We start from the raw sequence: 114,489 nt of genomic DNA, 5'->3' as shown, positions 1-114,489 counted from the left end.
CGCCATTGCGGCCTCCGGCTTCTCGCTCCAGGCCCAGGCGCAGCAGGCCCAGCCGCCGCAGGCGGCCGCAGCCGTCGAGCGTGATGGCGCAGGCCAGTCGCTGGACGACCTGTACCAGGCTGCCCTCAAGGAAGGCGGCCAACTGACCGTGTACGCCGGTGGCGATGAGGTAACCCAGGGCTTTGGCATCAAGTCCAACTTCGAGCGCCGCTTTCCGGGCATGAAGATCAACATCGTGGTCGACCTGAGCAAGTACCACGATGCGCGCATCGAAGAGCAACTGCTGCGCAAGAACCTGGAAGTGGACGTGGCGCACCTGCAGACGCTGCACGATTTCGACAACTGGGCCGCCCGCGGGCTGCTGCTGCCCTACAAGCCCATCGGCTGGGACCAGATCCCCGCGGCCTACAAGGACCCGGCGGGCCGCTTCACCGGCCTGTTCATGCTGACCTTCGCCAACAGCTACAACAAGAACTACGTGTCGGCAGAGAACGCACCGCGCGATTATTCGGACTTCCTCAAGCCCGAGTTCAAGGACCGCATCATCATCGCGTACCCCAACGATGACGACGCCGTGCTGTACATGTTCGACAAGATCATCCAGAAGTACGGCATTGACTTCATCGACAAGCTCAAGGCCAATGGCGTGCAATGGGTGCGCGGCACGCAGACCCCGCGCGACGCCGTGGAAGCCGGCAAGTACGCTGTTTCGACCGGCACGTCGGGCAGCTTCGTTCCGGTGGAGTCGTCGGCGCTGCGCTTCGTGCTGCCCAAGAACGACCCCTTCCTCACCTGGGCGCAGACCGGTGCGATCTTCAAGGATGCCAAGCACCCGAACGCGGCCAAGCTGTACATGAGCTGGCAGCTGTCGCTGCCGGTGGCCTCCAACCCGCGGCAGTTCCCCATCCGCAAGGACGTGGCGCCGCTGCCAGGCTTCCAGACCATCGACCACTACAACACCAGTCCCGAGGACTTCTTGGCGTTCATGCGGGACCGTGCCCGTGTGGAGCGTCTCAAGAGCCTCTTCGAGCGCCTGGTCGGGCCCGTCCAGGGCATCTCTCCGCTGAAGGACTGATCCTCCCTGCTGTTGTGCCCGCGAGCTGCTTGAATGCGCTGCGGTGCACTGCATCCCTTCTTTCACGCCTGCGAGGCACCTTATGCGCAACCCTCTTGATTTCAGTGTTCCCAAAGAAAGCCTGGTCATTCCGGCGCTGGCCGGCATGTATGAGAAGTTTGCCCAGCCCCTCGGCTGGCTCCTGCTGCGGCTGGCCGTGGGCGGCTGGCTGCTGCACGAAGGCTGGCCGAAGATCCTGAACCCCATGGGCCAGGTGCAGTTTGTCGAGATGATCGGCTTTCACCCCGGCTGGCTGTTCTCGCCCTTGCTGGCCGTGATGCAGGTCGTCGGCGGCATTGCGCTGATCCTGGGGCTGCTGACGCGGCCCTTTGCGTTGGCCAATGCGGTCATGCTGTTCGTGACCGTTTGGTTCCACTTTCACTACCCCTACAACGCCCAGCCGCTGCTGAGCAGCGTGGGCCTGGAGGCACTCAAGGCGCACCCGGAGTTCCTCACACCCAACGGCGCGAAGCGGCTCATGGACGGGGGTGTCGTATTCACCAATCTCCTGCAGGACAAGGCGGTCCAGCTGTCCAGCCTCTGGGCCTTCGGCAGCCTGTTCTTTGCGGCCTTTGGTGGCGGCATCTGGTCGGTCGACCGGCTGCTGAAGAAGTCGTTCTGAACCCGGGCGCAGTCCAGCTAGGGCGCGCTGCGGGATTCGCTGCGATATGACGGTATGAAAAAGGGGCCTTGCATCCGCGCAGGATGCAAGGCCCCTTGGCGTTGGGCTCCGCCGCTGGCCCGTCAGGGCTGCAGCGGGCGCAGCGCCATCAGAAGTTGTGGCGTACACCCACGGCGAACGAGCTGAAGTCGCTGCCGGCGGCCGAGACGCCGTAGTTGGCGGCCTGGCTGTTGTTGATGCGGGTGTAGTACGTGTAGATCTTGGTGCGCTTGCTCAGGTTGTAGTTGTAGCCCAGGGTGTACTGGGTGGCGGCGCTGTTGCTCACGTTGGCGTAGCTGCCGGCGCGGCCCACGTTCACGTGGAATTCCGACACGCCCATGATGTAGGCGGCCGACAGGCGCAGGTTGTTGCGGCTGCCGCCGTTGGCGATGTAGACGTTCTTGTCGCGCTGCACATAGGCGCCCAGCACGAAGGGGCCGGTGGAGTACGAGGCACGCACTGCAAACTGGTTCTGGTCGCCCAGCTTGGAGTAGCCAGCGCCCAGGCCCAGTGCGCCCACTTCATAGTTGGCGGCCAGGTCGATGCTGTTCTTGCCGCCCGCGCCGCTGGGCTGTTCGTGCATGGCCCAGCCGGCTTCAAAGGTTGCGCCACCCAGGCTCGGGGTGCGGTAGGCGATCTTGTTGACGTCCCGCGCCGGGTAGGCGTACAGGGCGTCGGCCGACGAGCCGGTGTCGTGGTTGTGGTTGCTGATGAAGTCGGCCGTGGCGTAGTACGACTCCGACGTGAAGTTGCCCAGGCGCACCATGCCGAAGCCGCCGGAGAGGTTCACTTCGCTCTGGCGGGCAAAGACGCCGCGCGAATCGGTCGCGCCGGAGCTGGAGTCAAAGCCGCTTTCCAGCTGGAAGCCAGCCTTCAGGCCGCCGCCCAGGTCTTCCACGCCCTTGAAGCCGAAGCGCGAGGAGTTGTTGAACAAGCCCGTTTTGGAAACGTCGCCGTCTTTCTGGCGCTCGAACGTGGTGTTGATACGGCCATACAGCGTGACGCTGCTTTGTGCAAAGGCAGCCGACGTACCGATCAAGGCCAGCGCAGCGAGGGCGCAGCGGTTCATTGTTTTCATTCGCGAGGTTTCCTTAGATCAAATTGTGTTTGATGACAAATCATCACAGGCCGGCGCGCGTTTGGGTAACGCCCGGGGCCCATTGCTGAAGCAAATTCGGTGCCTATGGTGATGATTCGTTGCACTTTGCAACGCCCAGGCATGCTACTAGCGACTGAATGTGACCGCCACAGGGTCAAACACCTTTCGTGTCCTGGAATGTTGCTTGTGGGCAACAACCAGGACGAGCGGCCTGCAGGCAGGCAAGCAAGCCCTTTGCATGCCTGCCGCCGCTCCGCGCCCCCAGCGAAAGGGTAAACACGTTCTCAGAAACGGTAAGTCGATGTCAGCGTGTAGGTGCGCGCCTGGCCGTAGAAGCAGTCCCCGCGCGCCAGGCACTGGGTGATGTGCACCTTGTCCGCCAGATTGGCCACGTTGAACGCCACGCGCCAGTCGCCTGCGTCATAGGCCACCATGGCATCGGCCAGGGTGGCGGCCGGGGTGGTGATGGCCGAATTGCCGCTCCACTGCGAACCCGTGTAGCGCAGGCCCGCACCCACCGTCCAGCCGCCGCGCCCGGTGCTGGCAAAGCGGTGGCTCACCCAGGCGGATGCCGTGTGCCGCGGCGTGCTGGGCACGGGCGTGCCCTGGTCGCCCGCATTGCTGCGGCTGATCTTGGCGTCGGTGAAGGCGTACGCCAGGGTGAAGTCCCACTGCCGCGCCAGGCTGGCCTGCACCTCGGCCTCCAGGCCGCGCACCTTCACCTCGCCGATCTGCAGGCTGTTGAGCGGGTTGCCGGGGTCGCTGGTCTTGCGGTTCTTCTCGCGCAGCTGGTAGACGGCGGCAAAAGCGGCGATGCCGCGGCCCGGGGGCTGCCACTTCACGCCGGCCTCCCACTGCTCGCCGCGCTGGGGTTTGAAGGGCGTGCCGTAGAAGTCGGCGCCGCCGAGGGGCTGGAAGGATTCGGAGTAGCCGATATACGGCGCCCACCCGCCATCCATCTGGTACGTGACGCCGGCGCGCTTGGTCCAAGCCTTGTCGTCCGCGGCGGCGGCAGGGCGGCCTTCGGTGTCACTCTGGGCGTTGTCATGGCGCAGGCCCAGTGTGGCGGTCCAGCGCCCCCATTTGATCTGGTCCTGGGCGTAGAAGCCCAGCTGGCGCTGCTCCACGCTGGGCATGCGTGCCAGGGCCGATGCCGATGGTGGCGTGAAACTGCCGTACACGGGGTTGTAGACGTCGATGGAGGGCGCCACCGCGCGCCAGCTTTGCTGGCCCCAGTGGTTGCGCTGCGCATCGAGGCCGCCCAGCACGGTGTGCTCGGTGTCGCTCCAGCGCAGCTTGCCTTCGACCTGCGTGTCTATCAGCAGCATGCGCGCATTGCCCAGCGTCCACGAGGCATCGCGCAGCACGGTGCGGTTGTCGGCGTTGAACACGGGCCGTGCGGGGCGGCCCAGCGCTGCGTTGGCGGTGAAGCTGGTGTACAGCGTGCGGTAGTCCACGTCGCTCAAGCTGCGGCGCAGGTTTTGGCGCACGGTCCAGGCGTTGTCGATCTGGTGGCTGAAGAGGTAGCCCCAGGAGGTGCTTTCGGAGTTGTAGCGGTCCCAGCCCGGTTCGCTGATGAAGGTGCTGGTGGGGATCCGCCCGTAGTTGTTGGGCAGCTGCGTGCCTTGCCACGGGAAGAATCCGATCAACGATCCGCTTTTGTCCTTCTGGTGTGCGAGTTGCAGCGTGAGCGAGGTGGCGGCGCTGGGCTTCCAGGTCACGGTGGGGGCGATCACCACGCGGTCGTCGGGCACATGGTCCACCTGCGTGCCGCTGTCGCGGCCCACCGCCACCAGGCGGTAGAGCCAATCACCGTCCTGCGTGAGCTTGCCGGTCATGTCGGCGGCGATCTGCTTGCGTGCGTGGTTGCCCAGCTGTACCTGCACTTCGCGCATCGGCTCGGCCTGCGGGCGCTTGCTGGTGAGGTTGAGCACGCCGCCCACGCTGCCCTGGCCGTACAGCACCGACGACGGGCCGCGCAGAAACTCGACACGCTCCAGTGTGTACGGGTCGGGCCGGGTGTCGTTCCAGTAGCCGATGAAGCGGACCATGCCGTCCAGGTACTGCGTCACGTCGCCGCCGCGTGCCTTGAAGGTGTCCTGGCGGCTGTCGAAATAGTTGGACACTGCACCCGCGGTGTACGCCGTCACCTGCCGCAAGGTCTGCACGCCCTGGGCTTCCATCTGGTCGCGCGTCACCACGCTGATGGCTTGCGGGGTTTCGATGAGCGGGGTGTCGGTCTTGGTGGCCGAGAGCGCCCGCTTGGCCACGAAGCCGGTGACCGGCGCGGTGGGGTTCTCCGGCTCCGCGCCGGCGCTCACGGTGACGGGGGCCAGGGCCTTGTCGGCGGCGGGGGCGGCGGTGTTCTCCGGCGCAGCGGGCTGGGCCTGCGCGGCGCTGCACAGGGCGAGCAGGGCGGCCTGCGCGATGGCGGTGCGGCAGGCGGTGGTGCCAGGTTTCATGGTGCGGTCTCTCCGATCGTTGAAATAAAAGAAAGGGGGCTTGCGCCGCAGTGCGCGCTCAGAAGGCGTAGTCCAGCGACACCTGCAGGCTGCGCGGCTGACCGGGCGTGACGGAGCCAAAGCCTGCGGCCGTGGTGGTGCCGTCGATGTAGTAGCGGCGGTTGGCGGCGTTCTTCAGGTTGGCCTGCAGCCGCACGCCCCCGGCGAACTGGTAGCCCACGGCCAGGTCCACCACGGTGTAGCCGGGCAGGCGCCACAGGTTGTCGTTGGCGGTGAACTTGTCGCCCTGGTGCACCAGGCCGCCGCCCACCCACAAGCCCGGCAACTGCGGCAGGCGGTACTGCGTCCACAGCGATGCGGTGCGGCGCGTGGCCAGCGCGACGCGGTGGCCCACATTGGCGCCGGCCGTGGTGTCGGCCTGCACCTTCGGGTCATGGAGGCTGGCCTGGGCCGTGACCGTCCAGGCCGGCGTGATGCGGCCCTGCAGCTCCAGCTCCACGCCCCGGATGCGCTGGCGCGCCGTCAGCACCGAGTAGCCGGTGTGCGCGGGGTCGGTGGCGGGTGCGTTGGTCAGCGTGAGGTCGAAGGCCGACACGGTGGTCATCAGGCGCCGGCCCAGCCACTCCTGCTTCCAGCCCACTTCGAGCTGTTTGCCCTCGGACGGCGGCGCGGCGCGGTCGCCCCACAGCAGCGTGCCGGTGTTGGCCTGGAACGAGCGCGCATGGCTGGCGTAGAGCATGCTGCCCGGGTGCGGCTCCCAGCTCAGGGCGGCGCTGGGCTGGGTCTTGCTCACGTCGGTGACCGGTGCCGTGTAGGCGTCCTTGAAGCGGTCGTGGCGCAGGCCCAGCAGCAGGCCGAAGTCGCCCCAGGCCAGGCGGTCCTGCACGAACACGCCGGTGTTGCGCGCGTCCGACGACAGCCGCGCCACGCCCGCGGCCGGCACGGGCGCCACCAGGCCCGCCACGGGGTTGTACAGGTCGATGGGCCCCAGGTTGCCCGTGGCGCGTGCGCCGTAGACGCCCTGGATCGCCCGCCAGTCCAGCCCGGCCAGCAGCGTGTGCCGCACGGGCCCGGTCTGCGCCTGCGCGCGCAGTTCCGCCAGCGCGGTGTCGGAGGTGTAGTCCTGCCCCGGCGCCAGCCAGTAGCCGCGGGCCACGCGGCCGTTGGTGACGGGGCCCAGCGGCGAGGGCAGGTTCACGTTGCGGAAGGTCTCGTTGCGCGAGAGGTGCACCCGGCCCTCCAGGCCGTCGGCAAAGCGGTGCTGCAGCTCGGTGGAGTAAAAGCGCAGGTGGCCGTCGGTGGCAAGCCAGGGCTCGCCGTAGAACGCGCCCACGGGCAGGGCATCGGCACTGCGCGGGTTCTTGGGGTCGGGCACCGCCAGCCCGGCGGTGGAGGTGCCGTCGATGCCCTGGTACTCGGCCTGTGCGCGCCACACGGTGCCGGGCGCGAGCTGCCATTCCAGGCTGCCCGCAAGGCCCTGCTTGCGGGGCGTGTTGCCGTCCACAAAACTGCCGCCCCGGCTGGCGCCGCCGTCCAGCCGGTAGCGCAGCGTGCCCTCGGCGTTGAGCGGGCCGGTCAGGTCGAACTCGCCGCTGCGCCAGCCGTGGCTGCCTGCGCCGATCTTCACGGTGCGCAGCGCGTCGGCCTGGGGCCGCTTGCTCACATAGTTGACGAGGCCGCCCGGCGCCACCTGGCCAAACTCCAGCGCGGCCGGGCCCTTGATGACTTCCACGCGCTCGATGTTGAACAGCGGAGGGTCCAGCAGGTGCACGAACTTCGCGCCGTCGCGCAGGTAGTTGTAGGTGTTGTTGGCCCACAGCCCGCGAATGGCGAACTGCGAGTACGAGCCGTAGTACTCGCTGCGTGACGAAACGCCCGAGGCGTTGCGCAGCACGTCGCGCTCGGTGGTGGCCATCTGCTGCTCCAGCAGTGCGCCGTCGATCACGCTCACCGAGCGTGGCGTCTCCAGCACGGACAGGCCCAGGCGCGAGCTGCTTTGCGTGCGCCGCGCGGGCGTGGCAGCGGCTCCGGCCGTGGAGTCCACCACGTCCACCTGGCGCAGGGAAGGCGCAGGCGCCTCGTCTTGTGCAGGGGGTGCGCCTGCGCCGGCCTGCGCCAGCACCGTGCTGCTCAAAGCCAGCAGTGCGGCGTGCGCCACGGCCGTTCGCAAAAATTTCGTCGGAGTCATTTTGCTATTAAATTGATAGCTGATTGCGCTTGTTTAGCAAGCGCTGGAGGCCAATTTTGTTGAAACATTGGTGCCGGGCGCCGCGCCGGTCTGCGGGGGCCGAGGCGGGGCGCTCAGTGCGCCTTCGGAGGCGCCGGCAGGTCGGGCGAAGCCATGCCGTCGGCCAGCACAAAGCTCAGCGTGGTCACGTAGCTGGCTTCGCCGTATTTCTCGCCGCGCGCTTCGCCGGGCGTCTTGTCGCTGTGCTTCACCTCGGCCACGTACTGGCCCTTCCACGGCATGGCGAAGGTCACCGTGCCGTCGTCCCCCGCCTCGGCCTCGCGCGTCCAGCCCGAGGGTGCTGCCAGCTGCACCTTGGCCTTGGGCAGCGGCGCGCCCTGGTAGACCACCTTGAACTCGCCGGGCTTGCCGGTGGGGACCAGGTCCAGCGGAGCGGTGGGCGCGACGGGCTTGGCCAGGCTGGCCACCCAGCGGGCTGAGGGCTGCCAGACCATGGGGGGCAGATTGCGCTTGCTGCGGTCGATCAGCGGGTAGGTGGCGGCGGCGAACAGCGTGTCGGGCGTGCCGGCCACGGCGTAGTGAAAGCCGTCCTTGCCCCGCTGGCCTTCCACGCGCTGTGCGGCGGCGCCGGTGCGCTGCTCCAGGGCGGGCACGCCCTGGAACTGGTCCAGCCGGCCGGGCGAAGTCTCGCGCAGGTTCTCGTTGAATTCGCCGAAGTGCAGGCGGGCCTGGCCAGCCGCGTTTTCCAGCCACACCTGGTGGGCTTGGGCGGTGGCGGCGGCCGTGATGGTTGCCGCTGCGATCAGGGCGGTCTTGAGGTGCAAAGACGAAGACATGGCAGTTTCCTTTCGGGAGTTCTCAACAAAAATGGCGGACACAGCGCGGCGCACCCTGCGGGTTGCAGGGCGGCATCACGGTGCGAAAGGGGTTGGCTGCCTACGCCCGGTGGTCAGGCGACGGGTGGCTGGTTGCCGGGCGGCTGGCTGAACGCACCGCCCGGATGGCGTCAGAAATCGACGCTGGCGCTCAAAGAGATCGTGCGCGGCGCGCCCACCACCAGGTAGCCCGCGCCGGGGTAGCCGCCGGACGACGCCCAGTAGCTGCGGTTGGTGGCGTTGTCCATGCGGGCTCGCAATGTGACCAGGCGGCCCTGCACCTCGGTGAGGTAGCGCACACCCAGGTCCAGCCGGTTCCAGGCGGGCACTGCGATGGTGTTGGTGGCGTTGGCAACCACCGATCCGGTGTGCACCAGGCGGCCATCGACGGCCAGGCCGCTCACACCCGGAACGTCCCACTCGGCGCCGATGTTGGCTTGCAGCCTGGGCACGCCGATCACGCGGCGGCCGTCGGTGCTGGCGGCGCCCGTGTTCAACTGCTTGGCGTCCAGCCAGGTCAGGCCGCCCAGCACGCGCAGGCCCCGCGTGGCCTCGCCCTGCACGGCCAGCTCGATGCCCTGGTGGCGGTCCTTGCCGTTGCTGCGGAAGATGTTGTCAGCGCCCACATAGGCGCGCGGCTTGGTGGTGGAGAACAGCGCCACGCTGCCGCCGAAGCGGCCGCCATCGAACTTCACCCCCACTTCCTTTTGCTGGGCGACGTAGGGCGCCAGCATCTCGCCGCGGTTGGCGGCCGTGGAGGGCGCGGTCTGGCCCTGACTCAGGCCTTCCACATAGTTGCCGTACAGCGAGAAGCTCTTGTCCAGCTTGTAGACGGCGGCGAGCAGCGGGCTGGTGCGGCTCTGGTCGTAGCGGTCGGTCTGCACGGCGGTGCCGTAGGCGTAGTTGGCAATCTCCATCGCCTGGTGCCGCAGCCCGGCCGTGAGCAGCAGGCGCTTGTCCAGCAGTGACACCGTGTCGCCGATGGCAAAGCTGGTCAGGCGCGTGCTGCCGGTGCGGCGCGGGTCGGCCAGGTTGCCGCCGCGGATGGCGCTGGCGCTCAACGCTGGCAGCGGCGCGTACACGGGGTCGTACAGGTTGGTCGCCTGCGTGTTGCCGAAGTCCATGGCATACGCGTTCTTCTTCTCGGCGCTGAAGTGCGACGCCACCATGACCCATTCGTGGCCCACGCTGCCCGTCTGCAGCGTGCCGCGCAGGCCCAGATCGCCGGTGTCCACGCTGTCCTTGCGGGTGTTGTCGAAGCGGTAGGTGGTGCCCGCGCCGGTGGTGCTATCGGTCACCGTGAGGTTGGCCAGGGAGTTGGCCTCCGAACTGCGGCGCGCGCCCGCAGCCGCCCAGCCGGTCACATCCGGCGTGATGTCCCACTCGCCGCGCAGCGTGCCAAAGGTGTCGCGTTCGTTGGAATACGTCCAGGGCTGGGCGAAGTTGGCGCTGCCGTCCGGCGCCGCCGGCATCTGCGTGACGCCGGAGGCCAGCGTCACGTTGGTGCGCGTGCTTTGGAGCTTGTGGTCTTGCCAGCCGATGTCGCCCGACAGGCGCACGCTGCGGCCGCGCCAGTCCAGGCCCACGGCGGCCAGGCCCAGCTTCACGTCTTCATGGTTCACGGCCGTGCCGCCGTGGTGGGTGGCCGCGTTCACGCGGATGCCGGTGTCGCCGTCGGGGCCGAAGCGCCGCGCGACGTCGGCCGCCAGTTGCGTCTGGCCGCCGCTGGAGACGCCGAAGGTCACGCGGTTCAGGGGCTCGTTGGGGGCGCGCTTGGGCAGCAGGTTGATGCTGCCGCCAATGCCGCCGCCGTTGGGGCTGGCGCCATTCAAGAAGGCCGAGGCGCCGCGCAGCACTTCCACGCGCTCGAACAGCTCGGTGGCGATGTACTGGCGTGGCAGCAGGCTGTACAGGCCGTTGTAGGCGGTGTCGTCCGAATCCAGGATGAAGCCGCGGATGAAGTACGCCTCCTGGAAGTTGCCAAACCCGCGCGCCACGCGCACCGTGGGGTCGCTTTGCAGCACGTCACCCACGCTGCGTGCATGGCGGTCCTGGATGAACTCGTTGGTGTAGCTGGTGATGGAAAACGGCGTCTCCATCGCGTCCCGGGTGCCCAGCACGCCCGCGCGGCCGCCGCGCGCCACCTGGCCGCCGGCATACGCGGGCGAGAGGCCCTGGGCCGAGGCGTCGGCGCTGGCGTTCACGGTGACGGTGGAGAGGGATCTGGCCTCGCCCGCCGTGGGATTGACAGGCGCCTGCTGCGCATGCAGCACAGGGGTTGCCAGGGCCAGCGCCATCCAGGCTGCGCCCAGGGCAATGGGATGGGCTTGGAAGGCAGGGCGCAGCCGCGGGGCGGCGTGGGTCGGTGGAGCGCAACGCATGGTGAACAGAAAGTTGGAGGAAAACAAAAACTCAGCGGGGAGCGGAGGGCGCAGAGGCCGGGCCAGCGGAATCGGCTGCGTGGGTCGCAGAGGCTGCAGGCACCGGCGAGCGAGCCCAGCTGTACCAGCCCATCACCGCCACCGGCACACCCAGCGCCACCCACGACCACCAGTCGCCCCAGGTGTCGGACACCAGGGCCGTGAGCAGCCCGGTGGTGGTGAGCGCGCCCAGCACGATGGGCCAGCCCCACAGGCTCCAGAATGGGCTGGGCTTCTTCATGCGGCCCCCTCGGTCACGCGCGCGGCGCTCGGTGTGGGCACGGCGTCGCCATCCACACAGCCGTCCTGGGCCCTGGCGACGGGCTGCGCGGCGGTGCTGACGGCCTGCACGCCCTTTTTCAGCCACAGGTACAAGCCGCTGCCCAGCACCACAATGGTGGCGATGTCCAGCAGCGCCCAGAGGATCTTCATCGGCATGCCGCCGTAGTCGCCAAAGTGCAGCGGCTGCGACACCAGCAGCGCCGCCAGGTACCACGGCAGTTGGGGCGACGCGGTGACCTGCGCCGTGCGCGCATCCACCAGCACGGGTTGGAGCAGCTTGGACGTGAGCGGCTCGTTGCCGCGCAGGAAAAATGTGTTGTGGTGCGGGCTGGAGAACGCCGTGCCCGGGAACGCAATGAACGACAGCTTGGTGCCCGGCGCCTGAGCCTGTGCGGCCTCCAGCGCCTGCTGCAGCGGGCCGCGCTCGGCCACGGGCACGATGGGCAGGCCCTCATAGGGCTTGAGCAGCGCCGAGAGCTGGTCGTGCTGCCAGTACTTGATGAGCAGGTCGGCCCACGTGTTGATCATGCCCGTGCCACCCACCACAAACGCCCACACCAGCGTGACGATGCCCAGCAGGTTGTGCAGGTCCAGCCACTTCACGCGCGTGGACCGGTCGCGGCGCACCTCGCCGAACGCCAGCTTGCGCATGAAAGGCGCATACAGCACCACCCCGGTCACGATGGCCACCAGCAGCAGCAAGCCCATGAAGCCCAAAAACAGCTTGCCCGGCAGCCCCGCGAACAGGTCCACGTGCAGCTTGAACATCACGTACATGAAGCCTTCGTCGAACCGGGGCTGCGCCAGCACCTGGCCGGTACGGGCGTCCACCGCCACCGAGCGGAAGTCATCGGTGGGATCCGGTGTGGGCGTGAGCGTGACGAACCACACGTTGTCATCGTCCTCCGCATGCGATGCGAACTGCACCACGCGCTCGGGGTGCAAGGCCTGTGCGGTGGCCAGCACCTGGTCGAGGCTGGCACGCGGCGTGCCCCCGGGCAGGGTCGGCGCCTCCACCTCGGTGCCCAGCAGGTGGCCGATTTCGTGGTGGAAGATCAGCGGCAGGCCGGTGAGGCACAGCAGCAGCATGAAGACGGTGCACACCAGGCTGGACCACTTGTGGGTCCAGCTCCAGCGGCGCAGGGCGGTGGGGCTCATGGCAGGGCGTATGGGTGGCAACGGGTGCCTGCCGCTTGCAAACGTACCCACGCATGCGCAGGCTCCGTACCCCATGGGGGCACTGGGCGACCCGGGGCGGGCGCGCCGGGCAGGGACATGCGGGGGAAAGTCATCAAACCAGGCAACCGGGTTGTGGATACAACAGGGTGTGCTGGCTGCAGCCGGAACGTGGCTGTGGCTTGCAAAAACACAAGTTTACATTGCAAATGGGAATAGTTTGCATTCTTGTTGTAAAGCGAGCAGGGCATTGCAGGCTGGGCCCCGTTGCGGCGGACCTGCGGCCCCTGCCCGCGGGGAGGGCGGGCCTCGCCCGGTGGCCCCCACCCTGCCTCAATACCGCGCCTTGAGCGCCAGCGTCACGCGCCGTGGCTCGCCGTAGAAGTTCTGCCGCGAGACGCTCGACACCTTTTCGTAGTAGGTCTTGTCCAGCAGGTTGTCCACCGAGAGGTTCAGCGATACGTGGTCGTTGATCTGGTAGCCCACCTGGGCGCTCAGCAGCGCGTAGCCGGGTGCGTTGATGCGCAGCGTGCCGCTTTGTGCAAAGAACTTGCTGCGCCACGACACGCCACCCCCCACGCTCCAGCCGCGCAGCGCGGGGCTGGTGAAGGCGTGGCGGGTGAACAGGTTCAGGCTGTGGCGCGGCGTGATGGGGCTGAACACCTGGCCTTGCTGCGCTGCGGGCGCCTGGAGGTAGCGCGTGTCGTTGTAGGCATAGCCCGCCACGATGTCCCATCCGGGGCGGGGCTGGCCGCTGACTTCGGCCTCGAAGCCCTGCGCACGCACCTTGCCGCCCGGGAGGGATGCGCCCGCGACCACCGGGTCCGCGATGGCGCGGTTCTCTTCGATGATGCGGAACAGTGCTGCGTGGGCCTGCAGCCGCTTTTGCAGGAGTTCGCCCTTCACGCCCAGCTCGACCTGCTTGCCCGTGCGCGGCTCGAGCAGTTGCTTGGCCGCGTTGAGCTGGCTTTGCACCACGAAGGTCTCGGCATAGCTCGCATATGCCGTGTACTGCGAGTGAAAGTCCCACATCAGCGCGACGGAGGGCACGAACTGGCGCCCCGGGTCGGCCGTGGAGGTGGCCGCGCCGTCGCTGGTGCGGCGCGTCACGGCCTCGGCCCAGGCCATGCGGCCGCCCGCCAGCAGCTTCACGGTGTCGGCCAACCCGATCTGCGACTGGCCGTACAGCGCCTTCTCGCGCCTGGTGACGATGGAGCTGAAGCCCGGCAGCGTGATGGCGGGGTAGGGCTGGTCGTACTGGGGCTGCAGCAGGTTGAAGGGGCGGCTGGGTCCGTAGGCGAAGTTGCCATCCCAGCTCTTGCCCTCGTTGTAGCTCGCACCCACCAGCAGCTTGTGGGGGCGGCCCGCCGCCTGCACCGGCGTGGCCAGGAAGAGGTCGTAGTTGCGGGTGCGCACGCGGAAGTCTCCGTCCACGGTTTCCATGGTGAAGCTGCCGTTGGCGGCCAAGGCGCTGTTGGCGCGCGCCGACCGGTAGAACTGCGTGCGGTCGATGTCGCGTGCCGACAGGCGCACCAGGCCGCCGCCGTCCAGGCGGTGCTCCAGCTCGGCGAACACGTCGGTCGTGTCCAGGTCCTGCTGGTTGCCGCGCAGCCCGGCGAAGGCGCCGCGCGGCAGGTCGGCCAGGCGGCCGTCCGCATAGGCGGGCAGGCCCTGGTCGACGGTAGCGCGCACGCGCTGCTGTGCAGCGCCCACGGACAGCGTGGTGGCGGGGGTGAGGTCCCACTCCAGCGTGCCGTAGCCCAGGCGCTTGTGGTTGAAAAGGGTGTCGACGTAGCTGTCCTTGTCTTCCGCCACCGCGACGGCGCGCGCGCGGATGGTGCCCTCGGCATTGAGGCCGCCGCCCACGTCCACCACGCCACGGCGCAGGCCGAACGAGCCCACCGCCGCGTCGGCACTCAGCGCCAGCCTGGACGGCGCGCGTTTGCGCACCAGGTTCACGGTGCCGCCGGGTTCGCTGGCGCCCTGCAGCAGGCCGGTGGGGCCGCGCAGCACCTCGATGTGGTCGTACACGGCCGTGTCCAGCATGCCGTAGTTGCCCTGCGGGATGGGCACGCCGTCGTGCTGGATGGAGCCCAGGTCGAATCCGCGCGACTGGAAGGTGTTGAAGTTGCCCGCGCCGTCGTAGCGCGTGACGGTCATGCCGGTGCTCAACTTCACCGCTTCTTCCACCCGCGTGAGGTTGCGGTCGTCCAGCTGCTGGCGCGTGATGACGCTGAGGGACTGCGGTGTCTCGCGCGGCGCCTGGGGCATCTTGCCCACGCTGACTTCGCGGGCCGTGTACTGGCCGGAGCCCTCGGTGGCGTTGCTGTCGGCGCCGTCGGTCACCTTCACTTCGGGCAGGGCGGCCGCGGCCGCGGCCACAGGGGCGGGGGCTGTCTGTGTCTGCGCCTGGGCCTGGACTGCGGCCAGCGTGGCCAGCAGCGAGACGGCCACGGCCAATGGGTGCATTTGCATGGTGCTTCTCCTCCTTGGTGTCGAAGTTTGCTATTGTTTCGATAGCTGTTAGCGCTTTGCAGTAAAGCGCTAGAGGGCTAAAAGGCTTGAAATTTTTGGTGTGCCTGAGAGGCTGGCTGTCCGGGCAAGCGGCGTCAGAACCGCGTGCGCAGCGTTACCTGCACCGCGCGCGGCGAGCCCGGCAGGATCAGGTTGTCGTTGCTGCCGTGGGCCGACACGTAGTACTTGCGGTTGGCGAGGTTCTTCACGTTCACGTCCACGTCCCACTGGCCCAGCGTGTACTGCAGGGCTGCGTCCAGCGTGGTGTAGGCGGGCAGGGTGACCAGGTTCGTCAGCGAGGTGAAGCGCGCGCCCACGTAGTTCACGCCGCCGCCCACGCGCAGGCCGTGGCCCAGGTCCTTCATGGCCCACAGGAACGCCGAGTTGCGCGGCGTGAGTGCGGGCACCTTGCCTTGCGCGGGAACGTTGGCGGTGGGCAGCTGCAGCGAGCCGGTGGTGGCCAGGGATTGCGTCATGCGGCCGTCCAGCCAGGCATAGCCTGCGCTCACGTCCCAGCGGCCGGGCAGGCGGCCGTTGGCCGTCAGCTCCAGGCCGTTGGTGCGTTGCGTGCCCACGTTGATCTGGCGCGAGGGGTTGGCCGGGTCGGTGTTCTTGATGTTGCTGCGCTCCAGGTTGAACAGCGCGCCGGTCACGTTCAGGCGGCCATCGAGCAGGTCGAGCTTGACGCCGATTTCCTTGTTCTCGGTGATCTCGGGCTCGGCGCCGGTGTTGTTGGTGGCCAGGGCAAACGCCTCGGCCGAAGGCTGGAACGACTTGCTGTACGACACGTAGTACGACACCGACTCGCTGGGCTGCCACACCAGGCCCGCGCGGGGGCTGAGCTTCTTGTCGGTGCGCGAGAGGGCGCTGAGCTTGCGGTCGAACGTGGTCTCTTGCCCGAACACGTCGTAGCGCGCGCCCACCAGTGCCTTCCACTGCGGGGCCAGCGTGATCTGGTTTTGCCAGTACAGCGCGGCCGTGTCCTGCGTGGTGTGGCTGGGGATGGCACCGTCGGCGTTGTAGTTGGCGGCCGGGATGGCCGGGGCGGGGCGGTTGTTGGGGTTGAAGATCGGCACGCGGTCCGCACCGCCCGCAACGGACTCGGCGCGTTTCTTCTGCTGGCCCAGTTCCACGCCCATCAGCCACTCTTGCTGCAAGCCGCCCAGCTGGTTGCGCCAGGTCACGTCGGTCTGGTTGAAGAAGCCCTTTTCGTCGCGCAGGATGAACGAGCGCGTGCGGCCCACGGTGAGGTTCACCGGGTCGGTGGTGCCGCCGGGCAGGGTGTTGTAGCGGTCCAGCGTGTAGTCGTACACGCGCGTGACATTGCGCACCGACCAGTCGTCGTTGAACCGGTGGTTCAGCGTGGCCGCGAACGACTGCATGGTGCTGGTGGTGGTGTCGTCCTGCGCGGCGTTGCTGGAGCCGTAGTAGGTGCTGGCGGGCACGTTGACGGGGCGGCCATTGAGCGCGGGGATGCCGAAGTCCGTCAGGCGTTTGTCGCGTGCGTTGGTGTACTGCAGCAGCAGGTCGGTCTGCGCGGCGAGCTTGAGCGCGAGTGAGGGGGCGAAGTTGTGGCGCTTGACGAACTGCTGGTCGCGGTAGCTGCCCGAGTCCTCGACGGCGGCATTGATGCGGAACGCGGCGGTGTCGCTGATGCCCACGTTTACGTCGGCCGTGGCGCGGCGCCAGGCGTAATTGCCCAGACCCAGCGATGCCTCGCCCGAGGTCTCGCCGAACCTGGGCTTCTTGGTCACGCGGTTGATGAGGCCGCCGGACGAGCCGCGCCCGTACAGCACGGCGGCGGGGCCCTTGAGGACCTCCACGCGGTCGATGTCGGCCAGGTCGCGGAAGTACAGCGCGTCGTCGCGCACGCCGTCCACAAACTGGTCGGCAATGGCCGTGAAGCCGCGGATCACCACCTGGTCGCGCTGTCCGTCGCCGTGGCTCATGGCCACGCCGGGCACGTTGCGCAGTGCGTCTTCCATCGAGCGCGCGCCCTGGTCGCGCAACAGCTGCTCGGGCACCACGTTCACGGCCTGGGGCACGTCGCGCAGCGGCGCGCTGCCCTTGGTGGCCGAGGTGCTGGCGGCAGGCGAATAGCCGTCGTCGCCGGTGGTGGACTGCACGGTGACTTCGCCCAGCGTCTGGGGCGTACCGGCCGGGGTGGCGTTTTGCGCCAGGGCCGTGCCGCAGAACGCGGCCAGCAAGGCGGCGGCCAGCGGGCGTAGCGATGGGGGTTGGTGGGTAGAAACGGATGCGTGCATGGTTTTTTCCTTCGGTGTGTGCGCAGCGCAGATACAAAACAAAAGCAGGAGAACAAGAGCAGCCCCCGCAGGCGGTGCCTCGCGCGGGCCGGCGGCCGGCCCTGGCGGGGACGCTTGCAAGCTGGAACGGAAACGGCTGGCGCGGGGCCAGGCAGGTGGTCGGCGGGTGGTCGGTGGGTGGCCGGTGGATGGCCGGCGGGGCGGCGCTACCCGCCCCAGGCCCGCACGAGCAGGCCCGCCACCAGGGCCGCGGCCCCCAGGGCCGGTGTGCGCCGCGGCTGCCAGGTCACGGCGGCCGTCACGGCCAGGGCGGCCACGCTGAGCGCCACGGCCCAGGTCGCCACGCCCAGCGAGGCGGGCACCTCCCCGGGCGGCCGCGCCGCCAGCCACAGCGACAGCGCCAGCAGCAGCCCGCCGGCGTGGCGCAGGTGCCTGCGGTGGTGCGCTGCGCCTTGGTGACCCAGCGCGTCCTCGTGGTGGCGGTCCATGCCCAGCGCGATGGCCGACCAGGCTGCATAGCAAAGCAGGAAGGCGGACATGGATCAGGCCCCCGAGGTCGAAACATCCGGCGCTGCGGCGAGCGCCGTCGGGGCCGCCGCGGCGCGCGCGGCCTTCTTTTGGGGCGCACGGCCGGGGCGCAGCCGCCACGACAGCCATCCCAGCAGCAGGCCCGTGGCCAGGAACGACAGGTCCATGCCCGCCCACACCCATTCACCGGCGGGCAGGGTCACGCCCAGGTGGGTGTGCGTGGTCAGTGCATTGATCACGGGCAATGCCGTCCACACCAGACCGGCGGCGCCCAGCGCCACCGACCAGCCCATGCGGCTGGGCCGCACCACCGTGCAGGCCAGCGCCCACAGCAGCGCGGCGCCCCAGGCACCAAAGAACCATGCCAGCTCCGCGTCGGCACGGCCCTCCAAGCCCACGGGAATCCAGCGGTTGGCCGCCAGGTACACGCCGCAGGCCAGCGGCAGGCCGGCCAGCGTGGCGATGTTGATAGCAGCCACCAGCCGTTCGCCAAAGGGCGCCACGGCGGGCGCGGCGCCAGCGGCTGCGGCGCCCCTGCGGCCGGTGGTTGCCTGGGCCTTGGCGCTGCGCTTGACCGACCACAGCACCATGCCCGTGGCGATCATCAGGCTGCCCAGCAGGCCGAAGCCGAACAGCGCCCAGCGCAAGCCCGGGCCGGCAAAGCGCGCCATGTGCAGGCCGTACAGCACGCCATAGGTGGTGGCGGCGGGGCCGGTGGCATCGGCATGGTCCAGCCATTGGCCCGTGGTGGCATCGAACAGCAGGCGGGGCGGGCGGTACTGCAGGCGGTCGCCATCGTGGCGGGCCACTTCGACCACCGCCCGGCCCTGGGCGTCGCGGCGGGCCTGCACGCTGCCGATGCGCCCGCCGTGCCAGCGTGCGCTGGCTTGCGCCAGGATGGGCGCGAGCACCATGGGCGGCAGCGGCGCAAGCTTGTCGGTCGCGCCCCGGCGCACGCGGCTGTCGGCTTTTTCGCCCTGCAGGTCGGCAAAGTAGGCGTTGGAATCCACGCCTTTGCCGGTCTTGTACGCCGTGGCGATGCCGGCCGGCAGGTACAGCGTGTGGAAGATCATCAGCCCGCTGAAGGTGATCATCAGATAGAACGGCAACACCAGCACGCCCGTGACGTTGTGCGCGTCCATCCAGGCGCGCTGCCCGCCCTTGGCGGGGCGGAAGGTGAAGAAGTCCTTGAAGATGCGGCGGTGCGTGACCACGCCGGTGATCAGCGCCACGAACATCAGCATCGTGGCCACGCCCACCACCCAGCGCCCCTGCAGGGCCCAGCGGCCTTTCTGGGCCGTGCGCAGTTCAAAGTGAAAGCGGTAGAAGAACTCGCCGCCCAGGGTCTTGCGGGCGTCCACGGGTTCGCCGGTCTGCGGGTTCATGCGCAGCGTTTCAAAGCGGCCGTTCGCCTGGTCGCGCCACAAGAGGTTCACCGCCGGGTCGCGCTCGTCGGGCAGGTGCATGATCCATTGCGTCACGTTGGGCGCCTGGCGCACCAGCGCGTCCAGCGACTTCTGGGCCACGTCGGCGCCCGGGGCGGGCAGGCCGTGCATTTCGGGCTGCATCCACAGGTTGAATTCGTTCTTGAAGAACGACAGCGTGCCGGTAAGGAAGATCGCAAACAGCAGCCAGCCCAGGACCAGCCCCGCCCATGTGTGCAGCCATGACATGGCCTGCCGCAGGCCTTCGCGCTGGAGGTGTGCGGCGGTCATGGCGCGCTCCCGGCCAGCCACTGCGGTGCCATGGCGCCGGCGCCCAGCACCAGCGCGGGCAGCAGCGTGCCGCACCACGCGCCCCAGGCGGTCCGCGCATAGAAGGCCCAGCCTGCCGCCAGGGCATAGGCCACCCAGGCCAGCATGGTGGCCGTGAGCACCGCCTCCACGCGGGGCATGGCCGGCTGGAGCGCCAGCGAGCCCGCGGCCGCGAACGCTGCGGCCAGGGCATAGCCGCCGGCCGCGGCCGCCGCCGTGCGCGACGCCACCGCGAGGCGGTAGCGCCAGTCCACGCGGGCGGTCTTCATGAACGCGGCTCCGGCAAGGCCGCGCAGGCGGGCAACCCGTTGCGGCGGCTGTGTGCCGGGCGCGAGGGGCGGGGCGCGGATTCCGCGCGGCAGGGGCTGGCAGTGCGCAGCATCAGTCAAGGCTCCAGGCTGGGGTACGGTGGACGTACTGCGCTGGCTGCAGCGGCCTGGGCGGCCCGGCTGACTGGCTGGCTACGGTGAAAGGGGGCAACGGCGGGGCTTGAACAGATTCTTAGCCCAGCGGTTTGCGGGAATTGTACTTTTGTTGAGAAGCATTCGCATTTGAAAACAGCAAGGCGCGACCCCAAGTGATGTGCAGGTGCAACAAACGTGTGGGCTTGCTTCCGCGGCGGGGCGAAAAAAAGCGGGCCGAAGCCCGCCGTGGTGCTGGTGGCAGTGCGGCGGGCGCCGCGCCGCCGGTCAGTCGGCTTCGCCCATTTGCGACTGCAGGTAGTTCTGCAGGCCGACCTTGCCGACCAGTTCGATCTGGGTTTCCAGGAAGTCGATGTGCTCTTCGGTGTCGTCCAGGATCTTCTGGAGCAGGTCGCGCGAGACGTAGTCGCGCACGCTTTCGCAGTGGGCGATGCCGTCCTTGATGGTGGCTTGCGCGCCTTGCTCGGCCCGCAGGTCGCAGGCAAGGATTTCCGGCACGTCTTCGCCGACCTGGATCTTGGCCAGGTCTTGCAGGTTGGGCAGGCCGTCCAGCATGAAGATGCGGTCCATCAGCCAGTCGGCGTGCTTCATCTCGCCGATGGATTCCGCGTATTCCTTCTTGGCAAGCTTGTCGAAGCCCCAGTGCTTGAGCATCCGGTAGTGCAGGAAATACTGGTTGATGGCCGTGAGTTCGTTCTTGAGCTGGGCCTGCAGATGGCCGATGACCTGTGCGTCGCCTTTCATGGGGGCTCCTTGTATGGGTGAATTCGGCGTTGATTGTCGTGACCCGCATCAAGCGGCGCAAGGCAAGCCCCTGCTGCGACACGCGGGCTGCGGGTGATGCTGATAGGCGTTCGCGTTCACATCCTGTGTTTTTTGAGGTGCACTAGGGTTGTCATGGAAAGGCCGCCGGCGGTGTTCTATAGTCATTGGTAATTGATTCAATGCAATCAATTAATTGGATTGATGGTTTGAAAGTGCCTAAACTTCAGTCCTGTTCTGTCAACCAACCCCTTAAGGAAACAGCAATGTCCCTGATCAATACGCAAGTTCAGCCCTTCAAGACCACCGCTTTCGTGAACCGCAATGGCAAGGGTGAGTTCATTGAAGTGACCGAAGCCACCCTGAAGGGCAAGTGGTCCGTGCTGATCTTCATGCCCGCAGCCTTCACCTTCAACTGCCCCACCGAAATCGAAGATGCTGCCGAGAACTACGCCGAGTTCCAGAAGGCCGGTGCCGAGGTGTACATCGTGACCACCGACACGCACTTCTCGCACAAGGTGTGGCACGAAACCTCCGACGCCGTGGGCAAGGCCAAATTCCCCCTGGTGGGCGACCCCACGCACCAGCTGACCAACGCGTTCGGCGTGCACATCCCTGAAGAAGGCCTGGCACTGCGCGGCACGTTCGTGATCAATCCCGATGGCGTGATCAAGACGATGGAAATCCACTCCAACGAAATCGCCCGCGACGTGTCGGAAACCCTGCGCAAGCTCAAGGCTGCCCAGTTCACCGCCGCCAACCCTGGCCAGGTCTGCCCCGCCAAGTGGAAGGAAGGCGCCAAGACCCTGACGCCTTCGCTGGACCTGGTCGGCAAGATTTAAGAAGGTGTGAGAGAGCCCACCATGCCCGCTCGTACCGCAAAAACGCGCACCCTCGTCGTTGCAAATGCTCGCCATAGCCCAAGCTATGTCTCCGCTTTGCGCCTAGATGGAGCACGTTTGTGCGGCCCGCTCGGGCACGCCGGACTCACTCCCACCTTCTAGCCGCCTTTATCGGCCCCCAAAAGCCGGACAGCGTCATGGCGCCCCGCGCCATGCCGTCCGGCTTTTTTACGCCCGGACGTTGACCAGCAGGCTTGCACTGCAGCCCTTCTGGCATCAACCTCCCAGACAGTACAACTCGAATTTCAAAGGACACCACCATGCTCGACGAACAACTCAAGACCCAACTCGCTGCCTATCTGGAGCGCGTGCAGCAGCCGTTTGAGCTGGTGGCGTCCCTGGACGACAGCGAGACGGCCCGCGACATGCGCGAGCTGCTCACCACCATCCAGTCCCTGCGCAGCGACAAGATCACCCTGCGCACCGACGGCACGGATGCGCGCAAGCCCTCGTTCAGCCTGCAGCGCGTGGGCGCCAGCAACAGCCTGCGCTTTGCCGGCCTGCCGCTGGGCCATGAGTTCACCTCGCTGGTGCTGGCCCTGCTGTGGACGGGCGGCCACCCGCCCAAGGTCGAGCAGGACGTGATCGAGCAGATCCAGGCGCTCGAAGGCGATTTCAACTTCGAGGTCTACATGAGCCTGACCTGCCACAACTGCCCGGACGTGGTGCAGGCCCTGTCGCTGATGGCCGTGCTCAACCCCCAGGTCAAGACCACCGTCATCGAAGGCGGCGCCTTCCAGGACGAAGTCACGCAGCGCGAGATCATGGCCGTGCCCATGGTGTTTCTCAATGGCGAGGTGTTCGGCTCGGGCCGCATGTCGCTGGAGGAGATCGTGGCCAAGCTGGACACGGGCTCCGCCGCCCGCGAAGCCGCCAAGCTCAGCGCCAAGGACCCGTATGATGTGCTCATCGTCGGCGGTGGCCCCGCAGGCGCCGCAGCCGCCGTGTACGCCGCCCGCAAGGGTATCCGCACCGGCGTGGCCGCCGAGCGCTTTGGCGGCCAGGTGAACGACACGCTGGCCATCGAGAACTACATCTCGGTGCTCGAAACCGACGGCCCCAAGTTCGCCGCAGCGCTCGAAGCCCACACCCGCGCCTATGGCGTGGACATCATGAACCTGCAGCGTGCCGACAAGCTCATTCCTGCCGCGCAGCCCGGCGGGCTGGTGGAGGTGCAGCTGGCCAACGGCGGCTCGCTCAAGGCCAAGACGGTGATCCTGTCCACCGGTGCCCGCTGGCGTAACGTGAACGTGCCCGGCGAAGCCGAGTACAAGAACAAGGGCGTGGCCTACTGCCCGCACTGCGACGGCCCGCTGTTCAAGGGCAAGCACGTGTCGGTCATCGGCGGCGGCAACAGCGGCGTGGAGGCGGCCATCGACCTGGCCGGCGTTGTGGCGCACGTCACGCTCATCGAGTTTGCCGACCAGCTCAAGGCCGACGCCGTGCTGGTCAACAAGCTCAAGAGCCTGCCCAACGTGACCATCCACACCAATGCGCAGACCACCGAGATCACCGGCGCCGACGGCAAGGTGAACGGCCTGAAGTACAAGGACCGCGCCACCGGCGTGGAGCACACCGTGGCCCTGGAAGGCGTGTTCGTGCAGATCGGCCTGGTGCCCAACACCGAATGGCTCAAGGGCACGGTGGAGCTGTCCAGGTTCGGCGAGATCATCGTGGACGCGCACGGCCGCACCAACATTCCCGGCGTGTTTGCGGCGGGCGACTGCACCACGGTGCCGTTCAAGCAGATCGTGATCGCCGCAGGCGACGGCGCCAAGGCGGCACTGAGCGCATTCGACCACCTGATCCGCATGCCAGTGGCGGCCGCGGCGGCAGTGCCGCAGCGCGAAGCCCAGCCTGCTTGACGGGTTGGTGCAAAAAATGGCCTCCAGCGCTTGATGGTAAAGCGCTGGCAGCTATTAAATACATAGCAAAAGAGGCGCTTCGGCGCCGCTTTTTCGTTGGGTGAGCGGCCGCGGCCCGCCCGCTCCGTACGCCAGCCGCAGTGCCTTCGCCTCAGTACACCAGCCGCTCCGGCCGGATCTCCTGCAGGATCGTGGTGGCGATTTCCTCGATGGACTTGGTCGTGGTGGACAGCCAGCGGATGCCGGAGCGGCGCATCATGGCCTCGGCTTCGGCCACCTCCGTGCGGCAGTTCTCCAGGCTGGCATAGCGCGAGTTGGGGCGGCGTTCGCTGCGGATCTCGGCCAGGCGTTCGGGGCTGATGGTCAGACCGAAGATCTTCCGCTGGAACGGCGCCAGCGCGGGCGGCAGCTGGCGGCGCTCGAAGTCTTCGGGAATCAGCGGGTAGTTGGCCGCCTTCAGGCCGCATTGCATCGCCAGGTACAGGCTGGTGGGCGTCTTGCCGCTGCGGCTCACGCCCACCAGGATCACGTCGGCACCGGCCAGGTCGCGGTTGCTCTGGCCATCGTCGTGGGCCAGGCTGAAGTTGATGGCCTCGATGCGGTCGGTGTATTCCTTGCTGCGGCTCACGTCGGAAAAGCGCCCCACGCGGTGGTGCGACTTGATGCCCAGCTCCTGCTCCAGCGGGTGCACGAAGGTGCCGAACATGTCCAGCAGCATGCCCTTGCAGCCGTCCTGGATCACCTTGAGCACTTCCATGTTCACCAGCGTGGTGAAGACCACCGGCTTCTTGCCCTCCACCTCGCCGGTGTGGTTGATCTGCCGCACCGCCTGGTGGGCCTTGTCCACCGTGTCGATGAACGGCAGGCGTACGTGGCGCGGCTTCATGTCGAACTGGGCCAGGATGGCGTTGCCAAAGGTTTCGGCGGTGATGCCGGTGCCGTCTGACACGAAAAATACGGTGCGCGAGTGCATGTGAGCCCTTGTTTTTGCAGTGAACTTGCGCAAACGGGGTAGCCGGCCCGGGCGGGTGGCGTTCTAGCGTCGGACGCAAGTTCTGTGAAAGCGTCAGCCCGTTGCCAGAGGCGCGGGCCTACAATTGCCGCAATTATCCAATTCTCACCATGCTCGCCGTCGGCCTACAACCACAACGACAAAGCCACAGCCGGCTGTGCATGGGCGCTTGCCTGGAGCCCCGCAGGGCCCGGCATGCAGACCCAGTTTCAACTTCTGGAGCTTTCCCATGTCTGCACTTTTCAGCCCGACCGCCCTGGTCGTACCGTTTGAAAACCTGAGAATGACCGACGTCGAGGTCGTTGGCGGCAAGAACGCCAGCCTCGGCGAAATGATCTCGCAGCTGCCCCAAGGGGTGCGCGTGCCCACGGGCTTCGCCACCACGGCGCACGCGTTTCGCGAGTTCCTTAAGCACGACGGCCTGGCCGACCGCATCAGCGCCAAGCTCAAGAGCCTGGACACCGAAGACGTGCGCGCGCTCGCCCAGGTGGGCGCCGAGATCCGCGCCATGGTGGAGGCCCAGCCGTTCCCGGCCGACCTGCAAAAGGCGATTGCCGACGAGTTCGCCAAGCTGAGCGCGGGCAACCCCGCCGCATCGTTTGCCGTGCGTTCGTCCGCCACGGCCGAGGATCTGCCCGACGCCTCCTTTGCCGGCCAGCAGGAAACCTTCCTGAACGTGGTGGGCATCGAAGAAGTCATGCACAAGATGAAGGAAGTGTTCGCGTCGCTGTACAACGACCGCGCCATCTCCTACCGCGTGCACAAGGGTTTCGAGCACGACGTGGTGGCCTTGTCCGCCGGCGTGCAGCGCATGGTGCGCTCCGACCTGGGCGCCGCGGGCGTGATGTTCACCATCGACACCGAATCCGGCTTTGAAGACGTGGTGTTCATCACCAGCAGCTACGGCCTGGGCGAGACGGTGGTGCAGGGCGCGGTGAACCCTGACGAGTTCTACGTGCACAAGCCCATGCTCCAGGCCGGCAAGAAGGCCGTGATCCGCCGCAACCTGGGCAGCAAGCTGATCCAGATGGTGTTCTCCACGCCCGAGGAGAAGGCCGCCACGCGCAAGCTGGTCAAGACCATCGACGTGCCCACCGAGCAGCGCAACCGCTATTCGCTGACCGACGCCGAAGTGCAGCAGCTGGCGCAGTACGCCCTGGTGATCGAGCAGCACTACGGCCGCCCCATGGACATCGAATGGGGCAAGGACGGCACCGACGGCCAGCTCTACATCCTGCAAGCCCGCCCCGAGACGGTGAAGAGCCAGTCCAAGGGCCAGGCCGAGCAGCGCTTCAAGCTCAAGGGCACGGGCACCGTGCTGGCCGAGGGCCGCGCCATTGGCCAGAAGATCGGCACCGGCCCCGTGCGGCTGGTGCACAACATCAGCGAGATGGACAAGGTCCAGCCCGGCGATGTGCTGGTCACCGACATGACCGACCCCAACTGGGAGCCGGTGATGAAGCGCGCCAGCGCCATCGTCACCAACCGCGGCGGGCGCACCTGCCACGCGGCTATCATCGCCCGCGAGCTGGGCATTCCGGCCGTGGTGGGCTGCGGCGACGCCACCGAGCGCCTGAAGGACGGCACGCTGGTGACCGTGAGCTGCGCCGAAGGCGACACCGGCAAGATCTACGACGGCCTGCTGGAAACCGAAGTGACCGAGGTGCAGCGCGGCGAGATGCCCGCCATCAGCACCAAGATCATGATGAACGTGGGCAACCCCCAGCTGGCGTTTGACTTCGCGCAGCTGCCCAACGCCGGCGTGGGCCTGGCGCGGCTGGAGTTCATCATCAACAACAACATCGGCGTGCACCCCAAGGCCATCCTGGACTACCCCGCCGTGGATGCCGACCTGAAAAAGGCCGTCGAGTCCGTGGCCCGCGGCCACGCCAGCCCGCGCGCCTTCTACGTGGACAAGGTCACCGAAGGCGTGGCCACCATCGCCGCCGCCTTCTGGCCCAAGCCGGTCATCGTGCGCCTGTCGGACTTCAAGTCCAACGAGTACCGCAAGCTCATCGGCGGCAGCCGCTACGAGCCCGAGGAAGAGAACCCCATGCTGGGCTTCCGCGGTGCGGCCCGCTACATCAGCGAGGACTTCGGCGAGGCCTTTGCCATGGAATGCGAAGCGCTCAAGCGCGTGCGCAACGACATGGGCCTGACCAACGTGCAGGTGATGGTGCCCTTCGTGCGCACGCTGGGCCAGGCCGAGCGCGTGACCCGGTTGCTGGCCAGCCACGGCCTGGAGCGCGGCAAGGACGAGCTCAAGGTCATCATGATGTGCGAAGTGCCGAGCAACGCCATCCTGGCCGAGCGCTTCCTGGAATTCTTCGACGGCTTCTCCATCGGTTCCAACGACCTGACCCAGCTCACCCTGGGCCTGGACCGCGATTCCGGCCTGGAGCTGCTGGCCAAGGACTTCGACGAGCGCGACCCGGCCGTGGAAGCGCTGATCCACCAGGCCATCAAGGCCTGTCGTGCCCAGGGCAAGTACATCGGCATCTGCGGTCAGGGCCCCAGCGACCACCCGGACTTTGCCCAGTGGCTGGCCCGCGAAGGCATCTCGTCGATCTCGCTGAACCCTGACAGCGTGATCGCCACCTGGCAACAGCTGGCCAGTTGAGCGGCGGGCGAAACCACCATGGATGGGCTGGCGGCTCCCACCGTGCTCCTGCCGGGAGCGCCCCGTCCATGATGCCCCCTCGGTCTGCCGACATCGAGCTGGCCGGCCCGTTCCCGCCGGACCTGCACGATGTGCGGCACCTGAAGCTCAAGGCCGCGCTGCTGCTGCTGTGGGCTTTGGTGTCGTTTGTCGCCACCTACTTCGCCCGGGACCTTGAGGGCCTGGTGTTTGGCGGCTGGCCGCTGGGCTACTGGATCGCGGCCCAGGGCGCGGTGCTGGTGTTCATGGGCATCGTGGTGGTGTATGGCTGGGCCATGAACCGCTTCGAGCGCCAGGATGCCGAGCGCCAGGCCGCTGCGGACCCCGGCCAGGCCCTGGCGGAAGCCGTGCAGCGCAGCGCTCCCACGCCATGACCGACCCCCAGCGGAGCGGCGACGGCGGCCAGCGCGCCTACCTGTGGCGGCTGCACCGCATTCTGGCGCTGTACGTGGCCGGGGTGCTGGCCTTCCTGGCCCTGATGACCTGGGCCGAACGCCAGGGCCTTTCGCGCCACTGGATCGGCCCGATTTTCCTGTTCCTCACCGTCATGGTCTACGCCGGGATCGGTGTGTACGGCCGCACCACGGATGCGGAGGAATACTACGTCGCGGGCCGGCGCATTCCGCCCATGTACAACGGCATGGCGGCGGCGGCCGACTGGATGAGCGCGGCTTCGTTCATCAGCCTTTCCGGGGCCCTGTACCTGCAGGGCTTTTCCGGCACGCCCGGGCAGGCCGGGGGGCTGGCCTATCTGCTGGGGTGGACCGGCGGCTTCTGCCTGGTGGCCATGCTGATCGCACCGCACTTGCGCGCCATGGGCCTGTACACCGTGCCCGACTTCTTCCACGTCCGCTTCGGCGGGCGCTGGCCCCGGGTGATCGCCGCGCTGGCGGCGGTGCTGTGTTCGTTCACCTATGTGGTGGCGCAGATCTATGGCGTTGGGCTGATCGCCTCGCGGCTGACGGGCGTGCAGTTCGAGATCGGCATCATGCTGGGGCTGGGCGGGGTGCTGCTGTGCTCCTTTCTGGGCGGCATGCGGGCCATCACCTGGACGCAGGTGGCGCAGTACGTGGTGCTGCTGCTGGCCTTCCTGATCCCCGTGTCCTGGCTGGCCTACAAGCAGCTGGGCAACCCGCTTGCGCCGTTGGTCTACGGGCAGCAGATCAGCAAGATCGCCGACCTGGAGGCCCAGCTGCTGGACTCGCCCGCGGAACACCAGGTGGTGCAGACCTACCTGCGCCGCGCCCAGGACTTCGAGGCGCGCCTGGAAGATGTGGAAGGCGCCCTGGAGCGTGAGCGCGAAAAAGGCCGGGAGCGCATCCGCACCCTGCGCGCCCAGAACGCCGACGTGGGCCTGATCGTGACCGCCAGCCGCGAACTGGCGGCCCTGCCGCGCGACGCCGCCACGGCCCGCGAACGCTGGACTCGGGAGATGCGCGAGAACTACGAACGCGCGCGCCCCCTGGGCGGGCTGCCGCTGCAGAGCCAGGCCTATGTGGGCGATCCGAACGGAACGCCCGAAGAACAGCGCGACTACGAGCTGACGCGGCGCAACTTCCTGGCCCTGATGTTCTGCCTCATGGTGGGCACGGCGGGGCTGCCGCACCTGCTCACGCGCTACTACACGCTGCCCTCGGTGTCGGCGGCCCGGGCGTCGGTGGCCTGGTCGCTGTTCTTCATTGCGCTGCTGTACCTCAGCGCGCCCGCGCTCGCGGTGCTGGTGAAGTTCGAGGTCATGCAGAACCTGGTGGGCAGCAGCTTCGAGGCCCTGCCCAACTGGATGGCGCAGTGGGCGCGGGTGGACAGCTCGCTGCTGTCGGTGGAAGACGTGAACGGCGACGGCATCGTCCAGTTTGGCGAAATCCGGCTGGGGGCCGACCTCATCATGCTGGCGACGCCGGAACTCGGGGGGCTGCCCTACGTGGTGTCGGGGCTGGTGGCCGCCGGGGGGCTGGCCGCGGCGCTCTCCACGGCCGACGGGTTGTTGCTGACCATCAGCAACGCCCTGGTGCGCGACCTGTACTTCCAGGACAGCCAGCGCCAGGCATCGCCCGAGCAGCGGGTGATTCTCACCAAGTTTGCGCTGCTCGCCGTGGCGTTGTCGGCGGCGTTCGTGGCGGCCCTCAAGCCTTCGGAAATCTTGCCCATGGTCTCCGCGTCGTTTTCGCTGGCGGCCTCGGCGTTCGTGCCCGTCATGGTGCTGGGCATCTTCTGGCGCGGCACCACGCGGCAGGGCGCGGTGGCGGGCATGCTGGCGGGGCTGGGCGTGGCGGTGTACTACATGCTTTCCCACGTGTCGGCCATGCGCTCGCTGGCCAACTGGGTGCTGGCCGATGGGCTCTGGTTCGGCATCCAGCCCATTTCCGCCGGGGTGTTTGGCGTACCCGCCGGCCTGGTGGTGGCGGCGCTGGTGAGCTGGTGGACCCGGCCAGGCCCGCCCCAGCCGGTCATTCGCTCCGAGATGTAGGGGGGGGCCGGGCAGGGACCTTGTCCGCGGCCGCCTTGCGGATTGTGCGTAAACCCCGATTAACAAGGGGGCGCACTCGTGAGAATCTGGGCCCGAGAGATTTCCCAGCAGGCCCCGGGCCCGGATCCTCCAAGGTGCGCCAATGTGGCGCCGATGGGGCAGGCGGGCCCGCTGCCACCGGGGCTTCCCGCCCATATTCTTTCGAGGAGGCGCATGGTTCTCGTCAAAACGCAGGCAGGGCAGGCCGCCCTCAAGGACCGCCACGGCAGTCTGACATCGCGCCAGCGGTCGGCCTTCATTCTTTTTGACGGGAAGCGCTCCACCGGCGAAGTCCTTGCGGCCACGGCGGCCATGGGCATCACGCAGGAAGATGTCCAGGCCATGATTGCCCAGGGGCTGCTGGCGCCCTTGTCCGGCGCGGGGGCTGCGGTGCCGCCCGCCGCGCCCGCGGGTGCCGCCTCCCCATCGTCCTCTCTCTCGTCCTCCGCTGCGGCCGCAGGCAACGGGGCGCCAGGCGCCGGAGAGGCGCCACCTGCCGATTCAGCCTATGGCGCAGGGACCGAGGCGCCGGTGGAAGGGTCGGGCCGCTCCCCCAAGGAGCGGTACCAGGCGGCCTACCCCATTGCCACCGAGCTGACGGCTGGCCTGGGACTGCGGGGGTTCCGGCTGAATCTGGCCGTCGAGGGCGCGGGCAGTTTCGAGGACTTGGCAGCGCTGGCCCCCAAGATCCGCGAAGCCGTGGGGGACGCCAAGTTCGAGCGCCTGGACAAGGCGCTGTTCGACTGAGGCTGGCAACGCACGCGCCATGGCCCCGGGGTCTCAGGGCTGGTCCCGGCTTTTTTCGCAGCAAAAAAAGCGGCCGAAATGGCCGCCTGGTCGCATGTCTGGGGCCGCGCCCCGGGGTTCAGCGGCCGACCTTCAGTAGTTCCACGTCGAACTTCAGCGTGGCATTGGGCGGGATGACGCCGCCCGCGCCCCGCGCGCCGTAGCCCAGGGCTGCGGGGATGATCAGGGTGCGCTGGCCGCCCACCTTCATCCCTTGCACGCCTTCGTCCCAGCCCTTGATGACCATGCCGGCGCCCAGCGCGAACTGGAACGGATCGTTGCGGTCGCGGCTGGAGTCGAACTTCGCGCCCTGCTCCCCGTTGTTGTAGAGCCAGCCGGTGTAGTGCACCGACACGTTCTGGCCCTTGGTGGCCTCTGCGCCGTCGCCCACGGTGGTGTCTTCGTACTGCAGGCCGGACGGGGTGGTGGTCAGTGCCATGGAAATGCTCCTCGATTGCTATTAAAAATATAGCTTCTAGCGCTGTTGCGGTGAGCGGTAGAAGCTATTGGAGGCGAAATTCTAGCGGCCATGCCGTGCGGCAGGGGCTGCGCCGGCGCGGTAGGCGCGGGCGGCTCAGGGCTTTTTGGCGCGGCCGGCCACCCAGCGGGTGGCGAACGCCTGCACGTCCGACAGGCGCTTGAGCAGATCGGCGCCCGAGGGCGTGACCGTGTAGCCGTCACTGCCATGGTCCACGAAGCCGGCCTCGCGCAGTTCCTTGATGCGGGTGTTGAGCGTGTTGGGAGTGATGCCGCCCACGCTGTCCTGCAGCAGGCGGAACGTCTGGGGATGGCCGTCCTTCAGCGCCCACAGCACGCGCAGCGCATAACGGCATTCAAGGCGCTCGAACAACTGGTTGATGGCGGCATTTTCTTTGGAGCTCATGGACGCTTCTCCTCGCGCAAGTGTTGGATCGGTTCGATTCAGTCAGGTCGGGCGGGCGCGGTCCGGGCCCGCCGATGCGCTGCGACTATAGCGCGGAACCTGTTTTGCTACAAGTTTAGTAGCTCAGAACGTACACCACGTATGCGCTAGCCCCGGAAAAACGCCCGGCGGCGCAGAAACTGTTGCAATCCGGCCACGGTTCCCTGGAGTCGGTTCGGTGGTCTCCGGGCGCCTGGCCCCGGCCGGCCCTCCCGCCCGCCATGCCCCGCGGGGGCGGGGGCGGCCCAAGCCCGCCGGCGCAACGGGCTTCGGGGCTTGCTGCCGCGCCCCCAGCGCGTGGAACCACCGGCCACTGCGGCGGGTCATGCCCGCGTGGCAGTCCGCAGCAGGCCGGGGTGCCGCAAAATGCCACACCCATGGCGCTGCGCGCGGCAGCGACTTCCGGACCTTCTTTCTTTTCACCAGACGCTCTGACCATGCACGACACACCCGCAGCCCCTTCCACAGCCCGCCTGCCGCTTGAAGGCCTGCGTGTGGTGGAGTTCACCCATATGGTCATGGGCCCCACCTGCGGCATGGTGCTGGCCGACCTGGGGGCGGAGGTGATCAAGGTCGAGCCCGTGGATGGCGACCGCACGCGCCACCTGCTGGGCGCCGGGGCGGGCTTCTTCCCCATGTTCAACCGCAACAAGAAGAGCATTGCCATCGACCTGCGCAGCCCGCTAGGACTGGACGTGGCGCGCAAGCTGGCGGCCTCGGCCGACGTGGTGGCGCAGAACTTCAAGCCCGGCGTGATGGCCAAGTACGGCCTGGACTACGCCGCGCTGAGCCAGGCCAACCCGCGCCTCATCTATGTGAACCACACCGGCTTCCTGCCCGGCCCGTATGAGCACCGCACCGCGCTGGACGAAGTGGTGCAGATGATGGGCGGGCTGGCCTACATGACCGGCCGCCCCGGCGACCCGCTGCGTGCGGGCAGCAGCGTGAACGACATCATGGGCGGCATGTTCGGCGCCATCGGCGCCATGGCCGCGCTGATGCAGCGCGGCATCACCGGGCGCGGGCAGGAGGTGGACTCCGCGCTGTTCGAGAACAACGTCTTCCTGGTCGGCCAGCACATGATGCAGTACGCCGTCACCGGCAAGCCGGCCGCGCCCATGCCCGACCGCATCTCGTCCTGGGCCGTGTACGACGTGTTCAGCGTGAAGGACGGCGGGCAGATCTTCCTGGCCGCCGTGAGCGATGCGCAGTGGCAAACCTTCTGCGACGCCATGGGCTATGCCGATTTGAAGGCCGACGCCCGCCTTACCACCAACAACGACCGCGTGCGCGCCCGCCCCACGCTGATGCCCGTGCTGCGCGAGCGTCTGGCGCGCCACACGGCCGACGAACTGGCGGCCATCTTTGAGCGCCACGGCCTGCCCTTTGCCCCCATCCGCCGGCCCGAGGAGCTGTTTGACGACCCGCACCTGCAGGCAACGGGCGGCCTGGCGGACATCACGCTGCCCGACGGTGAGCGCGCGGGCCAGTCGGCCCAGGTCACGCTGATGCCGCTGCGCATGGCCGGCCAGCGGCTGGACGTGCGCAGCGATCCGCCCCGCCTGGGCCAGCACACGGCCGAACTGCTGCAGGGCCTGGGCTACACGGCCGACGACGTGACGGCGCTGCAGGCTGCCGGGGCCGTCGCTTGATGGCTCTTTAACGGCGGCGAGGGCGGGTGGCGCGAGCCCCTTGTGCGGGGCGCATGCCGGGTTGCGCTGCGCTCGCCCGAACTGCGGTTTGAAGGGTTTTTGGGCTCTGGCGCTTACCTGGAAAGCGCTGGCAGCTATATTTTTGGTAGCAATCGCCCCACCCGCGGGGCAGGCAGCGCGGCCTGTCCGGCAGACGGGTGCTGCTGCGGCCGCAGCCGGAACACCGCCACCGCCTCCACCAGCTGCCGGGCCTGCCCGCTCAGGCTGCCGGCTGCGGCGGCGCTTTGTTCCACCAGGGCGGCGTTTTGCTGGGTGGCTTCGTCCATGCGGACGATGGCCTGCGTCACGCGCAGCATGTCCTGGGTCTGGGCGGCGCTGGCCTGGCTGATCTCTTCCATCAGCGCGCTCACGCCCTGGATGGAGGCCACCACCTCGGCCATGGTGGCGCCGGCGCTGCCCGCCAGGTCGGAGCCGGCCTGCACGCGCTCCACGCTGGTCTGGATCAGGGCCTTGATCTCGCGCGCGGCGCTGGCGCTGCGGGTGGCCAGGCTGCGCACCTCGCTGGCCACCACCGCAAAGCCGCGGCCCTGCTCGCCAGCGCGCGCAGCCTCCACGGCGGCGTTCAGCGCCAGGATGTTGGTCTGGAAGGCGATGCCGTCGATTACGCCAATGATGTCGGCGATCTTGCGCGAGCTTTCCTGGATGCCCTGCACCACGCCCACCATCTGCGTGACCACCTCGCCGCCGCGCCGGGCCACGGCCGTGCCGTTGCGGGCCAGCTCGCTGGCGCGCTGCGCGTTGGCCGCGTTTTGCTGCACGGTGGACTGCAGCTGCTGCATGGACGACGTGGTCTCGTCCAGCGACGAGGCCTGCTGCTCGGTGCGTGCGCTCAGGTCGGCGTTGCCCTGGGCAATCTCCGCGCTGGCGTTGGCCACGCCCTCGGCATTGCTGCGCACGCCGGCCACCACGGTCTCCAGGTTGCCTTGCATGGCGCGCAAGGCCTCCAGCAGCCGCGCGGGCTCGTCGCGCCCCTCGGCACGGATCGCGGTGGTCAGGTCGCCGGCCGCCACCTTGTGCGCTAGCGACACCGCCACCCCCAGCGGGCGCACCACCGAACGGGTCAGCAGCCAGCCCGCGAAAACGCCCAGCGCGGTGACCAAGGCCAGCGCCACCAGACTGCTGACGAGCGCACGGCGGGCATCCTGCGCGGCCTGCTGCGCAATGGCCGCGCTACTGGCCGCCACCTGCTGGCTCAATGCGGTCAGCAGCTGGGCGGGGCCCTGGTCGATGTCGGCCACGTCGGCATCACCGGCCGAGGGCACGAAGCCCAGCGACTGGAATACCTCGAACCCCTTGCGGTAGCCCTGCGCCATCTGCGTGTGCGCCTGCGTGAACTTCTGCAGCGCGGCCTTTTCCTGCGCGTCGGCCAGCTGGGGCTCCAGCGCGCGGGCGGCGTCGGCCACGCGCTTCTCGCTAGCCTGGAAGGCGGCCCAGTGCAGCTCGCGCTTGCGCGAATCCTCGCCGCGCAGCAGCGTGTTCTTCCATTCCAGCACCTGGGACTTGAAGTCGCTTTCCATGCGGCTCACGGCGCGCTCCTGGGCCATGCGCTCCTGCACGGTGGTCTCGTAGGTGCCCAGGGCGCGGTACAGCGCCGCAATGCCGAACAGCGCAGCGCCCAGCAGCAGGGCCAGCACCAGGCCCAGCGCCGTGGCCATGCGCGCGCCAATGGAATGGTCGGACATCTTCATCGGCGGCTCCCTCCAGGTGGTATGCAACAACGCCCCAGCGGGGCAAGGGCCCCGCCGCTTCAGGGCTTGAGCTTGAGCAGGTACACCATGACGCGCGCCGTGGTGAGATCCAGTTCCATGAACTCTGACAAATCCTTGCCGGTGAGCCAAGAGGGTTCCCACCGATTCTGCTTGAGCGTGCGCTGCCAGGACTCATGCCCGGTGGCGGCCTCCACGGCCGCCAGCATCTCGGCGGCACGCGCGGCCGCTACGCCCTTGCCGGTGAACACGCCGCGCCAGTTGGCCATGGTGGCGTCCAGCCCCTGCTCGCGGAAGGCCGGTAGGCCAAACGCGCTGCGCCGGGCCGACACGCCAATGGGCCGCAGCTTGCCCGCGGCGATGGCGTCGCTGAACTCGCTGTAGCCCGACAGGCCCACGGCCGCGTTCCCGGCCACCAGGGCGTCCACCACCTCGGTGCCGCTGGCAAATGGCTTGTAGGCCAGGTCTTCCGGATTGGCCTTGCACGCGCGCGCCAGCACGCCAGCAAAGATGTGGTCCACCCCGCCGGCCGACCCGCCGGCCACCGGCAGCGTGCGCAGGTGGGTGCGCATGGCCTCGGCCAGGTCCTTGGTGGTCTTGATGGGCGAGCTGGCCGCCACGGCCGCCACCAGGTAGTCGCTGGTCAGCCGCGCCAGCGGCTGGATGTGCGACATGTCCACGGCGGGCTTTTGCAGCGCAACCGCGCCCACCATGACCATGCCGCCCATCAGCAGCGTGTTGGCGTCGTTGCCGTACTTCTCGGCATATTTGGCCAGGCCAAGGGTCCCGCCCTTGCCGCCGATGTTCTCGTAGTCGATCTGGTCCGCCGCGCCCACGGCCACCAGGGCGGCGCCTAGCGCGCGGCCCGTCTGGTCCCACCCGCCGCCGGGGTTGGCCGGGATCACGATGCGCAGCGTGCCGGCCAGTTTGCCGGCCTTGGCATGGGGCTGCGCGGCACCGCGCGCGGCCGTGCCGGGCGCCTGCGCCCAGGCGGGCAGGGTGGCGGATGCGCCCAGCGCGGCCGCAGCGGTGGCGGCGGCGTGAACGAGGAGCTGGCGGCGGTGCAAGAAGGTCATACGGTGTCTCGCAAAAAGAAGGCGGGTCGTTGAACGGGCACAGGAGGAGGGGCAGGGCCGGCCGTGGCCCGGGCCCTGCAGAGGGCTGCGCGGCGCTGCAGTCTCCATCCGCAGTGTGCAATGGTCGCGTTACAAACTGTCAATTTGCTGTCGGTGGCGTCGGGGTAAACGCGGGGGCAGCCCGCCGGGCGCCCACAAAAAAGCCCTGCGCCGCAGAGCGGGGCAGGGCCTTGGGCGGCGGGCCGCTGGCGGCCTGGCGCAGGCTGTGGTTTACAGCGAGTCGATGAAGCTGCGCAGCTTGTCCGAGCGCGAGGGGTGCTTGAGCTTGCGCAGCGCCTTGGCTTCTATTTGGCGGATGCGCTCGCGCGTCACGTCGAACTGCTTGCCCACTTCTTCCAGCGTGTGGTCGCTGGTCATCTCGATGCCGAAGCGCATGCGCAGCACCTTGGCTTCGCGCGGCGTGAGGCCGTCCAGGATGTCCTTTACCACGTCGCGCAGGCCGGCCTGCATGGCGGCTTCGATGGGGGCGGTGTTGGCACCGTCCTCGATGAAGTCGCCCAGGTGGCTGTCGTCGTCGTCCCCGATGGGCGTTTCCATCGAGATCGGCTCCTTGGCGATCTTCATGATCTTGCGGATCTTGTCCTCGGGGATCTCCATCTTGGCCGCCAGGATGGACGCATCGGGCTCAAAGCCAAACTCTTGCAGGTGCTGGCGGCTGATGCGGTTCATCTTGTTGATCGTCTCGATCATGTGCACCGGGATGCGGATGGTGCGCGCCTGGTCGGCGATCGAGCGCGTGATGGCCTGGCGGATCCACCACGTGGCGTAGGTCGAGAACTTGTAGCCGCGGCGGTATTCGAACTTGTCCACCGCCTTCATCAGGCCGATGTTGCCTTCCTGGATCAGGTCCAGGAACTGCAGGCCCCGGTTGGTGTACTTCTTGGCGATGGAGATCACCAGGCGCAGGTTGGCCTCGATCATCTCCTTCTTCGCGTCGCGCGAAGTGGCCTCGCCCTCGTTCATGCGCTTGTTGATGTCCTTGAGCTCGGACAGCGGCACCACCACGCGCGCCTGCAGGTCCATCAGCTTTTGCTGCAGTTCCTGGATGGGCGGGATGTTGCGCGCCATCACCGTGCTCCACGGCTTGCCGGCGGCGGCCTGCTTCTCCACCCACTTCAGGTTCAGCAGGTTGGGCGGGAACTCCTTGATGAAGGTTTCCTGCGGCATGCCGCACTTGTCCACGATGATGCGGCGCAGCTCGCGCTCCTTCTTGCGCACGTCGTCCACCTGGGCGCGCACCATGTCGCACAGCTTCTCGATGGTCTTGGCCGTGAAACGGATGGTCATCAGCTCGGCCGACAGGGCGTGCTGGGCCTTGACGTAGGCGGGCGTGCCGTAGCCTTCCTTGTCGTAGACCTTGTGCACCTTCTCGAACAGCTCGCGCAGCTTGTCAAAGCGCTCCAGCGCCTGCTTCTTGAGTTCTTCGAGCTTCTTGGTCAGCGCCTTGGAGCCGCCCTTGCCGTCGTCGTCGTCGGCTTCGTCGAACTCGTCGAAGTCTTCCTCGGCCACGTAGTCGTCGGCCTCGTTGGGGTTGGAGAAGCCGTCCACGATGGTGGAGATGACCACCTTGCCTTCGCGGATTTCCTCGCCCATGTTCAGGATCTCGGCAATGGTGGCGGGCGACGCGCTGATCGCCTCCATCATGGCCTGCAAGCCGCCTTCGATGCGCTTGGCGATCTCGATTTCGCCTTCGCGCGTGAGCAGCTCCACCGTGCCCATTTCGCGCATGTACATGCGCACGGGGTCGGTGGTGCGGCCGAATTCCGAGTCCACGGTGGACAGGGCGGCTTCCGCGGCTTCTTCGGCTTCCTCCTCGCTGGCGCCCGTGGGGGCGTTGTCGGTGATGATCAGCGCCTCTGCGTCGGGGGTCTGTTCATACACCGCCACGCCCAGGTCGTTCAGCGTGGTGATGACGGCTTCCAGCGTTTCGGCATCCACCAGCTTGTCGGGCAGGTGGTCGTTGATTTCCACGTGCGTGAGGTAGCCGCGCGTCTTGCCCAGCTTGATCAGGGCCTTCAGGCGCGAGCGGCGCTTGGCCAGGTCTTCCTCGGACAGGACGGTCTCGTCCAGGCCGAATTCCTTCATCAAGGCCCGCTCCTTGGCCTTGCTGATCTTCATGCGCAGGGGCTTGACCTTTTCCACCGTGGCGGCGGCCTCGGGCACCTCTTCGACCTCGCCTTCCAGGTCGGCTTCGATGTCGGACAGGTCGGTGTCGTCGCCTTCTTCGCTGGCGGCAGCCGCCTTGGGCTTGCGGCCCCGCTTGGCGGGGGCCTTGCCTTCTGCAGCGGCGGCGGCCTTGGCAGGGCGGCCGGGGCGTTTCTTGGGGGCTTCTTCGGCGTCGGCTTCGGCGGAAGCGGCCGGCGCGGCCTTAGCGCGGGTGGGCTTCTTCTTCAGCAGCTCATCGGCAGCTTTGATCAGCTCGGCAGTACTTTTTGCGGACACGGTCTTCACTTTCTTGGCGGCCGGTGCAGGGGCCGCAGCCGCCGCCTTCTTGGCGGGAGCGGCTTTGGCCGGTGCTTTGGCGGCGGTTTTGGAGGCAGCCTTGGCGGCGGTCTCGGGGGCGGTCTTGGGCGGCTTCGCGGACTTTTGAGCGGGCATGAAGAACCTCAGAATCAAAAACGAACACACTGAACACGCAAGCGCCACAGATCCCGGCGCGGGTGGCAACGCCAGGCAGCAGGCCTGGCGCTCGAGGGGGAGCCCTCAGGGGCAAGATGGGTGGGCGATCATTTGGTGTGCAGTCCTTGCGATAGGTGGGCGGTTCCGCGCAGTAGTGCGCGGTGGTCTGGGGCCCTGCTCGGAGGTGCTGCTGTCGCTCTTGCCGATGAACCCTACATTATACCATTCGGGCCGTTCTTCAAGGGGCCGGTGGTCTGTAAGGCCAAAAGGGGGGCGCCGTCCCGGCGCGGCGTCATTTCGGCGCCACGCGCGCCAGGGCGGTCTTGAGCGCCCGCCACCGAGCGTCCAGTTCCCTGAATCGCTCCAGCTCGCCCGCCGCACTGGCCGCGTTGCGCTGCTGTTCCAGCTGGTCGATCTGGATGCGGGCCAGCAGGTCGGACAGTTCAGCGCGCAGTTCGTGTTCTTCGCCCTCGGTCTGGGCGTGGGCGCCGGTCATGACCTTGACGGCAAGTGCCTCGCAGGCGTGGTCGCGCAGGCTTTCGCGCAGGACGGCCCAGGCCAGCGGGCCGTGTTCGTGGAACTGGGCTTCGAGCCAGCTGAACAGCGGCCCGTGCGGGGCGGGCAGCGCGCACAGGGCGGTGTGGTCCTCGTGGGTCAGGTGCTCCAGGAACGCCATGTGCGACAGCAGCAGCCGGGCCGCGTGATCCACCCGGCTGGCCGCCGGCGTGCGTGGCAGGCGGGGCTGGGGCGGCCAGGGCGCGTCGTCACGCTTCTTCCAGCCGCCCTTGCCCTTCCATGGGCCGCTGCTTTTGCCATACCCCGTCTTGCCATAGCCGCCATAGGCGGCGGGGGGGGCGTAGGCTCCGCCGTCCATGTCCGCGGCCCAGGGCGCATCCGCCTCGGGCGGGGCGTCCCAGGGGCTAGTGTCGGCATGCGCGGCGGCTGTGGCGCGCGGGCCCGTAGGTGCCGGACGCCGGTGCTGGGCCTCCTGGCCCGCGGCCTGGTTCCACAGGTCGAGCAGGTCGCGTGAATCCAGCTGGGTGGTTTGCGCCAGCTCGCCCAGCACCTGCCGCTTGAGCACCCCGTCGGGCAGGGACGTCCACAGCGGCCGCGCGTGCGCCGCCATCAGGGCGCGGCCTTCGGCGGTGGCCAAGTCGCAGCCTTCGCTGGCCGCGTCCACCAGGAATCGGCTCAGCGGCACGGCCTCGGCGACGGCGCGGGCGAAGGCGTCGGTGCCGTGCTCGCGGATAAAGCTGTCGGGGTCGTGCTCGGCCGGCAGGAACAGGAACTTGACGCTGCGCGTGTCCGTGGCGTGGGGCAGGGCGCCTTCCAGCGCCTTGCGCGCTGCGCGGCGGCCTGCGGCGTCGCCATCAAAGCTGAAGACCACCGCGTCGGTAAAGCGCAGCAGCTTGTGCACATGCTCGGGCGTGCAGGCCGTGCCCAGCGTGGCCACGGCGTTCGGAAAGCCCAGCTGCGCCAGCGCCACCACGTCCATGTAGCCCTCGGCCACCAGCGCGTAGCCGTGCTCGCGGATGGCGGTGCGGGCCTCGAACAGCCCGTACAGCTCGCGGCCCTTGTGGAACACCGGGGTTTCGGGGGAATTCAGGTACTTGGGCTTCTCGTCGCCCAGCACGCGCCCGCCAAAGCCGATGCATTCGCCCTTGACGTTGCGGATGGGGAACATCACCCGGTCGCGGAACCGGTCGTAGCGCTTGTCCTGACCGTCTTCGCCCACGATGACCAGGCCGCTTTCTTCCAGCAGCGGGTCGTCGTAGCTGGGGAACACGCTGGCCAGGCTGCGCCAGCCCTCGGGCGCGTAGCCCAGCCCGTAGCGCTTGGCAACGGCGCCCGAGACGCCCCGGCCCTTGAAGTAGCCGATGGCCCTCTGGGATGTGCGCAGGTGGCGCTGGTAGGCGGTGGCGGCCTTCTCCAGCACGTCGGTCAGGGTGGCCTGCTTCTGGCGCGCGGCCGCGGCGCGCTCGCGCTCGTGGGGCGACACGTCGTCGTCCGGCACCTGCAGGCCCACCTGCTGCGCCAGGTCCTGCACGGCCTCCACAAAGCCCATGCCCGCGTGGTCCATCAGGAAGCCGATGGCGTTGCCGTTCTTGCCGCAGCCGAAGCAGTGGTAGAACTGCTTGGACGGGCTCACGCTGAACGACGGCGACTTCTCGCCATGGAAGGGGCACAGCCCCATGAAATTGGCGCCGCCCTTCTTCAGCGGCACGTAGCGGCCCACCACGTCCACCACATCCACGCGGGAAAGCAGTTCCTGAATGAAAGACTGTGGGATGGTCACCTGCTTATTGTCCGCGTAAACTGTTTGTTACCAGATATTTCGTACGCGGAGCTTTCGGCATGGCGGTCACGGCGCAGCGGCAGGCGGCAGGCGGTGCCAGCACCAGGGCGCGGCCTGGGCTGCGGCGGCGCGACGTGGCGGGGCTGGCGTTGGCGGGTGCTTGGCTGCCGTCGGCGCGGGCAGCCCCGGCGCTGCGGGTGCTGTCCTGGCCCGGCTATGCCGACCCGGATGTCGTCGCCCGGTTCGAGCGGCGCCACAACGCCCGGGTGGAAATCACCACGGTGTCGTCCGACGACGTACTGCGGGCCCGGGTGGCCAGCCCGCAGGACGGCGGCTTTGACGTGGTGGCCGCCAACACGGCGGAGATCGCCCGGCTGGCAGGCCAGCAGCTGCTGGCGCCGCTGCCGCTCCAGCAGATTCCGAACACGCAGCGGCAGCTGCCGCGCTTTCAAAACCTGCGCTCGATCGCCGGCCTGACGGCGGGCGATCAGGTGTACGGCATGCCCTACACGTACTCCGAGATGGGGCTCATCTACGACCGGCAGCAGTTTGCCGCCGCGCCCCGGTCCATCGGCGTGCTGTGGGAGCCGCGCTGGCAGGGGCGGGTGCTGGCGTTTGACGGCAGCAGCCATGCGTTTTCCCTGGCGGCGATGCGCCGGGGCATGCCGCCTTTTCACATCCCCGACGCGCAGTTTGCCGAGCTGGCGCGTGACCTGGTGGCGCTGCGCCGCAACGTGCGCGCGTTCTACAGCCTGCCTGAAGAATCGCTGGAGCTGTTTCGCAAGCACCACATTGCCGTGATGCACGCCAACTACGGGCAGCAGCAGCTCAAGCAGCTGCGGGACGCCGGGCTGGACGTGGGCTACGTGGTGCCCCGCGAGGGCGCGCTGGCCTGGCTGGACTGCTGGGCCATCACTCGGCGGTGCACGCAACTGCCACTGGCCGCTGCGTGGATCAACTTCATGCTGGACCCGGGGGTGAGCCGCGGGCTCACGCAGCGCCAAGGCCTGGCCAATACGCTGGACGAGCCGCCCGCGCTGTCCGACGACGCGCCCATGGGCGCCATCGTGTGGCTGGAGCCGGTGGAGGACGAGGCGCGCCGGGCCCAGCTGTGGCAGCGCATCCTGTCGGGCGACCGGCCGTCCAGGTTCTGACGCATGGCCTGCCTGCTGCCCACGCCAACCCTGGGGCCGTGCCACCGCACCGCGCCCGCGCCGGGCGGAGGACGCTGATGCGGCAACGCGTCCCCTGGGGCATCGCGCAGCGCCTGGCGGTGCTGCTGGCGTCGTTCAGCGTGCTGGCGGCCCTGCTGGCGGGGTACTACAGCTTTGACTCCAGCCGGGCCCGGCTGCAGAGGCGCGCGGAGCAGGCGCTGCTGGCCACCACGCAGGTGCTGGCGCGGCACATGCAGGCGGGGTTTGCCACCGTGGCGCGGGACACGGCGTTTCTGGCCAGCGTGGCCGCCATCGAGCAGGACCGGGATGCGCTGGCCGAGGTGTTCCGGGCCAGCCTGCGCAACCATCCGAGCTACTTGCAGGTGCGGCTCATCGGCGTGCAGGACTACGGCCTGGAGCGGGTCCGCATGGACCGGCAGGGCGGTGCCTTCGTGCGCGCTCCCGAAGAGGCCTTGCAGGAGAAGTCCCACTTTCCGTTCTTCTTTGAAACCCTGGCGCTGGGGCCGGACGAGGTCTACGTGTCGGAGTTCGGCATCAACCACGAGGGCGGCGAGCAGCACGACATGCAGCCCGTCTTCAGCATGGCTTCGCCGGTGGTGCGGGGCGGCCAGGTGCGCGGCGTGGTGGTGGTGCGGGTGGCGGCGCAGCAGTTCTTGCGCAATTTCAACGCCGCGTTGCCCGCGTCGTACGGCTTCTTCCTCAGCAACCGCTGGGGCGATTTCCTGGTGCACCCGGATCCCGCCCAGGCGTTTGGCTTTGACCACGGGCAGCGCATCCTGATCCAGGACAGCTTCCCGCCGGTGGCGGCGCTCGTCCAGGGGCAGGCCGAACAGGTGGTGCTCAGCCAGCCCGCCGAGAACGGGGACGAGCCCCGCGTCTTCTCCTTCGTGCGCATGCCCTACGGGCGCGACGGCGAGGGGCGGTTTCTGGTGGTCGGGCTGTCGCAGCCGCTGGCGGCGGTGCAGGGCGAGGTGGCCAACCTGGGGCACAGCATCCTCAAGATCCTGCTGGTGCTGTGCACCGTGGGGGTGGTGCTGGCCGCGGGGGTGTCGCGCCTGGTGACGCAGCCGCTCAAGGCCATGGTCCGGGCAACGCAGGCGCTGCCGCAGGGCCGGCCCCACGGCGCGCTGCCCGTGCACCGCGCCGACGAGGTGGGCGAACTGGCCCGCAGCTTTGACGAGATGGAGCAGCAGATCCGCAGGCAGATGACGGAGCTCAACGCCAGCCGCGACGCCATGGCGCACCTGGCGCACCACGATGCGCTCACGGGCCTGCCCAACCGGCGCATGTTCGAGCAGCGGCTGGTGCAGGCGCTGGAGCTGTCGCGGCGCAGCGGGCGCAGCTGCGCGCTGCTGTTCGTGGACCTGGACGACTTCAAGTCCATCAACGACGTGCGGGGCCACGGCGTGGGCGATCTGGTGCTGCAGGCCGTGGCCCGCACCATCGTCGGCGCCGTGCGCCAGGCCGACACCGTGGCCCGCCTGGCCGGCGACGAGTTCACTGTGCTGTGCGAGAACGTGGACTCCGAGGAGGCCGCGCTGCAGGTGGCCGCCAAGCTGGAGCAGGCGTTCGACGCGCCCCAGCAGATCGACGGCGCGCCGCTGCCGGTGCGCGTGAGCATCGGCGTGAGCCTGTTCCCGCGCGACGCGCAGGACGCGCAAACGCTGCTGGCCAGCGCCGACGCGGCGATGTACCGTGTCAAGCAGCTGCGCCGCCGAAGGGTTTGAGTCAGCCTGGCGCGGTAGGCTGCGTCTTTGTCCTGTTCAATGTGCCTGTGACCATGACCTCCATCTACGACCAAGATCTGCCCCGTACCGAAGCCAACTTCGCCCCCCTGTCGCCCCTGTCGTTCATCGAACGCACGGCCGAGGTCTACCCTGACCGCCTGGCCATCGTGCACGGCGACCTGCGCCAGACCTGGGCCCAGACCTACGCGCGCTGCCGCCAGCTGGCCAGCGCGCTGACCCGGGCGGGCATCGGCAAGAACGACACCGTGGCCGTGATGCTGCCCAACACACCGCCCATGGTCGAGGCGCACTTTGGCGTGCCCATGGCGGGCGCGGTGCTCAACACCCTGAACACCCGCCTGGACCCGGAGGCCATCGCCTTCATGCTGGACCACGGCGAGGCCAAGGCCGTGATCGTGGACCCGGAATTCAGCGGCACCATGGCCCGCGCGCTGGCCCTGCGCACCGCCACCACGCCCATCCGCGTGATCGAGGTGCAGGATGCGCTCTACGGCCCCGCCGCCCAAAGCCTGGGCGGCACCGACTACGAGGCCTTCCTGGCCGGCGGCGACGCCGCCTTTGCCTGGAGCCTGCCCGCCGACGAGTGGGACGCCATTGCGCTCAACTACACCAGCGGCACCACCGGCAACCCCAAGGGCGTGGTCTACCACCACCGCGGCGCCGCCACCAACGCCATCAGCAACGTGCTGGAGTGGGACATGCCCAAGCACGCGGTCTACCTGTGGACGCTGCCCATGTTCCACTGCAACGGCTGGTGCTTCCCCTGGACCCTTGCCGCGCGTGCGGGCGTCAACGTCTGCCTGCGGCGCGTGGAGGCCCAGGCCATCTTCGACGCCATCCGCCACCACGGCGTCACCCACTACTGCGGCGCGCCCATCGTGCACGGCCTGCTGGTCAACGCGCCGGAGGCGCTGAAGGTGGGCATCCCCGCTGGCGTCAAGGCCATGGTGGCCGGCGCCGCGCCCCCGGCGTCGATGATCGAAGGCATGGAGAAGATGGGCTTCGACCTGACCCACGTCTATGGCCTGACCGAGGTCTACGGTCCCGCCACGGTGTGCGCCAGGCACCCGGCCTGGGACGCACTCGACATTGGCGAGCGCGCCCGCCTCAACGCCCGCCAGGGCGTGCGCTACCACCTGGAGCGCGACGTGCGCGTGCTGGACTCCGAGACCATGCAGCCCGTGCCGCAGGACGGCGAGACCATGGGCGAGATCATGTTCCGCGGCAACATCGCCATGAAGGGCTACCTCAAGAACCCCAAGGCCACCGAAGAGGCCTTTGCCGGCGGCTGGTTCCACAGCGGCGACCTGGCCGTGCAGTACCCCGACGGCTACATCAAGATCAAGGACCGCAGCAAGGACATCATCATCTCGGGCGGCGAGAACATCTCCTCCATCGAGGTCGAAGACGTGCTCTACCGCCACCCCGACGTGCTGGCCGCCGCCGTGGTCGCCAAGCCCGACCCGAAGTGGGGCGAGACGCCCTGCGCGTTTGTGGAACTGAAGGCCGGCGCCGAGACCACGCCCGAAGACATCGTGGCGCACTGCAAGAAGCACCTGGCCGGCTTCAAGGTGCCCCGCGCCGTGGTGTTTGGCGAGCTGCCCAAGACCAGCACCGGCAAGATCCAGAAGTTCGAGCTGCGCAAGCAGGCCGGGTCGGCCACCGCCATCAACGTGTGAGCCTGCGGCGGGGGCCGGGCCGGCCAAAGCGGCGCAGCCCCTGCCATGCGTTGCGCCCGCGGCGGGTGTTTGCAATCAAATTGATAGCTGCCAGCGCTTGATGGATAAGCGCTGGAGGCAATTTTTATGCAAATTTCCATCGGCCACCCCGCGGCGCTTGCCAGCTGCGGGGCGCCACGGCACGATGCGCGCATGACCGCACCCCGCCCCGTGAGCCCCGCCAACGCTGCAGCCCTGGCCAGCGAACACACCATCCGCACCCTGGCCCAGCTCGAATCCCTGCTGGGCACACCCAGCAACGCCGCCGTGGCCAAGGAACTGCCGCGCGTGCACCCCGGCTACCGCGCCATGATCGAAGCCTCGCCTTTCGCCGTGCTCGCCACGCAGGGCCCCGGCGGCCTGGACGCCTCGCCGCGCGGCGACCCGGCCGGCTTCGTGCAGGTGCTGGACGATGACCAAACCCTGCTGCTGCCCGAGCGCCGCGGCAACCACCGCGCGGACAGCCTGCGCAACATCGTGGCCGACCCGCGCGTGGCGCTGCTGTTCCTGATCCCCGGCGTGGGCGAAACCCTGCGCGTGAACGGCCGCGCCCACATCAGCGTGGCCCCCGAACTGCTGGCACGCTTCGTGGTCAGCGGCAAGCCGCCCCAATGCGTGCTCGTCATCACGGCCGAGTCGGTGTACTTCCAGTGCGCGCGGGCCATCCAGCGATCGGGCCTGTGGAACCCCCTGCCGCCCGGCACTCCCCGGCCTGTGCCCACGCCGGGGGCGCTGCTCTCGTCCATCACACAGGGCCGCTTTGACGGCGAGACCTATGACCGCGAGTTGCCTGCGCGCCAGCAGGCCACGTTGTACTGAACCCGACTCCTGAAGCAAAGAAAAGGCAGACCGATGGATGGCGTGTGGTGGATGGTGGTGCTGGGCGCTGCCGCGGCGGGCTTTGTGCAAGGGCTGTCGGGTTTTGGCTTCAGCATGGTGGCCATGTCGTTCTGGGCCTGGGCGCTGGAGCCGCGGCTGGCCGCCGTGCTGGCCGTGTGTGGCGCTCTCACGGGGCAGGTCGTGGCGGCCGCCACGGTGCGGCGCGGCTTTGACAAGGCGCGCTTGCTGCCCTTCGTGTTGGGCGGCCTCGCGGGCATCCCGCTGGGCGTCGCCCTGCTGCCCCGGCTGGACATGGATGCCTTCAAGCTCGTGCTCGGCACGCTGCTGGTGCTGTGGTGCCCCGCCATGCTGCTGGCGCGCCAGCTGCCCCGCATCACCGCCGGCGGCCGCGTGGCCGACGCGGCCGTGGGCCTGTCGGGCGGCGTGATGGGCGGGCTGGGCGGCTTCACCGGCGTGCTGCCCACCCTGTGGTGCACCCTGCGCGGGCTCGACAAAGACGTGCAGCGCGCCGTCATCCAGAACTTCAACCTGGCCATGCTGCTGGTCACCTTCGCCACCTACGCCGCCACCGGCCTCATCACCCGCGCCACGCTGCCCCTGCTGGCGCTGGTGATCCCGGCCATGCTCGTGCCCTCGCTGCTCGGCGCGCGGCTGTACCTGGGCATCAGCGAAGCGCGGTTCCGGCAGATCGTGCTGGGGTTGCTCACGCTGTCGGGCGTGGCGATGCTGGTGGCGAGTGGGCCGAAGGTGTTGTCGCGGTTGGGGTGAGTTTGCTCATCTATTGATAGCTGCAAGCGCTTTATGGAAAAGCGCTGGGGCCTGATTTGCCCAGGATTTTTTTGTAGGTGGGATCTCTCCTGCCCGGAGATCGCATGCCGGGGCGCGCAGTGGATCGCGGGCGATCCATTCGATGGGGCTCGCGCGCGACAGGGCGGCCCGCCATCAAAGCTCGCTGGCGTCCTTGCCCTCGCTCAGCTTGACCACCCACCGCACCGTGGCGTGCGGTGCGGGCACGCGCTGGGCATACACCTCCAGGCCGCCGCTGGTCCATGCGGCATAGCTGCCGCTGGGGTCGTTCGCGGCAGTCTCGGGCCCGTAGGTGCGGCGGCCGAACTCGAGCAGTTCGCCAAAGGCCGCGGAACCACCATCGGCCAGGTCGCTCGCATCGGCGACGAATTCCACGCGGCGCAGCTCTCGTCCACCGAAAAAGAACGTCTGCGCGCCGGACACCCCTGCGATGGCCACCGGTGCCAGCCGCCACAGGCCCACCAGCCCTCCGGCGAGGCGCTGCGGGCGCGGCACGCGCGCCACGCCGGGCACGGCGTGCTGAAGCGTGTCGGCCCCCATGCCAAGCTCCACTCCGGCAGGCAGCGGGAGCGCGGGGGCACGCGTTGGCGGCAATTGGGGTGGCAGCTGGGACGGCGATTGAGGCGGTGATTGGGCCTGCGCGGCCGCCATGCCTGCGGCCAACGCCAGGGCCAGCGCCGTGCCCAGGCAGGTTCGCCACATCGCGCCGTACAAAGCGCCCGGCAGAGCGGGGCGTGATCGAATTGGGAAGGGGCCGGGGTTCATGGTTGCGATTCTTCACTGCACGTTCGCGGACACACCTTCGCTGCAAGGCGATCGCCCGAGGACGCGATTTGGCTTTTTTCCGCCATGGGCCGTGCAGAGACAGGATGCCCTGCACGGCAGGGGGCGAGGCCCCGCGCGGTTTCTGGTTCCGGGATGGGGCCGCGGCCCCCGGTTTCAGTCGCCCATCACGACGCCTTCGCGCCGCGGGTCGGCACCGCCCATCCACACCTTCTTGCCGTGCGCGTTGCCGCGGGTGATGGCTTGCAGGCCGCTGGTCATGTTCATCTCGCGCACTTCGGCGCCGCGGGCGCGCAGGGCTTCCACGGTGGCGGCGGGGAAGCGCTTTTCCTCCAGCAGGGTGGGGCCGTTCAGCGAGCCGAAGTTGGGCAGGTTGATGGCCTGCTGGGGCATGAGGCCCCAGTTGAAGACGCCGTACAGCGTCTTGGCGGTGTAGTGGATGATGGCCGCGCCGCCCGGGCTGCCGCCGCTCATCAGCAGCTCGCCGGTGGCCTTGTCGAACACCAGCGTGGGCGACATGGAGGAGCGCGGGCGCTTGCCGGGCTGCACGCGGTTTGCGATGGGCTGGCCCTGCGCGTCGGTGGGGGCAAAGCTGAAGTCGGTCAGTTCGTTGTTGAGCAGGAAGCCCTTCACCATTTGCCGTGCGCCGAACTGGTCCTCGATGGTGGTGGTCATGGCCAGCGCGTTGCCCTGGGCGTCGACGATGCTGATGTGGCTGGTGCCGTACTCGGGCTGGTCGGGCATGGGGGCGTAGCTGGTCTTCACGGCGCCGGGGTTGCCGGGTTGGGCGACCTTCATGCTCTGCGGGCCGATGAGCTTGGCGCGCTCGGCCAGGTAGGCCGGGGCGAGCAGGCTGCTCCAGCTGCCGGCCGGGGGCTGCACGAAGTCGGGGTCGGCCACGTACTGGGCGCGGTCGGCAAAGGCCAGGCGCGAGGCTTCGGTGTACAGGTGCAGCCAGTCCGCGCTGGGCAGCCCGTCCTGCAGGGGCTTGGCGGCGGCGTCGGTGTTCTTCAGGATGCCCAGGATCTGCCCGATGGCGATGGCGCCCGAGCTGGGCGGCGGAAAGCCGCACACGCGGAAGTCCTTGCTTTGCACCTGGTAGTCGTGGCACAGCGCGTCGCGCTTCTTGGGCTGGTAGCCGGCCAGGTCGGCCAGGCTGAGCTTGCCGGGGTTGGTGGGGTGCTTTTGCACCTTGTCCACGATGGCCTGGGCAATGGCGCCTTCGTGCAGGGCCTTGCTGCCTTCGGCGGCGATGCGGCGCAGCACGGCGGCCAGCTCGGGGTTGCGCAGGTTGACGCCCACGTCGCGCGCGTCGCCGTCGGCCTTGTAGAAGTAGGCGGCGGCCACGGGGTCTTTCTTGAGGTGAGCGTCGGCCTTGACCAGGGTGTTCAGCCGCGCGCTGACCTTGAAGCCGCCTTCGGCCAGCGTGATGGCTGGCTGGAACAGCGTGGCCCAGGGCAGCTTGCCGTGCTGCTTGTGCGCCAGCTCCAGCATGCGCACGGTGCCGGGCACACCGACCGAGCGGCCGCCCACCACGCCGTCATAGAAGGGCAGGGGCTTGCCGTCAGCCCCGAGGAAGAGCTTTTCGTCGGCCGCGGCCGGGGCAGTCTCGCGCCCGTCGTAGGCCTCCACGGCCTTGCCGTCGTAGTGCAGCAGGAAGGCGCCGCCCCCGATGCCGCTGGACTGCGGCTCCACCAGGGTCAGCACCATCTGCACGGCAATGGCCGCGTCCACGGCCGAGCCGCCGGCCTTCAGGATCTGGTAGCCGGCGTCGGTGGCCAGCGGGTTGGCGGCCGCCACGGCGAATTTCTCGGTGGCCCAGCCGGGCTTTTCGGTGTAGCCGGAGGAACCCTCGGGCTGCACCGGCACGGTGTAGCTGAACTGCGAAGAGGGGGCGCTGGCGCAGCCGGCCAGCAGGGCGGCGGCAGCCAGCAGGCCGAGGCTCAGGTTCAAGGCGCCGGCACGGCGCGAGGGGGCGGGGTGGCGGGAGTGCGTGTTCATGGCCGTCTTCTCCTGTGTGGCAAGAAGCGGCCATGGTACGCGGCTGGCGTGCGGCAGCGCCGGGGCGTTACATCAGGCAACAGCTGGCCGGGGTGATTTGAGGCGTTTTTGGGCTCTAGCGCTTATGCAGAAAGCGCAAGAAGCTATCAAAAAGATAGCGAAGGATTGGCTGGTCGGGCGGTCAGGCGGTCTGGGGCCCGGGCCGGCCGTCTTCCACCACAAAGCGGGCGAGCGTGCGGGCGCCGCTGTCTGCGCGCAGCGGGTCGTCCACCACGCGCAAGGTGGTGGTCCAGCGCGTGGGCGTGATCTCGGCCAGGCCGTAGCCGCGCAGGTCGCAGCGGGCCAGCAGGACGTGGGGGTTGTGGCGCGCGACGGCGTCCACCTTGTCCTGCGTGGTGCTCGAGCGCGAGCTGATGGAGGTGCCGCAGAACTCGCTGGCCACCACGGGCGATTCGGACCGCCCGGGGTCGGCGTGGACGCGGCACACATAGTTCTGGTGGATGTCGCCGCCCAGCAGCACGGTGTTGCGCGGCGCGTGGCCGGACACCGCCTGCAGCAGCCGCTGGCGGGCGGCGGGATAGCCGTCCCAGCTGTCGGTGGAGGTGACGCCCGAGGGGTAGTGGCGTTGCGAGAACAGGGTCTGCTGCGCCAGCACGCTCCAGCGCGCGGCGCCACCGTCATGGCCCCGGGCATCGGCGGCCACGCCGGCGTGCAGCCATTGCTCTTGCGCCGTGCCCAGCAGCGTGCGGTCAGGGCTGGCCAGCTCGGCGCAGTCGGCGGGCCGCACCGCGCCGGCGCTCATGGACTGGGGTGTGCGGCAGGCCTGCCAGCTGCGGTACTGCCGGCTGTCCAGCAGGTGGATGTGGGCCAGCCGGCCCCAGCGCAGGCGGCGGTAGAGCTGCAAGGCGTCCCAGCGCGGTGCGCTGGCGGGTGTGCCCAGGCTGGCGGCGCGCAGGGGCATGTTCTCGTAAAAGGCCTGCCACGCGGCGGCGCGCAGCGCCAGAAAGCTGTCGGCATCGCCGCGGCCTGCGCCGGCTGCATAGTCGTTTTGCACCTCGTGGTCGTCCCAGGTCACGGCCCAGGGGCAGGCGGCGTGGGCGGCCTGCAGGGCGGGGTCGCTCTTGTGCAGCGCGTAGCGGTCGCGGTAGTCGGCCAGCGTGGTGGCCAGGCGCAGGCTGTGGGTGCGGGCCAGATCCGCCGTGTTCTTGGGCGTGGCGTATTCGTAGATGTAGTCGCCCAGGAAGAGCACCAGGTCGGGCGCGTCGGCCACTGCGTGGTGCCAGGCGGCGTAGTGGCCGTGCTCCCAGCGCTGGCAGGACGCAAACACCACGCGCAGGGCGCCGGGCAGTTCCGCAGCCGCCGGCGCAGTGCGCGTGCGGCCGACCGTGCTCACGGCATCGCCCAGCATGAAGCGGTAGTGGTACCAGCGGCCGGGCGCCAGGCCCCGCAGCTCCACGTGCACGCTGTGGCCCAGCAGCGGCAGGGCAGGGGCCTCGCCTTTTTGAACGATTTGCGCAAAGCGTGCATCGTGGGCCACTTCCCACCGCACAGTGTGGGCCGCCTGCATCTGCGCCGGGTCGGCCAGCACCAGCCGCGTCCACAGCACCACCCCATCGGGTGCCGGGTCGCCGCTGGCCACGCCCAGCGCGAAAGGGTCGCCCTGCAGCGCGGGCGATTGGCTCCAGGCCCAGCGCGGGAGGGCGGTGGCCGCAGCCGCACAGGCGGCGTATTGCAAGAAGGCGCGGCGGTCCATTGGCCTGGGGGTGTGTTGAGGTGCCAGCGGCATCACGTGCAACGCTGCCGGCATCGATGAATCTTGTGCGTCACGTCCACCTCCCGCATTCCACTCACCACCCGCCGATACCGGCGCGCCCGAAGGCCCGTGCCACCGTGAAACCGGCTCCGCCAGGCCACGGGTGGCGTCCCCCTAGGGGGAAGGCGCAGAAGGCGACACAGGGGGGAGGCATCAAGCCGCCATCACCCGGTTCTTGCCCGAGCGCTTGGCCAGGTACATGGCCTGGTCGGCACGGCGCAGCGTGTCGACGCTGCTCTCGCTGTCGTGCATCTGCGCCACGCCGGCGCTGAAGGTGATGAGCACCTTCTCCGTGCCCTGCAGGAAAAAGCGCGTGGTCAGCTCGCGCTGCAGGCGCGTCATGGCGGCCACGCCGCTTTCCACCGCCGTGTCGGGCAGCAGGAGCACGAACTCCTCGCCGCCGTAGCGGGCCAGCAGGTCTTGCGGCCGCATGACTTCGCGGGTGACCTGCGCCAGGTGCACCAGCGCGGCGTCGCCGCCGGCATGGCCCAGCCGGTCGTTGATGGTCTTGAAGTTGTCCACGTCCAGCAGCGCCAGGCACAGCGGCGAGCCCAGGCGGCGCGAGCGGGCGATTTCCCGCTCGATGGCCTCGTCCAGGCCCTTGCGGTTGAGCGAGCCGGTCAGCGGGTCGTGCCGCGCCTGGGCGCTGGCACGGTCCAGCTCCTCCTGCAGCTTGGCGATCTCGGCGTGCTTGGCCTCGGTGCGCGCGCGCAGGTCCTGCAATTCGTCATGGGCCACGCGGCTGTCCAGGGCCATGGCGCGGGTGGTGCTCATCACTTCCTGCAGCACGGGGGCGATTTCTTCCAGCGTTTGGGCCTTGCCGATCAGGTCGGCGCAGCGCGCCATGGTGCCCTGGTAGGTGGTGCTGGACGCCGTGATCTTGGCCAGCCGCTCGATGAAGGTGGCCAGCATGTCCTTCATCTGCTCCTGCGCCTCGACGGTGCGGGCCTTGGCTTCGCTCTGCTTGAAGATCACGTCCTTGAGCCGCCGCTGCACGTCGTCCAGCCGCCGCAGGGTCAGGGGCGGCGTGGACGCCGACATCAGCGCCTCGGCCTGGCCGTGCAGCCAGCGGTCGTCCACGTTGAGCACGGCGATGTTCTCGAACACCATGTGCAGCAGCTCCAGCAAGGTGGCGCGGATGGCGGCCTGGTCCTCCGTGGCAAACGAGACGCGGTAGGCGAAGTTGCCCAGCATGAGCTGCACGGTGGACAGGGGCGGCGCGGGCTCCTTGAGAAAGCCGATGAGCTGCTGCGCCATGTCGATGACGCGGGCATCGTCTTCCCCCAGCGCGGGCAGGAGGTTGTCGATGAGGCGCGCCAGCATCTGCGCGAATTCGTCCGGCAGCACGACGGGGGCGCCGGCCGCAGGCGCAGCGGCTTCCGCGGCCGGGGCCACCGCGGCTGCAGGGCTCAAGCCGAGGTTGGCGTAGCCCACCAGCACGCTTTGCAGCGAGGTCCAGTCCTTGTTGTTGACGGCCCGCTCAAACTGGCCCAGCAGCCGCTTCTGTGCCGGCGTTTGCCCCGGCAGCACCCGCAGGATGTGGTGCAGGGGGCCTTCGGGAAAGGGTTGGGGGCTGCGGGTTCCTGCGATTTCGTCGTAGAGCGACAGGTAGTTGTCGGGGGTGGGCGGGAGGCGGCGGGCGGCCAGCTGCTTGAGGGTTTCTCGTGCTATTTCGGAAGGTGGTCGGTCGGCCATGTGCGGACACCAATGTCGGAGGAACGCAGGAGGCGCGAGTGTGACACAGCGGGCCGCCGCCTGCGCTCCTGGCCGGGCCCTTCCGGCCCGGCGGCGCCGCTGGCGGCGCAGGCGCGCGCGGCGGGGGGCGCCGGGTCGTCAGTTCACCATCACCAGCTTGCCCATCACGCCGCGCGAGCCCATGTGGGCGTAGGCGGCGGGCAGCTCGGCCATGGGCATGGTGCGGTCGATCACGGGCTTGACCTTGCCCTGCGCGTACCACTGGGCCAGCTCGCCCATCATGGCGGCGTTGGCCTTGGGCTCGCGCTTGGCGAACTCGCCCCAGAACACGCCGACGATGGAGGCTCCCTTGAGCAAGGGCAGGTTCAGCGGCAGCGCGGGAATGGGCCCCGAGGCAAAGCCCACCACCAGGTAGCGGCCGCGCCAGGCGATGGAGCGGAACGCCGGTTCGGCGAAATCGCCGCCTACGGGGTCGTAGATCACGTCCGGGCCCTTGCCGTCGGTCAGCGCCTTCAGCGCGTCGCGCAGGTTGTCCCGGCTGTAGTTGATGGTGGCGTACGCACCGATGGAGGTGCACAGCGCGCACTTTTCGTCGGTGGAGGCGGCGGCGATCACGCGCGCGCCCATGGCCTTGGCGATCTGGATGGCGGCCGTGCCCACGCCGCCCGCCGCGCCCAGCACCAGCACGGTCTCGCCGGCCTTGAGCTGCGCGCGGTCCACCAGCGCGTGGTGGGAGGTGGCGTAGATCATGATGAACGCGGCAGCGTCCACGTGCGAAAAGCCGTCGGGCAGCGGCATGCACAGCGCGGCGGGGGCCACCGTGTGCGTGCCAAACCCGCCCGTGCCCGAGAGGCAGGCCACGTTCTGGCCCACCTTCAGGTGGCTCACGCCCTCGCCCACGGCGGCGACCACGCCGGCGTATTCCGAGCCCGGCACGAACGGCAGCGGCGGCTTCATCTGGTACTTGTTCTGCACGATCAGCAGGTCCGGGAAGTTCAGGCTGGCGGCCTTGATCTCGATGAGCACCTCGCCCGCCTTGGGCGACGGGGTGGGCAGTTCGGTCCAGCTCAGGGCGTCAACGCCGGTGGGGTTGGTGCAAAGCCAAGCGTGCATGGGGGAGTCTCCTGTCAAAGTGGGCCGCATGATAGGCGGCGCGGGCGGCCCCGCGATGTCCCACGAGCGACGGGCCGCGCTGCCGTGGCACGGCGCGGCGGCACCCCCCTACAATCCGTTGCAACCCCTACCGCAACCCATGAAAATTCTGATCTCGAACGACGATGGCTACCAGGCGCCGGGCATTGTGGCGCTGCACGACGCCCTCAAGACCCTGGACGGGGTCGAGGTGGAAGTGGTCGCCCCGGAGCACAACAACAGCGCCAAGTCCAACGCGCTGACCCTGCATTCGCCTCTGTACGTCCACCAGGCGGCCAACGGGTTCCGCTATGTGAACGGCACACCGGCCGACTGCGTGCACATCGCGCTGACCGGGTTGCTGGGCTACCGGCCCGACCTGGTGGTCTCGGGCATCAACAACGGCGCCAACATGGGCGACGACACCATCTACTCCGGCACCGTGGGGGCGGCCATGGAGGGGTATCTGTTCGGCATTCCGGCCATCGCCTTCTCGCAGGTGGACAAGGGCTGGGGCGAGATCGAGGCGGCAGCCGCCAAGGCGCGCGAGATCGTGGCCCAGATGCGCGCCCAGGACCTGGTGGGCGGGGCGCCCTGGCTGCTGAACGTGAACATTCCCAACATGCCGCTGCACGCGCTGCAGCCGATCCGGCTGTGCCGCCTGGGGCGGCGCCACGCGGCCGAGCGGGTCATCGTGCAGGAAAGCCCGCGCGGCGAGGCCATGTACTGGATCGGCGGCGCCGGTCCCGCCAAGGACGACGCCGAGGGCACCGACTTCCATGCGACCGCGCTGGGCCATGTGTCCGTCACGCCGCTGAAGGTGGACCTCACCGACCACGACAACCTGGGCTATTGGGCGCAGACGGCGTCCCGGCTCGCGGCAGGGGCGGCTGGCGCCCCTGGCCACTGATGCAGCGGCGGCCCGGCTTCCCGGCACGGCTGCCGGGCGCGGCCCCGGCGCCCGGGCGGCCGCAGCCCGCGGCGCCTGCCGGCCGGCGCCTGCCACCGGCCCCGGCGCCGGTGGGCGTGGGCCTGGACTCCGCGGCAGTGCGCGCACGCATGGTGCAGAAACTGGCGGCGGGCGGCATCACCTCGCCGGCGGTGCTGCAGGCGATGGGAACGGTGGAGCGCCACCGCTTTGTGGACAGCGCGCTGGTCAACCAGGCGTATGAGGACACGAGCCTGCCCATCGGCCTGGGGCAGACCATCTCCAAGCCCAGCGTGGTCGCGCGCATGTGCGAGCTGCTGCTGGGCGCGGAAGCCGCGCGCGGCGGGCTGGGCCGGGTGCTGGAGATCGGCACGGGCTGCGGCTACCAGGCCGCGGTGCTGAGCCTCCTGGCGCGCGAGGTCTACACGCTGGAGCGCCTGCGGGGCCTGCACGACAAGGCGCGCCACCACCTGCGGCCGTTTCGGCTGGCCAACGTCCACCTGCTCTTTGGCGACGGCACGCTGGGCTATGCCAAGGGCGCGCCCTATGCGGCCATCATTGCAGCGGCCGGCGGCGATGCCGTACCCCAGGCCTGGTGCGACCAGCTGGCCGTGGGCGGGCGGCTGGTGGCTCCCATGGCCGTGGCGGGCGGCCAGCAGGTGTTGCTTGTGATCGACAAAACCCCGCACGGATTGAAACAAAACGTGCTCGAGCCCGTGCATTTTGTCCCCCTAAAATCGGGGATTGCGTAAAGGGAATTGCTTATGTTCGTATCGCGTGGTCTTGTGGCTGGGTTTACCGTGGCACTGGCGGGTTTGGCGCTCACCGGCTGTGGCACCCGGCTGAACAAGGCTCCTGTGGAAGACCGGGGCACCTCCACTTCCACCTCCGCGCCCGCCCCGGCTGCGCAGCCCGGCGTGGTGGTCGCGCCGATCAAGCCGCTGCCCGGCGCCGAAAATGCCGGCAAGCCGGGCTACTACACGGTCAAGCCGGGGGATACCCTCATTCGCATTGGTCTGGAATCCGGCCAGAGCTGGAAGGACGTCGCCCGCTGGAACAACCTGGAGAACCCCAACCTGATCGAGGTCGGGCAGGTGCTGCGCGTGGTGCCGCCGGCTCCCGCATCGCAGGCGGTGGCGTCGGACACGGGCGTGGTCACGCGCCCTGTGACGTCTTCCGCGGTCACCCCGGCGGCGCCGGCCAGCGCGCCGAAGTCTCCGGCCTCCGGGGCGGTCGTGGCCCCAGCCCCCGCCACGCCCGCCACGGCCCCCGCGGCCGGGGAGGACGAGATGGCCTTCATCTGGCCCGCGTCAGGCTCGCTGCTGGCGGGGTTTGACGAGGCGCGCAACAAGGGCTACGACATCTCCGGCAAGGCCGGGGACCCGGTGCTCGCGGCCGCCGATGGGCGCGTGGTGTACGCCGGGGCGGGCCTGCGGGGGTATGGCAACCTCGTCATCCTCAAGCACAACAATACCTTCCTCACGGCCTACGCCCACAACCAGACCCTGCTGGTGAAAGAAGACCAGTCGGTGCGCAAGGGCCAGAAGATTGCGGAGATGGGCAATACCGACGCCGACCGCGTGAAGCTGCACTTTGAAATCCGCCGCCAGGGCAAGCCGGTGGATCCGTCGCGCTACCTGCCCTCCCGTTGATCCCGGCCGCGCCGTTGATCCCCGTGGGCGCTGGCAGCCGTCCCCCGCAGCCAGCCGGGGTGGCGGAAGACTGGCTGGCGGAAGAGAGCGAAGACCCGGCCGGTGATGGCGCGGGCGAGCTCCGCAGCGTGCAGGTCGGGGCCGACCAGCATGCCGCCCGGCTGGACCGGGCGCTGGCCGAGCTGGTCCCGGAGTTCTCCCGCAGCTACCTGCAGCAACTGCTGGCGCAAGGGCTGGTCCACCTCAACGGCCAGCCCGCAACCAAGGCCTCTGCGCGGGTGAAGGCGGGCGACCAGCTGGTGCTGGAGATGCGGCCCACCCTCCAAAGCCAGGCGTTCCGCCCCGAGCCCATGGGCATCGATGTGGTGTACGAGGACGCCCACCTGCTGGTGGTGAACAAGCCGGCGGGACTGGTGGTCCACCCGGCGCCCGGCAACTGGAGCGGCACGCTGCTCAACGGCCTGCTCGCACGCGATGAAAAAGCCCTGACCGTGCCGCGCGCCGGCATCGTGCACCGGCTGGACAAGGACACCAGCGGCCTGATGGTGGTGGCCCGCGACCGGGCCACGATGGATGCCCTGGTGGCGCTGATTGCCGAGCGCAAGGTGCAGCGCCAGTACGTCGCCCTGGCCCACGGTGCGTGGGCCGGCCCACCCACCCGCACGGTGGACGCCCCCATCGGGCGGGACCCGCGCAACCGGCTGCGCATGGCGGTGGTCGACCTGGCGGTGCATGCCGGCAAGCCGGCCCGCACGGACATCCGCTGGCTGGCGGGCGGGCCCGAAGGCTGCTGGGTGCAGTGCACCCTGCACACCGGCCGCACGCACCAGATCCGCGTGCACATGGCGTCGCTGCGGCACCCGCTGGTCGCCGACGCGCTGTACGGAGGACGCCCCCTGGGAGCCCTGCAGCGCCAGGCGCTGCATGCGTACCGCCTGGCCTTCGCCCATCCGGTCACCGGAAAGGCGCTGGAGTTCCGCGCCGAAGTGCCGGACGACATGCGCCAGGCCTTGGCCCTGTGGGGTCTCGGCTACAATGCGCCCTGACGGCCCGCCCGATCTCCGCCCGAAGACGTTACACCGCCGGGCCCGTGCGCCGCGCCAGCGCCCTTGCAGAGCGCCCCATTGATTGCCCCCTGCTGTTGATATGCCGCCCATTGCGGTGCGTGGCATTTTTCCCAGGAATCGCTGAACCATGAACACGGTGGATGCCAAACGGGTCCTCGAAACCGCGCTGATCTGCGCGCAGCAACCCCTCCCGGTGCGGGAGCTGCGGGTGCTGTTCAACGACGAGCTGGGTTCCGACACCCTCAAGGCGCTGCTGCAGGACCTGCAGCTCGAATGGTCGCCGCGCGGCGTGGAACTGGTGCAGGTGGCCACGGGCTGGCGCTTCCAGAGCCGCCCCGAAATGCGCGAGTACCTGGACCGGCTGCACCCCGAAAAGCCGCCGCGCTATTCGCGCGCCACCATGGAAACGCTGGCGATCATCGCGTACCGCCAGCCCGTAACGCGGGGGGACATTGAGGACATTCGCGGTGTGACGGTCAACAGCCTGATCATCAAGCAGCTCGAAGACCGCGGCTGGGTGGAGGTGATCGGCTACCGGGAAACCGTGGGCCGGCCCGCCTTGTTTGCCACGACGCGGCAGTTCCTGGACGACATGGGGCTGCAGTCGCTGGACCAGCTGCCCGTGCTGGACGATCCGTCCGGCAACGCCAGCGTGCTGGAGGCGATGGCTTCCGCTGCGCAGGGCGAGATCGAACCGCCGTCCCAGGGGGACGGGCCGCAGCCCGAAAGCGAGGGCGATGGGGAGGCTGCGCCCCCGCCGCTGGCTGCAGTGGAACCGCCGGTGCAGGGTGCCGCTGCGGAGGTGCAAGGCGATGCTGCGGAGGTGCAGGCCCCGGGCGTGGCCGATGTGCCGGCGCCGGATGCAGCCAATGCGCCGGCCACGGACGTCGCACTTGCAGCGGACCCCGGGGCCGCGCTGATGCCAGAGGTGCCAGAGGTGCCAGAGGTGCCAGAGGTGCCAGAGGTGCCCGCCGCGGCCGACAAGCCCGTGTGGCCGCCGGTGGATGATTTTTTTCAAGATGCGGAAACAGACGATGTCCGCGACGACAGTGCGGATGATGCCCACGGCAATGTCCAGGGAACTCATTGATGAACGATTCAACGCTCGAAACGCCGGCCGATCTGCCGGAGGCTGAACCGGCAGCCGCCGCGCCCAAGAAGCCCGCGGCCAAGCGCGCTCCGCGCAAAAAGAAGGCTGAGACGGCCGAGTCTGCCGCTCCGCTGGAGGCGCAGGCTCCTGCTGCCAGAGTTCCCGACGACGCCTTGGCGCCTGCCGAAGCTGCCCCCGCGGCGGTCGATGCTGGCGACGCGATGGATGCGGTGGGCGCGGTGGACGGGTGCGAGGTTACCGAGCCCATGCCCGCGGCTGCGGCGCCTGCCGATCCGCAGGGGCGCCAGCGCCCGGCAGGATCGAATCATCCCGCGGGCGGCCCTGCAAAGCGCGGCCGCGATGCCCGCAAGGCGGCGGCGCCGTCCGTGGAGGGCTATCAGTTTGAAGACGTGGTGTCCGGCCGTTTCGACGAGGACGAGGCGTCTGCCGAGGCCGTGCCTGCCAAGCGCGTGCTCCTGCCCCAGGTGGAAACGCCCAAGCTGCACAAGGTGCTGGCCCAGGCCGGGTTGGGATCGCGGCTGGAGATGGAGCAGCTCATCCTGGAGGGGCGCATCTCGGTGAACAACGAGCCCGCCCACATCGGCCAGCGCATCCAGTTCGGGGACCAGGTCAAGGTCAACGGGAAGCCCATCCGCTACCGCATCGATCCGCCGCCTGCGCGCGTCATTGCCTATCACAAGCCGGTCGGTGAAGTGGTCACGCACGACGATCCGCAAAATCGCCCCACGGTGTTTCGCAAGCTGCCGCGGCTCCAGCAGGGCAAATGGCAGTCCGTCGGCCGCCTGGACCTGAATACGGAAGGCTTGCTGCTGTTCACCAGTTCGGGCGAACTGGCCAACAAGCTCATGCACCCCCGTTTCGGGCTGGAGCGCGAGTACGCAGTCCGCGTGCTCGGCGCACTCAGCAACGAGGAAAAGCAGAAGCTGCTGGACGGCGTCCGCCTGGACGACGGTGTGGCGTCCTTTGGCTCCATCGAAGACGGTGGCGGCGAAGGCTTCAACTGCTGGTACCGCGTCACCATTTCCGAAGGCCGCAACCGCGAGGTGCGCCGCATGTTCGAAGCCGTGGGCCATGCGGTCAGCCGGCTGATCCGCATCCGCTACGGGGCCATGGTGCTGCCGCGCGGCCTCAAGCGCGGCGCGTGGCTGGAGCTGGACGAGGGCGACATCCGCGCACTGGCGCAGGCGGCGGGGGCGAACTCCACGGACGGCGCTGCGCGCGCGGGCGACGGACTGCCGCCCGGCGGGCGGGCCCCCGGCAAGCGGGGCCGGGGCCGCAACGGCCGCGCGGGCGACGCGCCGCGCCGGGATCCGTCTGCGAGCGCGCCCGAGGCAGGCCGGGCGGGCAAGCCCCGCCGGGGTGCCGGCCAGGGGCAGGCCCGCGGCGGCAGCGCCGGTGGCGGCGGGGGTGGTGGGCAGCCGGATCCCATGAAGACGTCGGTGGGTTACATCGGCATGGACAGCCTCTCGCGCCACCGCCAGGACAAGCGGCGCCCGGGCGGCGGCGGTCCCCGCCGGGGCGGCGGGCGCTGAGCGCGCGGCATGCGGACCAGCCGGTTAGAATCAAAGGCTTTGTCCGGTGGGCAAACGAGTTTCAGCAACATCCCAACAGGAATTCCATATGGCAATCGAACGCACTCTCTCCATCATCAAGCCCGACGCCGTGGCCAAGAACGTCATCGGCCAGATCTATGCACGTTTTGAAGCCGCCGGCCTCAAGATCGTGGCCGCCCGCATGGTCCACCTGTCCCGCCGTGAGGCCGAGCAGTTCTACGCTGTGCACAAAGAGCGTCCTTTCTTCAAGGACCTGGTGGACTTCATGATCTCCGGCCCCGTGATGATCCAGGCCCTGGAAGGCGAGAACGCGATTCTGAAGAACCGCGAACTGATGGGCGCCACGGACCCGAAGAAGGCCGAAGCCGGCACGATCCGCGCCGACTTCGCTGACAGCATCGACGCCAACGCCGTGCACGGCTCGGACGCTGCTGAAACCGCAGCGGTGGAAGTGGCTTTCTTCTTCCCCGGCCTGAACGTTTACTCGCGCTGACATGGGGGCTCCCATGTCTGCCGCCCTCGCCGCTGCGAGGATGCTAAGCCATGGGGGCGGTTGCGCTCACCCGTGCTGGAGGAGAGTGCAATGACAACCAATTTGCTTGAATTCGATCTCGAAGGGCTGGCGGCCTTTTGTGAAAAGCTGGGTGAGAAGCGGTTTCGCGCGACCCAGCTGTTTCGCTGGATTCACCAGCGGGGCGCCAGCGACTTCGATGCCATGAGCGATCTGGCGAAGGCCCTGCGCGACAAGCTCAAGGGCTGCGCCCGGGTCGAGGCCTTGCCGGTCATTTCCGAACACGTGTCGGCCGACGGCACGGTGAAGTGGCTGTTTGACGTGGGCGACGGCAACGCAGTGGAGTCCGTGTTCATCCCCGAAGACGACCGGGGCACCCTCTGCATTTCCTCGCAGGCGGGCTGTGCGGTGGGCTGCCGCTTTTGCTCCACGGGGCACCAGGGCTTCAGCCGCAACCTGACCACCGGCGAAATCGTCGCCCAGCTGTGGTTTGCCGAGCACGCCCTGCGCAAGCGCTTGTCCTCCGACGACCGCGTGATCTCCAACGTGGTCATGATGGGCATGGGCGAGCCGCTGCAAAACTATTCCGCCCTGGTTCCGGCGTTGCGGACCATGCTGGACGACCACGGCTATGGCCTGTCGCGCCGGCGGGTGACCGTGTCTACCTCGGGCGTGGTGCCCATGATGGACCGTCTGGCCGCCGATTGCCCGGTGGCGCTGGCGGTGTCGCTGCATGCGCCCAACGATGCGCTGCGGGACAACCTGGTGCCGCTGAACCGGAAATATCCCCTCCAGGAGCTCCTGGCCGCGTGCAACCGCTACCTGGCCCATGCACCCCGGGATTTCATTACCTTTGAATATTGCATGCTCGACGGCGTCAATGACCAGCCCGAGCATGCGCGGCAGTTGATCGAACTGGTGCAGCCGGCGCGCGGCGCCGGGGTGCGCTGCAAGTTCAACCTGATCCCGTTCAACCCGTTTCCTGCGTCGGGGCTGCATCGCTCGGCACCGGAGCGGGTCTCGGCCTTTGCCAAGGCCTTGAGCGACGCAGGGATTGTCACCACGGTGCGCAAGACGCGCGGGGATGATATCGATGCGGCATGCGGCCAGTTGGCCGGGGATGTGAAAGACCGCACGCGTGCTGCCGAGCGGATGGCAAAGCAGCGGACAATCGCCCTCAAGCCGGTCGCTTGACGGGCTGGCACTCGACGTACTTCATCAAGGAGGCTCTACATGGTGGGATGGGTTGGACGTTGGCGGCAATGGCGCCATGGGTCGGCTTGGGCCTTGGGGGTTCTGGCGGTGGTGTCGGTTCTGCAGGGCTGTGCCACCACGGCCAGCACTCCGGCTGGCGCCGATGCCAATGCGGGGCTCGTGACGCCGTCGGACGAGCCGGACACCCGGCGCCGCGCCCGCATCCGCCTGGAGCTTGCGTCGAACTACTTCGAGAACGGCCAGACGGCCGTGGCGCTGGACGAGGTCAAGCAGGCCTTGACGGCGGATCCCAACTACGCGGATGCGTTCAACCTTCGCGGCCTCATCTACATGCGCCTGGGGGATTTTCCGCAGGCGGACGACAGCTTCCGCCGGGCCATGGCGCTGCGGGCCAACGACCCGAACCTGCAGCACAACTACGGGTGGATGCTGTGCCAGCAGCAGAAGTACGCTGAGGCAGACCAGAATTTTGTCCGCGCCCTGGGCAACCCGACCTACACCGCCCGGGCCAAGACGCTGATGGCGCGGGGGCTGTGCCAGTCCAGCGCGGGCCAGTTTGCAGAGGCCGAAGACTCCTTGCACAAGGCCTACGAGCTGGACGCCGGCAATCCGGTGGTGGCCTACCACCTGGCGTCGCTGCTGTTTCGGCGCAATGAGCTGAACCGGGCGCAGTTCTACATCCGGCGCCTGAACAACAGCCAGTACGCCAATTCCGAGTCCTTGTGGCTCGGGATCAAGGTGGAGCGTGCCGTGGGCGACACGGTGGCGATGCGGCAGCTGGCGGACCAGTTGCGCAAGCGCTTCCCGGAATCGCGGGAACTGGGTGCATACGAGCGTGGGGCTTTCAATGAGTGAGGTTGTGGAGAGCGCGGGAATGACCGCGGGCGGGTTGCTGCGGGAGGCCCGGCAGGCGGCGGGTGTGCACATTGCCGCACTGGCCGTGGCCCTGAAGGTGCCCGTCAGCAAGCTGGAAGCCCTGGAGGCGGACGATTACGACGCTCTGCCAGACACCGTTTTCGTGCGGGCGCTGGCCTCCAGCATGTGCCGGACACTCAAGCTGGATCCCGCGCCGGTGCTCGCGCTGCTCCCGCAAAGCAAGAGTCCGCGCCTGGCGGCGGACAGTGCGGGCCTGAACGCCCCGGTCAAGGGCAGCGGGGGCTCGTTTTCGCCCGGGTCTTCCACCTCGCGGTCGGTGACCCTGATCGTGTTGGCGCTGTTGGTGGGCGCGGTGGTTCTGGTCTTCCTGCCCCGCCAGCCCTGGGGTGACGCACCGGCGAACGCGCCGGTAGCGGCGGGGCCGGCGACGCCGGCTGCCGAGGCGCCGCCGGCCCCGGCGGAGGCTGCGGCCGTGCCGGTGCCCGCGCCGGCGGCTTCTGCTGCCGTGGCCGCCGAGCCGGTGGTGGCGGCCAGCGCGGCGCAGCCGCCCGTGGCCGAGCGGCCTGCCGTGGCGGCGTCCGCTGCCGGTGCAGGCAATGCCGCTGGCGCTGCAGCGCTGGCCCCGGCGGCTGCGCCAACGCCGACCGCTGCGGCGAGCGCAGCGAGCGCTGCACAGCAGCCCACCGGAACCCTGGTGCTGCGCGCCCGGGGCGAATCGTGGGTGCAGGTGAAGGACGCTACCGGCGCCGTGGCCCTGCAGCGGAACCTGGCGGCCGGGGAGTCCGTCGCCGTTCCGGGCCCCACGCCGCTGATGGTCGTGGTGGGGCGCGCGGACATGACAGAAGTGCTGGTGCGCGGCAAGCCCTTTGATCTGACGGCGGTTTCGCGCGAGAACGTCGCGCGCTTCGAGGTGAAATAAGTGACGCATCCGACGACCCCCAGCGGAAACGAGCCTATCGCCCTTGCGGCACCCTTGCCCCGGCGCTCCCGCCAGGCCCAGGTGGTGTGGGGTTCGCGTGTGGTGACCGTGGGCGGCGACGCGCCGGTGCGCGTGCAGTCCATGACCAACACCGACACCGTGGACGCCATCGCGACGGCCATCCAGGTCAAGGAACTCGCGCAGGCCGGGTCGGAGTTCGTGCGGATCACGGTGAACACGCCGGAGGCGGCGGCGGCCGTGCCCTACATCCGCGAGCAACTGGACCGGATGGGCGAGAGCGTGCCCCTGGTGGGTGATTTCCACTACAACGGCCATAAGCTGCTGACCGAGTTTCCCGACTGTGCGCAGGCGCTGTCCAAGTACCGCATCAACCCCGGCAACGTGGGCAAGGGCGAGAAGCGGGACCGCCAGTTCGGCCAGATGATCGAAGCGGCGGTGCGCTGGAACAAGGCCGTGCGCATCGGCGTGAACTGGGGCAGCCTGGACCAGGACCTGCTGGCCGAGCTGATGGATGCCAACAGCCGCCGTTCTAGCCCGTGGGAGGCGCGCCAGGTCATGTACGAGGCCTTGATCACGTCGGCCATCGAGTCGGCCCGCCGCGCCGAGGCCATGGGCCTCGATGGCAACCAGATCATCCTGTCGTGCAAGGTCAGCGGCGTGCAGGACCTCATCGCCGTGTACCGCGAGCTGGCCCGCCGCTGCGACTACGCCCTGCACCTGGGCCTGACGGAAGCGGGCATGGGCACCAAGGGCACCGTGGCGTCGGCCGCGGCGCTGTCGGTGCTGCTGCAGGAGGGCATTGGCGACACCATCCGCGTATCGCTCACGCCCCAGCCGGGCGAAGCCCGCACCCAGGAGGTCGTGGTGGCGTCCGAGATCCTGCAGGCGCTGGGCCTGCGGGTGTTTGTGCCCAGCGTGACGGCTTGCCCGGGTTGCGGGCGCACCACCAGCACCACCTTCCAGGAGCTGGCCAAGCAGATCGACGACTTCCTGCGAGCCCAGATGCCGGTGTGGCGGGTCCGCTATCCGGGCGTGGAGAACATCAAGGTCGCCGTGATGGGCTGCATCGTCAACGGGCCGGGCGAAAGCAAGCACGCCGACATCGGCATCAGCCTGCCCGGCACGGGCGAGGCGCCTGCCGCCCCCGTGTTCATCGATGGCGAGAAAGCCATGACGCTGCGCGGGGAGGGCATTGCCCGGGAGTTCCAGCAAATCGTCGAGGACTACATTGCGCGGCGCTTCGGGCGCGCAGCGGGTGTTGTCTAGGTTTGCTATTAAATTTATAGCTTCTTGCGCTTGATGGATAAGCGCTGGAGGCCATTTTCATTCAAAAAAACAATTCGGTAGAGCAAGCAAGATGCAGAAGCTGGTTGCCATCAAGGGCATGAACGACATCCTTCCGCCCGATTCGGCGCGCTGGGAATGGCTGGAGGACAAGGTGCGCAACCTCATGGCGCGCTACGCCTACCGCAACATCCGCACCCCCATCGTGGAGCCCACGCCCCTGTTCGTGCGCGGGCTGGGCGAGGTGACCGACATCGTCGAGAAGGAGATGTACTCGTTCGAGGACCGCCTCAATGGCGAGCACCTCACGCTGCGCCCCGAGGCTACGGCCGGCGTGGTGCGCGCGGTGGCCGAGCACTCCATGCTCTACGACGGCGGCAAGCGCCTGTACTACATGGGCCCCATGTTCCGGCACGAGCGTCCGCAGCGCGGTCGCTACCGCCAGTTTCACCAGATCGGTGCCGAGGCCCTGGGCTTTCCCGGTGCCGAGGTGGACGCCGAACTGATCCTGATGGCGAATGCCCTGTGGCGCGAGCTGGGGCTGCGCAATGTGCGGCTGGAGCTCAACAGCCTGGGCCAGCCCCAGGAGCGCCAGGCCCACCGCGCCGCGCTGATCGCCTTCCTGGAGCAGCACATCGACGTACTGGACGAGGAGGCCCGCCGGCGGCTGCACAGCAACCCGCTGCGCATCCTGGACACCAAGAATCCCGCCATGCAGGCCGTGGTCGAGGCGGCGCCCCGGCTGATCGATTTCCTGGGTGTGCAATCCCTTGCGCACTTCGACACGGTGAAGTCCATCCTCACGGCCAACGGCGTGGCCTGGACGGTCAATCCCCGGTTGGTCCGCGGCATGGACTACTACAACCTCACGGTCTTCGAATTCGTCACCGATCAGCTCGGATCCCAGGGCACGATCTGCGGCGGCGGCCGGTACGACTACCTGATCGAGCAGATTGGCGGCAAGCCGGCACCGGCCGTGGGCTGGGCGCTGGGGGTGGAGCGGGTGCTGGAGCTGCTCAAGGAGCAGGAAAGCGCGGTGCCCACGCCGGTCCCCGACGCGTATGCCGTGATTCCGTCGGCTGCCGCGCTGCCGGTGGCCGTCACCACCCTGGAGCGCCTGCGGCAGCTGGGCGTGCGCGTGCAGATGCATGCGGCGCCGGCAGGCGGCGAAGGCATGGGCAGCATGAAGTCCCAGTTCAAGAAGGCGGACGCCAGCGGCGCGCTGTGGGCATTGATCTTTGGCGAGGACGAACTGGCCCGTGGCAGCGTGGTCGTCAAATCGCTGCGCGACGGTGCCGGCGCCCAAAGCGAGCACCTGCTGGACGCCCTGGCTGAATGGGCACCCACCCTACAATCCCCTCGCTGAACAGAAAACGACCCATGGCAAATCACCTCGACCTTGAAGAACAAGAGCAGTTAGACCAGCTCAAGCACCTCTGGAACACCTGGGGCACGCTCATCAGCTCCGTGCTGCTGGTGGTGACGGTAGCCCTGGTGGGCTGGAACGGATACCAGTACTGGCAGAACCGCCAGGCCAGCCAGGCCGCCGCGCTGTATGACGCCGTGGACGTGGCGGCCCGCGCCGGCGACCAGGGCCGCATGGCCCAGGCGTTTGGCGACCTGAAGGCCAAGTACGCCGGTACCACCCAGGCCGGCCAGGCAGGCCTGGCGCTGGCGAAGACCCTGGTGGAAGCCGGCAACGAGGACGGTGCGAAGGAAGTGCTGACCTGGGTGGCATCCCAGTCGGGTGACGAGGGCCTCAAGGCGCTGGCGCGGCTGCGGCTGGCCAGCGTGCTGATGGACCAGAAGAACTACGACGAAGCGCTCAAGCAGCTGTCGTCCGGCGTGCCCCTGGAATTCGAGGCCGCCGCCGCCGACCGCCGGGGCGACATCTACCTGTCGCAAGACAAGCGCACGGAAGCGGTGGCCGAGTATTCCAAGGCCTACAAGCTGCTGGAAGACAGCGTGGAATACCGCCGCCTTGTGGAAGTGAAGCTGGGCGCGCTGGGGGTTTCCCCGCAAAGCGTCGCGGTCGCCGAAGCCGCCTCCGCGGAAGGGGTGAAGAAGCCATGAGCACGCTGAAGACAAAAGCCGCAGGGAGCCGCTTGCGCGGCCTGCGCGCCACGGGCGTGGCGGTCCTCGTGGCCGCCTCTGTGGCGGGCTGCTCGCTCTGGAACAGCGGCAGCAACAAGCCGGTGCCTGCCGACCTCGGAGCCAATGTCGCGATCCTGGGCGTGCGCCAGGCCTGGACCGCCAAGGTCGGCACCGGCAACGCCGTTCCGCTGGAGGCGCACGCCGCCGGAAACGTCGTGACCCTTGCGTCGGCCGACGGCGTGGTCGCGGCGATCGATGCCCGCACGGGCGGGGACGTCTGGCGCGCGGCGCTGGGCGAGCCGCTGTCGGCCGGCGTGGGCAGCGATGGCAAGTCGGCGGCAGTCGTTTCGCGCGGCAGTGCGCTGATCGTGCTGCAGTCCGGCCGTGAAGCCTGGCGCCAGCCCCTGCCGGCCCAGGTGTTCACACCGCCGCTGGTGGCCGGTGGGCGTGTGTTCGTGCTTCTGGCCGACCGTTCGGTCGCCGCCTTCGACGAAAACACCGGCCGCAAGCTCTGGAGCCAGCAGCGCACCGGCGATCCGCTGGTGTTGCGCCAGGCCGGCGTGCTCCTGGCCGTGGGGGATACCCTGGTCGTGGGCTTTTCGGGCCGGCTGGTGGGGCTCAATCCGGACAACGGCAGCGTGCGCTGGGAGGCGCCGCTGGCCAGTTCGCGCGGCACCAACGATGTGGAGCGGCTCGTGGAGCTGGTGGGACGCACCAGCCGGGCCGGTGAATCGGTCTGCGCGCGCGCCTTCCAGGCTGCCGTGGGCTGTGTCAACACGGCCCGCGGTACGGTAGCCTGGTCGCAACCCGCCAGCGGGGCCGACGGCGTGCATGGCGATGCCGAGGCCATTTTCGGCACGGAAAGCAACGGCACCGTGGTGGCCTGGCGCCGCAGCGACGGCTCCCGCCTGTGGTCTGTCGACAAGCTCAAGTACCGCAAGCTCACGGCGCCACTGCTGCTGGGGCGCTCGGTCGTGGTGGGCGATGACACGGGGCTGGTGCACCTGCTGTCGCGCACGGACGGCTCGCCGCTCAACCGCCTGACTACCGACGGGTCGGGCATTTCCGTGGGTCCCGTGGTCGCTGCGGACACCCTGGTGGTCGTCACGCGCAATGGCGGCGTCTACGGCTTCCGCCCCGACTGACGGACCGTGTCTATGAAGCCAGTCATCGCCCTCGTGGGGCGGCCGAACGTCGGCAAATCCACGCTCTTCAATCGCCTGACGAAGTCCCGCGATGCCATCGTCGCGGATTTCGCCGGACTGACGCGTGACCGGCACTACGGCAATGGCAAGCAGGGCAAGCGCGAATACATCGTCATCGACACCGGCGGTTTCGAGCCGGATGCGTCCAGCGGCATCTACAAGGAGATGGCCAAGCAGACCCAGCAGGCCGTCGCCGAAGCCGATGTCGTGATCTTCGTGGTGGATGCGCGGGCCGGCGTGTCCGCCCAGGACCACGACATCGCCAACTACTTGCGCCGCCTGGGCAAACCCTGCCTGCTGGTCGCCAACAAGGCCGAGGGCATGCTGGAAGGCACGCAACTGGCCGAGTTCTACGAACTGGGCCTGGGCCAGGTGTACCCCGTGTCCGCAGCGCACGGGCAGGGCATCCGCAGCCTGGTGGACCTTGCGCTGGAGCCGCTGAACTTGCCCGAGCCTGATGACGCGGATGCGGACATCGACAAGGGCATCGTCAAGCTCGCGGTTGCGGGGCGGCCCAATGTCGGCAAATCGACACTGATCAACACGTGGCTGGGGGAGGAACGCCTGGTCGCGTTCGACATGCCCGGCACCACCCGCGACGCCATCGCCGTGCCTTTCGAGCGCAACGGGCAGCGCTTCGAGCTGGTCGACACTGCCGGATTGCGGCGCAAGGGCAAGGTGTTCGAGGCGATCGAGAAGTTCTCCGTGGTCAAGACCCTGCAAGCTATCGAGTCCGCCCATGTGGTCTTGCTGCTGCTGGATGCGACCCAGGGCGTTACCGACCAGGATGCCCACATCGCGGGCTACATCCTCGAAAGCGGCCGCGCCGTGGTGGTGGCGGTCAACAAGTGGGATGCGGTGGACGACTACCAGCGCCAGCTGGTGGAGCGCTCCATCGAAACCCGGCTGGCGTTCCTGAAGTTCGCCTCATTGCACTTCATTTCCGCCAAGAAGCGACAGGGCCTCGGTCCGTTGTGGGGGGCGATTGTGCAGGCGCACAAGGCGGCCACCTGCAAGATGTCCACCCCCGTGCTGACGCGCTTGCTACTGGAGGCGGTGCAATTCCAGAGCCCCAAGCGGGCGGGCATGTTCCGCCCCAAGATGCGTTACGCCCACCAGGGCGGGATGAATCCTCCGGTGATCGTGATCCACGGAAACTCGCTGGAGCACGTCACCGATGCCTACAAGCGGTTTTTGGAAAGCCGCTTCCGCAAGGAGTTTGACTTGGTGGGCACGCCTCTGCGGATCGAGATGAAGACCTCGCGCAACCCCTTCGCGGACAAGGACGAGGCCTGAGGGAAAGACGCTCCCCGCGCAGGGCCAAGCGGTTCTTGCCCGAAGGCCGGCCCTTGCTGTGGTAAGGTGCTGGTTTACAACAACATTTTTGAACACGGAGAATATCGTGAGCAATAAAGGCCAGCTTTTGCAAGACCCCTTCCTCAACGCCTTGCGTCGGGAACACGTCCCAGTCTCTATTTACCTTGTGAACGGCATCAAGCTGCAGGGGCAGATCGAGTCGTTTGACCAGTACGTGGTGCTGCTGCGCAACACCGTGACGCAGATGGTCTACAAGCATGCCATTTCCACCATCGTTCCCGGCCGTGCGGTGAATTTTTCTACGGCCGACACCTCTGATGCCGACAACAGCAACGCTTGAGTTGTTGGTCCCTCGCGCCTGTTCGTTTTCCGCGGTGAAAGTGCCCGGGCGCCTCTCTCGTTCTGCTCGATGACCTCTGCGGCGGTAGACGGCACCCGTGTGCTGCTGGTGGGCGTGGACTTCGGTCTGCCCCACTTTGACGGAGAGCTGGAAGAGCTGGGCCTGCTGGCCCAAACGGCAGGCCTGCAGCCCGTGGCCCGGTTGACGTGCAAGCGCAAGGCGCCGGACGCAGCCCTGTTCGTGGGCAGCGGCAAGGCTGACGAGATCCGCACGCTGGCGCAAATGCACGGCGCCGTGGAGGTCTTGTTCGACCAGTCGCTCAGCCCTGCGCAGCAGCGCAATCTCGAGCGCCATCTGGAAATGCCGGTCAACGACCGGACCTTGCTGATTCTGGAGATATTTGCCCAGCGCGCGCGCAGCCATGAGGGCAAGCTTCAGGTCGAGTTGGCCCGTCTTCAATACCTGAGCACCCGCCTGGTGCGCCGGTGGTCCCACCTGGAACGCCAGACCGGGGGCATTGGCGCGCGTGGCGGGCCCGGTGAAAAGCAGATCGAGCTGGACCGCCGGATGATTGCCGATGCGGTCAAGCGCACCCGCGAACGCCTGGTGAAGGTGCAGCGCCAGCGGGCGACCCAGCGGCGCCAGCGCGAGCGGCGCGACACCTTCAACATTTCGCTCGTCGGCTACACCAACGCGGGCAAATCCACGCTGTTCAACGCGCTGGTGAAGGCGCGTGCCTACGCGGCCGACCAGTTGTTCGCCACCTTGGACACCACCACCCGGCAGCTCTACCTGGGAGAGGCCGGACGCTCGGTATCGCTGTCGGACACCGTCGGTTTCATCCGGGACCTGCCCCACGGGCTGGTGGACGCTTTCCAGGCCACCCTGCAGGAAGCCATCGATGCCGACTTGCTGCTGCACGTGGTGGACGGCTCCAACGCCGGGTTTCCCGAGCAGATGGAGCAGGTGCAGAAAGTGCTGCGGGAAATTGGTGCCGCAGACATTCCCCAGATACTGGTGTTCAACAAGCTGGATGCGCTGGCGCCGGAGCAACGGCCGCCGGTGCTTGAGGACAGCTACGACATGGACGGGCGACTGCTGCCCCGCTTGTTCGTCAGCGCGCGGTCGGGCGAAGGCCTGGACGCACTGCGCCGGGCGCTGGCCTCCCGGGTGCTGGCTGCCGCCCAGGACGGCATGCCCCCTGGGGACGACGTTGAATTGCCTGGTGCAACAGCTTGATTGTGCACAATGCCGTCATTACCTTCTATGCCATCCAGAGAATCAGAGATCTGCGCATGAACTTCCAAGATCGCACCCTGCGCTGGGCTTCGCTGCCAGCACGTATTCGGGGCATGTTCAACCTGAATGACCCTCGATGGGGGCGCGGCGAGGACAACAAGGCGGATGAAGGAGGGCGCCCGGACGAGCGTCCCGCTGTTCCGCCGCCATCCGGCCCCCGGGGCGGCGACCAGCGGCCCAGCAGCGGCCAGCCCCCGGATCTGGACGAGCTGTGGCGCGACCTGAACAGAAAGCTGGGCGGGTTGTTCGGGCCCAGGAACGGCGGAGGCCGCGGGCCCTCCGGCAACGGTGGCGGATTTCAGCCCGACATGAAAAGCGCCGGGGTCGGCGCAGGCTTGATTGCGGGCATCGTCTTCGTCATCTGGATGGGAACCGGGTTCTTCATCGTGCAGGAAGGCCAGCAGGCGGTGATCACGCAGTTTGGCAAGTACAAGAGCACGGTGGGAGCAGGCTTCAACTGGCGCTTGCCCTATCCGATCGAACGGCACGAACTGGTGTTTGTCACCCAGATCCGGTCGGCCGACGTCGGGCGTGACAGCATTATCAAGAGTACCGGCCTGCGTGAGTCCGCCATGCTGACCGAGGACGAAAACATCGTCGAGATCAAGTTTGCCGTGCAGTACCGGCTGAACGACGCGCGCGCCTGGCTGTTTGAAAGCAAGAACCCCGCGGACGCCGTGGTGCAGGCTGCGGAAACCGCGGTGCGAGAGGTTGTGGGCAAGATGCGCATGGACACGGCCCTGGCCGAAGAGCGCGACCAGATTGCTCCACGCGTGCGGACACTCATGCAGACCATCCTGGACCGGTACAAGGTAGGGGTCGAGGTGGTGGGGATCAATCTGCAGCAGGGCGGGGTCCGCCCGCCGGAGCAGGTGCAGGCCTCCTTTGATGACGTGCTCAAAGCCGGGCAGGAGCGTGAGCGGGCCAAGAACGAGGCCCAGGCCTATGCGAACGATGTCATTCCCCGGGCTGCGGGCTCGGCGTCGCGCCTGAACGAGGAGGCGGCGGCGTACAAGGCGCGTATCGTTGCGCAGGCGCAAGGGGATGCGCAGCGGTTTTCCGCCATCCTGGCCGAGTACCAAAAGGCTCCTCAGGTGACGCGGGACCGCATGTACCTGGATGCCATGCAGCAGATCTACGGCAACGTGACCAAGGTGCTGGTGGAGTCCCGCCAGGGCTCCAATCTGCTGTATCTGCCCCTGGACAAGATCATGCAGAGTGTGGCGAGCGGTTCGACCGGTGCGGAGACGCCCGCCGCCAGCAGCGCCACGGCGCCTGCTGCGGCGCCCGCGGCCGCACCTTCCACCTTTTCAAACGATCCCCGGGCGCGTGACAGCAGTCGCACGCGCGAACGCGAATCCCGCTAGGAGCTGCACGTGAACAGAGTTGGATTTATTGCATCGACCTTCCTGGTGGTGCTGGCGCTCATGAGCTCCATGCTTTTCGTGGTGGACCAGCGCCAGTTTGGCGTTCTGTATGCGCTGGGCCAGATCAAGGAAGTGATCACCGAGCCGGGCCTGAATTTCAAATTGCCCCCTCCGTTCCAGAACGTGTCGTACATCGACAAGCGCCTGCTGACCTTGGACAGCAGCGACACGGAGCCCATGCTGACGGCTGAAAAGCAGCGGGTGGTTATCGACTGGTATGTGCGCTGGCGTATCTCCGAGCCTACCGAGTACATCCGCAATGTGGGGCTGGACGAGAGCGCAGGCGCCCTGCAGCTCAACCGCGTGGTGCGCAATGCGTTCCAGGAGGAGATCAACAAGCGCACGGTCAAGGAGCTGCTGTCGCTCAAGCGCGAAGCCCTGATGGCCGACGTGAAGCGCGAGGTCCTGGAAACCGTGCGGGGCGCCAAGCCCTGGGGTGTTGACGTGGTGGACGTGCGCATCACCCGTGTGGACTATGTGGAGGCGATCACCGAATCGGTGTACCGTCGCATGGAGGCCGAGCGCAAGCGGGTGGCCAACGAGCTGCGCTCCACCGGCGCGGCGGAAGGCGAGAAGATCCGCGCAGATGCGGATCGCCAGCGCGAAATCACCATTGCCAACGCCTACCGCGATGCCCAGAAGGTCAAGGGGGAAGGCGATGCCGAAGCGGCCCGCATCTACGCGGAAGCGTTTGGCCGCGATCCGCAGTTCGCGCAGTTCTACCGCAGCCTGGAAGCATACAAGGCGAGTTTCAACAAGAAGAGCGACGTGATGGTGCTGGATCCCGCGTCTTCAGATTTCTTCAAGACGTTCCGGGGCAATGGCCAGGCGGCGGCCGCTCCGGCGGCCCCGCGCAAGTAGCACTTGCGGCCCCGGCGTCAGCGGTGTTGCGTGGTGACTTCTGACACTCTCTGGGCAGCGCTGGCCTTGGTGCTGGTGATCGAAGGGCTGCTGCCCTTTGTGTCACCCCAAGGCTGGCGGCGCGCGGTGGCGCAGCTGTCTCAATTGCCGGACTCGCAGCTTCGCTTGTGCGCCTTTTTCGCCCTGGGCGCAGGGCTGCTGATGCTCTGGCTTTAGGATCTCGCACGGCCGTCATCGCAGGGCCTTTCGAGGGCGCGGTGCTGCGCCCGGTAGAATCACGGTTTTAACAGCCTCCCCGTTTCTCCATGTCTGCTTGGGTCCTTCCGGATCACATTGCCGATGTTTTGCCGTCCGAAGCACGGCACATCGAAGAACTGCGTCGCGGGCTGCTTGATACAGCTCGCTGCTATGGCTATGAGCTGGTCATGCCGCCCCTGCTGGAACACCTGGAGTCGTTGCTGACGGGTACCGGCGAGGCGCTCGACCTCCAGACCTTCAAGCTGGTGGATCAGCTATCGGGGCGCTCCATGGGATTGAGGGCCGACACCACGCCCCAGGTTGCCCGCATTGATGCGCACCTGCTCAATCGCAAAGGCGTGACCCGGCTGTGCTACTGCGGACCCGTGCTGCACACCCGGCCCGATCGCCCGCATGCAACCCGCGAGCCGCTGCAGTTTGGCGCCGAAATCTACGGGCACGCCGGGCTTGAGGCGGACCTTGAGGCGTTGCTGCTGGCCCAGGAGTGTTTGCGGGTCGCCGGGGTGCGCGAGATCACCGTCGATTTGGCCGACATGCGCATCGTGCGCCGCCTGCTGGCGGGGCTCACCGTCAAGCCGGCCGTGCTGAGCGCCATTCACGGGGCTTTGGCGGTCAAGGACGCAAGCGAACTCGCCTTGTTGACCCGAGACTTCCCCAAGGAGTCCCGTGATGGCTTGGCCGCGCTCCTTCAGCTCTATGGCGATGCATCCGTCCTGGAGGAAGCCCAGAAGGCCCTTCACCATTTCTCTGACATCCCCGAAGTGCTCTCCAATTTGAAGTGGCTGGCATCGCGCCTGGAAGGTGCGCGGGTGACATTTGACCTGGCCGACCAGCGGGGCTATGCGTACTACAGTGGCGCGCGTTTCGCCATGTATGCCGTGGGTGCTTCCGATGCCCTGGTGCGCGGAGGCCGGTACGACGAGGTCGGGGCTGTCTTTGGCCGCAACCGTCCCGCCGCTGGGTTCAGCCTGGATGTGAAGCAACTGGTCGGGGTTGTTTCGCCCCGAACCTTGAAAGCGGCTATCCGGGCTCCTTGGGGCGAGTCGGCAGACGTCAACGCGGCGGTGGCCGATCTGCGCAAGTCGGGCGAAACCGTGGTGTGCGTGCTGCCGGGGCACGAGAGCGAGGTCGATGAATTTCATTGCGACCGGGAATTGGTGCAGATCGCAGGCCGGTGGGTCGTGCAAGCTGTGTGAGCAATTGGCAAGTGACAACTGAAATTGGGTTTGAGATGAAAGCAACCAAAGGTCGCAACGTAGTGGTGGTCGGAACCCAGTGGGGTGACGAGGGCAAGGGCAAGCTGGTCGATTGGCTCACCGAAAGCGCTCAAGGCGTGGTCCGCTTCCAGGGTGGCCACAATGCGGGACACACCTTGGTGATCAACGGCGTCAAGACGGCGCTGCATTTGATCCCGAGCGGCATCATGCGCCCGGGCGTCAAGTGCTACATCGGAAACGGCGTGGTGCTGTCGGCGGCCAAGCTGTTTGAAGAAATCGAAGGCCTGGAAAAGGCCGGTGTGGAGGTCCGCTCCCGCCTGCGCATCAGCGAAGCATGTCCGCTGATCTTGCCCTTTCATGCCGCTATCGACGTCGCACGCGAAGCTGCAAGAGAGCAGGGCGGCGCCGAGAAGATCGGCACCACGGGGCGTGGCATTGGCCCGGCCTATGAAGACAAGATCGCGCGTCGCGCGTTGCGTGTGCAGGACTTGAAGTACCCCGAGCGGTTCGCGGCCAAGCTCCGTGAGTTGCTGGATCTGCACAACCACATCCTGACGACATACCTGCGCTCGGGCTCCTTTGTTTTCGGGGATGCCCTCAAACCCTACATCCAGGACGGCAAGGTGCAGTTTGACGTGGTGTACGCAGAGGCCATGCGCCACGCGGAGCTGCTCAAACCCATGATGGCCGATGTGTCGCGGGAGTTGAATGAAGCTCACCGTGAGGGCGCCAATCTGCTGTTCGAAGGGGCGCAAGGCACCCTGCTGGATGTGGACCACGGCACCTATCCTTATGTGACGTCCAGCAACTGCGTTGCTGGCAACGCAGCCGCCGGTTCGGGGGTGGGGCCTGGATTGCTGCATTACATCCTGGGTATCACCAAGGCCTATTGCACGCGTGTCGGCGGCGGGCCTTTCCCCACGGAACTCGATTGGGAAGTACCGGGAACGCCGGGCTATCACATGAGCACGGTCGGTGCAGAAAAAGGCGTGACCACGGGCCGCAGCCGCCGCTGTGGCTGGTTTGACGCGGCGCTGCTCAAGCGCAGTGCCCAGGTCAACGGCCTGTCTGGCTTGTGCATCACCAAGCTGGACGTCCTGGATGGCCTGGAAGAGTTGCTGTTGTGTACCGGCTACGAACTGGACGGTGAGCGCATTGAGCTGCTTCCCATGGGGGCCGAAGACATCGCGCGGTGCACCCCCATCTATGAAAAAATGCCCGGCTGGGCCGAGTCCACTGTGGGCGTAACCGAGTATGCCAAGCTGCCGCAGAACGCGCGCAGCTACCTGGAGCGTATTGAGCAGGTCACGGGGGTGCCCATCGACATGATCTCTACCAGTCCCGACCGTGACCACACCATCATGATGCGGCACCCCTACGTTGCCGGCTGACGTCTGATGCTGGTGTTCATTCTTCTTGCGCCCGAAGTTATCCATCCAGGAGCCATTGCATGTTGACCGAAGACGGCAAACATCTCTACGTCAGCTATGACGAGTACCACAGCCTCATTGAGAAGCTCGCCCTCAAGGTGCACCAGTCGGGGTGGGGGTTCGATACGATCCTGTGCCTGGCCCGTGGTGGTCTGCGCCCGGGAGACATCCTTAGTCGTATTTTCGACAAGCCATTGGCTATCATGTCGACGAGTTCCTATCGGGCAGAGGCGGGCACCGTCCAGGGGCATCTGGATATCGCCCGTTTCATCACCACGCCGCGTGGAGAGATTGCGGGGCGTGTGCTGCTGGTGGATGACCTGGCAGATTCCGGGCACACGCTGCATGCCGTGATCAACATGTTGAAGACCAACTATGCCCCGATCACGGAGCTGCGCAGCGCGGTGATCTGGACCAAGGGCTTGTCCACCTTCACGCCCGACTACTCGGTGGAGTTCCTGCCGACCAATCCCTGGATTCACCAGCCTTTCGAGGGCTACGACAGCCTGAGCCCCGAAAAGCTCCTGGAAAAGTGGCGGGTCTGAAGAAAGTTGGGAAATTTTGCGCCGAAGCCCTTCAATCCCTCAAACCGGTGTTATAGTAGAGGGCTTCGCTACCCGCGCTGCTAGTTCTTTAGGGGACAGATGCTGCGGAGGTAAAGAAGAAAAAAAGTTTGGTCTTGGGTTGCAAGCGGCGTAAAAACCGGTATATAATTCAAGGCTTCGCTGATCGAAGGTGGTGCTGCAAGGTGCTGAATCTGATCGGTGATGAAAACAAAAAAGTTTTCAAAAAGTTTGACGGTTCTTTAAAAACCGTGCTAGAATTCAAGGCTCAGCTGATCGCAGCTAGGTCGAGATAAGAGAGAAGACTTCGGTCTGATTTGTTGTCTGGTTCATTAAAAACATACAGCCGATAAGCGTGGGCGTTTGATGGCGAGTGCCAAGGTTCTAGTAACCGAGTGCATAGCACTTAAACGCTCATGAGATAGAAGTGAAGTTCACTTCAATTCTTTTTATGAGTTGCTCGAAAGAGCGAAAAAATCAAGATCGAACTGTAGAGTTTGATCCTGGCTCAGATTGAACGCTGGCGGCATGCCTTACACATGCAAGTCGAACGGTAACAGGTCTTCGGATGCTGACGAGTGGCGAACGGGTGAGTAATACATCGGAACGTGCCCGATCGTGGGGGATAACGGAGCGAAAGCTTTGCTAATACCGCATAAGATCTAAGGATGAAAGCAGGGGACCGCAAGGCCTTGCGCGAACGGAGCGGCCGATGGCAGATTAGGTAGTTGGTGGGGTAAAGGCTTACCAAGCCTACGATCTGTAGCTGGTCTGAGAGGACGACCAGCCACACTGGGACTGAGACACGGCCCAGACTCCTACGGGAGGCAGCAGTGGGGAATTTTGGACAATGGGCGCAAGCCTGATCCAGCCATGCCGCGTGCAGGATGAAGGCCTTCGGGTTGTAAACTGCTTTTGTACGGAACGAAAAGACTCCTTCTAATAAAGGGGGTTCATGACGGTACCGTAAGAATAAGCACCGGCTAACTACGTGCCAGCAGCCGCGGTAATACGTAGGGTGCGAGCGTTAATCGGAATTACTGGGCGTAAAGCGTGCGCAGGCGGTGATGTAAGACAGATGTGAAATCCCCGGGCTCAACCTGGGAACTGCATTTGTGACTGCATCGCTGGAGTGCGGCAGAGGGGGATGGAATTCCGCGTGTAGCAGTGAAATGCGTAGATATGCGGAGGAACACCGATGGCGAAGGCAATCCCCTGGGCCTGCACTGACGCTCATGCACGAAAGCGTGGGGAGCAAACAGGATTAGATACCCTGGTAGTCCACGCCCTAAACGATGTCAACTGGTTGTTGGGTCTTCACTGACTCAGTAACGAAGCTAACGCGTGAAGTTGACCGCCTGGGGAGTACGGCCGCAAGGTTGAAACTCAAAGGAATTGACGGGGACCCGCACAAGCGGTGGATGATGTGGTTTAATTCGATGCAACGCGAAAAACCTTACCCACCTTTGACATGTACGGAATCCTTTAGAGATAGAGGAGTGCTCGAAAGAGAGCCGTAACACAGGTGCTGCATGGCTGTCGTCAGCTCGTGTCGTGAGATGTTGGGTTAAGTCCCGCAACGAGCGCAACCCTTGCCATTAGTTGCTACGAAAGGGCACTCTAATGGGACTGCCGGTGACAAACCGGAGGAAGGTGGGGATGACGTCAAGTCCTCATGGCCCTTATAGGTGGGGCTACACACGTCATACAATGGCTGGTACAGAGGGTTGCCAACCCGCGAGGGGGAGCCAATCCCATAAAGCCAGTCGTAGTCCGGATCGCAGTCTGCAACTCGACTGCGTGAAGTCGGAATCGCTAGTAATCGCGGATCAGAATGTCGCGGTGAATACGTTCCCGGGTCTTGTACACACCGCCCGTCACACCATGGGAGCGGGTTCTGCCAGAAGTAGTTAGCCTAACCGCAAGGAGGGCGATTACCACGGCAGGGTTCGTGACTGGGGTGAAGTCGTAACAAGGTAGCCGTATCGGAAGGTGCGGCTGGATCACCTCCTTTCTGGAAAACAGCATTCAAGATTGAACGCCCACACTTATCGGTTGTTGGAAGAAGCCGCAGACCAGCGAAGGGATTCGCTTGGATGTGGAATGGGTCTGTAGCTCAGCTGGTTAGAGCACCGTCTTGATAAGGCGGGGGTCGTTGGTTCGAGCCCAACTAGACCCACCAAATTCCGATGGCAAGATACGTGAGAGGACACTGGGGGATTAGCTCAGCTGGGAGAGCACCTGCTTTGCAAGCAGGGGGTCGTCGGTTCGATCCCGTCATCCTCCACCACCAACGCACTGGTAATTCAACACCAAAGTGGCTTTGCAAGAGGCTACTTTGTTGTTGATCAATATCGATTGATCAATCGGCTGTTCTTTAAAAATTCATAGAGTCGAATCAGCGTTGTCAGAGGAAACTGCACATTCGTAAAGGTTTAGTGCAGACCGTGCCTCTGATGACAATTTTTTGATTGCGTCAAAACGAATATTCAATAAGCGAAAGCTGATTGAAATTCAGTAATGACGAATGTTCTTTGATAGTGATATCGAGGAAATATTCACATTACGGCATAACGCGCCAGGTGAAAGACCTGGCAAGTCCTTGAAGATGATGGCGATATCTTGAAAGAGATGTCAAAGTTATAGGGTCAAGTGACTAAGAGCATGTGGTGGATGCCTTGGCGATTACAGGCGAAGAAAGACGTGATAGCCTGCGATAAGCTTCGGGGAGCTGGCAAATAAGCATTGATCCGGAGATTTCTGAATGGGGAAACCCACCTCGCAAGAGGTATCGCATGATGAATACATAGTCATGCGAGGCGAACCGGGTGAACTGAAACATCTCAGTAGCTCGAGGAAAAGACATCAACCGAGATTCCGAAAGTAGTGGCGAGCGAAATTGGAAGAGCCTTCTAGTGATAGCACGACTGTTAGCAAAACGGGATGGAAAGCCCGGCCATAGTAGGTGATAGCCCTGTATGCGAAAGCAGACGTGTGGTACTAAGTTAGAGAAAAGTAGGGCGGGGCACGAGAAACCCTGTCTGAATATGGGGGGACCATCCTCCAAGGCTAAATACTCGTAATCGACCGATAGTGAACCAGTACCGTGAGGGAAAGGCGAAAAGAACCCCGGGAGGGGAGTGAAATAGATCCTGAAACCGCATGCTTACAAAAAGTCGGAGCCCGCAAGGGTGACGGCGTACCTTTTGTATAATGGGTCAGCGACTTACATTCAGTGGCAAGGTTAACCGAATAGGGAAGCCGTAGAGAAATCGAGTCCGAATAGGGCGAATCAGTCGCTGGGTGTAGACCCGAAACCAAGTGATCTATCCATGGCCAGGATGAAGGTGCCGTAACAGGTACTGGAGGTCCGAACCGACTAGTGTTGCAAAACTAGCGGATGAGCTGTGGATAGGGGTGAAAGGCTAAACAAACTTGGAAATAGCTGGTTCTCTCCGAAAACTATTTAGGTAGTGCCTCAAGTATTACCTTCGGGGGTAGAGCACTGTTTAGGCTAGGGGGTCATGGCGACTTACCAAACCTATGCAAACTCCGAATACCGAAGAGTACAGCTTGGGAGACAGAGCACCGGGTGCTAACGTCCGGACTCAAGAGGGAAACAACCCAGACCGCCAGCTAAGGTCCCTAAAATTGGCTAAGTGGGAAACGAAGTGGGAAGGCTAAAACAGTCAGGATGTTGGCTTAGAAGCAGCCATCATTTAAAGAAAGCGTAATAGCTCACTGATCGAGTCGTCCTGCGCGGAAGATGTAACGGGGCTAAGCCAGTTACCGAAGCTGCGGATGTGCAATTTATTGCACGTGGTAGGAGAGCGTTCTGTAGGCCTGTGAAGGTGTCTGGTAACGGATGCTGGAGGTATCAGAAGTGCGAATGCTGACATGAGTAGCGTTAAAGGGGGTGAAAAGCCCCCTCGCCGTAAGCGCAAGGTTTTCTACGCAACGTTCATCGGCGTAGAGTGAGTCGGCCCCTAAGGCGAGGCAGAGATGCGTAGCTGATGGGAAACAGGTCAATATTCCTGTACCGATCAATAGTGCGATGTGGGGACGGAGAAGGTTAGCTCAGCCAACTGTTGGATATGTTGGTTCAAGCCTGTAGTCGTGCCTGGTAGGCAAATCCGCCGGGCTTAGATGAGGGGTGATAACGAGGCTGCTTGCAGCCGAAGTGAGTGATACCCTGCTTCCAGGAAAAGCCACTAAGCTTCAGCTATTGACGACCGTACCGCAAACCGACACTGGTGCGCGAGATGAGTATTCTAAGGCGCTTGAGAGAACTCAGGAGAAGGAACTCGGCAAATTGATACCGTAACTTCGGGAGAAGGTATGCCGCAAGTAGGTGATCTTGTACAAAGGGAGCCCAACGCGGTTGCAAAAAATCGGTGGCTGCGACTGTTTAATAAAAACACAGCACTCTGCAAACACGAAAGTGGACGTATAGGGTGTGACGCCTGCCCGGTGCTGGAAGATTAAATGATGGGGTGCAAGCTCTTGATTGAAGTCCCAGTAAACGGCGGCCGTAACTATAACGGTCCTAAGGTAGCGAAATTCCTTGTCGGGTAAGTTCCGACCTGCACGAATGGCGTAACGATGGCCACACTGTCTCCTCCTGAGACTCAGCGAAGTTGAAATGTTTGTGATGATGCAATCTCCCCGCGGAAAGACGGAAAGACCCCATGAACCTTTACTGTAGCTTTGTATTGGACTTTGAACAGATCTGTGTAGGATAGGTGGGAGGCTTTGAAGTGAGGTCGCTAGATCTCATGGAGCCAACGTTGAAATACCACCCTGGTGTGTTTGAGGTTCTAACCTAGGTCCATCATCTGGATCGGGGACAGTGCATGGTAGGCAGTTTGACTGGGGCGGTCTCCTCCCAAAGCGTAACGGAGGAGTTCGAAGGTACGCTAGTTACGGTCGGACATCGTGACGATAGTGCAATGGCATAAGCGTGCTTAACTGCGAGACTGACAAGTCGAGCAGATGCGAAAGCAGGACATAGTGATCCGGTGGTTCTGTATGGAAGGGCCATCGCTCAACGGATAAAAGGTACTCTGGGGATAACAGGCTGATACCGCCCAAGAGTTCATATCGACGGCGGTGTTTGGCACCTCGATGTCGGCTCATCTCATCCTGGGGCTGTAGCCGGTCCCAAGGGTATGGCTGTTCGCCATTTAAAGAGGTACGTGAGCTGGGTTTAAAACGTCGTGAGACAGTTTGGTCCCTATCTTCCGTGGGCGCTGCAGATTTGAGGAAGCCTGCTCCTAGTACGAGAGGACCGGAGTGGACACACCTCTGGTGTATCGGTTGTCACGCCAGTGGCATTGCCGAGTAGCTAAGTGTGGAAGAGATAACCGCTGAAAGCATCTAAGCGGGAAACTCGTTTCAAGATGAGATCTGCCGGGGCCTTGAGCCCCCTAAAGAGTCGTTCAAGACCAGGACGTTGATAGGTCAGGTGTGGAAGCGCAGTAATGCGTTAAGCTAACTGATACTAATTGCTCGTGCGGCTTGACCCTATAACTTTGATAGCCAACGCACATCTGTGCAAAAGCTCAAAGTCTGTTATGCCAAGTTAGACGCAGTCAAAACTAAAACTGATTCCAAACTCTATGAATTCGCCAGGCAGTCCTCAACCACTGCCCAGCACCAAGTTATGCCTGATGACCATAGCAAGTTGGTACCACTCCTTCCCATCCCGAACAGGACAGTGAAACGACTTTGCGCCGATGATAGTGCGGATACCCGTGTGAAAGTAGGTCATCGTCAGGCTCTTACAGCCCCAAACCGCCCTTCTGCTCTATGAGTAGAAGGGCGTTTTGCTTTGCAGGGATTCAATTCTCCATACGCGATGCAGCATCTTCCGGCCGGGGTGTTCATCCATTTCTTGCGGTACCACGATGCAACTTCAGGATATTTTGTATTCCCAGGGATTTGGTACCCGCAGGGTGTGCGCCGGCCTGGTTCAGCAAGGATGGGTGGCGGTGCTCGAAGCCTCGTCGCCTGCAGCGACTTCCTACCAGCTTTGTACCGACGCCACGGCGGAGTTGGAGCCTGAAGGTCTGCGGCTGCAAGTGCAAGGCGTGGATTGGCCTTACCATGCCAAGGCCTACCTGATGCTGCACAAGCCGGCAGGCACCGAGTGCTCGCAAAAGCCCTCCGCATACCCCAGCATCTATACCTTGCTGCCGGCGCCCCTGCGGCAACGTCCCAGCAAGAGCGCGGTGCTGGGTGTGCAGGCCATTGGCCGACTGGACCAGGACACCACGGGACTGTTGCTGCTCAGCGATGACGGGCAGTTCATCCACCGGATGAGTTCGCCCAAGAAGCATGTCCCGAAGGTGTACCAGGTGACGACCAAGCACCCGGTGGATCCGCGGCAAATCGCGCAACTGCTCGAAGGTGTGGTGCTGGACGACGATCCGCGGCCGGTCAGGGCGGCGGCTTGCGAGCAGAGCGACAGCCACCGCCTGGCGCTCACGTTGACCGAAGGCAAATACCACCAGGTCAAGCGGATGCTCGCTGCCGTGGGGAACCGGGTGGAGGGCTTGCACCGGTCCCGCATCGGCGCGCTGGAACTTCCTGCCCACTTGCTTCCCGGCCAATGGCAGTGGCTCACGGCCGCGGAACTGGACTTGCTCGTGAGTTCCTGACGTCAGTGCGGTCTTTCTTGGCCTCTTGTGCTGCACCGATTGTTACTTCAGGTCAATCGGTTTGTGGGCGAAATCTGTCTTGGGTCAAGAATTCTGCGGGTGAACCTGTCGGCCGCGGGAAGGCCGCCCGCTAAACTTCCTGATCCTGTTGAAAGTGCTCCTGTGAAGATTTTGTCGATTGCACGTGCGTGTGTTGCCCTCGGGGCTGTGTGGTTCTCTGTGGGCTCGGGCGCTGTTGCGGCGACGACGCCGTTGTTCGTCCTCAATTCCCTGGAGGCCAATGTCAGTGTCATTGACCCTGCGACCTGGACAGAGACCGCGCGCATTCCCACGGGCAAGGAGCCGCACCACCTCTACCTCACGCCCGATGAGAAATCGCTGATCGTTGCCAATGCCCTGGGCGACACGCTCACGTTTCTGGACCCACGCACGGCCCAGGTGCAGAGCACCGTCCGGGGCATTGTGGACCCTTACCAACTGCGGTTTTCTCCCGACATGAAGTGGTTCATCACGGCGGCCAACCGCCTGAACCATGTGGATTTCTACCGGTGGGACGGCAAGGAACTGAAGCTCGTCCAGCGGGTCGCCACCGGGCGCACTCCCAGCCATTTGTGGATCGATAGCCGCAGTACGGTGGTATACGCCACGATGCAGGACAGTGACGAACTGGTGGCCATTGACATTGCCACACAGGCGATCAAATGGCGGACCAAAACGGGCCCTATGCCGGCGGACGTCTATGGAAGTTCGGACGACAAAAGGCTGTTTGTGGGCCTGACGGGCGGCGACAGCGTCGAGGTTTTCGATGTCTCCGGGCGTGAGCCTGTGAGCATCAAGAAGATCAAGACGGGTGAGGGTGCCCACGCGTTCCGCGGCGCGGGCGATGGCAAGCACCTCTACGTCAGCAACCGGGTGGCCAACACCATCAGCAAGATTGACATGGCCACCCAACAGGTGGTCGAGTCCTATCCTGTGCCCGGGGGCCCGGACTGCATGGACGTGTCTGCGGATGGGCGCTTCATCTATGTCAGCTCGCGTTGGGCGCGCAAGCTCTCCGTCGTGGATACGCAAGAGCGCAAGGTGGTGCGGCAGGTCCCGGTGGGCAAGTCGCCCCATGGCGTATGGACGCTGCAGCACGCTCCGCGCTGACTGGGGCGGGCCTGGCACCGCTCTCGCTCGGGCGCCGGCTTGCCACGGCGCTGCCGGTTGCTATGCTATTTGTAGCTTCTTCCGCTTGCCTGGCAAGCGCTGGAGGCCAAAGAGACTGCAACAAACCTGTGTACCTCACTTTCGATACGGGTCACATGGGAGTGGCTCCGCTCGTCGCCGAGGTGCTGGCACGCCAGCAAGTGCGGGTGACCTTTTTCGCAGCCCAGGAACGGACCCAGGAGGGTGACGGCAGCCTGGGGGAGCACTGGGCTCCCTGGTGGCGGGCGCGTGCGGCCGAGGGGCATGAGTTTGCGTCCCACACGTTTGACCACACGTACTGGCGCGGCGACCTCGGGGATGCAAAGAACCCCTCGTTTCGGGTCCGGCCATCGGCGGGTCCTCGCGAAGGGCAGGAGTACGTGCTGACGGCCGCGGGGTACTGCGAGGAGATCGCGCGTGCCGCGACCCGGTTGCAAACCCTCACGGGCAAGCCTGCCCTGCCGTTGTTCCGGGCCCCGGGCGGCAAGATTTCTGCGCAACTGGTGGCGGCGGCGCGGGCATGCGGCTATGCGCACGTGGGGTGGTCCCCGGCGGGTTTCCTGGGTGACGAGTTGCCCAGCGAAAAAGTGAGCAACGCCGAGCTGTTGCAAAAGGCCCTGCGGAATGTGCGCAGCGGCGATATCTTGCTGGCGCACCTGGGCATTTGGTCCCGCAAGGATCCCTGGGCGCCTGCCGTGCTGGAGCCGTTGATCGTCGGGCTCAAGGAGCGTGGATTCTGCTTCCGCACTCTGCGGGAGCACCCGGCCTACGCGCCTTCGGCAGCGCGTTGATGGGGGGGGCGGTGATGGAGCGAGTGGCTATGGATTGGTTGGTCAACGGTTTTGATACGGCGCAGCAGTGGCTTTTCGAGAGCATGCTGCAGCCGCTGATGTTTTCCCTGGGGTTCGCCAGCCAGCTGGAAAGTGGCTACAAGGCCGCAGGCTGGGTATTGGTGGGGGTGCTGCAGCTGGTGGTGATTGCGGCCGTGATCGGCCCCTTGCAGCGCTGGCGGCCCGTGGAGACCGTGACCGACCACGCCACGGTGCGCACCGACATCCTTTACACGCTGATTCACCGGCTGGGGTTGTTCCGCCTGGGCCTGTTTCTGACCATTGAACCGGTGATGGAGTCCCTCTTCGGCACGATGCGGGTTGCGGGCATCACCACCTTCCAGCTGGACGGCATCTGGCCTGGCATAACGGACCTGCCCTGGGTCAGCCTGCTGCTGTACCTGGTGGTGTTTGATTTCGTCGACTACTGGATTCACCGCGGGCAGCACCACTTCGAATGGTGGTGGCGCCTTCATTCCCTGCACCACGCCCAGCGCCAGCTGACGATGTGGAGCGACAACCGCACCCACCTGCTGGACGACGTGCTGCGCGACATCATCCTGGTGGTCGTGGCGCAGTTCATCGGCGTGGCGCCGGGGCAGTTCATCGCCATCGTCGCCATCACGCAGCTCAGCGAGAGCTTCCAGCATGCCAACCTGCGCGTGTGGTTTGGCCGCGTGGGCGAGCGTTTGTGGATCAGCCCACGCTTTCACCGCCTGCACCACGCCATCGGCATTGGCCACGAAAGCGCCCCACCCGAGCCGGCCGGAAGCGCAGGCCCCGGGCAGGCGAAGCGCCGCAGCGTCCTGGGGGGACACAACTTTGGCGTGTTGCTGCCGTGGTGGGACATGCTGATGGGCACGGCCAATTTCGAGGTGCGCTACGACGCGACGGGCGTGCGCGACCAGGTGGAGCCCGGAGCCGACGGCCGTCTGCGCGACTATGGCCGGGGCTTCTGGTCGCAACAATGGCGCGGTCTGCTGCGGCTGGTGGGCAAAGCCTAGCCGGCGGTACGGGCGGCGAGGAGGCGGGTATGCTTGCTGGCATGGGACTGCTGCTTGATTCTTTTTGGCGTGCCGCCGCCTATTGCCTGCGGCCGCGCGTCATCGCGTTGTCCATCGTGCCGCTGGTGCTGATGGCGTTGCTTGCGCTGGGGCTGGGCTACTTCTACGGGGATGCCGCCGTTCAGGCCATGCGGGCGCTGCTCGAAAGCTCCCCGATGCTCGCCAGTCTGTGGAGCTGGCTGCAAGGATGGGGGCTGGGAGACGTGACGGCGGTGGTGGCGCCGCTCATGGTCGTGTTGGCCGCAGCGCCGTTGCTGGTGGTGGTGTCGCTGCTGGCCGTGGCCGTCCTCATGACGCCGGCCCTCGTGGCCCTGGTGGCCGATCGGCGGTTTCCGGATTTGGAGCGCAAGAAAGGCGGCTCGTTTCTCGCGAGCGTGGCCTGGTCGGTCAGTTCCACGGTGCTGGCGTTCATCGCGCTCCTGGTGTCGGTGCCATTGTGGCTGGTGCCGCCCCTGGTCCTCGTGCTGCCTCCCTTGATCTGGGGGTGGCTGACCTACCGCGTGATGGTGTTCGATGCCCTGGCCGAGCATGCCAGCAAGGAAGAGCGGCAGACGCTGCTGCGCCGCCACCGTGCCAGCTTGCTGGGTATCGGGGTGCTGACGGGCTATCTTGGCGCGGCCCCCAGCATCGTCTGGGCGTCGGGGGTGGTGTTTGCCGCTGCGTTCTTTGTGCTGGTGCCGCTGGCAATCTGGATCTACACCCTGGTCTTTGCCTTTTCGTCGCTGTGGTTCATCCATTACTGCCTGGCCGCCTTGGATCAGTTGCGGGCAGAAACCGCGGCGGCGCAGTCGCCCGCTGCCACGCCAATGGTGCAGTCCGCACCGGATGCCGCACCCGCTGCCGCGCCTGCCGCCGTGGAGCCGGCGCCGTCTGCCACCGGCGCGGCGGCCTTGCCCGCACCCGAAACACCCCCACCCCACGGAAACCCCGCACCATGACCCCCACCTTTGGCCTGATCATCGTTGGCGACGAAATCCTGTCGGGCAAGCGCGCCGACAAGCACCTGGCGAGGGTCATTGAACTGCTGTCGGCCCGGGGGCTGTCGCTGGCCTATGCCGATTACGTGGGCGATGACCCCGACCGCATTACCGCCACCCTGCAGCGGGCCTTCGCATCTGGCGACGTGGTCTTCTCGTGCGGCGGCATCGGTGCCACGCCGGACGACCACACGCGGCAGTGCGCTGCCCGTGCCCTGGGGCGGGAATTGGTCTTGCACCCCGCCGCGGAAGCGCTGATCCGCGAGCGCATGCAGGATGTGGCACGGGAGCAGGGCGTGGCCTACGAACCCGACCGTGCCGACAACGTGCACCGCCTCAACATGGGGGTGTTCCCGTCCGGGGCCCGCATCATCCCCAATCCCTACAACAAGATTCCGGGCTTCAGCTGCGACGGCAGCCGCGCCGGCGGGGCCGTCCACTTCGTGCCGGGCTTCCCCGTCATGGCCTGGCCCATGATCGAGTGGGTGCTGGACCAGCACTACGCCGCGTCTTTCAACCGGGCTCCGCAGACCGAGCACTCCGTGATTGTTTTCGGCGCGATGGAGGCGGCCTTGACGCCTCTCATGGAGCGCATTGAAAAAACGCACGCGGGCGTGCGCGTGTTCAGTTTGCCGAGCGTAGATCATCCACAATACGGCCGGCATATCGAATTGGGCGTCAAGGGGCCCGCACAGAGCGTTCCGGCCGCGTGGGCGGACCTGCAGCAAGCGCTGCACGAAGTTGGTGCGGAGTGCGGCCCCGAATTGGTGCGCAACTTGTGATGCGTGGTTTGTGTCATTGAGGTGCACTGTTGTGGTGCGTGCTGGTGGGCGTACCGCTGGCCGCCGGCTTGCGGTGCTCCTTCCTAGTGCGGTGGCTGCACCCGGCTGGCACGCAACCTGCTTTTATTTCGACAAATCTCTTTTTTCAACAAGCGCTTTATCCAGGAGAACCTGATGGCCAAGACCGTTGCAGACGTGATGAAGATGGTGAAGGAAAACGAAGTCAAGTTCGTTGACTTCCGTTTTACCGATACCCGTGGCAAGGAACAGCACGTGACCGTGCCTGTGTCGCACTTCGATGAAGACAAGTTCACGTCCGGCCACGCATTCGACGGCTCTTCCGTGGCCGGCTGGAAGGGCATTGAAGCGTCGGACATGCAACTCATGCCCGACCCCAGCACCGCCAACATCGACCCCTTCTTCGAAGAAACCACGCTGTTCCTGCAGTGCGACGTGATCGAGCCGGGCGACGGCAAGGCCTATGACCGCGATCCCCGCTCCATCGCCAAGCGCGCTGAAGCCTACCTGAAGGCCTCGGGCCTGGGCGACACGGCCTACTTCGGTCCGGAACCCGAATTCTTCATCTTCGACGGCGTGCGCTGGAGCAATGAGCCCGGTCGCGTGTTCAGCGAGATCGAAGAATACGAAGCCCCCTGGAACTCGGGCGCCAAGCTCGAAGGCGGCAACCGCGGCCACCGTCCCACCACCAAGGGCGGCTACTTCCCCGTGCCCCCGGTCGACAGCACGCAAGACATGCGCGCCGAGATGGTCCTGATCCTCGAATCCCTGGGCATCCCGGTCGAAGTGTTCCACCACGAAGTGGCGGGCGCTGGCCAGAACGAAATCGGCACCAAGTTCTCCACCCTGGTGGAACGTGCCGACTGGACCCAGGTCCTGAAGTACGTGGTCTGGAACGTGGCCAACGCCTATGGCAAGACCGCCACCTTCATGCCCAAGCCCTACGCTGGCGACAACGGCTCCGGCATGCACGTGCACCAGTCCATCTGGAAGGACGGCAAGAACCTGTTCGCTGGCGACGGCTATGCCGGCCTGTCGGACTTCGCGCTGTACTACATCGGCGGCATCATCAAGCACGCCCGCGCCCTGAACGCCATCACCAACCCCGGTACCAACAGCTACAAGCGCCTGGTCCCCGGCTTTGAAGCCCCCGTGAAGCTGGCCTACTCGGCCCGCAACCGTTCCGCTTCGATCCGCATCCCCTATGTGGCCAACCCCAAGGGCCGCCGCATCGAGGCACGCTTCCCCGATCCTTCGGCCAACCCGTACCTGTGCTTCTCGGCACTGATGATGGCGGGCCTGGACGGCGTGGAAAACAAGATCCATCCCGGCGAAGCCGCCACGAAGGACCTGTACCACCTGCCGCCCGAAGAAGACAAGCTGGTGCCCACCGTGTGCCACAGCCTGGACCAGGCCCTGGAGTACCTCGACAAGGACCGCGGCTTCCTGACCAAGGGCGGCGTGTTCTCCGACTCCATGCTGGACGCCTACATCGAGCTCAAGATGGGCGAAGTCACGCGCTTCCGCATGGCTCCCCACCCGGTCGAGTTCGACATGTACTACTCGCTGTGATGGCCTGACCTTCGTCGGTCCTCCCACCCTCCAAAGGCGGCCTTGTGCCGCCTTTTTTCATGGCCGGCTGGGCCTAGCGTGCGGTGCGCGGGAACCGGGGCTGGAGCGTTGTGTCCTTGCACAAAGCCCACCCAATGCCCGCTGGTGTTGGATTGGCTCCGCGTGGGGATTGGGGGATACTCCCCGTTTCCCTGCATGCAGTTGCAGTGCGAGGACATTTGAATGAAGAAATCGCTCTCCGTATCCCTGTGGTTCCTGGCCGCACTGGCCGCCTCTGCCGCAGGGGCGCAAGACCGCATCTACCGCTGCGGCAACGAATACACCAACAACGCCCAACTGGCCAAGGAGCGCGGCTGCAAGCTGATGGAGGGCGGCAACGTGACCGTGGTGCAGGGCACCCGCCCGCAAGGCCAGGGCGGTGCGGCGTCCGCGCCGGCCAACAGCGGCGGCAGCGGCAGCGCCGCCCCGGCATCGCCGCCCGCGGCGCCGCGGGTGACCTCCAACGACCAGAAGGCCCGTGACTCCGATGCCCGTGCGATCCTGGAGGGCGAACTGCGCAAGGCCGAGGCGCGCCACGCAGAACTCCTCAAGGAATACAACAACGGCGCCCCCGAGCGCAACGCGCTGGACCTGCGCAACCCCCAGCGCTACATCGACCGGACGGCAGAGCTCAAGGCCAGTGTCGCGCGCAGCGAGAGCGACATCGCCGGCATCAAGCGTGAAATCGCGCGCCTGCCCGCACCGTAGAGCCCGACGTTGTACGGCCGTGCCATGACCCAGCCAGCCCGGTGCGCACGCAGAAGCCGGCGGCCTGCCGGGCCCGCCCGGGCCTGCACGCGCCTCGCCGCGTGAGCGGCGGCAGGGCAGGCAAGCGGGTCCGTTCCTTGCTGGGTAGATTGCCGTGAACTCCTTGCAGCCCCTTCCCGACCCCTCTTCGCCCGACATGGAGCGCTTCCACTCGCTGGACCTCATGTCGACCCTCGTGGCCGTGCTGCGCGCCGACGGTGCCGTGCAATTTGCCAATGCGGCGCTGGAAAACGCGCTGGGCCTGTCGCGCCGCACGCTGGAGGGGGTGGATTTCTCCACGTTCTTCACCGACCCCGCCTTGCTGCAGACCGCGCTGGCGGGAGCGCGGGGCAAGGACTTTGCGGCCTTGCGCTACGAAGCCAGCCTCAAGCGTCAGCACCAGGACCCCGTGCCCGTCCACGTGAGCGTGGCCGATGCCGAGCAGGCCGGGGAAATCCTGGTCGAGCTGTGGCCGCTGGAGCAGCAGGCCCGGCAGGACCGGGAGGAGCGCATCCTGGACCAGGCGCAGGCCAACAAGGAGCTGATCCGCAACCTGGCCCACGAGATCAAGAACCCGCTGGGCGGTATCCGCGGCGCCGCGCAGCTGCTGGAGATGGAGCTGGAAAACCGCGAGCTCACCGAGTACACGCAGGTCATCATCCACGAGGCGGACCGGCTGCAGAGCCTGGTGGACCGGCTGCTTGCGCCCCACCGGCACCCCCATCTGGTGGGCGACGTCAACATCCACGAGGTGTGCGAGCGTGTGCGCTCCCTGGTCCTGGTGGAGCACCCGCACGGGCTCAAGGTCCTGCGCGACTACGACACCTCCATTCCCGAATTCCGGGGGGACCGCGCGCAGCTCATCCAGGCGGTGCTCAACATCGTCCAGAACGCCGCACAGGCGCTGACCGAGCGTATCCACGCCGGCGACGCCGTCATCACGCTGCGCACGCGCGTGGCCCGGCAAGTAACCTTTGGTCGCCAGCGCTATCGCTTGGCACTGGAATTGCATGTCATCGACAACGGACCGGGCGTGCCCGACGCGATCAAGGAGCGGATCTTCTACCCGCTGGTGTCGGGTCGGGACGGCGGGTCAGGACTGGGGCTGACGCTGGCACAAACCTTTGTGCAGCGGCACCATGGATTGATCGAATGCGACAGCGTGCCGGGTCGCACCGACTTCCGCATCCTGATCCCCTTGCCCTGAGGTCCCAGACACGCAACACAGGGAAGGTAAGAAAAACATATGAAGCCGATCTGGATAGTGGATGACGACCCCTCGATCCGCTTCGTGCTGGAGAAGGCGCTGGCGCGCGAGAACCTGCCCACCCGCAGCTTCACGCACCCGCGCGAGGTGCTGGATGCGCTGGCCGACGTGACGCCGGGCGATCCCGCGCGGCAGGGCCCGCAGGTGCTGGTGAGCGATATCCGCATGCCGGGCGGCTCGGGCCTGCAGCTGCTGGAAAAAGTGCGGGAGCTGCAGCCCGGCCTGCCGGTCATCATCATGACGGCGTATTCCGACCTGGACAGCGCGGTCTCCGCCTTCCAGCGGGGCGCGTTTGAATACCTGCCCAAGCCGTTCGACCTGCCCAAGGCGGTGGAGCTGATCCGGCGCGCCGTGGAGGAAAGCCAGCGAGAAGAGGTCACCGAAGAGCGCCAGGCCGAGGCCCCCGAGATGCTGGGCCAGGCGCCCGCCATGCAGGACGTGTTCCGCGCCATCGGCCGGCTGAGCCAGAGCCAGGTCACGGTGCTGATCACCGGCGAATCCGGCTCGGGCAAGGAACTGGTGGCGCGTGCGCTGCACAAGCATTCGCCGGTGTCGGACGGCCCGTTTGTGGCCATCAACACGGCGGCCATTCCCAAGGACCTGCTGGAGTCGGAACTCTTCGGCCACGAGCGCGGCGCCTTCACCGGCGCGCAGACGCAGCGGCGCGGGCGCTTCGAGCAGGCCGAGGGCGGCACCTTGTTCCTGGACGAAATTGGCGACATGCCTTTTGACCTGCAGACCCGCCTGCTGCGCGTGCTGTCGGACGGGCAGTTCTACCGCGTGGGCGGCCATGCGGCCGTGAAGGCCCATGTGCGCGTGATCGCGGCCACCCACCAGGACCTGGAAAAGCGCGTCAAGGAAGGGGGCTTCCGGGAGGACTTGTTCCACCGCCTCAACGTGATCCGTCTGCGCCTGCCCGCGCTGCGCGAGCGGCACGAGGACGTGCCGGTGCTCACCCGCCACTTCCTGCAACAAAGTGCGCGGCAGCTGGGCGTGGAACCCAAGCGCATTTCCGACGCCGCGCTGGCCCGGCTGGAGCAGTTTGCCTTTCCCGGCAACGTGCGGCAGCTGGAGAACATCTGCCACTGGCTCACCGTGATGGCGCCGGCCCAGGTGATTTCCCTGCAGGACCTGCCGCCCGAAGTGCTGGAGGCGCCCCTCTACCAGCCGCCGCAGCGCCCCGGGGGCGAGCCGCCCGGCGCAACGGCCGTGGTGGGGGCGGTGGCAGCTGGCGCGCCCCGCCCCGCTCCGGCCTTGCCGTTGCAAGAACTGCCCGGCGCCTCGGGCGCAGCACAGCCTGCGCCCACGTTGCCGGGCGGCGCCGCTGCAGCGCCCCTGCCGCCTGCGCTTGCGCCGGCCGCCACGGCGGCATGGGGCAGCAGCGCCCCGGTCGGCGCTGCCGAGACCGTTGCCCCTGGCAGCCCGGCCTGCGGCCACACCTGGGAACAGGCGCTGGAAACCGAGGCCCAGAAGCTGCTTGCGGGCGGCCAGCCCGAGGTGTGGGATGCGTTGACGCGGCGCTTCGAGTCACGGCTCATCCGCACGGCCTTGTCGGCCACGCACGGCCGCCGCATGGAGGCCGCGCAGCGGCTGGGCATTGGCCGCAACACCATCACCCGCAAGATCCAGGAACTGGGACTGGATGCGCCGGATGAGGCATGAAATGTGGCTCCAGCGCTTATGTGGTAATCGCTGGCAGCTATATATTTTGTAGCAAATAGAACTGCCGTTGCGCCGCGCGCTGCCGCGGCCTCCGGCGCGCGGCGCTGCGGTTTCCCGGCACCGCGGTGCTGGGCGGCGTCCTACATCCAGGCCCTCCATGGGCCGACCCGACCCTCCGCAGGTGACTTCAACAATGAAGACACTGTCAACCAACCGGAGAGCTTCTATGTCGGATTTCAACGATGCCAACCGCGACCCCTTGACCAATGAACCGGGCGCCCATCCTGTCGGAACCGGGCTGGGGGCCGCCGTGGGGGGCGCGGCTGTTGGTGCCGCTGCGGGGGCTTTTGGCGGCCCCGTCGGCGCAGCGGTGGGCGGCGTGGCCGGTGCCGTGGCCGGCGGCCTGGCCGGCAAGGCTGCGGCCGAAGCCGTCAACCCCACCGAAGAAGACGCCTACTGGCGCGAAACCTACCAGCGCGAGCCCTACTACGTGGGCGGCCGCACCTACGACCAATACCGCCCCGCCTATGAACTGGGCTGGTTGTCCGTGGGCCGTTACGACGGCGACTTTGAAGCGGTGGAGCCTCGCCTGGCCGATGAGTGGCGCGCACGCCATTCAGACGGCCTGGCCTGGACGGACGCCCGCCCCGCCACGCGCGCAGCGTGGGAGCGTGCCTCCACCCGCATGGGCGACGGCCGCCCCATGGAGGTCCTGGACACCGATGACGTGGTGGATGTGCTCAACGACCTGATCGAGTCGGCCCGTGACGGCGAATACGGCTTCATGTCGTGCGCCGAGCATGCCGACTCGGCCCAGCTCAAAAGCTTGTTCCAGCGCCACGCGCAGGAGTGCGCCGCCGCTGCGGTGGAACTGGAGCATGAGATCCGCCGCCTGGGCGGGGAGCCGGCTTCCGGCGGCACTGTGGCGGGCGCGCTGCACCGCGGCTGGGTGTCGGTGAAGTCGGCCCTGTCCATCCGCGACGACAAGGCGGTGCTGCAAGAGTGCGAGCGGGGCGAGGACGCCGCCGTGGCGCGCTACCGCAAGGCCCTGAAGACGGGCCTGCCTGCCGACGTGCGCATGCTGGTGGAACGCCAGGCCCAAGGTGCCCAGCGCAACCACGACGAGGTGCGCGCACTGCGCGACAGCTTTCGTGCCTGACCGCTTGCCCGTGTCCTGACAGGGCATCCTGCGCCGTGCCGGTAAGTTCTCAGGGCTCGTAGCCCCGCGCGGCGGCTCCCTTCGCCGGACAACGCAAGAAAAGCCACGGCTGCTCCTGCAGCCTGTGGCTTCTTGAGGCTGTGAGGGCCGCCGCAGCGAGGCGCAAGGTGCGGGCGCGGGGCCTGGCTCTCAGGCCAGCGTGGCCACCACCGGCGCGTGGTCGCTGGGCTGCGGGTTCTTGCGGGGGGCGCGGTCCACCACGCACGCCGTCACCGAAGGCTTGAGCGCTTCGCTCACCAGAATGTGGTCGATGCGCAGGCCCCGGTTCTTCTGAAACCCCAGCATGCGGTAGTCCCACCAGGAATAGGTCTTCTCCGGCTGCTCAAACAGGCGGAACGCATCGGTCAGCCCCAGGGCCAGCAGATCCTGGAAATGCCGGCGCTCCTCCACCGTGTGGTGGATGGTGTCTTTGAGGCCCACCGGATCGAACGAGTCCCGGTCCTCCGGCGCCACGTTGAAGTCGCCCAGTAGCGCCAGGCGCGGGTGGGCCCGCAGTTCCTCGCGCAGCCAGCGGTGCAGGGCGGCGAGCCAGAGCATCTTGTACGCAAACTTGTCGGTGCCCGGCGCCTGCCCATTCACGAAATAGCAGTTCACCAGCCGCAGCGGCCCGGACGCCGTGGCCAGCGTGGCGGCAATCACGCGCGCCTGCTCGTCATCGTGGCCCGGGATGTTGCGCACCACGTCGCTCAGCGGGTGGCGGCTGAGGATGGCCACGCCGTTGTAGGTCTTCTGGCCAAACGCCACCGCCTCGTACCCCGCTTCTTTCAGCGCATCGAAGGGGAATTTGTCATCGGTGAGCTTGAGCTCCTGCAGGCACAGCGCGTCCACCGGGTTGGCCGCCAGCCAGGCCAGCACCTGGGGCAGGCGGACGGAAAGGGAGTTGACGTTCCACGTGGCAATTTGCATGGGTTTTTTGCCCTTTGCGCCCGTCCATCAAGCGCTAGTAGCTATCAATAAGTGAGTAAAAAGCGCAGAGGCACTCAGGCCGCGCGCACGTAGGTCACAAAGCTGAACGGCAGTCCGTTGCTGCCCAACTGACGGCTGCTGCGTGCCGACTCGGCCCATTCCGGGCCGAGCGTGGGGGCGTACGCGTCGCCGTCGAAGGGCTGGTCGATCTCGGTCACTTCCACCCGGTCCGCCAGGGGCAGGGCTTCGGCGTAGATCTGTGCGCCGCCGATCACCCACACCGTCTGGCCTGCGGCACCGCACTGTGCCAGCGCGTCCTGCAGGCTGGCGGCGCGTAGGGCGCCCTCGGCTTCCCAGCCGGGCTGGCGCGTCACCACGATGTTGGTGCGCCCGGGCAGCGGCCGAAAGCGCGGGGGAAGCGAATCCCAGGTCTTGCGGCCCATCACCACGGGGCAACCGAGCGTGAGCTGCTTGAAGTGCGCCATGTCCTCCGGCAGGTGCCAGGGGATCTTGTTGTCGCGGCCGATGATGCCGTTGGCGGCGCGGGCGTAGATGAGGTGCAGCGGCATGGCGGTCTTTCGTGCGGGCAGGCGGCAGGGTGAATGGGCCAGCGGCTAGATGTGCAGGGCGGCCAGGGCGCCCACGCCCAGGCCCACCGCTGCCACGCCGTACATGCCCCATTCGAGCCATTTCTTCTTGGTCAGCAGCGCGATGGCGGCCAGGGCAATGGCCACCTGCAGGGCGGTGGTGGCCTGAGCCCAGCGGTGGTGCTGGTGCATCTGCGCCTCGCTCTGCTGGTCAAAGGCGTGCGCTTCGGCTTCCAGCTTTTCCGCCACGGTCTTGATGTCGTTCTTTTCCTTCTCGTACCGGTCGATCTTGGCCTGGTACTTGGCCTTTTCCGTTTCGGCCGGGGTCAGGTCGCGCGCCAGTTCGGCCAGGCTTTGCTTGGTGCTTTTGGACTGGAAGTAATTCCACTGGTTGGAGGCCTCGGTCTTCCTGATGGCCGCGTCGTTCTTCATCAGGCCCGCGTTGGCCTGCGTGGCGCCGCCCATGTAGGCAAAGATGGCGCCCACCGTGGCGACGATGGCCGTGAACATGGCGATCTTGTTGGTCGAGGACGCATGGCCGCCGCCGCTGTCGCTGCCATGGGGGGCTGCGTCGTGGTGGCCATGGGTGGCGTGCTCGACTGCGTGGTCGTGGGGGCCGTGTACGTGAAATCCGCCGGAAGACATGGGAGGGTGGGAAAAGCGTTGGAGGGTTGCTGGAAAGGGGCGCGCACCGCCGGGGGGGGCCGCGCCTGCAGGGACCGGAGCCCGCGGTCGGGCTGCCGTGGGGCTGCTATGGCGGGGGATCAGACCGCCACGGGCGCCTTGATCGCGGGGTGGCACTGGTAGTCCACCACCTCGAAATCCTCGTACTCGTAGTCAAAGATGCTGTCAGGCTTGCGCCGGATGCGCAGCGTGGGATAGGGGTAGGGCGTGCGCGCCAGCTGGGTCTGCACCTGTTCGTGGTGGTTGCTGTAGATATGGCAGTCGCCCCCCGTCCAGATGAAGTCGCCCACCTCCAGGTCGCACTGCTGGGCCACCATGTGGGTGAGCAGCGCATAGCTGGCGATGTTGAAGGGCACGCCCAGGAAGATGTCGGCGCTGCGCTGGTAGAGCTGGCAGCTCAACGTGCCGCGCCCGCCGGGCTCCTGCGCGGGGGCCACGTAGAACTGGAAGAACGCGTGGCAGGGCATGAGGGCCATCTTGTGCAGCTCGGCCACGTTCCACGCGCTCACGATGATGCGGCGCGAGTCGGGGTTGGTTTTCAGCGTCTTGATCACGTCGCTGATCTGGTCGATGTGCCCGCCGTCCGGCGTGGGCCAGCTGCGCCACTGCACGCCGTACACGGGGCCCAGGTCGCCGTCCTCGCGTGCCCATTCGTCCCAGATGGTGACGCCGCGCTCCTTGAGCCAGTTGTTGTTGCTGGACCCGGTGAGGAACCACAGCAGCTCGAGGATGATGGACTTGAGGTGCACCTTCTTGGTGGTCACCAGCGGAAACCCCTCCTTCAGATCGAACCGCATCTGGTGGCCGAACACGCTGGTCGTGCCCGTGCCCGTGCGGTCGGACTTGTGCACGCCGTGGGTGAACACGTGGCGCATGAAGTCTTCGTACTGGGAGCGCACGGGGCGGCTGGCGGGGGCGGCTGGGGCGTGGTTCATGGCGTGCAAGGGGGCGCGGAATGCCGCGCGGGACCGGGCGGTGAGGGCGGGTGGCCGGGCGTGCGCCGCCTGGTGGCGGCGCACGCAGCAGGCGGCCATTTTATGCGGGGGGCGGTGCAGCGGATGGGAGTGTGGTGCAAATAGGCATCTAGCGCTTATGCAGTAAGCGCTGGAAGCTATCATTCTGATAGCGTTGGGGACGCCCGGAAGCCAGCGCGGCAGGGGCGGTTTCAATACCCATTTGATGGGGCTAGGTGTTAATACCAGGATATTGGTGCAAATAAGTATCTTTATTGGCCGCGGAAGTACCAATCGAGCATTGCAGCATCGGTATCGTTCAGTCCGTCAATGCCCGGCCTGCCGCGTGGGCGTTGCACGGCAAATTCACACACCGAACGAGGAGACACACCCATGCCCCAATCCCGCCGCGCTGCCGCGCCCACCCGCCTGGCCCTGGCCGCTGCTGCCACGGCAGCCGCCCTGGCGCTGTCGCTGGCCCCGGCAGCCGCCAGCGCGCAGGCGCAGACCGAGCTGGTCATTGCCACCGTGAACAACGGCCACATGATCGAGATGCAAAAGCTCAGCAAGAACTTCGAGCAGGCCCACCCCGACATCAAGCTCAAGTGGGTGACGCTGGAAGAGGGCGTGCTGCGCCAGCGCGTGACGACCGACATCGCCACCAAGGGCGGCCAGTTCGACGTGATGACCATCGGCCTGTACGAGGCGCCCATCTGGGGCAAGAAGGGCTGGCTGCAGGAGCTCAAGACCGACGCCGCCTACGACGCGGACGACCTGCTGCCCGCCGTGCGCAGCGGCCTGTCGGTGGATGGCAAGCTGTACGCCGCGCCGTTCTATGCCGAAAGCTCCATGCTCATGTACCGCAAGGACCTGGCCGACAAGGCTGGCGTGCAGGTGCCCGAGCGCCCCACCTGGCCGCAGATCAAGGACCTGGCCGCCAAGATCCACGACCCCAAGAACGGCGTGTACGGCATCTGCCTGCGCGGCAAGCCGGGCTGGGGCGACAACATGGCCTTCATCACCACGCTGGTCAATACCTTTGGCGGCCAGTGGTTCGACATGCAATGGAAGCCACAGCTCGAATCCCAGCCCTGGAAGGACGCGATCAACTTCTACGTCGATCTGCTCAAGAACTACGGCCCCCCCGGCTCGTCGGCCAACAGCTTCAACGAGATCCTGGCGCTGACCAACTCGGGCAAGTGCGGCATGTGGATCGACGCGACCATCGCGGCCTCGTTCGTGAGCGACCCCAAGCAATCCAAGGTGGCCGAGCACATGGCCTTTGCCCAGGCGCCGACGATGAACACGCCCAAGGGCGCGAACTGGCTGTGGTCGTGGAATCTGGCCATCCCGGCGGGCTCCAAGAAGGTGGACGCCGCGCAGAAGTTCATCACCTGGTCCACCAGCAAGGACTACATCCAGCTCGTGGCCAAGACCAACGGCTGGGCCAACGTGCCCACCGGCACGCGCAAGAGCACCTACGCCAACCCCGAGTTCCAGAAGGCCGCGCGCTTTGCCGCTGCAGAGAAGACGGCCATCGACTCGGCCAACCCCCACGATTCCACGCTGCCCAAGAGCCCGTACGTGGGCGTGCAGTTTGCGGCCATTCCGGAGTTCCAGGCCATCGGCATCGCCGTGGGCCAGCAGATGAGCGCGGCTCTGGCGGGCAAGACGACGGTGGACGCGGCTCTCAAGGCCAGCCAGGTGACCGCCGAGCGTGAGATGAAAAAGGGCGGCTACTACAAGTAACCCAGGGTTCTACGAACCCACGATGCGCTCCGGAGCTTTTGCGCGATCACCGTTCGCCCTGAGCCTGTCGAAGGGCGGTGTGCCAAAGTGCCCTGGCTTCGACAGGCTCAGCCCGAACGGTTCGGGGTGGTCGTGGGTTTTGTACAGACCTTGGCGTGTTGATCGCTCGCCACCTATTCGCGCCATTTCGGACCTCCCATGAACCGCCGCCTGCTCCCCCGCCTGCTGCTCACGCCCGCGGTGTCCACGCTCTTCCTGTGGATGATCGTGCCGCTGGTGATGACGATCTATTTCTCGTTCATCCGCTACAACCTGATGCAGCCCGACCAGTCGGGCTTTGCGGGGCTCGAGAACTTCGAGTTCTTCGTCACCGACCCCTCGTTCGGCACCGCGGTGGTCAACACCATATTGCTGCTGGGCAGCGTGATCCTCATCACCGTGGTGCTGGGCGTGGCGATCGCGCTGCTTATCAATGAGCCCTTTCCGGGCCGGGACATCGTGCGGGTGCTGCTGATCTCGCCCTTCTTCGTCATGCCCACGGTGAACGCGCTGATGTGGAAGAACATGATGATGAACCCCATCTACGGCGTGCTGGCGCAGCTGTGGATGTTCTTTGGCGCGCAGCCGGTGGACTGGCTCACCGACCACCCGCTGTTCTCGGTGATCGTCATGGTGTCGTGGCAGTGGCTGCCCTTTGCGACGCTGATCTTCATGACGGCGCTGCAGAGCATGAACCACGAGCAGCTCGAAGCCGCGCGCATGGACGGCGCCAACTACCTGCAGCAGCTCCGTTACCTGTACGTGCCGCACCTCGCGCGCTCCGTGGCGGTGGTGGTGATGATCGAGCTGATCTTCCTGCTCAGCATCTTTGCCGAGATCTACACCACCACGGCCGGCGGGCCGGGGGATGCGAGCACCAACGTCACCTTCCTGATCTTCAAGCAGGCGCTGCTCAACTTCGATGCGGGCGTGGCGTCGGCCGGCGCGCTGTTTGCGGTGGTGCTGGCCAACATCGCGGCCGTGTTCCTGATCCGCATGGTCGGCAAGAACCTTGACAAGTGAGGCCCGCGAACCCATGACTGCACGACGCCGCCGTTCCAACTTTCCGCTAGGCCTGCTGGCCCTGCGCACCGCCGTGGCCTGGGGCGTGGCCCTGCTGCTGGTGTTCCCGCTGGCCTGGCTGTTCCTCACCGCGTTCAAGACCGAGCTGCAGGCCATCGCTGTGCCGCCGCAGTTTGTCTTCACGCCCACGCTCGAGAACTTTCACGAGGTGCAGGAGCGCAGCGACTACGTGCTCTACGCCAAGAACTCGGTCATCACCAGCGTGCTGTCTACCGTGCTGGGGCTCATGCTCGCCGCGCCCGCGGCGTATGCCATGGCCTTCTTCAAGGGCAAGTACACCAAAGACATCCTGATGTGGATGCTTTCGACCAAGATGATGCCCGCCGTGGGCGCACTGGTGCCCATCTACGTGCTGGCGCAAAAGAGCCACCTGCTCGATACCCAACTCGCGCTCATCATCGTGTTCGCGCTGTCCAACCTGCCCATCATGGTCTGGATGCTGTACTCGCACTTCAAGGACATCCCGCACGAGATCCTGGAAGCCGCGCGCATGGACGGTGCCACGCTGTGGCAGGAGGTGCGTCTGGTGCTGCTGCCGCTGGGCATGGGGGGCCTCGCATCCACGGGCCTGTTGTGCCTGGTGCTGTCGTGGAACGAGGCGTTCTGGAGTCTGAACCTCAGTGCAGCCAAGGCGGGCACGCTTGCCACGCTGATCGCTTCGTACTCCAGCCCCGAGGGGCTGTTCTGGGCCAAGTTGTCGGCCGCGTCGTTGATGGCGATTGCCCCCATCGTGGTGTTTGGCTGGTTCAGCCAGAAGCAGCTCGTGCAGGGCCTGACCTTTGGTGCTGTCAAGTAAGTCGCCGCTCCATCCCACTGTCTTCAAGCATTCAGGAATCCGATTCCATGGCCTACCTACAACTGCGCGGCATCGAGAAATTCTTTGGCGAGCACCGCGCCATCAAGGGCATCGACCTCACCATTGAGCAGGGCGAATTCATCGTCTTCGTCGGACCCTCGGGCTGCGGCAAGTCCACGCTGCTGCGCCTGATCGCGGGGCTGGAGAGCATCGACGGCGGCACGCTCATGCTGGACGGCCGCGACATCACCGACCAGCCCTCCAGCAAGCGCGACCTGGCCATGGTGTTCCAGAGCTACGCGCTCTATCCGCACATGAGCGTGTACGAGAACATGAGCTTCGCGCTCAAGCTCGCCAAGGTGGACAAGCAGGTCATCGACGAAAAAGTGCAGAACGCTGCGCGCATCCTCAACCTCACGCAGTACCTGCAGCGCACCCCCAAGGAGCTGTCGGGCGGCCAGCGCCAGCGGGTGGCCATCGGCCGCGCCATCGTGCGTGCGCCCAAGGTGTTCCTGTTTGATGAGCCCTTGTCTAACCTCGACGCCGCCCTGCGCGGCCAGACGCGCGTGGAGATCGCCAAGCTGCACCGCGACCTGGGCGCCACCACCATCTACGTGACGCACGATCAGGTGGAGGCCATGACCCTGGCCGACCGCGTGGTGGTGCTGCGCGACGGGCAGATCGAGCAGGTGGGCTCGCCGCTCGCGCTGTACGACCGGCCCGCCAACCAGTTCGTGGCCCAGTTCATCGGCACGCCGCAGATGAACGTGGTGCCCTATGCGCAGCTGCCCGCCCCCGTGCAGCAACTCGCGCCCCAGGCCGCCACGGGCGGCGCCGTGGGCCTGCGGCCCGAATGCGTGGCCGTGCGCGCGGGTGTGCCGGGAGGGCAGGGCGGCGTGGCCGCCGGCCAGGTAGAGCTGGTGGAGGCGCTGGGCGCCGAAACGCTGATCTACGTGCGCACCACCCAGGGCGCCCAGGTGGTGGCCCGCCAGAGCGAGCGCACGGCCCTGCAGGCCGGCGATGCCGTGGCCCTGGACATCGCGGCCGACCACGCCCACTGGTTCGACAGCGCCGGCCGCGTGGTGGCCCCACCCGTGCCCGCTGCTGCCTGACTGCCTGTGCCCAGCCCCGATATTGCCGATTGCACCTTCCCCATGACTGCTGAATCCCCCGCATCTCCCCTCACCATCCTGCACCTCGGGCTGGGCTCCTTTCACCGCGCGCACCAGGCGGTGTACCTGCACCAGCTGCATGCGCTGGGCGACACGCGCTGGGTGCTGGCCGGCGGCAACCTGCGCCCCGACATGCAGGACACCATTGCCGCGCTGCAGGCCCAGGGCGGCGCCTACACGCTGGAAACAGTCACCGCCCAGGGCGCGCGCAGCTACACCTGGGTCGAATCCATCCGCACCGTGGTGCCCTACACGCCGGACCTGGCGGGCCTGGTGGCCCTGGCCGTGCAGCCCGGCACGCGCATCATCTCTTTCACCGTGACCGAGGCGGGCTACTACCTGGACAGCCGCCACCAGCTGGACTGGGCCAATGCGCCCGACCTGGCCAGCGACCTGGAAGCCGTACGCGCAGGCCACGCGGGCAGCACGCTCTATGGCGCGCTCACCATGCTGCTGCGCGCGCGCCAGCAGGCCGGGGCGGGGGCGGTGACCCTGCTCAACTGCGACAACCTGCGCCACAACGGCGAGCGCGTGCGCAGCGGCCTGCTGCAGTTTGTGCAGGCCCTGGGCGACGCCGACCTGGCCGCGTGGATCGAGGCCCACACCACCAGCCCCAACGCCATGGTGGACCGCATCACCCCCCGCCCCACGCCCGAGGTGGTGCAGCGCGTGCAGGCCGCCACCGGCCGCACCGACCCCGCCGCACTGATGGGCGAGAGCTTCATCCAGTGGGTGATTGAAGACCGCTTTGCCAACGGCCGCCCTGCATGGGAGCGGGTGGGCGTGGAGCTGGTGGCATCCGTGGCGCCGTACGAAGAGGCCAAGATCCGCCTGCTCAACGCCACGCACAGCTGCATTGCCTGGGCCGGCACGCTGGTGGGCTACCAGTACATCCACGAAGGCACGCACGACCCGGCCATCCGCCAGATGGCGTTCGACTACGTGACCGACGACGCCATCCCCGTGCTGCAGCCCAGCCCCATCGACTTGGCCGCTTACCGCGACGTGGTGCTGGAGCGCTTTGGCAACCCCGCCATCGCGGACACCAACCAGCGCGTGGCCATGGACGGCTTCAGCAAGATCCCGGGCTTCATCGCCCCCACACTGCGCGAGCGCCTGGCGCGTGGCGAGGGCATCGCCAGCGTAGCCATGCTGCCCGCGCTGTTCCTGGCCTACCTGCAGCGCTGGCACGCCGGGCAGATCCCCTACACCTACCAGGACCAGGCCATGGACCCGGCCGCGGCCCAAGCGATCTGCGAGGCCGCCGACCCCGTGGCTGCCTTTGCGGGGGACGCGGTGCTGTGGGCCGACCTGGCGGGCGACGCGCGGCTGGTGCAGGCCCTGCGCGGGGCCTGCGCGCGCGTGGCGCAGTTCGTGGCCCGCCACCCTGGCGCCTCTGCACAATAAAGGCACGCCCGCACCACCACCCACCGATCCCAGCGCGCCCAGGAACCACCGCCATGTCCTCCGTCCACGCACTGCCGCGCCAGACCAAGCCCGAGCTGGAGCATGCGTTCCAGCGCTCGCCCGAGCTGGGCTACGAGCCGCCCGAGACGGCGGGCTTCATCCGCTGCCTGTCGCACGGCTTTCCCACGCCGCTGGCGCGCTGGCACTACCACGACGAGTACGAGCTGCACCTCATCACCGCCACGTCGGGCAAGGTGTTCGTGGGCGACTGGATCGGCCAGTTCGGCCCCGGCCAGCTGGTGCTCACCGGCCCGCGCCTGCCGCACAACTGGATCAGCATGGACCTGCCCGAAGGCGGCGTGCCGCTGCGCGACCTGGTGATCCAGTTCCCCCACGCGCCGCTGGCCGCCAGCAGCGAAGGCATCCCCGAGCTGCGCGAGGTGCTGCCCCTGCTGGAGCGCGCGCGCCACGGCATCGAGTTCTTCGGCCTGCACCAGCAGGCGCAGGCGCACTGGTACCGCATCAAGGAATTGCAGGGCCTGGCGCGCTTCGGCGCCTTTTGCGAGCTGATGGGCGAGCTGGCCCGCTGTACCGACTACCGCCTCTTGTCCAGCACCCAGCTGCAAAGCGAGGACAGCGATGCGCAGCTGGCGCAGATCAACGCCATCGTGAGCCGCATCACCGACCACCTGGCGGTGCCCCTGTCCGCCGCCGACCTGGCGCAGGAGCTGGGCATGACGGAAAGCCGTTTCTCGCGCTTCTTCCGCCGCGCCACGGGCAACACGTTTACCGACTTCGTCAACCTGGTGCGCGTGAACCGCGCCTGCCAGCTGCTGATGGAGACCGAACGCTACATCACCGACATCGCCTACGACGTGGGCTTCAACAACATGGCCAACTTCAACCGCCGGTTTCTGGACATCAAGGGCATGACGCCCAGCGAGTACCGCAAGCAGGGCGCGGGGCGGTTTGGCAAGCTGTGAGGTGAACGTGGGCGCTGGCCCCACTGCGCCGCGGCATGCGTGCGGGCCCGCATGATTGCGGCCCGTGCGATGCCCACCCGTGCGACCACTACCCGTTCGGGCTGAGCCTGTCGAAGCCAGGGCACGCAGTACACCCAACCATCTCCTCGCCACGCACAGGCCGCGCTCCCCTTCATTCTTTCAACACCATGACTTTCACCGTCCCTCCCGCCTTGCCCCCCACCGTTCAGGCCGCCGTGGCGGGCGAGGCGCTCATCGACCTCATCCGCCGCCCCGAGGGCAGCTACCTGCCCTGCCTGGGCGGCGCCCTCTACAACCTGTGCCGCGCGCTGGCCCGGCAGGGCGTGGGCACGCAGTACCTCAACCCCCTGTCGCGCGACCGCTTCGGCCGCGAGCTGGCCGCGCAACTGGTTGCCGACGGCGTGCACCTGGCCCACACCGATCCCGTGCAGCAGGTCACCTCGCTTGCCGTGGTCAACCTCGACGCCCACGGCCACCCCGACTACGCCTTTTACCGCGACGGCGTGGCCGACCGCGCCGTCACCGCCCAGGGCCTGGCAGAGACCTGCGCGGCGCTGCCGTCCCTGCAGCTCATTTGCACTGGCGCCCTGGCGCTGGACGCGCGCGACACCGCCATCTACCTCCCCTGGCTGGCGGCCCAGCGCGCCGCGGGCCGCTGCGTGGTGGTGGATGCCAACCTGCGCCCCTCCGTCATGCCAGACCTGGCGGCCTACCGCACCACGGTGCACGCTGCACTCGCCCATGCCCACATCATCAAGGCCAGCGACGAGGACCTGGAGCACCTGGCCGTGCCCGGCACCGACGCGCTGGCCCGCGCCCGCCACCTGCTGGCCGCCAACCCACAGGCGCACCTGCTGGCCCTCACACTCGGCGCAGACGGTGCCTGGCTGTTGCACCGCAGCGGCGCGGCATGCTTTGCCCAGGAGCCCCAGCCGCTAGAAGTCATTGATACCGTGGGCGCGGGCGACAGCTTTCTGGCCGGGCTGCTGGCGCACCTGCTGCGCCAGGCCCACGCACAGACCCCTGCAACGGCGGGCGGCGGGGTTGCTTCTTTTGTCGAGGCGTTGCCTGCCCAGGCATGTACGGAAGCCCTGGCCCACGCCCTGGCCAGCGCGAGTTTGTGTGTGCAGGAGCAGGGGTGCGTGCCGCCCTGCTGGGAGGATGCGGCCGGGTGGGCGCTGAGGCGGCCTGCGGTGACAGGCGGCCTCAGCGGCTGACTCCGCGGTTGATGGAGCTCCGCAGCGAGCGCCGCCCCGAGCCATCACGCGGCGCGTGCAGGAATGGCTACGAAGGCTTGCTCCGCTGCGCACCGCACGATAATGCGGAACTGCCGCTTGGGCGGCCGGCACCTTCAATCCATGCTGATCCGCTCGACCGGGGCGCTGCGCGGTCGGCCCGGACACGGTCTGTCGGGGTCCGTGCTCCGCGGCCCTGCTGGGCAGGCGAAGGCGCTTGCCGTGCCCCTTGAAAAACGTGGGAGGATGAGATGGCCGCTGCAGTACTTCTTCTGGGCATCGCAACCATGGTCGGCATGCAGGTCGCCATGGCGGCCGTGGCGTTCAAACAATCGGCCGTCGCGGGGCTCATGTGCCTGTTCGTGCCGCTGTATGGCTATGTTGTTGCCGGCCGCGCCAACGCCAATCCCTGGTTGATGCGGCTCTGGTTTGTGGGCTTGGGCCTGCTCGTTCTGGGCGGCGTTCTGGCTTCGTAGGGCCACAGCGGATTGCCGGCGCGTTCACATCACCGCATGCAGACCTTGCGCCACGTCCTGGTCGCCGTGTCCGCAACGCTCGTCGGGGCTTCCGCCGCGGTGGCCTGTGATGGCGATTCCACACCGATCTTCGGCTGCGAAGCCTCGAGCGGCCGCAAGTTCATCGAGCTGTGTGCCTCGGTGCCGCCATCGCGCGACGGGTTCCTGGAGTACCGGTTTGGCACTCTGGACGGCGCGGGCCAGGAGCGGGCGGCAGAGCTGGTTTTCCCGCCGCAGCGGGCGGGCTCGCTGGGCAAGTTCGTGGGCGCCACCTACACCCGCCAGGGGCTCTACACCCAGTCGGTCCGTTTTGACACGGGCTCGCATTCCTACACCGTTTTCACCCGCGCCCGCGGCAGCCGCGACGAAGGCGCTGGCGTGGAGGTGAGGGCCCACGCGTCTGGCAAGGTCACCACCGTCTATTGCAGCGAGCGGCCGCGCTTTTACATCTTTGAACTCCAAGGCCTTCTTGCGTGCGATCCGCACACGCCGTTGGGCAAGGCGTGCATCCAGTAGGAGTCGGCGCGGCCCGCGCGGGTGAATGAAGGCACCGCGGCGGCGGGTTCACCCTGCTCGCGCCATTGCCGGCCGTTTGGCGCTAGGCTGCGGCCATGACCGATCCGACACTGACCTTCGCCACCCCGCAGGCTTGGGAAGCCTGGCTCGAACAGAACGGCGGCTCTTCCGCGGGTGTGTGGCTTCGGCTGGCGAAAAAGTCGGCCGAGGCGCCCACCGTGACCTATGCCCAGGCGGTGGAGGGCGCGCTCTGCCACGGATGGATTGACGGCCAGAAGCAGGCCGAGAGCGCGCATTACTGGCTGCAGCGCTTTACGCCGCGTGGCGCCAGGAGCCTCTGGTCGCAGACCAACAGGCGCAAGGCCGAGGCGCTGATCGCGTCCGGCCGGATGCGGCCGGCCGGCCTGCAGGCCATCCAGCGGGCGCGGGAGGACGGCCGCTGGGACGCCGCCTATGCGCCGGCCAGCACGGCGGCCGTGCCGGAGGACTTGCAGCGCGCGCTGGACGCGCATCCCAAGGCCCGGCAGTTCTTTTCCACGCTGAACAGCCGCAACCGCTATGCGATCCTGTTTCGGGTGCAGAACGCGAAGAAGCCGGAGACGCGCGCACGCAAGATTGCAGAATTTGTGGAGATGTTGGGCCGCGGCGAGATGCTGTACCCGTAGAGCCCCCGCCACGCGTGGCGGCAGGGAGGGGCGCGCGCCCTGCCTGCGAAGACCTTACGTCCGGTTGATCGAGACCCCGCCATCCACCAGCATGGCCGTGCCGGTCATGAACGACGAGGCGTCCGAGGCCAGGAACAAGGCTGCCTGGGCCAGTTCTTCGGGCTGCGCAAGGCGCTTGAGCGCGTGCAGGCTCGCCACCTGCGCCAGGGCCTCGGGGCTGCCGTTCATGGCGTGGGCCATGGGGGTCAGGGTGCCACCCGGCAGCAGCGCGTTCACCCGCACGCCTTGCGGGCCCAGTTCGGCAGCCAGGGCTTGGGTGAGGCCGATGAGGCCCGCCTTGCTGGCGGCGTACGCTGCCACTCCGGGGAACCCGGCCGTGTGGCCCACAAAGGTGGAGGTGAACACGATGGAGCCGCCGCCCCGCTGCAGCAGGGCGGGAATCTGGTGTTTGGCGCCGAAGAAGGCGCTGGTGAGGTTGGTGTCCAGCGCGTCCTGCCACCCAGCGGCCGAGATGCCGGGCGTGGGGCCGCTTTCGCCCAGGGTGCCGGCGTTGTTGAAGGCGATGTCCAGGCCGCCAAAGCGCTCGACCGCTTGCGCCACCAGGCGCTGCGCGAACGACTCGTCCCGGACGTCCCCGGCCACGCTGTGCGCAGCGCCGCCGGCGGCGTGGATCTGCTGCACCAGCTCGTCCAGCGCGCCTTGGCGCCGCGCGCCCACCACCACGCAGGCGCCGTGCTGCGCAAACAGCAGCGCCGCCGCGCGTCCGATGCCTGAGCTCGCGCCCGTCACGAGGGCCACCTTGCCCGCCAAAACCTTCATGGATCTGCTCCTGTGGAAAATGAAGTGAAGGCAACGCTGTGCACCGACTGGTTCATGAGCGTTGCCTGACGTGAGTAATCCCGGTGCAGAGTCTCGGCAGAATGCCCGGCAGCGTCGCGCCAGATCCGGACCTGCGATTGGGCGCCGCGGGGCATGCGCCCCCGTCGCGCCAAGAGAAGAGGAGCCGCACCCGCATGGGCACATCCCCCCTCGCGCCGCCGACCGGCGCCGTGACTGCATTCACCATCCGCCGCGTGGCGCAGGCATCGCCGGGCGTTGCGGCCCAGGCCTGCGCCGTGGTGCGCGAATCCATTGCCCGCTGCTGCGCGGCCGACCATGGCAACGATCCGGCCGTGTTGGGTGCGTGGCTGGCGAACAAGACACCGGCCCAGTTCGCCGCCTGGCTGTCCGCCCCCGGCGCCATGGCCTGGGCTGCCTGCCGCAGTCAGGGTGCGGATGTGGATGTGGATGCGCCCATGGTGGGCTTTGCCCTGGTCTTGCCGCCGGCCACGCTGGCGCTGTGCTATGTGGTGCCCGAAGTGTTGGGCCAGGGCGTGGGCCGCGCGCTGCTGCAGGCGGCGGAGGCAGAGGCCCGGCGATGCGGTGCGCCGGCCCTGGTGCTGGACAGCACGCGCACGGCGCAGGGCTTTTACCGCCGCAATGGGTATGAACCGGCGGGGGCGGCGAAGGCCTGGGCCGGGCTGTGGGGCCAGCCCTTGCGCAAGCTGCTCTGAACGGCGTGCACCGCAGTGAACGGCGCCGCGCGTACGGTCCGATTTTTAGCGAAAAGCCGCTGCAGGGGCCGATGTGAAAGCGCGAGCAGCTATTGTTTTGATAGCTTGCTGCGGGCGGTGGTTACAGCTCTTGCGAGTACACGATGAACCCGTGGTGCTTGGCGAGCTTGTCGTAGAGCAGGCGGCCGGCAGCGTTGGTCTCGTGCGTCTGCCAGTACACGCGCGAGGACCCGGCAGCGCGCGCGGCGTCGTACACGGCCTGGATGAGCGCGCGCCCCACGCCGCGGCCGCGTGCGGCTTCGCGGGTGAAGAGGTCGCTGAGGTAGCACACGGGCTGCAGGCGGGTGGTGTTGCGGTGGTAGAGGTAGTGCGTGAGGCCCAGCAGCTGGCCGCTGCCGGCGTCCTGCGCCACCAGGCCGAACACGGGTTCCGCCGGATCGTTGAGCCGCTGCCAGGTGGCTTCGGTGATGGGCTCCGGCAGCGCCGTGGCGCCAAAGCGGCCGTAGAAGGCGTTGTAGCCGTCCCAGAGGGGGCGCCACGCGGCGTAGTCGCCGGGCTGGACGGGGCGTACGGAAACGGTGTTTGACATCGGCGAGCTTTCCCTGGCGGTGGAGGCGGTGGCGCAGCGGCGCGAGTGCGTCAGGCCTTTTGCAGCACCCGGCCCGGGTTCATGATGCCCTGCGGGTCCAGCGCTTGCTTGATGGCGCGCATCATGCCCAGGGCCACGGGCGACTGGTATTTCTCGAGCTTGTCGGCCTTGAGTTCGCCAATGCCGTGCTCTGCCGAGAAGGAGCCGCCGAACTCGGCCACGGCTTCATAGACCAGGTGGTTCACCTGCGCCTCGCGCTCGCGCAGGAAGGCCTTGGCGTCGCCCTCGGCCGGGGCCTGCACGTTGTAGTGCAGGTTGCCGTCGCCCAGGTGGCCGAAGTTGACCAGGCGCACGCCCGGGATTTCGCGCTGCAGCACCGCGTCGGCGTGCGCCACGAACGCGGGGATGCGCGAGATGGGCACCGAGATGTCGTGCTTGATGTTCAGGCCCTCTTCGGCCTGGGCCAGCGGAATGCTCTCGCGGATGTGCCAGAGCTGGTGCGCCTGCGTGAGGTTCTCGGCCACCACGGCGTCGGCCACGCAGCCCATCTCAAACGCCGTCTCCAGCAGTGATTCAAAGCGCGCACGCGCGTGCTCTTCGGATTCGCTGTCGGAGTTTTCGAGCAATACGCACCACGGCGCGTTCTCGTCGCCCAGGAAGGGCACGCGCAGCTGCGGCATGTGCTTGCCCACCAGGCTGAGCGCGAACTGCCCCATCACTTCAAAGCCCGTGAGGCCCGCGCCCAGCTGCTTGTGCGCCAGGCCCAGCAGGGCCACGGCATGCTCCATGGAGGGCACGGCGGCCCAGGCGGTGAGCTTGGCGGCGGGCTGGGGGTAGAGCTTCATCGTGGCCGCGGTGATGATGCCCAGCGTCCCCTCGCTGCCGATGAACAGGTCGCGCAGGTCGTAGCCGGTGTTGTCCTTGCGCAGGCCCTTGAGGCCGTCCCACACCTCGCCCTGGGGCGTGACGACCTCCAGGCCCAGGCAGAGCTCGCGGGTGTTGCCGTAGCGCACCACCTGTGTGCCGCCGGCGTTGGTGCCTAGGTTGCCGCCGATGGTGCAGCTGCCCTCGGCCGCGAGGGAGAGCGGAAACAGCACGCCCGCGTTGCGCGCCACCTCCTGCAGGTTCTGCAAGATGCAGCCGGCCTCCACCGTCATGGTGAGGTTGTCGGTGTCCACGCTGCGCACGGCGTTCATGCGGGCGAGGCTCAGCACGATCTGCGTGCCGGACTCATCGGGCGTGGAGCCCACGGCCAAGCCGGTATTGCCGCCCTGCGGCACGATGGCGGTGCCGCTGGCGGCGCAGGCCTTCACCACGGCGGCCACCTCGGCCGTGCTGGCCGGGCGCACCACGGCCAGGGCCTTGCCGCGCACGCGGCGGCGCCAGTCCTGCTCCCAGGCGGTGAGGTCGCCTTCGGTGATCACGTGGGTGGGGCCGACGATGGCGCGCAGGGTGTCGATGAGTTGGGTCATGGTTTGGATTGCATTGATGTCAGTGATTCAGCTGCCTGTGAAACCGCCACGGCTTGAGCGAGGGCAGCCGCGCAAGGCCCGAAGGGCCTCAGGGGGTGTTTCATTTCCTTGCGTTGCGCTGGCGCAGCCGCACGTGCAGCGTGCAGGCGGTGAACAGCAGCAGGCACAGCGCCACCTCGGCCCAGGCCAGCCACTGCGAGGGGGGCTTGTCGCCCCAGCCGCGCACCACGCCTTCGATGAAGTACAGCCAGATCACCAGGCTCACCCAGCGGTAGGTGTACATGCGGTTCTTGAGAATGCCCGCGAGCGGAATGCACAGCGGCAGCGCCTTGACGGCCAGCCACGAGCCGCCGGGCCGCACCGGCGCCAGCACCAGCTCCCACGCCAGGCACAGCGCCACCAGCGCCAGCAGGCTGCCCGCGGCCAGCCAGCGGGTGGCGGCCACGGCCGGCGCGGGAGGGGTGGATGCGGGCAGGGTCGGGGTGGCGGAGGATGCGGTCATTGGGCTGGCATCATATCGGCCATGTCCTTGACCTTACAGACAGCGGTGCAGCGCTTTGAAGCGCTGGTGGCCGAGCTGTCGCACTTTCCCTGGCGCACCACCGCGCAAACGCTGCGCGAGCGCTTCCGCGAGGACCATCTGGGGCTCACGGCCAGCAGCCTCACCTTCACCACCATGCTTGCGCTGGTGCCGTTCTTCACCGTGGCGCTGGCCGTGTTCACGGCGTTCCCCATCTTCGGCAAGCTGCAGGGGGCGCTGCAGACGTGGCTGGTGACCAGCCTGGTGCCCGACAGCATCTCGCGCCAGGTGCTGGGCTACCTCAGCCAGTTTGCCGCCAAGGCCAGCGGGCTGGGCGTTGCGGGCTTTTCCATCGTGATGGCGACGGCGCTGGCGCTGATCCTCACCATCGACCGCACGCTCAACGATATCTGGCGCGTGCAGCGCCTGCGCCCGCTGGGCCAGCGCGTGCTCATCTACTGGGCGGCCATCACGCTGGGGCCGCTGCTCATGGGGGCCAGCCTGGCGCTCACCTCGTACGTGATGTCGGCCTCGGGCGGGCTGGTCAAGCGGCTGCCGGACGGCGTGCAGCTGCTGTTCGACTCGATCCAGTTCGCGGTGCTGGCGGGCGGCATGGCATCGCTCTACCACTATGTGCCCAACACGCCGGTGAAATGGCGCCACGCCTGGACGGGCGGGCTGTTCGTGGCGGTGTGCATCGAGGCGGCCAAGAAGGTGCTGGCCCTGTACCTGGGCACCGTGCCCACCTATTCGGTGGTGTATGGCGCCTTCGCCACGCTGCCGATCCTGCTGGTGTGGATCTACGTGGCCTGGGTCATCGTGCTGCTGGGCGCGGTGGTCACCGCCTACCTGCCCAGCCTGCTGGCGGGCGTGGCGCGGCGCGGCACGGTGGCGGGCTGGACGTTCCAGCTGGCGGTGGAGGTGCTGCAAGCCCTGCACCGCGCCCGCCAAACCCCCGCCAAGGGCTTGCGGCCGGGCCAGCTGGCGCAGGCGCTGCGCGTGGACGGCCTGCAGCTGGAGCCGGTGCTGGAGGCCCTGACCGCGCTGGACTGGGTGGGCGAGGTGGCGGAAGCCACGGCCCAAGGGGCCTCGGACGAGGCGGAGCCGCGCTGCATCCTGCTGGCCGACCCGCAATCCACCCCGCTGGCGCCGCTGGTGCGCCGGCTGCTGCTGGAGCGCGCGCCCAGCCTGGGCCCGTTGTGGCAGCGCTCGGGCCTGGAGTCGCTGGTGGTGGCCGACGTGCTGGGTGGCGTGCCGACCGATGCCCTGGGCGATGCCCCGGCGCCGCCCCTCGCCTGAATTTGCCTGAATTTGCTTCTGTTTTGATAGCTGCTTGCGCTTTCTGGACGGGCGCTGCAGCCTGATTTTATTCAAAACGGGACTTTGCCGGTCCACAGGTCCTTGTACATGGCCCAGTCGCCTATGAAGCTGTAGAGCGGGCGCTTGAAGCTGGCGGGCTTGTTCTTCTCAAACCCGAAGTGGCCCACCCACGCAAAGCCGTAGCCGCACAGCAGCCCGT

The 114,489-nt window shown here is 67.0% G+C and carries 94 protein-coding genes, 2 tRNA genes and 3 rRNA genes (2 of these 99 running past the window's edge); 65 read left to right on the top strand and 34 right to left on the bottom strand.

What is annotated here, in order from left to right; genetic code table 11:
• Together ACOYR3_RS16050 and ACOYR3_RS16045 are read left to right on the top strand one after the other, a co-directional pair.
• A protein-coding gene (locus ACOYR3_RS16050) for an ABC transporter substrate-binding protein (protein ID WP_422843324.1) crosses the window boundary here: on the top strand, positions 1-1,075 show its 3' portion. 41 nt of this gene lie to the left of the window's left edge; the window shows 1,075 of its 1,116 coding nt (coding positions 42-1,116); the start codon falls outside the window, past its left edge; its stop codon occupies positions 1,073-1,075.
• An 82-nt stretch (positions 1,076-1,157) separates the two neighbouring features.
• Entirely contained in the window at positions 1,158-1,736 is a 579-nt protein-coding gene (locus ACOYR3_RS16045) for a DoxX family protein (RefSeq protein ID WP_422843323.1), read from the top strand.
• A 148-nt stretch (positions 1,737-1,884) separates the two neighbouring features.
• Here the strand turns inward: ACOYR3_RS16045 and ACOYR3_RS16040 are convergent, their stop codons facing one another.
• From ACOYR3_RS16040 to bfr, 13 genes are all read right to left on the bottom strand, one after another.
• Entirely contained in the window at positions 1,885-2,853 is a 969-nt protein-coding gene (locus tag ACOYR3_RS16040; RefSeq protein WP_422843322.1) for a porin, read from the bottom strand.
• 305 nt (positions 2,854-3,158) lie between these two features.
• A complete protein-coding gene (locus ACOYR3_RS16035) occupies positions 3,159-5,336 on the bottom strand; it encodes a TonB-dependent siderophore receptor (protein ID WP_422843321.1) in 2,178 nt (725 codons plus the stop codon).
• A gap of 58 nt (positions 5,337-5,394) precedes the next feature.
• Positions 5,395-7,524 (bottom strand): TonB-dependent siderophore receptor, encoded by a 2,130-nt coding sequence (locus ACOYR3_RS16030; protein ID WP_422843320.1) that lies wholly within the window; start codon positions 7,522-7,524, stop codon positions 5,395-5,397.
• A 113-nt stretch (positions 7,525-7,637) separates the two neighbouring features.
• Entirely contained in the window at positions 7,638-8,360 is a 723-nt protein-coding gene (locus ACOYR3_RS16025) for a DUF4198 domain-containing protein (RefSeq protein ID WP_422843319.1), read from the bottom strand.
• 170 nt (positions 8,361-8,530) lie between these two features.
• Positions 8,531-10,780, bottom strand: a complete 2,250-nt coding sequence (locus ACOYR3_RS16020) for a TonB-dependent receptor (RefSeq protein WP_422843318.1) — start codon at positions 10,778-10,780, stop codon at positions 8,531-8,533.
• A gap of 31 nt (positions 10,781-10,811) precedes the next feature.
• Positions 10,812-11,060, bottom strand: coding sequence for a hypothetical protein (locus ACOYR3_RS16015; RefSeq protein ID WP_422843317.1), 249 nt, complete (start codon positions 11,058-11,060; stop codon positions 10,812-10,814).
• Positions 11,057-12,259, bottom strand: a complete 1,203-nt coding sequence (locus ACOYR3_RS16010; RefSeq protein ID WP_422843316.1) for a PepSY-associated TM helix domain-containing protein — start codon at positions 12,257-12,259, stop codon at positions 11,057-11,059. The genes ACOYR3_RS16015 and ACOYR3_RS16010 overlap by 4 nt, the downstream gene beginning before the upstream one ends.
• A gap of 351 nt (positions 12,260-12,610) precedes the next feature.
• Positions 12,611-14,752 (bottom strand): TonB-dependent siderophore receptor, encoded by a 2,142-nt coding sequence (locus tag ACOYR3_RS16005; protein WP_422843315.1) that lies wholly within the window; start codon positions 14,750-14,752, stop codon positions 12,611-12,613.
• Between the two features lie 134 nt (positions 14,753-14,886).
• A complete protein-coding gene (locus ACOYR3_RS16000; protein WP_422843314.1) occupies positions 14,887-17,055 on the bottom strand; it encodes a TonB-dependent receptor in 2,169 nt (722 codons plus the stop codon).
• A gap of 206 nt (positions 17,056-17,261) precedes the next feature.
• The gene (locus ACOYR3_RS15995; protein ID WP_422843313.1) at positions 17,262-17,594 is read right to left on the bottom strand and encodes a DUF3325 domain-containing protein; all 333 of its coding nucleotides are present in this window, start codon (positions 17,592-17,594) and stop codon (positions 17,262-17,264) included.
• A 3-nt stretch (positions 17,595-17,597) separates the two neighbouring features.
• Positions 17,598-19,298 (bottom strand): PepSY-associated TM helix domain-containing protein, encoded by a 1,701-nt coding sequence (locus tag ACOYR3_RS15990; protein WP_422843312.1) that lies wholly within the window; start codon positions 19,296-19,298, stop codon positions 17,598-17,600.
• A complete protein-coding gene (locus ACOYR3_RS15985) occupies positions 19,295-19,606 on the bottom strand; it encodes a DUF3649 domain-containing protein (protein WP_422843311.1) in 312 nt (103 codons plus the stop codon). Before ACOYR3_RS15985 ends, ACOYR3_RS15990 begins: the two co-directional genes overlap by 4 nt.
• Before the next feature lie 420 nt (positions 19,607-20,026).
• Positions 20,027-20,503 (bottom strand): bacterioferritin, encoded by a 477-nt coding sequence (gene bfr / locus ACOYR3_RS15980; RefSeq protein ID WP_422843310.1) that lies wholly within the window; start codon positions 20,501-20,503, stop codon positions 20,027-20,029.
• A gap of 284 nt (positions 20,504-20,787) precedes the next feature.
• On the opposite strand from bfr, the gene ahpC reads away from it, so the two are divergent.
• Both ahpC and ahpF read left to right on the top strand, forming a co-directional pair.
• The gene (gene ahpC, locus ACOYR3_RS15975) at positions 20,788-21,363 is read left to right on the top strand and encodes an alkyl hydroperoxide reductase subunit C (RefSeq protein WP_422843309.1); all 576 of its coding nucleotides are present in this window, start codon (positions 20,788-20,790) and stop codon (positions 21,361-21,363) included.
• A gap of 320 nt (positions 21,364-21,683) precedes the next feature.
• On the top strand, positions 21,684-23,288 hold the full coding sequence (ahpF, locus tag ACOYR3_RS15970) for an alkyl hydroperoxide reductase subunit F (RefSeq protein ID WP_422843308.1): 1,605 nt from the start codon (positions 21,684-21,686) through the stop codon (positions 23,286-23,288).
• A gap of 151 nt (positions 23,289-23,439) precedes the next feature.
• Here ahpF and ppsR read toward each other — a convergent pair whose 3' ends face one another.
• On the bottom strand, positions 23,440-24,261 hold the full coding sequence (gene ppsR, locus ACOYR3_RS15965) for a posphoenolpyruvate synthetase regulatory kinase/phosphorylase PpsR (protein ID WP_422843307.1): 822 nt from the start codon (positions 24,259-24,261) through the stop codon (positions 23,440-23,442).
• 268 nt (positions 24,262-24,529) lie between these two features.
• Here ppsR and ppsA point away from each other — a divergent pair, with 268 nt between their 5' ends.
• The 4 genes from ppsA (at position 24,530) to ACOYR3_RS15945 (ending at position 30,212) form a co-directional block, all read left to right on the top strand.
• The gene (ppsA, locus tag ACOYR3_RS15960) at positions 24,530-26,920 is read left to right on the top strand and encodes a phosphoenolpyruvate synthase (RefSeq protein WP_422843306.1); all 2,391 of its coding nucleotides are present in this window, start codon (positions 24,530-24,532) and stop codon (positions 26,918-26,920) included.
• A gap of 71 nt (positions 26,921-26,991) precedes the next feature.
• Positions 26,992-27,333 (top strand): DUF4212 domain-containing protein, encoded by a 342-nt coding sequence (locus ACOYR3_RS15955; protein WP_422846608.1) that lies wholly within the window; start codon positions 26,992-26,994, stop codon positions 27,331-27,333.
• On the top strand, positions 27,330-29,426 hold the full coding sequence (locus ACOYR3_RS15950) for a VC_2705 family sodium/solute symporter (RefSeq protein ID WP_422843305.1): 2,097 nt from the start codon (positions 27,330-27,332) through the stop codon (positions 29,424-29,426). Before ACOYR3_RS15955 ends, ACOYR3_RS15950 begins: the two co-directional genes overlap by 4 nt.
• Positions 29,427-29,639: 213 nt before the next feature.
• Positions 29,640-30,212, top strand: coding sequence for a hypothetical protein (locus ACOYR3_RS15945; RefSeq protein WP_422843304.1), 573 nt, complete (start codon positions 29,640-29,642; stop codon positions 30,210-30,212).
• A 118-nt stretch (positions 30,213-30,330) separates the two neighbouring features.
• Here the strand turns inward: ACOYR3_RS15945 and ACOYR3_RS15940 are convergent, their stop codons facing one another.
• Positions 30,331-30,690, bottom strand: a complete 360-nt coding sequence (locus tag ACOYR3_RS15940; protein WP_422843303.1) for an FKBP-type peptidyl-prolyl cis-trans isomerase — start codon at positions 30,688-30,690, stop codon at positions 30,331-30,333.
• 135 nt (positions 30,691-30,825) lie between these two features.
• Positions 30,826-31,134: a winged helix-turn-helix transcriptional regulator gene (locus ACOYR3_RS15935; protein ID WP_291486138.1), complete on the bottom strand. Its 309-nt coding sequence runs from the start codon at positions 31,132-31,134 to the stop codon at positions 30,826-30,828.
• A 476-nt stretch (positions 31,135-31,610) separates the two neighbouring features.
• Between ACOYR3_RS15935 and ACOYR3_RS15930 the strand changes: the two genes are divergently transcribed.
• Complete coding sequence (locus ACOYR3_RS15930) at positions 31,611-32,825, top strand: CaiB/BaiF CoA transferase family protein (RefSeq protein ID WP_422843302.1); 1,215 nt, start codon at positions 31,611-31,613, stop codon at positions 32,823-32,825.
• A gap of 134 nt (positions 32,826-32,959) precedes the next feature.
• Here ACOYR3_RS15930 and ACOYR3_RS15925 read toward each other — a convergent pair whose 3' ends face one another.
• The 4 genes from ACOYR3_RS15925 to dnaG all read right to left on the bottom strand — a co-directional run bounded on the left by ACOYR3_RS15925 (position 32,960) and on the right by dnaG (position 40,642).
• Positions 32,960-34,573 carry a methyl-accepting chemotaxis protein gene (locus ACOYR3_RS15925; RefSeq protein WP_422843301.1) on the bottom strand — a complete coding sequence of 538 codons (1,614 nt, stop codon included), beginning with the start codon at positions 34,571-34,573 and terminating at the stop codon, positions 32,960-32,962.
• A 59-nt stretch (positions 34,574-34,632) separates the two neighbouring features.
• Positions 34,633-35,667 (bottom strand): Bug family tripartite tricarboxylate transporter substrate binding protein, encoded by a 1,035-nt coding sequence (locus tag ACOYR3_RS15920; RefSeq protein ID WP_422843300.1) that lies wholly within the window; start codon positions 35,665-35,667, stop codon positions 34,633-34,635.
• 270 nt (positions 35,668-35,937) lie between these two features.
• The gene (gene rpoD / locus ACOYR3_RS15915) at positions 35,938-38,325 is read right to left on the bottom strand and encodes an RNA polymerase sigma factor RpoD (protein WP_422843299.1); all 2,388 of its coding nucleotides are present in this window, start codon (positions 38,323-38,325) and stop codon (positions 35,938-35,940) included.
• Between the two features lie 313 nt (positions 38,326-38,638).
• A complete protein-coding gene (gene dnaG, locus ACOYR3_RS15910; RefSeq protein WP_422843298.1) occupies positions 38,639-40,642 on the bottom strand; it encodes a DNA primase in 2,004 nt (667 codons plus the stop codon).
• 59 nt (positions 40,643-40,701) lie between these two features.
• On the opposite strand from dnaG, the gene ACOYR3_RS15905 reads away from it, so the two are divergent.
• From ACOYR3_RS15905 to ACOYR3_RS15885, 5 genes are all read left to right on the top strand, one after another.
• Positions 40,702-41,796 (top strand): ABC transporter substrate-binding protein, encoded by a 1,095-nt coding sequence (locus ACOYR3_RS15905; protein ID WP_422843297.1) that lies wholly within the window; start codon positions 40,702-40,704, stop codon positions 41,794-41,796.
• A 77-nt stretch (positions 41,797-41,873) separates the two neighbouring features.
• Entirely contained in the window at positions 41,874-43,544 is a 1,671-nt protein-coding gene (locus ACOYR3_RS15900) for a diguanylate cyclase domain-containing protein (protein WP_422843296.1), read from the top strand.
• Positions 43,545-43,597: 53 nt separating this feature from the next.
• Positions 43,598-45,244: an acyl-CoA synthetase gene (locus ACOYR3_RS15895; protein ID WP_422843295.1), complete on the top strand. Its 1,647-nt coding sequence runs from the start codon at positions 43,598-43,600 to the stop codon at positions 45,242-45,244.
• A 192-nt stretch (positions 45,245-45,436) separates the two neighbouring features.
• Positions 45,437-46,102, top strand: a complete 666-nt coding sequence (locus ACOYR3_RS15890) for a pyridoxamine 5'-phosphate oxidase family protein (RefSeq protein WP_422843294.1) — start codon at positions 45,437-45,439, stop codon at positions 46,100-46,102.
• 33 nt (positions 46,103-46,135) lie between these two features.
• Complete coding sequence (locus tag ACOYR3_RS15885) at positions 46,136-46,891, top strand: sulfite exporter TauE/SafE family protein (protein WP_422843293.1); 756 nt, start codon at positions 46,136-46,138, stop codon at positions 46,889-46,891.
• A 174-nt stretch (positions 46,892-47,065) separates the two neighbouring features.
• Here the strand turns inward: ACOYR3_RS15885 and ACOYR3_RS15880 are convergent, their stop codons facing one another.
• The 5 genes from ACOYR3_RS15880 to ACOYR3_RS15860 all read right to left on the bottom strand — a co-directional run bounded on the left by ACOYR3_RS15880 (position 47,066) and on the right by ACOYR3_RS15860 (position 54,335).
• Positions 47,066-47,470 carry a hypothetical protein gene (locus ACOYR3_RS15880; RefSeq protein WP_422843292.1) on the bottom strand — a complete coding sequence of 135 codons (405 nt, stop codon included), beginning with the start codon at positions 47,468-47,470 and terminating at the stop codon, positions 47,066-47,068.
• 399 nt (positions 47,471-47,869) lie between these two features.
• The gene (locus ACOYR3_RS15875; RefSeq protein WP_422843291.1) at positions 47,870-49,714 is read right to left on the bottom strand and encodes a gamma-glutamyltransferase family protein; all 1,845 of its coding nucleotides are present in this window, start codon (positions 49,712-49,714) and stop codon (positions 47,870-47,872) included.
• Positions 49,715-49,895: 181 nt separating this feature from the next.
• Positions 49,896-51,500 (bottom strand): alkaline phosphatase D family protein, encoded by a 1,605-nt coding sequence (locus ACOYR3_RS15870; protein ID WP_422846607.1) that lies wholly within the window; start codon positions 51,498-51,500, stop codon positions 49,896-49,898.
• A 180-nt stretch (positions 51,501-51,680) separates the two neighbouring features.
• The gene (locus tag ACOYR3_RS15865) at positions 51,681-53,222 is read right to left on the bottom strand and encodes a GGDEF domain-containing protein (RefSeq protein ID WP_291484313.1); all 1,542 of its coding nucleotides are present in this window, start codon (positions 53,220-53,222) and stop codon (positions 51,681-51,683) included.
• A gap of 138 nt (positions 53,223-53,360) precedes the next feature.
• Positions 53,361-54,335: an NADPH:quinone oxidoreductase family protein gene (locus tag ACOYR3_RS15860; RefSeq protein ID WP_422843290.1), complete on the bottom strand. Its 975-nt coding sequence runs from the start codon at positions 54,333-54,335 to the stop codon at positions 53,361-53,363.
• A gap of 139 nt (positions 54,336-54,474) precedes the next feature.
• On the opposite strand from ACOYR3_RS15860, the gene surE reads away from it, so the two are divergent.
• The 39 genes from surE to ACOYR3_RS15665 all read left to right on the top strand — a co-directional run bounded on the left by surE (position 54,475) and on the right by ACOYR3_RS15665 (position 95,465).
• Positions 54,475-55,263: a 5'/3'-nucleotidase SurE gene (gene surE, locus ACOYR3_RS15855; protein ID WP_291484315.1), complete on the top strand. Its 789-nt coding sequence runs from the start codon at positions 54,475-54,477 to the stop codon at positions 55,261-55,263.
• On the top strand, positions 55,263-56,033 hold the full coding sequence (locus tag ACOYR3_RS15850) for a protein-L-isoaspartate(D-aspartate) O-methyltransferase (protein ID WP_422843289.1): 771 nt from the start codon (positions 55,263-55,265) through the stop codon (positions 56,031-56,033). Before surE ends, ACOYR3_RS15850 begins: the two co-directional genes overlap by 1 nt.
• Before the next feature lie 12 nt (positions 56,034-56,045).
• On the top strand, positions 56,046-56,933 hold the full coding sequence (locus tag ACOYR3_RS15845) for a peptidoglycan DD-metalloendopeptidase family protein (protein WP_422843288.1): 888 nt from the start codon (positions 56,046-56,048) through the stop codon (positions 56,931-56,933).
• Between the two features lie 23 nt (positions 56,934-56,956).
• Positions 56,957-57,979 carry an RluA family pseudouridine synthase gene (locus ACOYR3_RS15840; protein WP_422846606.1) on the top strand — a complete coding sequence of 341 codons (1,023 nt, stop codon included), beginning with the start codon at positions 56,957-56,959 and terminating at the stop codon, positions 57,977-57,979.
• Between the two features lie 148 nt (positions 57,980-58,127).
• Entirely contained in the window at positions 58,128-59,090 is a 963-nt protein-coding gene (gene scpB, locus ACOYR3_RS15835) for an SMC-Scp complex subunit ScpB (RefSeq protein ID WP_422843287.1), read from the top strand.
• On the top strand, positions 59,090-60,643 hold the full coding sequence (locus tag ACOYR3_RS15830; RefSeq protein ID WP_422843286.1) for a pseudouridine synthase: 1,554 nt from the start codon (positions 59,090-59,092) through the stop codon (positions 60,641-60,643). Before scpB ends, ACOYR3_RS15830 begins: the two co-directional genes overlap by 1 nt.
• An 88-nt stretch (positions 60,644-60,731) precedes the next feature.
• A complete protein-coding gene (gene ndk, locus ACOYR3_RS15825; protein WP_291486793.1) occupies positions 60,732-61,157 on the top strand; it encodes a nucleoside-diphosphate kinase in 426 nt (141 codons plus the stop codon).
• Between the two features lie 90 nt (positions 61,158-61,247).
• Positions 61,248-62,369: a 23S rRNA (adenine(2503)-C(2))-methyltransferase RlmN gene (gene rlmN, locus ACOYR3_RS15820; protein ID WP_422843285.1), complete on the top strand. Its 1,122-nt coding sequence runs from the start codon at positions 61,248-61,250 to the stop codon at positions 62,367-62,369.
• Positions 62,370-62,408: 39 nt separating this feature from the next.
• Positions 62,409-63,245 (top strand): type IV pilus biogenesis/stability protein PilW, encoded by an 837-nt coding sequence (gene pilW / locus ACOYR3_RS15815; protein ID WP_422843284.1) that lies wholly within the window; start codon positions 62,409-62,411, stop codon positions 63,243-63,245.
• A gap of 19 nt (positions 63,246-63,264) precedes the next feature.
• Complete coding sequence (locus ACOYR3_RS15810; RefSeq protein WP_422843283.1) at positions 63,265-64,185, top strand: helix-turn-helix domain-containing protein; 921 nt, start codon at positions 63,265-63,267, stop codon at positions 64,183-64,185.
• Positions 64,186-65,472, top strand: a complete 1,287-nt coding sequence (gene ispG / locus ACOYR3_RS15805; RefSeq protein ID WP_422843282.1) for a flavodoxin-dependent (E)-4-hydroxy-3-methylbut-2-enyl-diphosphate synthase — start codon at positions 64,186-64,188, stop codon at positions 65,470-65,472.
• 91 nt (positions 65,473-65,563) lie between these two features.
• Positions 65,564-66,856, top strand: coding sequence for a histidine--tRNA ligase (hisS, locus tag ACOYR3_RS15800; RefSeq protein ID WP_422843281.1), 1,293 nt, complete (start codon positions 65,564-65,566; stop codon positions 66,854-66,856).
• Positions 66,857-66,870: 14 nt separating this feature from the next.
• Positions 66,871-67,563 (top strand): YfgM family protein, encoded by a 693-nt coding sequence (locus ACOYR3_RS15795; RefSeq protein ID WP_422843280.1) that lies wholly within the window; start codon positions 66,871-66,873, stop codon positions 67,561-67,563.
• Positions 67,560-68,729, top strand: coding sequence for an outer membrane protein assembly factor BamB (gene bamB, locus ACOYR3_RS15790; RefSeq protein ID WP_422843279.1), 1,170 nt, complete (start codon positions 67,560-67,562; stop codon positions 68,727-68,729). Before ACOYR3_RS15795 ends, bamB begins: the two co-directional genes overlap by 4 nt.
• 12 nt (positions 68,730-68,741) lie before the next feature.
• Positions 68,742-70,085 (top strand): ribosome biogenesis GTPase Der, encoded by a 1,344-nt coding sequence (der, locus tag ACOYR3_RS15785; protein WP_422843278.1) that lies wholly within the window; start codon positions 68,742-68,744, stop codon positions 70,083-70,085.
• Positions 70,086-70,191: 106 nt separating this feature from the next.
• The gene (gene hfq, locus ACOYR3_RS15780) at positions 70,192-70,446 is read left to right on the top strand and encodes an RNA chaperone Hfq (protein WP_422843277.1); all 255 of its coding nucleotides are present in this window, start codon (positions 70,192-70,194) and stop codon (positions 70,444-70,446) included.
• 69 nt (positions 70,447-70,515) lie between these two features.
• Positions 70,516-71,685: a GTPase HflX gene (gene hflX, locus ACOYR3_RS15775; protein WP_422843276.1), complete on the top strand. Its 1,170-nt coding sequence runs from the start codon at positions 70,516-70,518 to the stop codon at positions 71,683-71,685.
• A gap of 56 nt (positions 71,686-71,741) precedes the next feature.
• Positions 71,742-73,112, top strand: coding sequence for an FtsH protease activity modulator HflK (hflK, locus tag ACOYR3_RS15770; protein WP_422846605.1), 1,371 nt, complete (start codon positions 71,742-71,744; stop codon positions 73,110-73,112).
• Between the two features lie 9 nt (positions 73,113-73,121).
• Positions 73,122-74,033: a protease modulator HflC gene (gene hflC / locus ACOYR3_RS15765; protein ID WP_291486769.1), complete on the top strand. Its 912-nt coding sequence runs from the start codon at positions 73,122-73,124 to the stop codon at positions 74,031-74,033.
• A gap of 33 nt (positions 74,034-74,066) precedes the next feature.
• Entirely contained in the window at positions 74,067-74,249 is a 183-nt protein-coding gene (locus tag ACOYR3_RS15760; protein WP_422843275.1) for a DUF2065 domain-containing protein, read from the top strand.
• 89 nt (positions 74,250-74,338) lie between these two features.
• Entirely contained in the window at positions 74,339-75,487 is a 1,149-nt protein-coding gene (locus ACOYR3_RS15755) for an ATP phosphoribosyltransferase regulatory subunit (protein WP_422843274.1), read from the top strand.
• Between the two features lie 35 nt (positions 75,488-75,522).
• Positions 75,523-76,899: an adenylosuccinate synthase gene (locus ACOYR3_RS15750; RefSeq protein ID WP_422843273.1), complete on the top strand. Its 1,377-nt coding sequence runs from the start codon at positions 75,523-75,525 to the stop codon at positions 76,897-76,899.
• Between the two features lie 59 nt (positions 76,900-76,958).
• Positions 76,959-77,483 (top strand): phosphoribosyltransferase, encoded by a 525-nt coding sequence (locus tag ACOYR3_RS15745; protein WP_422843272.1) that lies wholly within the window; start codon positions 76,959-76,961, stop codon positions 77,481-77,483.
• Between the two features lie 503 nt (positions 77,484-77,986).
• Positions 77,987-79,515: ribosomal RNA gene (locus tag ACOYR3_RS15740) — 16S ribosomal RNA — on the top strand.
• 91 nt (positions 79,516-79,606) lie between these two features.
• Positions 79,607-79,683, top strand: a tRNA-Ile gene (locus ACOYR3_RS15735).
• A 32-nt stretch (positions 79,684-79,715) separates the two neighbouring features.
• Positions 79,716-79,791, top strand: a tRNA-Ala gene (locus tag ACOYR3_RS15730).
• A gap of 356 nt (positions 79,792-80,147) precedes the next feature.
• Positions 80,148-83,026: ribosomal RNA gene (locus ACOYR3_RS15725) — 23S ribosomal RNA — on the top strand.
• Between the two features lie 140 nt (positions 83,027-83,166).
• Positions 83,167-83,279, top strand: a 5S ribosomal RNA gene (gene rrf / locus ACOYR3_RS15720).
• The 16S, 23S and 5S rRNA genes sit together here with 2 tRNA genes alongside, the layout of an rRNA operon.
• Before the next feature lie 128 nt (positions 83,280-83,407).
• Positions 83,408-84,160 (top strand): 16S rRNA pseudouridine(516) synthase, encoded by a 753-nt coding sequence (locus ACOYR3_RS15715; protein WP_422843271.1) that lies wholly within the window; start codon positions 83,408-83,410, stop codon positions 84,158-84,160.
• Between the two features lie 162 nt (positions 84,161-84,322).
• Positions 84,323-85,309 carry a YncE family protein gene (locus ACOYR3_RS15710; protein ID WP_422843270.1) on the top strand — a complete coding sequence of 329 codons (987 nt, stop codon included), beginning with the start codon at positions 84,323-84,325 and terminating at the stop codon, positions 85,307-85,309.
• Between the two features lie 62 nt (positions 85,310-85,371).
• Positions 85,372-86,139, top strand: coding sequence for a polysaccharide deacetylase family protein (locus ACOYR3_RS15705; protein ID WP_422846604.1), 768 nt, complete (start codon positions 85,372-85,374; stop codon positions 86,137-86,139).
• Between the two features lie 29 nt (positions 86,140-86,168).
• Positions 86,169-87,182, top strand: a complete 1,014-nt coding sequence (locus ACOYR3_RS15700) for a sterol desaturase family protein (RefSeq protein ID WP_422843269.1) — start codon at positions 86,169-86,171, stop codon at positions 87,180-87,182.
• Between the two features lie 41 nt (positions 87,183-87,223).
• Complete coding sequence (locus ACOYR3_RS15695; protein ID WP_422843268.1) at positions 87,224-88,180, top strand: EI24 domain-containing protein; 957 nt, start codon at positions 87,224-87,226, stop codon at positions 88,178-88,180.
• Positions 88,177-89,001 carry a competence/damage-inducible protein A gene (locus ACOYR3_RS15690; protein WP_422843267.1) on the top strand — a complete coding sequence of 275 codons (825 nt, stop codon included), beginning with the start codon at positions 88,177-88,179 and terminating at the stop codon, positions 88,999-89,001. The genes ACOYR3_RS15695 and ACOYR3_RS15690 overlap by 4 nt, the downstream gene beginning before the upstream one ends.
• Before the next feature lie 174 nt (positions 89,002-89,175).
• Positions 89,176-90,591, top strand: a complete 1,416-nt coding sequence (gene glnA / locus ACOYR3_RS15685; protein ID WP_291486031.1) for a type I glutamate--ammonia ligase — start codon at positions 89,176-89,178, stop codon at positions 90,589-90,591.
• 222 nt (positions 90,592-90,813) lie between these two features.
• Positions 90,814-91,338 (top strand): hypothetical protein, encoded by a 525-nt coding sequence (locus ACOYR3_RS15680; protein ID WP_422843266.1) that lies wholly within the window; start codon positions 90,814-90,816, stop codon positions 91,336-91,338.
• A gap of 223 nt (positions 91,339-91,561) precedes the next feature.
• Positions 91,562-92,584, top strand: coding sequence for a nitrogen regulation protein NR(II) (gene glnL / locus ACOYR3_RS15675; protein WP_422846603.1), 1,023 nt, complete (start codon positions 91,562-91,564; stop codon positions 92,582-92,584).
• A gap of 39 nt (positions 92,585-92,623) precedes the next feature.
• Positions 92,624-94,306: a nitrogen regulation protein NR(I) gene (gene ntrC / locus ACOYR3_RS15670; protein ID WP_422843265.1), complete on the top strand. Its 1,683-nt coding sequence runs from the start codon at positions 92,624-92,626 to the stop codon at positions 94,304-94,306.
• Between the two features lie 226 nt (positions 94,307-94,532).
• On the top strand, positions 94,533-95,465 hold the full coding sequence (locus ACOYR3_RS15665) for a ferritin-like domain-containing protein (protein ID WP_422843264.1): 933 nt from the start codon (positions 94,533-94,535) through the stop codon (positions 95,463-95,465).
• Positions 95,466-95,654: 189 nt separating this feature from the next.
• Here the strand turns inward: ACOYR3_RS15665 and xth are convergent, their stop codons facing one another.
• The 4 genes from xth to ACOYR3_RS15645 form a co-directional block, all read right to left on the bottom strand.
• On the bottom strand, positions 95,655-96,431 hold the full coding sequence (xth, locus tag ACOYR3_RS15660) for an exodeoxyribonuclease III (protein WP_422843263.1): 777 nt from the start codon (positions 96,429-96,431) through the stop codon (positions 95,655-95,657).
• 74 nt (positions 96,432-96,505) lie between these two features.
• Positions 96,506-97,000 (bottom strand): dihydrofolate reductase, encoded by a 495-nt coding sequence (locus tag ACOYR3_RS15655; protein WP_422843262.1) that lies wholly within the window; start codon positions 96,998-97,000, stop codon positions 96,506-96,508.
• 45 nt (positions 97,001-97,045) lie between these two features.
• Positions 97,046-97,663 (bottom strand): DUF4337 domain-containing protein, encoded by a 618-nt coding sequence (locus tag ACOYR3_RS15650; RefSeq protein WP_422843261.1) that lies wholly within the window; start codon positions 97,661-97,663, stop codon positions 97,046-97,048.
• 119 nt (positions 97,664-97,782) lie between these two features.
• Entirely contained in the window at positions 97,783-98,637 is an 855-nt protein-coding gene (locus ACOYR3_RS15645) for a thymidylate synthase (RefSeq protein WP_422843260.1), read from the bottom strand.
• Between the two features lie 411 nt (positions 98,638-99,048).
• Between ACOYR3_RS15645 and ACOYR3_RS15640 the strand changes: the two genes are divergently transcribed.
• The 10 genes from ACOYR3_RS15640 (at position 99,049) to ACOYR3_RS15595 (ending at position 108,836) form a co-directional block, all read left to right on the top strand.
• Complete coding sequence (locus ACOYR3_RS15640; RefSeq protein ID WP_422843259.1) at positions 99,049-100,404, top strand: ABC transporter substrate-binding protein; 1,356 nt, start codon at positions 99,049-99,051, stop codon at positions 100,402-100,404.
• A gap of 198 nt (positions 100,405-100,602) precedes the next feature.
• Entirely contained in the window at positions 100,603-101,466 is an 864-nt protein-coding gene (locus ACOYR3_RS15635; protein WP_422843258.1) for a carbohydrate ABC transporter permease, read from the top strand.
• Positions 101,467-101,479: 13 nt separating this feature from the next.
• On the top strand, positions 101,480-102,322 hold the full coding sequence (locus ACOYR3_RS15630) for a carbohydrate ABC transporter permease (RefSeq protein ID WP_422843257.1): 843 nt from the start codon (positions 101,480-101,482) through the stop codon (positions 102,320-102,322).
• Positions 102,323-102,369: 47 nt separating this feature from the next.
• Positions 102,370-103,434, top strand: a complete 1,065-nt coding sequence (locus ACOYR3_RS15625) for an ABC transporter ATP-binding protein (RefSeq protein WP_422843256.1) — start codon at positions 102,370-102,372, stop codon at positions 103,432-103,434.
• A gap of 42 nt (positions 103,435-103,476) precedes the next feature.
• The gene (gene dalD / locus ACOYR3_RS15620; protein WP_422843255.1) at positions 103,477-104,901 is read left to right on the top strand and encodes a D-arabinitol 4-dehydrogenase; all 1,425 of its coding nucleotides are present in this window, start codon (positions 103,477-103,479) and stop codon (positions 104,899-104,901) included.
• 53 nt (positions 104,902-104,954) lie between these two features.
• Positions 104,955-105,884 carry an AraC family transcriptional regulator gene (locus ACOYR3_RS15615; RefSeq protein ID WP_422843254.1) on the top strand — a complete coding sequence of 310 codons (930 nt, stop codon included), beginning with the start codon at positions 104,955-104,957 and terminating at the stop codon, positions 105,882-105,884.
• A 188-nt stretch (positions 105,885-106,072) separates the two neighbouring features.
• A complete protein-coding gene (locus tag ACOYR3_RS15610) occupies positions 106,073-107,122 on the top strand; it encodes a PfkB family carbohydrate kinase (protein ID WP_422843253.1) in 1,050 nt (349 codons plus the stop codon).
• Positions 107,123-107,391: 269 nt separating this feature from the next.
• Complete coding sequence (locus tag ACOYR3_RS15605; RefSeq protein WP_422843252.1) at positions 107,392-107,616, top strand: hypothetical protein; 225 nt, start codon at positions 107,392-107,394, stop codon at positions 107,614-107,616.
• A gap of 36 nt (positions 107,617-107,652) precedes the next feature.
• Positions 107,653-108,171 carry a hypothetical protein gene (locus tag ACOYR3_RS15600; protein ID WP_422843251.1) on the top strand — a complete coding sequence of 173 codons (519 nt, stop codon included), beginning with the start codon at positions 107,653-107,655 and terminating at the stop codon, positions 108,169-108,171.
• A 95-nt stretch (positions 108,172-108,266) separates the two neighbouring features.
• A complete protein-coding gene (locus ACOYR3_RS15595) occupies positions 108,267-108,836 on the top strand; it encodes a YdeI/OmpD-associated family protein (RefSeq protein WP_422843250.1) in 570 nt (189 codons plus the stop codon).
• A 54-nt stretch (positions 108,837-108,890) separates the two neighbouring features.
• Here ACOYR3_RS15595 and ACOYR3_RS15590 read toward each other — a convergent pair whose 3' ends face one another.
• Positions 108,891-109,655: an SDR family oxidoreductase gene (locus ACOYR3_RS15590; RefSeq protein WP_422843249.1), complete on the bottom strand. Its 765-nt coding sequence runs from the start codon at positions 109,653-109,655 to the stop codon at positions 108,891-108,893.
• 194 nt (positions 109,656-109,849) lie between these two features.
• Here ACOYR3_RS15590 and ACOYR3_RS15585 point away from each other — a divergent pair, with 194 nt between their 5' ends.
• On the top strand, positions 109,850-110,389 hold the full coding sequence (locus ACOYR3_RS15585; RefSeq protein ID WP_422843248.1) for a GNAT family N-acetyltransferase: 540 nt from the start codon (positions 109,850-109,852) through the stop codon (positions 110,387-110,389).
• A gap of 121 nt (positions 110,390-110,510) precedes the next feature.
• Here ACOYR3_RS15585 and ACOYR3_RS15580 read toward each other — a convergent pair whose 3' ends face one another.
• The 3 genes from ACOYR3_RS15580 to ACOYR3_RS15570 form a co-directional block, all read right to left on the bottom strand.
• The gene (locus ACOYR3_RS15580; RefSeq protein ID WP_422843247.1) at positions 110,511-110,978 is read right to left on the bottom strand and encodes a GNAT family N-acetyltransferase; all 468 of its coding nucleotides are present in this window, start codon (positions 110,976-110,978) and stop codon (positions 110,511-110,513) included.
• A gap of 50 nt (positions 110,979-111,028) precedes the next feature.
• A complete protein-coding gene (locus tag ACOYR3_RS15575; protein ID WP_422843246.1) occupies positions 111,029-112,450 on the bottom strand; it encodes an FAD-binding oxidoreductase in 1,422 nt (473 codons plus the stop codon).
• A 100-nt stretch (positions 112,451-112,550) separates the two neighbouring features.
• Positions 112,551-112,952 carry a DUF2069 domain-containing protein gene (locus ACOYR3_RS15570; RefSeq protein WP_422843245.1) on the bottom strand — a complete coding sequence of 134 codons (402 nt, stop codon included), beginning with the start codon at positions 112,950-112,952 and terminating at the stop codon, positions 112,551-112,553.
• 21 nt (positions 112,953-112,973) lie between these two features.
• Between ACOYR3_RS15570 and ACOYR3_RS15565 the strand changes: the two genes are divergently transcribed.
• The gene (locus tag ACOYR3_RS15565; RefSeq protein ID WP_422843244.1) at positions 112,974-114,269 is read left to right on the top strand and encodes a YihY family inner membrane protein; all 1,296 of its coding nucleotides are present in this window, start codon (positions 112,974-112,976) and stop codon (positions 114,267-114,269) included.
• 71 nt (positions 114,270-114,340) lie between these two features.
• Here the strand turns inward: ACOYR3_RS15565 and ACOYR3_RS15560 are convergent, their stop codons facing one another.
• Positions 114,341-114,489, bottom strand: the 3' portion of a protein-coding gene (locus tag ACOYR3_RS15560; RefSeq protein ID WP_422843243.1) for an Mpo1-like protein. Its footprint extends 211 nt past the window's final position; only the last 149 of its 360 coding nucleotides appear in the window; its start codon lies beyond the right edge, outside the window; its stop codon occupies positions 114,341-114,343.

The sequence above is a fragment of the Acidovorax sp. M2(2025) genome (genome assembly GCF_049330835.1).
GTDB lineage: Bacteria > Pseudomonadota > Gammaproteobacteria > Burkholderiales > Burkholderiaceae_C > Acidovorax.
This window is presented reverse-complemented; position numbering and strand designations above follow the sequence as displayed.

Bases quoted from the DNA above. Each gene is read 5' to 3' on its own strand.
- ACOYR3_RS15595 (WP_422843250.1), top strand. From the start codon at position 108,267: ATGACCGATCCGACACTGACCTTCGCCACCCCGCAGGCTTGGGAAGCC.
- ACOYR3_RS15895 (WP_422843295.1), top strand. From the start codon at position 43,598: ATGACCTCCATCTACGACCAAGATCTGCCCCGTACCGAAGCCAACTTC.
- ahpF (WP_422843308.1), top strand. From the start codon at position 21,684: ATGCTCGACGAACAACTCAAGACCCAACTCGCTGCCTATCTGGAGCGC.
- ACOYR3_RS15665 (WP_422843264.1), top strand. From the start codon at position 94,533: ATGTCGGATTTCAACGATGCCAACCGCGACCCCTTGACCAATGAACCG.
- ACOYR3_RS15885 (WP_422843293.1), top strand. From the start codon at position 46,136: ATGGATGGCGTGTGGTGGATGGTGGTGCTGGGCGCTGCCGCGGCGGGC.
- ndk (WP_291486793.1), top strand. From the start codon at position 60,732: ATGGCAATCGAACGCACTCTCTCCATCATCAAGCCCGACGCCGTGGCC.
- ACOYR3_RS15985 (WP_422843311.1), bottom strand. From the start codon at position 19,606: ATGAAGACCGCCCGCGTGGACTGGCGCTACCGCCTCGCGGTGGCGTCG.
- ACOYR3_RS15610 (WP_422843253.1), top strand. From the start codon at position 106,073: ATGACTTTCACCGTCCCTCCCGCCTTGCCCCCCACCGTTCAGGCCGCC.
- ACOYR3_RS15995 (WP_422843313.1), bottom strand. From the start codon at position 17,594: ATGTCCGCCTTCCTGCTTTGCTATGCAGCCTGGTCGGCCATCGCGCTG.
- ACOYR3_RS15870 (WP_422846607.1), bottom strand. From the start codon at position 51,500: ATGCCGCTGGCACCTCAACACACCCCCAGGCCAATGGACCGCCGCGCC.
- ppsA (WP_422843306.1), top strand. From the start codon at position 24,530: ATGTCTGCACTTTTCAGCCCGACCGCCCTGGTCGTACCGTTTGAAAAC.
- ahpC (WP_422843309.1), top strand. From the start codon at position 20,788: ATGTCCCTGATCAATACGCAAGTTCAGCCCTTCAAGACCACCGCTTTC.
- ACOYR3_RS15715 (WP_422843271.1), top strand. From the start codon at position 83,408: ATGCAACTTCAGGATATTTTGTATTCCCAGGGATTTGGTACCCGCAGG.
- ACOYR3_RS15875 (WP_422843291.1), bottom strand. From the start codon at position 49,714: ATGAACACGCACTCCCGCCACCCCGCCCCCTCGCGCCGTGCCGGCGCC.
- ACOYR3_RS15890 (WP_422843294.1), top strand. From the start codon at position 45,437: ATGACCGCACCCCGCCCCGTGAGCCCCGCCAACGCTGCAGCCCTGGCC.
- glnL (WP_422846603.1), top strand. From the start codon at position 91,562: ATGTCGACCCTCGTGGCCGTGCTGCGCGCCGACGGTGCCGTGCAATTT.
- ACOYR3_RS15755 (WP_422843274.1), top strand. From the start codon at position 74,339: ATGTCTGCTTGGGTCCTTCCGGATCACATTGCCGATGTTTTGCCGTCC.
- ACOYR3_RS15945 (WP_422843304.1), top strand. From the start codon at position 29,640: ATGGTTCTCGTCAAAACGCAGGCAGGGCAGGCCGCCCTCAAGGACCGC.
- ACOYR3_RS15570 (WP_422843245.1), bottom strand. From the start codon at position 112,952: ATGACCGCATCCTCCGCCACCCCGACCCTGCCCGCATCCACCCCTCCC.
- ppsR (WP_422843307.1), bottom strand. From the start codon at position 24,261: ATGCACTCGCGCACCGTATTTTTCGTGTCAGACGGCACCGGCATCACC.
- ACOYR3_RS15615 (WP_422843254.1), top strand. From the start codon at position 104,955: ATGTCCTCCGTCCACGCACTGCCGCGCCAGACCAAGCCCGAGCTGGAG.
- ACOYR3_RS16030 (WP_422843320.1), bottom strand. From the start codon at position 7,524: ATGACTCCGACGAAATTTTTGCGAACGGCCGTGGCGCACGCCGCACTG.
- xth (WP_422843263.1), bottom strand. From the start codon at position 96,431: ATGCAAATTGCCACGTGGAACGTCAACTCCCTTTCCGTCCGCCTGCCC.
- ACOYR3_RS16020 (WP_422843318.1), bottom strand. From the start codon at position 10,780: ATGCGTTGCGCTCCACCGACCCACGCCGCCCCGCGGCTGCGCCCTGCC.
- ACOYR3_RS15920 (WP_422843300.1), bottom strand. From the start codon at position 35,667: ATGACCTTCTTGCACCGCCGCCAGCTCCTCGTTCACGCCGCCGCCACC.
- ACOYR3_RS16010 (WP_422843316.1), bottom strand. From the start codon at position 12,259: ATGAGCCCCACCGCCCTGCGCCGCTGGAGCTGGACCCACAAGTGGTCC.
- ACOYR3_RS15600 (WP_422843251.1), top strand. From the start codon at position 107,653: ATGCAGACCTTGCGCCACGTCCTGGTCGCCGTGTCCGCAACGCTCGTC.
- ACOYR3_RS15700 (WP_422843269.1), top strand. From the start codon at position 86,169: ATGGATTGGTTGGTCAACGGTTTTGATACGGCGCAGCAGTGGCTTTTC.
- pilW (WP_422843284.1), top strand. From the start codon at position 62,409: ATGGTGGGATGGGTTGGACGTTGGCGGCAATGGCGCCATGGGTCGGCT.
- ACOYR3_RS15690 (WP_422843267.1), top strand. From the start codon at position 88,177: ATGACCCCCACCTTTGGCCTGATCATCGTTGGCGACGAAATCCTGTCG.
- ACOYR3_RS15565 (WP_422843244.1), top strand. From the start codon at position 112,974: ATGTCCTTGACCTTACAGACAGCGGTGCAGCGCTTTGAAGCGCTGGTG.
- ACOYR3_RS15640 (WP_422843259.1), top strand. From the start codon at position 99,049: ATGCCCCAATCCCGCCGCGCTGCCGCGCCCACCCGCCTGGCCCTGGCC.
- ACOYR3_RS15745 (WP_422843272.1), top strand. From the start codon at position 76,959: ATGTTGACCGAAGACGGCAAACATCTCTACGTCAGCTATGACGAGTAC.
- ACOYR3_RS15810 (WP_422843283.1), top strand. From the start codon at position 63,265: ATGACCGCGGGCGGGTTGCTGCGGGAGGCCCGGCAGGCGGCGGGTGTG.
- ACOYR3_RS16045 (WP_422843323.1), top strand. From the start codon at position 1,158: ATGCGCAACCCTCTTGATTTCAGTGTTCCCAAAGAAAGCCTGGTCATT.
- ACOYR3_RS15930 (WP_422843302.1), top strand. From the start codon at position 31,611: ATGCACGACACACCCGCAGCCCCTTCCACAGCCCGCCTGCCGCTTGAA.
- ACOYR3_RS15630 (WP_422843257.1), top strand. From the start codon at position 101,480: ATGACTGCACGACGCCGCCGTTCCAACTTTCCGCTAGGCCTGCTGGCC.
- bfr (WP_422843310.1), bottom strand. From the start codon at position 20,503: ATGAAAGGCGACGCACAGGTCATCGGCCATCTGCAGGCCCAGCTCAAG.
- surE (WP_291484315.1), top strand. From the start codon at position 54,475: ATGAAAATTCTGATCTCGAACGACGATGGCTACCAGGCGCCGGGCATT.
- ACOYR3_RS15655 (WP_422843262.1), bottom strand. From the start codon at position 97,000: ATGCCGCTGCACCTCATCTACGCCCGCGCCGCCAACGGCATCATCGGC.
- ACOYR3_RS16035 (WP_422843321.1), bottom strand. From the start codon at position 5,336: ATGAAACCTGGCACCACCGCCTGCCGCACCGCCATCGCGCAGGCCGCC.
- hisS (WP_422843281.1), top strand. From the start codon at position 65,564: ATGCAGAAGCTGGTTGCCATCAAGGGCATGAACGACATCCTTCCGCCC.
- ACOYR3_RS15860 (WP_422843290.1), bottom strand. From the start codon at position 54,335: ATGCACGCTTGGCTTTGCACCAACCCCACCGGCGTTGACGCCCTGAGC.
- ACOYR3_RS15635 (WP_422843258.1), top strand. From the start codon at position 100,603: ATGAACCGCCGCCTGCTCCCCCGCCTGCTGCTCACGCCCGCGGTGTCC.
- ACOYR3_RS16025 (WP_422843319.1), bottom strand. From the start codon at position 8,360: ATGTCTTCGTCTTTGCACCTCAAGACCGCCCTGATCGCAGCGGCAACC.
- ACOYR3_RS15865 (WP_291484313.1), bottom strand. From the start codon at position 53,222: ATGGCCGACCGACCACCTTCCGAAATAGCACGAGAAACCCTCAAGCAG.
- rpoD (WP_422843299.1), bottom strand. From the start codon at position 38,325: ATGCCCGCTCAAAAGTCCGCGAAGCCGCCCAAGACCGCCCCCGAGACC.
- ACOYR3_RS15795 (WP_422843280.1), top strand. From the start codon at position 66,871: ATGGCAAATCACCTCGACCTTGAAGAACAAGAGCAGTTAGACCAGCTC.
- ACOYR3_RS16005 (WP_422843315.1), bottom strand. From the start codon at position 14,752: ATGCAAATGCACCCATTGGCCGTGGCCGTCTCGCTGCTGGCCACGCTG.
- der (WP_422843278.1), top strand. From the start codon at position 68,742: ATGAAGCCAGTCATCGCCCTCGTGGGGCGGCCGAACGTCGGCAAATCC.
- ACOYR3_RS15625 (WP_422843256.1), top strand. From the start codon at position 102,370: ATGGCCTACCTACAACTGCGCGGCATCGAGAAATTCTTTGGCGAGCAC.
- dalD (WP_422843255.1), top strand. From the start codon at position 103,477: ATGACTGCTGAATCCCCCGCATCTCCCCTCACCATCCTGCACCTCGGG.
- hflX (WP_422843276.1), top strand. From the start codon at position 70,516: ATGACCTCTGCGGCGGTAGACGGCACCCGTGTGCTGCTGGTGGGCGTG.
- scpB (WP_422843287.1), top strand. From the start codon at position 58,128: ATGAACACGGTGGATGCCAAACGGGTCCTCGAAACCGCGCTGATCTGC.
- ACOYR3_RS15645 (WP_422843260.1), bottom strand. From the start codon at position 98,637: ATGAACCACGCCCCAGCCGCCCCCGCCAGCCGCCCCGTGCGCTCCCAG.
- ACOYR3_RS15580 (WP_422843247.1), bottom strand. From the start codon at position 110,978: ATGTCAAACACCGTTTCCGTACGCCCCGTCCAGCCCGGCGACTACGCC.
- ACOYR3_RS15900 (WP_422843296.1), top strand. From the start codon at position 41,874: ATGCGGCAACGCGTCCCCTGGGGCATCGCGCAGCGCCTGGCGGTGCTG.
- ACOYR3_RS15955 (WP_422846608.1), top strand. From the start codon at position 26,992: ATGCCCCCTCGGTCTGCCGACATCGAGCTGGCCGGCCCGTTCCCGCCG.
- ACOYR3_RS15990 (WP_422843312.1), bottom strand. From the start codon at position 19,298: ATGACCGCCGCACACCTCCAGCGCGAAGGCCTGCGGCAGGCCATGTCA.
- ACOYR3_RS15695 (WP_422843268.1), top strand. From the start codon at position 87,224: ATGGGACTGCTGCTTGATTCTTTTTGGCGTGCCGCCGCCTATTGCCTG.
- ACOYR3_RS15605 (WP_422843252.1), top strand. From the start codon at position 107,392: ATGGCCGCTGCAGTACTTCTTCTGGGCATCGCAACCATGGTCGGCATG.
- ACOYR3_RS15950 (WP_422843305.1), top strand. From the start codon at position 27,330: ATGACCGACCCCCAGCGGAGCGGCGACGGCGGCCAGCGCGCCTACCTG.
- ACOYR3_RS15650 (WP_422843261.1), bottom strand. From the start codon at position 97,663: ATGTCTTCCGGCGGATTTCACGTACACGGCCCCCACGACCACGCAGTC.
- ACOYR3_RS16000 (WP_422843314.1), bottom strand. From the start codon at position 17,055: ATGCACGCATCCGTTTCTACCCACCAACCCCCATCGCTACGCCCGCTG.
- glnA (WP_291486031.1), top strand. From the start codon at position 89,176: ATGGCCAAGACCGTTGCAGACGTGATGAAGATGGTGAAGGAAAACGAA.
- ACOYR3_RS15705 (WP_422846604.1), top strand. From the start codon at position 85,372: ATGCTATTTGTAGCTTCTTCCGCTTGCCTGGCAAGCGCTGGAGGCCAA.
- ntrC (WP_422843265.1), top strand. From the start codon at position 92,624: ATGAAGCCGATCTGGATAGTGGATGACGACCCCTCGATCCGCTTCGTG.
- ACOYR3_RS16040 (WP_422843322.1), bottom strand. From the start codon at position 2,853: ATGAAAACAATGAACCGCTGCGCCCTCGCTGCGCTGGCCTTGATCGGT.
- ACOYR3_RS15680 (WP_422843266.1), top strand. From the start codon at position 90,814: ATGAAGAAATCGCTCTCCGTATCCCTGTGGTTCCTGGCCGCACTGGCC.
- ACOYR3_RS15575 (WP_422843246.1), bottom strand. From the start codon at position 112,450: ATGACCCAACTCATCGACACCCTGCGCGCCATCGTCGGCCCCACCCAC.
- bamB (WP_422843279.1), top strand. From the start codon at position 67,560: ATGAGCACGCTGAAGACAAAAGCCGCAGGGAGCCGCTTGCGCGGCCTG.
- ACOYR3_RS15845 (WP_422843288.1), top strand. From the start codon at position 56,046: ATGTTCGTATCGCGTGGTCTTGTGGCTGGGTTTACCGTGGCACTGGCG.
- hflK (WP_422846605.1), top strand. From the start codon at position 71,742: ATGAACTTCCAAGATCGCACCCTGCGCTGGGCTTCGCTGCCAGCACGT.
- ACOYR3_RS15850 (WP_422843289.1), top strand. From the start codon at position 55,263: ATGCAGCGGCGGCCCGGCTTCCCGGCACGGCTGCCGGGCGCGGCCCCG.
- ACOYR3_RS15935 (WP_291486138.1), bottom strand. From the start codon at position 31,134: ATGAGCTCCAAAGAAAATGCCGCCATCAACCAGTTGTTCGAGCGCCTT.
- ACOYR3_RS15590 (WP_422843249.1), bottom strand. From the start codon at position 109,655: ATGAAGGTTTTGGCGGGCAAGGTGGCCCTCGTGACGGGCGCGAGCTCA.
- ACOYR3_RS16015 (WP_422843317.1), bottom strand. From the start codon at position 11,060: ATGAAGAAGCCCAGCCCATTCTGGAGCCTGTGGGGCTGGCCCATCGTG.
- ACOYR3_RS15750 (WP_422843273.1), top strand. From the start codon at position 75,523: ATGAAAGCAACCAAAGGTCGCAACGTAGTGGTGGTCGGAACCCAGTGG.
- ACOYR3_RS15585 (WP_422843248.1), top strand. From the start codon at position 109,850: ATGGGCACATCCCCCCTCGCGCCGCCGACCGGCGCCGTGACTGCATTC.
- ACOYR3_RS15925 (WP_422843301.1), bottom strand. From the start codon at position 34,573: ATGAAGATGTCCGACCATTCCATTGGCGCGCGCATGGCCACGGCGCTG.
- ACOYR3_RS15905 (WP_422843297.1), top strand. From the start codon at position 40,702: ATGGCGGTCACGGCGCAGCGGCAGGCGGCAGGCGGTGCCAGCACCAGG.
- rlmN (WP_422843285.1), top strand. From the start codon at position 61,248: ATGACAACCAATTTGCTTGAATTCGATCTCGAAGGGCTGGCGGCCTTT.
- ACOYR3_RS15830 (WP_422843286.1), top strand. From the start codon at position 59,090: ATGAACGATTCAACGCTCGAAACGCCGGCCGATCTGCCGGAGGCTGAA.
- ACOYR3_RS15940 (WP_422843303.1), bottom strand. From the start codon at position 30,690: ATGGCACTGACCACCACCCCGTCCGGCCTGCAGTACGAAGACACCACC.
- ACOYR3_RS15880 (WP_422843292.1), bottom strand. From the start codon at position 47,470: ATGGGGGCCGACACGCTTCAGCACGCCGTGCCCGGCGTGGCGCGCGTG.